Raw genomic sequence first — 99,754 nt, forward strand, 5'->3', positions numbered from 1 at the left:
GTCACCAGGCCACTGCGAGCGAACAGCGCGCACTGCAGGGCGGTGAAGTCGCTGTGCCCGACGAGGGCGAGCGGCGCATTCCCAAGGCGGCGGCGCAGGCCGTCGTAATCGAGCAGCGGCAGCAAGGGGTGCGCGCCGTAGCCGCCACGAATGGCCAGCGCCACGTCGGGCAGCGGCTTCGACGGATCGGCCAGGTCGTTGATGTCGGCGGCGCGCTCGGCGTCGCTGCCGGCGAAGCGGAGCTGGCGTCGCTCCAGCACGTCCTTGCCTTGTACCGTGTGGCCGGCCTGTTCCAGCCGCGCGATACCGCGCGCCATCGCGTGGGCATTGTGCGGGTAACCGGAGGGGGCGATGAGGCGGATATCGTACGATGGGGTCATCAGCCAGCCTGCTCCACCACTTCCAGGCCGAAGCCGGCGATACCGACCAGCTTGCGCGGGGTGCCGATCACACGCAGGCGCTTGATGCCCAGGTCCGCCAGGATCTGCGCGCCGAGGCCGGTCTGCCGCCACTCCTGGTCGTCCTTCTTCGCCGGCACGGGCAAGGCATCACGCCTGAGACGCGCCAGCAGCGCGTCGGGCGTGTCCTCGCCGGAGAGCACCACCAGCACGCCGCGCTGCTCGGCCTCGATCTTGCGCAGCGCCTCGGTGACGGTCAGGCCGAGGTCGTCGCGCTTGAGGTGGAGCACGTCGGACAACGTGTTGCGCACGTGCACACGCGTGAGCACGGGCTCGCCGTCGGCGACGTCACCGCGGACCAGGGCGAAATGCAGGCCGCGACGGATGCCGTCGCGATAGGCGACGAGGCGGAACGGACCGAACTCGGTGTCGACGTCTTCTTCGTGCACCCGCTCGATCGTCTTCTCGGTCTCGAGGCGATAGCGGATGAGGTCGGCGATAGTGCCGATCTTCAACCCGTGCTTCGCGGCGAAGATCTCCAGTTCGGGACGACGTGCCATCGAGCCGTCGTCGTGCAGGATTTCGATCAGCACGGCCGACGGCTGCAAACCGGCCAGCGTGGCCAGGTCGCAGCCGGCTTCGGTGTGCCCGGCACGGCTGAGCACGCCACCTGCCTGCGCCGTCAGCGGAAAGATATGGCCGGGCATGGTGATGTCGGCGGGCTTGGCGTCGGCCGCGGCGGCGACCTGGATGGTCCGTGCCCGATCATGCGCGGAGATACCCGTGGTCACGCCTTCCGCCGCTTCGATCGAAACGGTGAAGTTGGTGTGGTACGGCGAATTGTTGTCGCTGACCATGGGCTTCAGGCCGAGCTGGCGCGTGTGCTTCTCGGTGAGCGTCAGGCAGAGCAGGCCGCGTGCTTCGCGAACCATGAAGTTGACGTCTTCCGGCCGCACCTTCTCGGCGGCCATGACGATGTCGCCTTCGTTTTCGCGGTCTTCGTCATCGAGGATGACGACCATGCGGCCCTGGCGGAAGTCTTCGAGGATCTCGGGAATCGTATGGAATGGCATGGGAGGTCCGGGTCAGACGAAGCCGTGTTGCTTCAGGAAGGCCTCGTCGAGGCGCGGGGTGTCGCCACTGGAAAGCAGGCGCTCGATGTAGCGGGCGACGACGTCCACTTCGATGTTCACGCCGTCGCAGGGGCGACGCGCGGCGAACGTCGTATGTTCCACCGTATGGGGAATAAGGTTCACTCCGAAGCGATGGCCGTTCACCTCGTTGACCGTGAGGCTGGTGCCATCGATGCAGACCGAGCCCTTGTGGGCGATATAACGCGCCAGGTCGCTGGGCACCTCGAAGGTCCAACGCAGGGAGCGGCCATCGGGCACGACGGAGACGACCTTGCCGGCTCCATCGACATGACCCGAGACGAGATGGCCGCCCAGACGGTCGGCCAGGCGCAAGGCCTTCTCGAGGTTCACGGTATCGCCGGCCTTGTGCGCGCCGAGCGTCGTGTGCGCGAGGGTTTCGTTGGAGACGTCGGCGGCGAAGCTCCTGGCGTCGAAGTCGATCACGGTCAGGCAGACGCCGGCGACCGAAATGCTGTCGCCCAGGGCGACGTCGGCCATGTCGAGCGCGGCCGTGTCGACGACGAGGCGGACATCGCCGCCACGCGGTTCCAGCCGCGCGATGCGGCCGACGGCCTGGATGATGCCGGTGAACATGTCAGTGGCCTCCTTGCGAGGAGACGGTGACGACGATCTGGATTTTCATGAAACGTTTCCCGCGGTAATGAGCGAAAAACGCCCCAAGGCGCATGGCGCCGCACGTCCCCTGGGGAACGGGCGATCGCCGTCTTCTTTCATCCGGACTGTAACCGTCGGCTCCGGCATCGAACCGGATCTGCTGACCTTCCGACCGAAACCGGAAGCGCTCGCGGGCTCGTTTCCTTGCGGAAACCTACCGCCGGTGGGGAGTTTCGCCCCGCCCTGAAGACGCTGTGGAGGCCGGCTCCCCAAGGGGAACAGGCCGGCGGAGGATAGCATGGGGTCCGCGACCCGAATTGCAACTGGGGGCCGTGTAGGAGCCCTTGTGGGAGCTGCCTCAGCGGCAACAGTGTCCGCGGCGAACGGGCCGCTGGCGCGGGATCGCCGATGAATCGGCTCCCACAGGGGGCGAACGGGCCCGTTGGCGCGGGATCGCCGATGAATCGGCTCCCACATGGGGTAGTCAACGCCGATGAAGCCGTCAGTTCCGAAGGACCTGGTCCATCACCCAGCTGGTGCGCGCGCCGCTCTGGGCGGTCGATGGACAAACGCCTTTCCCGGTCAGTTCCGCCACGATCGATTCGATCAGCGGCTGCTGGATGTGCTCGGGGTTGGCGATGTGGATGTCCTCCACGTGGCCGCCGGCTTCGCATCGGATCGGCCCCTCACCGAAGGTGGCGAAGACCAGCCGTCCGCGGTCGCCGACGATCTCCACGCGATCCTCGCGGCGGTCCGCGCCGAAGTTCCACAGCCCCGTACCCAGCACGCCGGACCCGAACGCGAACGCCATGGCCACCGTGTCTTCGGCCGGATAGGCGTCCAGCTGGTTCGAGGCCATGCCACGCGCATCGACGATGGGACCGAGGAGAAAGTCGAGGATATCCAGCGTGTGGCAGCCGATGTCGACGAAGATACCGCCGCCGGAAAGTTCGGGCTGCACGGTCCACGGCAGCCTGGCCGGATCGCGATACCTCGCTTCGAACGGATGGTGCAGGAGGACATTGACCAGCCGTGGGGTGCCGATGGCGCCCTCGGCCAGCAGCGCCGCGATGCGCCGGAAGCGGGGCAGCATGCGACGGTAATAGGCGACGAAGACCGGCACGCCGGCCGCCCTGCCCGCCTCGAGAATGGCGACACATTCGGCGTGGTCGATCGCCATGGGCTTTTCCACGTACACGGGCTTGCCGGCGGCGATGGCCATCAGGGCGTATTCGCGGTGACTCGACGGCGGCGTGGCGATGTAAACCGCGTCGACGTCGGGATCGGCGATCAATGCCGCGGCGTTGTCGTACCAGCGGGGGACGCCGTGGCGCTCGGCGTAGTCGCGGGCCTTGTCGCCATCGCGTCGCATGACGGCGACCAGCGACGAATCGGCGACCTTCGCGAAGGCCGGGCCACTCTTGACCTCGGTCACCGCACCGCAGCCCACGATGCCCCAGCGTACGTGGGACAGCACGGTCACGACGTGGGACGCAGCTGCAGGCGCATGTCGTCGCCGACCTGGCGGCGGTCCACGGTCTGCAACTTCCAACGCGAGGCCATATCGTCCAGCGGCGGCAGGTTGAGCATCGGCCGGCCAGTGTGGCCGAGCAGGATGGGGGCGATGTAGACGAGCAGTTCGTCGGCCAGTCCCGCGGCCAGAAGCGCCCCGCAAAGCACGGGACCGGCCTCCACGTGGACTTCGTTGATGTCCTGCTGCGCCAGCCAGTACAACGCCGCACGCAGGTCCAGGCCACCGGCCTCGTCGCGCCGGATGGCCGCGCGAGGCACGTCCTGGAGATGCGCCGGCACGATCGTATCGGCGGCGTGCAGGAGCACGGTCGGCGCCGATCCGTCGAGCACGTTCGCCCCCGGCGGTGTACGCAGCCGCGTGTCGAGGATCGCGCGCAGCGGCGGCACGAAGGCCTCGCCTTCCGGCAGGCGAACGGTCAGGTGCGGATCGTCGGCAAGCACGGTGCCACTGGAGGAAAGAATCGCGGACGAGCGTGCGCGCCAGCGCTGCACGTCGGCACGCGCGGCCTCGCCGGTGATCCACTTCGACGAGCCGTCGGCAAGCGCCGTGCGCCCGTCGAGGCTCATCGCCAGCTTCACGCGCACCCATGGACGCTGGCGCTCGATACGGCTGAAGAAACCGATGTTCAGTTCGCGCGCGGCGTCGCGCATCAGGCCCACCTGGACACCGATACCGGCGTCCCGCAACGCCGCGATGCCGGCGCCGTCCACCTTGTCGAACGGGTCTTCATGGGCAATGACGACCCGACCGACACCTGCCGCGATCAGCGCATCGGCGCAGGGCGGCGTACGTCCATGGTGGGCGCACGGTTCCAGCGTGACGTATGCCGTGGCCCCTCGTGCGGCCTCGCCCGCTTCGCGCAGCGCGAAAATCTCCGCATGCGGCTGACCGGCGCGCGGATGCCAGCCGGTACCGAGCACGGCCTCGCCGCGCGCGATGACACAGCCCACGCGCGGATTGGGTTGGGTGGTATGCAGACCACGTTCGGCCAGGCGCAAGGCGTGCGCCATGTGTACGTGATCCATGGCGGGGAAGAACGGCCGCGACATGATCAGCTCTTGCGCCCGCGCCTGGCCACGTCTAGCAGCGGCAGTTGCAGACCTTCGAGCGACGGCAGGTCGCGTTCGAGCTTCTCGATCTCCTCGCGGAAGGCGTGTACGTCCTCGAACCGGCGGTACACGGAGGCGAAGCGCACGTAGGCGACCTGGTCGAGCGCCTTCAACTCGCGCATCACCAGTTCGCCGACCTGTCGCGACGGTACTTCGCGTTCGCCGCAGCGACGCAGGTCGTTCACCACCGCGCGCACGGCACCGTCCACCGCATCGCTGGCGACCGGACGCTTCTGCAGCGCACGCTCGAAACTCACGCGCAGCTTGTGTTCGTCGAAAGGCTCGCGACGATCGCCGGATTTGACGATCGCCGGAAGCTTCAGTTCCGCCGTTTCGAACGTATTGAAACGCTCGCTGCATTGCGGACACTCACGGCGACGCCGCACCGTGCCACCGTCCTCCGTGAGACGGGAGTCGATGACACGGGTGTCTTCATGCTGGCAGAACGGACAATGCATCGATCAGCCGTAGACCGGGAATCGTGCGCACTGCGCCGTGACCTTCTCGCGCACGGCTGCGATGACCTTGTCGTCGCCCGGGGCGTCGAGCACGTCGCAGATCCACTGGGTGAGTTCCACCGTGGCCGCTTCGTCGTAACCGCGGGTGGTGATCGCCGGCGTACCGACGCGCAGGCCCGAGGTGACGAAGGGCGAGCGGGGGTCGTTCGGCACGGCGTTCTTGTTCACCGTGATGTGCGCCTTGCCAAGCGCCGCTTCCGCGTCCTTGCCGGTGGCGTCGCGACCGATCAGGTCGATCAGCATGAGGTGGTTCTCGGTACCGCCGGAGACGATCTTGTAGCCGCGCTCGATGAAGGTCTTCGCCATGGCCTTGGCGTTCTTCACCACCTGCGCCTGGTAGGTCTTGAACGAGGGCTCGAGCGCCTCCTTGAACGCGACCGCCTTGGCCGCGATCACGTGCATCAGCGGACCACCCTGGATTCCGGGGAAGACGATGGACTGCAGCTTCTTCTCCAGCTCTTCGCCCAGGCCCTTGGCAATGATGATGCCTCCGCGCGGACCGCGCAGGGTCTTGTGCGTCGTGGAGGTGACCACGTGCGCATGCTCGATCGGGTTGGGGTATTCGCCTGCGGCGACCAGGCCGGCAATGTGTGCCATGTCGACGAACAGATAGGCGCCGACCTTGTCCGCGATGGCGCGGAAGCGGCCCCAGTCGAGGATCTGCGAATAGGCCGAGAAGCCGGCGACGATCATCTTCGGCTTATGCTCGACGGCGAGGCGCTCGACTTCGTTGTAGTCGACCAGACCCGACTCCGGATCGATGCCGTACTGCACGGCATGGAAGATCTTGCCCGAGAGGTTGACCTTGGCGCCATGGGTGAGGTGACCGCCATGGGCCAGGCTCATGCCGAGGATGGTGTCGCCTGGCTGCAGCAGGGCGAAGTACACGGCCTGGTTGGCCTGCGAACCGGAATGCGGCTGCACGTTGGCGTAGTCGGCACCGAAGAGCTGCTTCAGGCGGTCGATGGCAAGCCTCTCGGCGACGTCCACGTACTCGCAGCCACCGTAGTAGCGCTTGCCCGGGTATCCCTCGGCGTACTTGTTGGTCAGCACCGAGCCCTGGGCTTCCATCACGCGCGGGCTGGCGTAGTTCTCGGAGGCGATCAACTCGACGTGATCCTCCTGGCGGCGGGCCTCATTGGCGATGGCCTTGGCCAGTTCGTCATCGTAACCGGCGATCGTGCAGTCCTTCGGGAACATCCTGACCTCATCTCATCAAGCGGGTAAGGCCGAAAATTGTAGCGGTTATGGGGGGTTGCAGCCAGTGATCAGCCCGGCCTCCAGGCCGGGGGCCGGCGGGATGGCTCCGGACAGCCCCCGGCCTTCGCTTACGCAGCCCCCGGCCCAGGCCTACAGCATCCGCCCGAGGGTTTACGTAGCTTTCTGGATGGGCGTCACCCGCCCTCCCCTCCCCCGAATGGAAGCACCCATGAAGTTCAACCGAAATATCGCCCGTATCGCCGTCGGCGCGGCCCTGATCACCTGCCAGGCCGCCGCCCTCGCCCAATCGGCTTCCGCCGCCTTGTTCGACGGTCATGTCGCCGCCGGCCTGCCCCAGGCTTTCTCGCTCCCCCGCCCGGAGGACGACGAACGAGGGCCCGGTGTCGACCAGGTCGTCGTCGAAGAAAAGCTCGAAACCGACGTGGTTTATCCCGACGGCAGCCACGCTGTCACCTATACGGGAACCGCGAACGGCCTGGAAGCGACCTTCACCCGGATCGGCGACGCGCTGGCCATCGATGCGTTCGAAGAAAAGCCCGCTGCCGACATGACCGCCCTGGCCGGTCTTACCGCCGCGCCGGAACCGGACGACGTGGTCGCGCCCCCGTGGGCGGATACCTTCGCCGCGCCTCACGTCACCGGCAACACGACCTCGACGCCAAGCGAACTGCAGTTCTGGATTTTCCTGCACAACCAGTCCGGCGAATCCAACTACGCGAAGTTCCACAACTGGTACATCGGCTGGTGGGTGCGCGACATGGAACGCACGGTCAAGCCCGGCATTCCGGTCAAGGTGTTCATCAAGGACCGCATCGCCGGGGTGACCGATTTCGACTACGACCAGGGCACGAATGCCGAGGCACTGATCCGTTTCAGGACGGTCTCCAACGACTACCTCACCAGCGTCGGCGCGGTTCCGTCGAGCCTCACGAAGACCATGCTGTTCGTCGACCGGCGGCCGCAGAACTGGGGCGGCGACGGGGTGTATGGTGTCGCCCTGCCGCGGGATACCGTTGCGATAGCGAGCGGTACGGGCCCCAGGCACATCATCGCCCACGAGTTCGGCCATACGCTGGACGCCCGGCACGAACACGGCGAACTTCGCTTTCCTTGCGTGACGAACATGAGGGGTTACGAAGTGCCCTATTACAGCTGCCGAATCTATTCCGGACACAACGACACCTTGATTCGCAACTATGTTCGGCGGGAACTGGATCAGTAGGTAACCGATCGTCGCGCATAGCGGGTGAGGCGAATCCTTTCCTGCCTTCGGTGTCAGCGAGGAAGCGAGTGGCCTAGGACAACTCCTGTATTGCGTGCGGTTTTGTCGCGACGTCCGTAAGGGCGCGAGAAAAAAGAGATCGGTCACGTTAGCGTTGCCGGTCTCCCTCGCCATCCGACAGGACGAACCGAATGAAGACATGGACTGCCCTCTCCACCCTCATCGCGATGACGCTTTCGGCGACCGCCGCCAACGCATCGACATGGGACGCTTCGACGTCACTGGACCGCTTCGACGAACAGATCGCCCGGGGTTTACCCCAGCCGGCCTTCCAGATCGGCGCGTCGGACGAAGCGGGTGTGGCGACGAACGCGCTCCTTGCCGTCGAATCGATGCTCGATACCCCTGTCGAGCTTCCCGACGGAAGTGTGATGACGACCTACACCGGCTCCTGGAACGGCGTGCCTGCCACCATCTCGCGTGGCGACGGCCAGCTCCTTGTCGATCTCGATGCGGTCACCGATGCCAATGCACCCCAAGCGGTGGCGAGCTTCGACCTCGCCGTTGCGACGGCCTTGCCCGCACACGTCCACCTCGGTGAACCGGCCATCGCGTCCCCTCATGTCGCGGACGACAACGACGACCTCGTCGTGTCCGGCGAGCTGGGTGGCGACATCAGGTTTGCCGACGGCAGCCACGGCCGGATGTACGACGCAACATGGCATGGGGTGCCGGTTGTCGCCACGCGCTCGGGCAATCGTCTCGACATCACGTCGCAGTCGACGACTGGCATCGATATCACCGGCTTTACCGCCGGAAGCATCCGCGTCGAACACGAGAACCTCCCCGGAGGAAACGTTTCGAACGATGCATCGGTGCCCCTAGGTGCATCGACGGTAGCGGCCCCTCGGCCGCGCGTCCGGCGGAGTTCCAAGATCGAACTCGTGCCTAACCGGCTCACGTTCCACCTGATGCTCCACGACGACGTCGGCCACCTGTCCTCGCAACACATCCACGCCGGCTATGTCGCCTGGTGGCTGGCCGACCTCCTGCGGAACGTCGTTCGCGGGGAGAGAGTCGACGTCCTCTACAGCCAGGGGATGCGCGGCGTCACCGACCTGCCGTACCAGTACATCGGATCGCTGTACAACTGGTCCGACGCGGTCCGCAACTTTGCGTACGAAAACCGCATTCCGCGCACGTACAAGCACAAGTACCTGCTCATCGTTAACGGCATGCCCGAGCCCGGGCTGTATGGACGCTCCTGGCAGAAGGGCAGCGAAGGCATAGCGTCGATCGGCGGCAGGTATCCGGAGATAGCCCATCAGCTCGGACACCTGCTCGGCGCGACGCATGCCAACGCCGAGGTGCGTTACAGCGGATGGTGGTGTGAGACCAACATGATTGCGCCCAGCCTGGCCCTTCGCTCCAACTGCTATGGATACTCGGCGGCGAACATGCGCCTGATCAACGACTACGCCAAGACGGGCGTGGGCTTCGTTGCCGACAGGCGGCTGTCGGACGACCGGTGACCGATCACCGCGAACATGGGCAAATGGCGGCAGCGACCTCGCGGATTCCCCGCCCCCGTACCCTGGGCGGGGGCTCCCCGGGACGAATGTCCGAGAGGACGGCGCGCGACGCGGGCGTTCCCGTCCGCACCGACGCCCTGACACCCGAAGCCGCTATAATCGGGGTTTGCCCACCCGGTGTGCATCGGCCCCGGGGGCGCGGCCTTGGCCTACGGAGCATCCATGCAGTACATCTACACCATGAACGGGGTGAGCAAGATCGTCCCCCCGAAGCGCCAGATCATCAAGGACATCTCGCTGTCCTTCTTCCCCGGCGCCAAGATCGGTCTGCTCGGCCTGAACGGCGCGGGCAAGTCCACGGTGCTGAAGATCATGGCCGGCGTCGACACCGACTTCCAGGGTGAAGCCCGCGCCAACCCCGGCACGAAGATCGGCTACCTTGCCCAGGAACCGGATCTGGACCCGACCAAGACCGTGCGTCAAGTGGTCGAGGAAGGCGTGTCCGAGACCCTCGGCGCCCAGAAGCGCCTCGAAGAGGTCTACGCCGAGTACGCCGAAGAAGGCGCGGACTTCGAAAAGCTCGCCAAGGAGCAGGAAGCGCTCGAGGGCATCCTTGCCGCCAACGACGCCCACGCGCTCGAGCGCCAGCTCGAAGTGGCCGCCGACGCGCTGCGCCTGCCGCCTTGGGACGCCCTGGTCGGGCCCTTGTCCGGTGGCGAGAAGCGCCGCGTGGCCCTGTGCCGCCTGCTGCTGTCCAAGCCCGACATGCTTCTGCTCGACGAGCCGACCAACCATCTCGACGCCGAATCGGTCGACTGGCTGGAAACCTTCCTGCACGACTACGCGGGCACCGTCGTCGCGGTCACCCATGACCGCTACTTCCTCGACAACGCCGCCGAGTGGATCCTCGAGCTCGACCGCGGCCGCGGCATTCCCTGGAAGGGCAACTACACCGACTGGCTCGAGCAGAAGGGCGAACGCCTCAAGCAGGAAGCCAACCAGGAAAAGTCGCGCCAGAAGGCGCTGGCCAAGGAACTGGAGTGGATCCGCACGGCCGCCAAGGGACGCCAGTCCAAGGGCAAGGCCCGCATCAACCGTTTCGAGGAGCTGAACTCGGTCGAGTACCAGCGCCGCAACGAAACCAACGAAATCTTCATTCCACCGGGCGAGCGCCTGGGCCAGGAAGTGATCGAGTTCAAGAACGTCACCAAGTCGTTCGGCGACCGCGTGCTCATCGAAGACCTCTCGTTCAAGATCCCGCCGGGTGCGATCGTCGGCATCATCGGTCCGAACGGCGCCGGCAAGTCCACGCTCATGAAGATGATCATGGGCAAGGAAACCCCGGACTCCGGTGAAGTGAAGACCGGCCACACGGTCAAGCTCGCCTATGTCGACCAGTCGCGCGACGCCCTCGACCCGAAGAACAACGTCTGGCAGGAAGTGTCCGGCGGTTCGGACATCCTCACCATCGGCAGCTTCGAGATCCAGTCGCGCTCCTACATCGGTCGCTTCAACTTCAAGGGCACCGACCAGCAGAAGATCGTCGGCCAGCTGTCCGGCGGCGAGCGCGGCCGCCTGCACATGGCCAAGACCCTGCTCCAGGGCGGCAACGTGCTGCTGCTCGATGAGCCGTCGAACGATCTCGACGTCGAGACCCTGCGCGCCCTGGAAGACGCGCTGCTCGAATTCCCCGGCTGCGCCGTGGTCATCTCCCATGACCGCTGGTTCCTCGACCGTATCGCCACGCATATCATCGCGTTCGAAGGCGATTCGCATGTCGAATTCTTCCCGGGCAACTACAACGAGTACGAAGCCGACAAGAAGCGCCGCTTCGGCGACGACGCCGGCCCGAAGCGCGTGAAGTACAAGAAGCTGGTCTGACACGACCCGCGGCACGGGCATCGCCGCCCCTCGGCGGCGAACAAGCCAATGTGGGAGCCAATGTGGGAGCCAATGTGGGAGCCGCTTCAGCGGCGAAAAGCCAACAAAGCGGTGAACCCGCATGGCCTATCGCCGATAAATCGGCTCCCACAAAATGCACTGCCGCAACCCCTGTAGGAGCCGCTTCAGCGGCGAAAAGCCAACGAAGCGGCGAAACCGCATGGCCCATCGCCGATGAATCGGCTCCCACAAAATGCACTGCCGCAACCCCTGTGGGAGCCGCTTCAGCGGCGAAAAGCCAACGAAGCGGTGAACCCGCATGGCCTATCGCCGATGAATCGGCTCCCACAAGATGCACTGCCGCACCCCATGTGGGAGCCGCTTCAGCGGCGAAAAGCCAACGAAGCGGCGAAACCGCATGGCCTATCGCCGATGAATCGGCTCCCACAAAATGCACTGCCGCGCCCCCGCCCAAACCACCAGGAAAAGCGAAGCCGCCCATGAACTTCATGACTGCCCTGAAGGACGCCTGGCGTCGCAACGACTCCCTGGTCTGCGTGGGACTCGACCCCGAGCCCGGTCGGCTGCCGGCAGGCCTGACCGGCGAGGAAGGCATCTTCACCTTCTGCCGTGACATCGTCGATGCCACGGCAGACCTCGTCTGCGCCTATAAGCCGCAGATCGCCCACTTCGCCGCGCAGCGTGCGGAAGGGGTTCTGGAACGACTGATCGCCCACATCCACGACAAGCACCCCGGCATCCCGGTGATCCTCGACGCCAAGCGCGGCGACATCGGCTCCACCGCCCGCCACTACGCCACCGAGGCGTTCGAGCGCTACGACGCCGACGCGGTCACGCTGAACCCCTACCTGGGCCGCGACTCGATCGAGCCTTTCCTGGAACGCGCCGACAAGGGCGTGATCCTGCTCTGCCGCACTTCCAATCCGGGCGGCGCGGACTTCCAGGCCCTGGATTGCGGTGGGCAACCGCTCTACATCCGGGTCGCCGAAACGATCGCCCGGGAATGGAACGAAAACGGCAACTGTGCGCTGGTGACAGGCGCAACCTGGCCGGAAGAACTCGGCCGCGTCCGCGCGGTGGTCGGCGATATGCCCTTGCTGGTGCCAGGCATCGGTGCCCAGGGGGGCGACATCCAGGCCGTCATGGCCCAGGGTCGGACCGCCGACGGCAGCGGCCTGATGATTTCTTCTTCTCGCGCCATCCTTTACGCTAGCGCCGGCTCGGACTTCGCGGACGTAGCACATCGGGCCGCGGATGAAATGAGAAAATCGGTCAACTCGCATCGTCAGTGACCGACGAAACAAAAAACAGTCGCAAATTGCACGACTTGGCAACTGCAAAAGGCTTACGCTGCCTGTCCGGGCTATCCAACAATACCGGGTCTTGAAGCGCCAAAGCGTTCAACCGGAGTTGTCATGCCACCTATCAACCGAGGTTTTTCCCAACGCCTGCATGTCGCGCTGGACATGGCTGGCGTGAAGAAAGGCCGCGGCCGCATCACCCAGCTGGCCGACCTGTTCGACGTCAGCCGGGAAACCGCCCGAAAATGGCTGAGCGATCTCGGCTTGCCCGAACTGGAACGCCAGATCGACATGGCGACGCGGTTCGGCGTGAATTTCGAATGGCTGGCCACGGGCCGCGGCGCACCCAACGGCGCCACGGGCGTTCGCGAAAGCCCTGCCCTTTACCGAGCCGACTCGCGCGAACAGCTGCGCCTGGTCGGGCTGGTTAGCCGCCTGCCCAAGGAACGCCGGAAGGCGCTTCTGGTCATTGTCGAGGCGCTGGCCGAGGCCGAATAACCACGCGAGCTTGCCGGACCTGCGACGGACTTTTGAGAGGTACCTCAATCGTCGCCGATATCCATGCCCGGAAAGAGCACCTCGATGTAGCCGAACTTGCTGAAATCCGTGATTCGCGAGGGGTAAAGCCGTCCGATCAGGTGATCGCACTCATGCTGGACCACACGGGCATGAAAGCCTTCGGCGGTCCGGTCGATCGGCTCCCCTTGCGGGTCGACCCCCTGATAACGGATGAGCGAGTAGCGGTTCACCGCCCCCCGCAGGCCGGGAACCGAGAGGCAGCCCTCCCAACCCTCTTCCATATCCTGGGACAGCGGGGTGATCAGCGGATTGAGCAGGATGGTTTCCGGCACCGGTGGCGCATCCGGATATCGCTCGCTGCTGTCGAACCCGAAGATCACCAGTTGCAGGTCCACGCCGATCTGCGGCGCGGCGAGACCGACGCCGCCGGCGTGATGCATCGTGTCGAACATGTCGGCGATGAGGGCGTCCAGTTCGGCTGTGCCGATCATCGCGTCGGGAACGGGAGGTGCGACGCGCAACAGGCGCTCGTCACCCATTTTCAGGATCTCGCGGATCATCGCTATCGCCAGGGGAGTGGGGATGGGTCGAGCATACGACGCCGGGCGGCCATTCGACCAATGGCTAATACGCCATACCCTCGCCACGCATTGACCCCCGTGAGCAGGGGGACGACCCTTGTGCCATCCGCGAGGGGAGCCAACCACCATGCACAGCGCCATCCCGAAACCCAGTCCCGCAGGAAAGATCCTGTGGGCCGCCATCGCCATTGTCGGCGCCTGGTGCCTCGGTGTCGTCGCCCTGCGACGCGACGAGCCCATCAACGCCATCTGGCTGGTGACCGCGTCGATCGCCGTCTTCCTGATCGGCTATCGCTTCTACAGCCGCCTGATCGCCACCAGCGTGCTCCAACTGGACCCCTCGCGCGCCACGCCGGCGGTCCTGCGCAACGACGGACTGGACTACGTCCCGACCGACCGCTGGGTGGTCTTCGGCCATCACTTCGCCGCGATCGCCGGCGCCGGCCCCTTGGTCGGGCCCGTCCTCGCCGCACAGATGGGCTACCTCCCCGGCACCTTGTGGATCCTTGTCGGCGTCGTCTTCGCCGGCGCGGTCCAGGACTTCATGATCCTCGGCCTGTCGCTTCGCCGCGATGGCCGCTCGCTCGGTCACATGCTGCGCGAGGAACTGGGCGAGGTGCCCGGGGTCATCGCCATGGTGGGCGTGCTCGTCCTGATGATGATCGTGCTGGCCGTGCTCGCGCTCGTGGTGGTGAAGGCGCTGACCCATAGCCCCTGGGGCACCTTCACCGTCGCCGCCACCATTCCCATCGCGCTGCTGATGGGCGTGTACCTGCGCTATATCCGGCCCGGCCGCATCCTCGAGATATCGATCATCGGCCTGGTGCTGCTGCTGGCGTCGATCTGGTACGGCAAGACCGTCAACGACACCCCGGCCATGGCCGCCCTGTTCGACTTCGACGCGAAATCGCTGGCGTGGCTGCTCATCGGCTATGGCTTCTTCGCCTCGGTACTGCCGGTGTGGCTGTTGCTCGCGCCACGCGATTACCTCTCCACCTTCCTCAAGATCGGCACGATCGCCCTGCTCGCCCTGGCCATCTTCCTGGCCGCGCCGACGCTGCAGATGCCGGCCGTCACCAAGTTCATCGACGGCTCCGGCCCGGTGTTCTCCGGGAACCTGTTCCCCTTCCTGTTCATCACCATCGCCTGTGGCGCGGTCTCGGGCTGGCACTCGATCATCGCCTCGGGCACCACGCCCAAGTTGCTCGCCAACGAAGGCGAGGCACGCATGGTCGGCTATGGCGGCATGCTGATGGAGGCGTTCGTCGCCATCATGGCGTTGATCGCCGCGTCGTCCCTGCACCCGGGCGTGTACTTCGCCATGAACTCCCCCGGCGCGCTGGTCGGCACCACGGTCGAACAGGCCGCCCAGACGATCAGCACGTGGGGTTTCCTGGTCACTCCGCAGGAGTTGACCGAGACCGCGAAGAACATCGGCGAAGGCACCATTCTGGGTCGCGCCGGCGGAGCCCCGACCCTGGCGGTCGGCATGGCCCAGCTACTCCACGGCATCCTGCCCGGCGAAGGCATGATGGCCATGTGGTACCACTACGCGATCCTCTTCGAAGCCCTGTTCATCCTGACCACGGTGGACGCCGGTACGCGCGTCGGTCGTTTCATGATCCAGGAACTGGCGGGCATGGCGTATGCACCGCTGAAGAAGACCGAGTCGTGGGTGAGCAACATCATCGCCACGGTGATCTGCGTGGGTTTGTGGGGTTATTTCCTGTACCAGGGCGCCGTCGATCCACTGGGCGGCATCAACACCTTGTGGCCCCTGTTCGGCATCGCCAACCAGATGCTTGCGGCGATCGCGCTGATGCTTGCCACCTTGGTCACCGTGAAACTCAAGCGCGAGCGCTACGTGCTCGTGCCCGGCGTACCCGCCGCCTGGCTGGTCGTCTGTACGCTCACCGCGGCCTGGCAGAAACTGTTCGACGACAAGATCAGCTTCACTGCCGCCGCACAGAAGTACGCAAACGCCATGGCCTCGGGCAAGCTGCTGGCGCCGGCCAAGACCGCCGAGGAAATGCAACGCATCGTCACCAACAACCGCGTCGACATGGCCCTCACCGGCCTGTTCATGCTGCTGGTGCTGACCATGCTGTTCTTCTCGCTCCGCGCCATCGCCCGCGCCTGGCGCGCCAATCACCCGACCGCGCACGAAGAGCCGTACGTCGCGCTGTCCAGCGTCGCCTCGTGAGGAGGTCGCCATGAGTACGCCGAATGCCCCGACCGGCCCGCGCTCGTTGTGGAAGTGGGCGGTGCAGACCGCCCGCCTCTGCTGTGGCGTGCCGGATTACGAGGTCTACGTGAAGCATCTGCGGGAGCATCATCCCGAGCGAAAGATTCCCACTTACGGGGAGTTCTTCCGCGAGCGCCAGGAAGCCAGGTATCGCGGAACGGGCGGGCGCTGCTGCTGAGGCGTGCCTGTCTCCCGCCCGCCTGGCATACCTGCGCCCCCCTGTGGGAGCCGCTTCAGCGGCGATAACCAAGTCGCCTGGACGCCCATCGCCATCGCCGGCGTAGCCGGCTCCCACACAGGGCAAGCGCCGCGCCCCCCCTGTGGGAGCCGCTTCAGCGGCGATAACCAGGTCGCCTGGACGCCCATCGCCGGCCTAGCCGGCTCCCACACAGGGCAAGCGCCGCGGCTCAACCGCGGCGTTTGCCCTTGCGCATGTTCGCCCGCGAGTCCGCGATCATGGTGCGCATGGCCACCGCCGCTTCGTTAGGCCGGCGGCGACGGATCGCCTCGTATACCGCGCGATGGTGCGGCAGCGAGTACTTGAAGTTCTTCGCCGTACGCGCCGACATCACGAAGAACGTGGCGAGCGCGGTTTCGATCACCGAGAACAACGAGCTGAGCAGTTCGTTGTTGGTCGCGACCAGGACGGCATCGTGGAATCGCAGGTCTGCCTGTGCCCAGGCATCGAGGTCGGGGGCATCCTCCATGGCGTCCAGCGCCGCGCCGATCACCTCCAGCTGCGCCGGCGAACGACGACGTGCTGCCGCCATGACCGCGGCGGGCTCGATGATCTCGCGCATCTCGACCAGTTTTTCGACGAAGTCCTCCGTCGGCATCGCCGCGCAGCGCCAGGACAGGACGTCGGCATCGAGATGGTTCCAGAAGGCGGGATCGCGCACACGCATGCCGGTCTTCTGGCGCGTCTCGATGAGGCCCTTGGCGGCCAGCACCTTCAACGCCTCGCGCAGCACGGTCCGGCTGACCGACATCTGTTCGGCCAGCTGGGACTCGCCCGGTAGCGGCTCACCCGGGCGAAGCACGCCGCTGACGATGGACTCGCCGATCTCTTCGATGACGCGCGCGTGCAGGTTACGCGTTCCCCCTGCTTTCAAAGCCATGGACCTTCCAACACCTGACGAAACGGGAAGTCCATCCTAGCCGACTTGCCGGTCGGTGCGATGACGCACCGCAACTTGTCATTTGTCTGACAAATATGATCTTGTCGGGAGATTGCCGGCAACCGGAGTGAATGATGAGAAAGTTCGGAACGGGTGTGGTCACAGCGATCCTGCTGGCCAGTGCGACGGCCGCCTCGGCCGGTGAAGCGTCGAAGGCGTCGTTCGGCAGCACACCGGATGGCAAGGACGTGACCCTGGTCACGCTGACCAACGGCCACGGCGTCACGGCAAAGGTTCTCTCGCTCGGCGCGGCGCTCTATGCGCTCGACGTACCCGACAGAAACGGCAAGCCCGGCGACGTCGTGCTCGGCTACCCGGACCTTAAGGGCACGTTTGCGATGCCCCAGTACTTCGGCAATACCGTGGGCCGCTACGCCAACCGCATCGCCAAGGGCAAGTTCACCCTCGACGGCAAGCCGTACAACGTGCCGGTCAACAACGGGCCCAACTCGCTGCATGGCGGCAAGATCGGCTTCGACAAGGTGGTCTGGAGCGTCGACAAGGTCGAGTCGGGCGCGACACCGAGTGTCACCCTCACCTACGTCAGTCCCGATGGCGACCAGGGCTATCCCGGCAAGCTCACGGCGACCGCCAGGTACTCGCTCGACGACAAGAACGAACTGACCATCGAATACACGGCCACCACCGATGCGCCGACGATCGTCAACATCACCAACCACACGTACTGGAACCTTGCCGGCGAAGGCTCCGGCAGCGTGATGGACCAGCGCCTGATGATCGCCGGCGATGCTTACCTGCCCACCGATGCCACCGCGATTCCCACCGGCGAGGTGCGCCGCGTCGCAGGCACGGACTTCGACTTCCGCAAGGCCAAACCGATCGGCAAGGATGTCCGCGATGCGAAGGAAGAGCAGATCGTGTTCGGCCGCGGCTACGACCACAACTGGGTGATTTCGCGCAAGGAAGCCGCGCAACCGCGGGAAGTCGCCAGGGTCAGCGATCCGAAGTCGGGGCGCGTCCTGTCGCTCTGGTCCGCGCAGCCAGGCCTGCAGTTCTATTCGGGCAACTTCCTCGATGGCACCACGTCGGGCAAGTCCGGCGGGGTCTATCGCCAGGGCGATGCCTTCGCACTGGAACCGCAGCTCTTCCCGGACACGCCGAACCACCCGGACTTCGGCTCCGCCCGCCTGGAACCGGGCAAGACCTACCGCAACGTCATGACCTACAAGTTCTCGGTGGACAAGGGCGCGAAGTAACCCGCCCCGTCACACGTCGTGATGCAGCGCTTCCGCCGGTTTCTTCCGGCGGAAGCGCGGCGCGAGTTCCACCATGTACATCGCCGCCAGCACCAGTGCGCCGCCGCCGACCATGCGGGTGGTCAGGACATCCACGCCCAGCAGCACGGCGAATCCCGCCGCGAAGACCGGTTCGGTGGTCATGACGATGGCCGCGCGCGTGGCGGCCATGTGCGCCTGTGCCCAGGTCTGCACCAGCATGGCGAAGGCCCCGGCGATCAGCGCCATGTAGAGCACCGCGATCCAGGCCTTCGGATCGGGCGGCAGCGCCGGACCGTGATGCGGCAACGTCGCCGCGAGGCAGACAGCGGCGATACCGACCATCTGCACGGCGGACATGCCGAAGGCTTCCCCGGATCTCGACCAATGGCCGAGGCCGACGATGTGCAGCGCGTAGAGCGCGGCCGAGGCGAGCGTAAGCAGCACGCCGAGATCGACCTCGAAACCGTTCAGCGCCAGCACGCCGAGGCCGACCATGGCCAGGCCGACGGCGACCCATGTGCTGACCGGCATGCGCTGTCGAAAGATCAGCAGGGCGAGGATCGGTGTGATCACCACGTACATGCCGGTGACGAAGCCACTGACGCTCGGCGAGGTCAGTGCGAGGCCCTCGGTCTGCAACCACTGCGCGAAGCCGTAGAGCACGCCCAGGGCCAGACCGCGCACGACCTGCATGCGATCCATGCGCCAGACCGGCCGGGCGAACAGGATCAGCATCGTCACGGCGGCGATCAGAAAGCGGATGGCGAGGAAATCGGTGACGGACATGCGCCCGACCACATCCTTGATCAGGACGAAGGTCGAGCCCCAGATGGCGGTGACAGCGAGCAGGCCGAGCGTGGCGGGGCCGCTGCCGCGCGACGACGTACCCCTCACCGACGAGATCGCGCGAGCTGGCCGGGGATCTTCAGGATGAAGTGCGTCCATATCCCCATCCACACGACCGCACGCACGAGCGCGTTACGCGCCGCCGGGTCGTGGCGGCGGAACCAGAGGTACATGCTGCGATGCTTGTGCCTGCTGACGAAGACGGGCCGATGCCGGCTCGAGCCGCCCTTCCCGTGCAGGACGCGGACGTCGCCGGCCAGCAGGACGCGATAGCCGGCATCGCGGGCCCGGCGGCAGAGATCCATGTCTTCGCAATGCAGGAAGAAGGTTTCGTCGAAGCCGCCGAGACGTTCGAACACGGCGCGTGACATGAGCAGGATCGCGCCGGAAACGATCTCGACCTCTTCGACACCGTTCGGGATGGGCCCGGTGATATCGATGCCGTCGTCGCCCTTCTTGCCAAGCAAGGTGTGCAGCGAGCGACGCAACAGGGGGTCGCGCCGCCGCGAGGCGGCGTCGGGATGTCCGGCGCTGTCGCAGACCACGGCACCGACGATGCCGGTATGGACATCCATGTGCGCAGCCATGCGCGAGATCGTGTCCGGCTCGACCAGGCAATCGGGGTTGAGCACGAGCAATCGGTCGCCGCGGGCCTGGGCGGCCCCGCGATTCACGGCCGGCCCGAATCCGAGGTTCGCCCGGTTGTAGACCACGCGAACGCGCTCGTCGTCGGCATAGGCCCGGTCGAGCGCTTCGGGAATGCCGTCGGTGGAGCCATTGTCGACGATGACGATCTCGACGGGGACGTCACTGGCGAGCGCGTGATCCACGCATTCGCGGGTGAACGGCCCGCTGTCGGCGAGCACGATGACGATGCTGGTGAGTTCGCCGCTCATCCCACCCAGACACGTGCATTGCGGAACATCCGCATCCACGGCGAATCCTCGCCCCAGTTCTCCGGATGCCAGCTCAGCTGCGCCGTGCGGAACACCCGTTCCGGGTGCGGCATCATGATCGTGACACGACCGTCGGCCGCGGTGAACGCGGCCAGGCCGCCGGGCGAGCCGTTCGGATTGAGCGGGTAGCTTTCGGTCGGCTTGCCGCGGTTGTCGACGAAACGTGCCGCGCCATGGCTCTTCGACGGACTGCACACGTTCGGGAAATACACCCGGCCCTCGCCATGCGCCACGGCGACGGGGATGCGCGAACCGGTCATCCCGCGGAAGAAGACGCTGGAGGAATCCAGGATCTCGAGGGTCGCCAGACGTGCTTCGTACTGCTCGGACTGGTTGCGCAGGAACTGTGGCCAGTGTTTCGCGTCCGGAATGATGTCCTTCAGCTGCGACATCATCTGGCAACCGTTGCACACGCCCAGGGCGAACTTGGTGCCGTCTTCGAAGAAGCGGGCGAACTGCTCGCGCAACGCATCGTTGTAGAGGATGGACGTGGCCCAGCCACGACCGGCGCCGAGCACGTCGCCATAGGAGAAGCCACCGCAGGCGGCGAAGCCGCGGAAGTCCTTCAGGTGATGACGGCCATTGGCGAGGTCGGACATGTGGACGTCCACCGCGTCGAAGCCGGCGCGGCTGAACGCCGCGGCCATCTCGACCTGGCCGTTGACGCCCTGCTCGCGCAGGATCGCCACGCGCGGACGCACGCCGGTATGGATGTACGGCGCCGCGATGTCTTCGGCGGGGTCGAAGGTGAGCTTCGGCGACATGCCCGGATCGGCATCGTCGAGGCGCCAGTGGTTTTCCTGGTCCGCGCTGTGCGGGTTATCGCGCAGGCCCTGCATGGCATAGCTGGTTTCGTTCCAGGCCCGGAACAGCTCGGTGAAGTTCCACTTGAAGGCGGTTTCGCCGTTGAGGTGGAGCTTGATGCCGAGCTTCTCTTTCGGACGCCCCACGTGGTGGGTCATGCCGGCCAGGTTGTGCTTCACCAGCAGCAGCTCGAACGCCTCGCGGTTGGCCGCGGCAATCTGCACGACGGCGCCGAGCTCCTCGTTGAACAGGGCACGCAAGGTGGCGTCGGCCCAGCCGTCCAGACGCAGCTCGAGGCCGCAGCGGCCAGCGAAGGCCATTTCGAGCAGGGTGACGATCGCGCCACCGTCGGAGCGATCGTGATAGGCGAGCAGCAGGCCCGCCTGGTTCGCTTCCTGGATCAGTTCGAACATCGCGCGCAGGCGCTTGGGATCGTCCAGGTCCGGCGGCACGCCACCGGCACGGTTGAACACCTGGGTGAGCGCCGAACCGCCAAGGCGATCGCGACCCGCGCCGAGGTCGATCAGCCACAGTTCGCTGTCGCCGCGGTCGAGCTTGAGCTGCGGCGTGAGCGTGCGGCGCACGTCGTCCACGCGAGCGAAGCCGGTGATCACCAGGGACACCGGCGAGACGGTCTTCTGGGCCTTGCCGGTCTCGTCCGTCCACACCGTGGTCATGGACAGCGAGTCCTTGCCCACCGGGATCGAGATATCGAGCGAGGGACACAGTTCCATGCCGACGGCTTTCACCGCATCGAACAGCGCGGCGTCTTCGCCAGGATGGTTCACGGCGGCCATCCAGTTTGCCGACAGGCGCACCTCGTCGAGCTTCAGCGAGGCAGCCGCCATGTTGGTGATGGCTTCGCCCACGGCCATGCGCGCGGCGTCGGCGCTGTTGAGCAGGGCGATCGGGGCGCGTTCGGCCATGGCCATGGCTTCGCCGGTGTAGCCGTCGAAGTCGGTCATCGTCACGGCGACATCGGCCACCGGCACCTGCCACGGGCCGACCATCGGATCGCGGGCGTTGAGGCCGCCGACCGTGCGATCGCCAATGGTGATGAGGAAGTTCTTGCTGCCGACGGCCGGAAGGCGGAGAACGCGCATCAGCGCTTCATCCATGCCGATGCCGGTGAGATCGGCCACGAGATCCACGCGCGGCTTCACGCGCACGGCGTCGCGGTGCATGCGCGGCGGCTTGCCGAACAGCACGTCCATGCCGAGGTCGATCACGGTGAGATCGCGGCGCGGATCCTTGACGATGAGTCGCGGCTCCGCCGTGGCGTCGCCGACGACGGCGTACGGGCAGCGTTCGCGGGCGCAGAAGGCCTCGAACAGCGGGAGATCCTCCGCGCCGATCGCCAGCACGTAACGCTCCTGCGATTCGTTGCTCCAGACCTGCATGGGCGACAGCGTCGGGTCGTCGCACGGCAGTGCCGACAGATCGATGATGCCGCCCACACCGGCGTCGTTGAGGATTTCGGGGATGGCGTTGGAAACGCCGCCCGCACCGACGTCGTGGATGCTGACGATGGGGTTCTCGTCGCCGCGTGCCCAGCAGCTGTCGATCACCTGCTGGCAGCGGCGTTCCATCTCGGCGTTGTCGCGCTGTACCGAGGCGAAATCCAGTTCCGCGCTGGAGGTGCCGGAGGCGACCGACGATGCGGCACCGCCGCCCAGGCCGATCAGCATGGCCGGACCACCGAGCACGATGACCTTGTCGCCCGGACGCACCTTGCGTTTCTGCACATGGTCCGGACGGATCGCCGCGAGACCGCCGGCGATCATGATCGGCTTGTCGTAGCCGCGACGAATGCCCTTGTCGCCGGTTTCCTGTTCGAACGTGCGGAAATAACCGCCGAGCGCGGGACGACCGAATTCGTTGTTGAACGCGGCGGCGCCCAGCGGGCCGTCACGCATGATTTCGAAGGCCGACGCCATGCGCGGCGGCAGCGGGCGATCTTTTTCCCAGGGACGCGGTAGACCGGGAATGCGCAGGTGCGATACCGAGAAGCCGGTCAGGCCGGCCTTCGGCTTGCCGCCGCGACCGGTGGCACCCTCGTCGCGGATCTCGCCGCCGGCGCCCGTCGCGGCGCCCGGCCACGGTGCGATCGCCGTCGGATGGTTGTGGGTTTCGACCTTGATCGCATACGGCGCGGATTCCGCCACCGTGCGGAACACGCCGTCCTTCGGATCGACGAAGAGCCGGTTGCCCTCGTGGCCCTCGATCACCGCGGCGTTGTCGTGATACGCCGACAAGGTATGCGCCGGCGACTTCTGGTGGGTGTTCTTGATCATGCCGAACAGCGAGTTGTCCTGCGTCTGGCCGTCGAGCGTCCAGGTCGCGTTGAACACCTTGTGCCGGCAGTGCTCCGAGTTCGCCTGCGCGAACATCATCAGTTCGGCGTCGGTCGGCGCACGGCCCATCTCGGCGTAGCGCTCGGCGAGGTAGTCGATTTCGTCGTCGGCCAGGGCGAGACCGAGCTGCTGGTTGGCTGCGGACAACGCGGCACGCGGGTCCTGGCCAAGCTCGACATGGCCCAACGGGCCGGGTTCACCGGCAAGGAACAAGCCCGCGGCGTCGGCCAGGGAGGCCAGCGGCGACTGCACCATCGGATCGCAGAACGCGCCCATGACCGCGGCGTAGCTGGGGTCGGTGGCGGCCGGCATGCCGGTGACACGCCAGGCGGTGCCGCGCTCGACCCGGCGCACGTCGAAACCGGCGCCGTGGAGGATATCGGTGGCCTTGCTGGACCATGGCGAGATGGTGCCCAGGCGCGGCACGACCCAGAAGGTGGCCTCGTCGGGAGCGCCCGGCTTCGCTTCGAGCACCGACAGCAGGCGCGCGCGCGCTTCGCCTTCCGGTGCGACGGCGACGTCGACGAAATAAGTGAACCAGGCGGCCTGGACGCGCGTGCCGTGATGCAGGGCATCGAGGTGCGCGTTCAGTCGTTCGAGGCGAAACGGTGAGAGGGCGCTCTGCCCGTCGAGTGCGATCATGCGGGGGAAAAGGCGCTGCAGGAAAACGCCCATTCTACATGATGTTGCGCGGCAGCATGGGGCGTGGGGAATCGCCGCTGAAGCGGCTCCCACAAGGAGCCTGAACGACCTCGCCCCTGTAGGAGCCGCTTCAGCGGCGATGCTCCCACTCGCCCCCTGGATGCTCCCACTCGCCCCCCCTGTGGGAGCCGCTTCAGCGGCGATGCTCCTACTCCCCCCCTGGATGCTTCGGACCCCCTGTAGGAGCCGCTTCAGCGGCGATGCTCCTACTCAGCCGCTGCGAGCGCTACCCGCCGGGGCGCTCAGCGCCTTCAGCATCTGCTCGGGTGTCAGGTACCCACCGATCACGTCGCCATTTTCGTTGACGATGGTGGGCGTACCGTTTACGCCCAGGCGCTCGCCCAGCTCGAATTCGTCCTTGACCGGGTTGGCGCAGCTGGCCGCCTTCACCGCCGCACCCGTCATGGCCGAGTCGAAGGCGCTCTTGCGGTCGGCGGCGCACCAGACCGATACGGCCTTGGTGTACGACGGCGTATCGTTGCCGGCCGTGGTCTTCACGCCTTCCCGCGGCCAGAACACGTACTCGACGGCGATGCCCTGCTTGTTGAACTCCTTGATCTGCGAGTGCAGCTGGCGGCAGAACCCGCAGTCCACGTCGGTGAAGACGGTGATCTTGTGCTTCGGGTTGGCCGGCGAGTAGATCAGCCGCTGCGACTCGGGCACCTTGGCCAGCTCGGTCTTGCGCATGCCCGCCCACGCGGCGGCGCTGAGATCGGTTTTCTTCTGCAGGTCGACCAGGTTGCCGGTCAACATGTAACGGCCGTCGGCGCTGACGTAGACCATGCGACCCGAGGCAACCACCTGGTAATAGCCAGGCATGGGCGCGGGCGCGATGCTCTGCACCTCGATGCCGGGACCGATCCCTTGGACGGCGGCGCGCACGGCGGCCTGGTCGTCGGCGGCGCATGCCGTCATGGCGAACGCGCCAGCCAGGATCGCCGGGAGGATTTTCTTCAACATAGCGGACTCCAATCTGCTACCGGGGGAGAAGCGGGGCACTGTTGGAACACATGCCGCGCTTTCGGTTCCCCCGATTGTGCCACGGACGCTCAGCCACGCGGGTGATGCTGGGCATGCAGCCGCTTCAGGCCTTCCTTGGCCACCAAGGTGTAGATCTGCGTGGTGCTGAGCGAGCTGTGCCCGAGCAGCATCTGCAACGCGCGCAGGTCCGCGCCGTGATTGAGCAGGTGGGTGGCGAACGAATGCCGGAGCACGTGCGGCGAGACGCGTTTGCCCGGAATGCCCACCTGCATGGCATAGCGCTTGACCAGGGTCCAGAACATCTGCCGCGTCATGCCGTCGCCCCGGCGTGACAGGAACAGCGCGGCGGGCTGGCCGTGGCCCTTGGCCAGCTGCGGGCGCGCTTCGCGCAAATAGGTCTCGACATGGTTCAGGGCCTCCTCGCCGACCGGCACGAGGCGATCCTTGCCGCCCTTGCCGGTGACGCGGAGCACGCCCTGCCGCGTATTCAGACCGGTCAGCGGGAGTTCCACGAGTTCCGACACCCGAAGGCCGGACGAGTACATCAATTCGAGCATCGCCCGGTCGCGCTGGCCGAGTGGACTGGTCAGGTCGGGGGCGAGGATCAGCGCCTCGATCTCTCGCTCGGCCAGGGCCTTGGGCAGGCTGCGCGGCATGCGCGGCCGCTGCATGAGCAGGGTCGGATCCACGCGCGACGCGTCGTCGCGGGCCAATTGGGTGAAAAAGCGGCGAAACGCCGACTGGCGCCGCGCCATGCTGCGCACGGCCACGGGCTGGCTGCCGTGGTACGCGGAAATATCCTCGCGCCCCGCCGACGCCAGCGAGCGACCGCGCGTGCCGAGCCAGCGCGCCAGACCTTGCAGATCGCGCCGGTAGGCCTCGAGCGTGCGATCGGCAAGCCCATCCTCGGCCCACACGCGCTCGATGAAACGCTCGATGAGACGTGCGTCATCGGCGGCGAGTTCGGCGGATTGAAGTGGCTGTGATTCGACGTGCATGCGTCGATGGTCGCATGCATGGTCATGGCCTCAAAGTCGCTGGATACTCGACTGATACCCCGCAACGACGTAGCCGATCTGGTGCTCGATCGCCTCCTTGAGTTCTTCGCGCCTATCGGGGAGAAGCTTCGCCCTGCGCGCCTCGATCGCGACACGCTGCATGCCCTCCACCATGGCATCCGCCTCAGCCAGCAACTGGACGATCGCCTTGCCCAGCGGCGTCAGCGAATCCGCGTTCGCCGTCACACCGGTCACCGCGTTGACGTGTTCGTCGGCCTGGTCGCGAATGGCCTGCAATTCCACGGGAGAGGTCGAGTCATCGCTGTCGATCCGCCGCAGGTAAGCATCGAGCGCCTTGTTCGACGAGGTGAGGATGAGGCTCATGGCTGCGCTCCTTGCGATGGTGGGAATGACCCTAACGTAGCCACCACGCACAGGACTGGTCAATGGATACTTCCTAGCATAAAGACTAGTACAAACAATGCTTTAGCGCAACACTTGCCCAAACGGCCTGATGAAAATCCACGCCGGTCGCCGCCCCCGCGACGCCCGCTACAATGCGTCGATGACAGCACCCCGGAATCGCATGACCCCGACCCCGATCGCCCCCGCCTGGCGCCGCTTTGCCGCGATCGTCTACGACGTGCTCGCCGTGATCGCCATCGTCATGGTCGTCGGCCTGCTGGCGCAGATGGCTACCGGGGGGCGCCTGTTCGACGAACACGGGCGGATGCTCACCTGGTGGTACCAGCCGCTGCAGGGTGTGGTGGTCGGCGCCTATTTCCTGCTGTCCTGGATGCGCGGCGGGCAGACGCTCGGCATGCGGCCCTGGCGCATCCGCGTCACCGATGCGGAAGGTGCGCCGGTCGACTGGAAACGCGGCCTGGTCCGCCTCGTCGTCGCCGCGCTGCCGCTCGCACTCGTGCTCGTCTATCCGCTGACCTCGTTGAAGGCCGCGCTGTGGGCACCGGTGATCGGCTGGCTCGTGCTGCTGCTTCCCGCGTGGATCGACCGCCGTCGCCGTGCGATCCACGACATCGTCGCCGGCACCGAAATCCGCCGCCTGCCTACTTGAACTGATCGCTCGCAGGGACCCACGAGCCACTCGCCGCATTCGGCACCGGCACGTTAATCTTGATCGATGCCTCGCAGCCGGGCGGTAGCGGACCACCGGCAATCCGCGCCGCGGTGCAGTAGGCGGTGTTGTCCAGCGCCACCGGCGCGGCGGCGACGGTCGCCGCATTCGCCGGCGGCAGGTTTTCGGCCAGTGGCTTGGCGGGTGCCATCGTCTGATTCTTCGCCGTGGCATCCACGCTTGCCGGCTTCGGCGGGCCATCGCCACCGCTGCAGCCGAGGCTGAAGATCGAGATCGCGTTCATCGCGGCGCTCGCGTTCTTCGCGCCTGCCGTGCCAGGCCCCGCGGTGCAGTTGAGGCGAATCCCGCGCGGAAGCGGGACGGCGAACTGCGTGGTAGTCGCCTCCACACCGTGGCGCAGCGCGGTGTCCACGCTCGACTCGCCCTTGGGCGTCCATGCGCCCTCGAAGCGCGTCGGCTTGTAGTCCACATGGAAATGAGGGCCGTTCTGCACGGTGACGTTGCCGCGCGGCTTCAGCTCCGTATATGCGCCGACCTGCCCGGTCTTGTCGCCCTGCCCACCGGCGACACCGTCGCTGCGGTTGGAGGTGCCGTTCGCGCCGGTCAGGCGCTCGCCTTCGTCGGTACCCTTCGCGGCGCCCGGCCTGCCCGACGCCTGGGCGGCACCTGGCGTGTTCGAGCCTGCGACATCGGCGTCGCCCGGAGTCGCTTTACCGGCGGACTGACCCTTGACCGCTTCGGCGGCCTTGTTCTCGCCCTGCTTGCCCTGGGTCGCGGAAGCCTGTGCCGTGGACTCGCCCGCTGCGATGTCTCCCGGGGCCTGTCCCGGTGCCGACGGCGCGGTATCGGCGCCCGCAACCGGCCGCTGCATCTCGCCCGGCGACACGGCCGGCGCCTGCACCGCTGGTCGGTCGGCCATGCTGACCGGGGCCGAGACGGACGGCTTTGCCACCGCATCAGGCAGGGGAATGGCTTCCGCTTCCGCCTCGGCCGCGACCGGCGGCGCGGATACGGGCTGCACCGAGATCCTGGGTGGAACGGGCCGCGTGTCGACCGTGAGGTCGGGCGTCGGCGTGGCTGGCTCCGTGGCCACCTGGGGCAAAGGCGTCTCCTGCGGCGTCGGCGGCGCCGAACTTTCCTCGACCTCCGGGCGCGGCACCGTTGCCAGCGTCATCGGCTGGGTGGGTACCGGCGTCGTGCGCTCGGCGGTGATCGTGGGTGGCGTGGGCGTGACCGTCATCTGCGATGCCGGGGTCGGCGGGATCGACAGCGACGCGGGCGGCGGCATGGGTTGCGACCCTTCTTCCTGCGGCCGGCGCACGGGATCGGGCTGGAAGCTCGGCGGCACGACCTGCGGCTTCGGCGTGTCGACGGCGAGGTCGGGCGGTGCCGGCGTCGGCACCGGCACCTTCTCCAGATCGCGCTGCGCTGGCGGCGCCTTCGGCTGGACCAGGGGACGCTCGGCCACGGCGGCGACGCTCGGCGGTGGGGCGGCAGGCTTCGGTGCCGCCTTCACTTTGGGCGGCTGGGCGGCGGGCACGGCGACGGCGGGTCGCGACGGCGCTTTTGCCGAGGCCACGGCGGCCGCGTGGGCGCCCCGCGCGGCGCGGCTGGCCTTGGTGTCCCACATCGTCGTGTGCTTCACCGTGGCGACGGGCGCCGTCGACGGCGTACCCCGCACGGGCGGCAGCGGCGGAGGTGGCTTGTCGAGCAGGCGCACCTGCAACGCGTTGGGCGTGTCCGGCTCGGGCGGCGGCGGCAGCACGTCGTAGGCCGGGCCGAGAATCATCCCGAACAGGAAGACCAGATGGATGAGAAGGGTGCCGACCCAGCCGGCGATGCGCCGCATGCTCTCGCGGGGCTTCTCACGCAGGAGCCGTCGGTACACGAGCGCGCGCATCGCCGCCTCGCGGGGCGAGACGGGCAGCGAATTCGCGGCGATCTGTCGATCGCTGTCCGGCGGGCCAGGAGTCTGCATGGACGGCTAGTGTCCATGCTGCGGGCGCCGCAGACAATCGCCGCGTACGCCGGTCGCCTCACTTGCCGGTACGACGGTCGCGTTCGGCGTTCTCCTGATCCATCGCCTTCAGCGGAATGTCCGAAGCACAGCCCTGCGGCAATGGCTTGTCGGCACGGAAGGCCGCGATGCACTGCGCCTCGGTAGGCGGCGTCGGCTGGTCGGGAAGGTCTTTCACCAGCGGATTCGCCGGCGCCATGCTGAGTCGGACGTCGCCGTCCTTCTTCGAAGCCTTCGAGGGATCTTCGCCACTGCATCCTGCCGGAAGCACGAACAGAACCGTCGCGCAGTTCACGCGGGTGCCGTGTCTAAGATCGATGGTCTGCTTCACCGTGGTCTTCTCGATAACCTGGCGAACACCCTTGCTCAGGGCGTTTTCGTCACGTGGGGCCCAGTCCTTTTCGAAGCGGGTCTGCGTGTAGGTCACCGTGGTCTTGTGCGACATGATGCCGGTGTTGTCGGTGGGCTTCTGCGGCACGAAGTCCGGCTTCGACCCGGGACCCGTGCTCGGCATGGCGACCGAGCCGTCGCTGCCGAACAGGGTGGGCCTGGCCGCCGCGACGGCCGGGACCGACGCCGGCGCCGGCGTTTCTGCCGGGGGCTCGTCGTCCGGCTTCTTCTTCGGACGCGGTGGCTCGGGCCGCGTCGCTTCGGGCGAGCGCACCTTGGGAGGCGGCTCGGCAACGGGCGGCGGCGGGGGCACATCGGCGACGGGAGGGGGCGGACGCGTCGGTTCGATGAAGCGAACTTCGAGCACGTCGGGGTGATCGTCGGGCGTGGCAAAGGCCACCTGCACCCGCGGCTGCATCTCGTACCGGACAAGGAAGATCAGCACGATATGCAGGATCAGGGCGGCGGCGAGCGCCAGCGTGAAGCGCACCCGGTCGCGCGGCGGTGGGCGACGGCCGATGGCGTGCAGCGCGACCAGCGTCGCCGGATCGATAGGGGCCAGCCCGCGCGCGCGCGACGACCCCTCCGGTTCGAGCCGGTGGGGTTCGACGAAGGACGGTGGCGCCTTACCGGGATAGTGCACGCGAGCGGGAGTCCCCATGGGGCCTTCGGAAGTGGGACAGGATAGTGGCGCGCCGCTGAGTGCAGCGTAAGCCCCCGCCTAGAGACCGCGCGGGCGGACGAAGATTCCCCTTGCGTCGGGCACGGGTTCGGAGAACCCTTGGACGTGGCGTTGGCGCGCCTGAATCACCACCGCCATGAGCGTCCGGATTGCCCGGACGACCTTGAGAAGGAGGGTCGCATCGTGTCGCCATCCACGGAACGCATCCGCAGCCTCGCCCTTGCCGGACACGCCGGCGCCGGCAAGACCACCCTGTTCGAAGCCATGCTACATGCCGGAGGCGCCGTGACCACACCGGGCAGCGTCGAGCGTGGCAGTACCGTCTCCGATACCGATCCCATGGAAAAGGCACGAGGTCATTCGATCGACGCCTCCATTGCCTCGATCGAGCGCAACGGCTATCGGATCCATCTCATCGACACGCCCGGCTACGCCGACTTTCGCGGCCCCGCGCTTGCCGCGCTCGCCGCGGCCGACACCGTGGCGATCGTCATCAACGGCGCCAACGGCATCGAACACGGCACGCGTACGATGATGGCCCATGCAAAAGAACGCGGCATGGCGCGCATCCTCATCGTCAACCGGATCGATACCGAAGGCCTCGACCTTGCAACACTGGTCGACACGTTACGCGAGGAATTCGGCAACGAGTGCCTGCCGCTGAACCTGCCTGCTTCGAAAGGGCACTCCGTGCGCGACGCGTTTTTCCAGACCGCAGGCGATACCGATTTTTCCTCGCCCGGCGAAGCGCACCGACGCGTCATCGACCAGGTCGTCGAGATCGACGACGAGGTCATGGAGCATTACCTCGAAGCCGGCGAGTCCGCCTTGTCGGCGGCGGAGATCCACGGCGCGCTCGAACATTGCCTGCGCGATGGGCATCTCGTGCCGATCGTCTTCACCGGAGCGCGCGACGGGATCGGCGTGAGCGAGTTGCTCGAGCTGGTCGAGCGCATCCTGCCCTGCCCTACCGAGACCAATCCGCCGCCCTTCCGCGACCAGGCCGGATCGCCCTTCGACGTTTCCGCCGATGCATCGCGTCACGTCGTCGCCGACGTGTTCAAGATCGTCAACGATCCCTTCGTCGGCAAGCTGGGTGTGTTTCGCGTGTGGCAAGGCACGGTGCGCAAGGATGCCCAGCTCCTGGTCGATGACGGACGCAAGCCCTTCAAGGTCGCGCACTTGTTCCGCCTGCAGGGCCGGGAACACATCGAGGTCGACGAAGCCCTGCCCGGCGATATCGCCGCGGTCGCCAAGATCGAAGACATCCATTTCGATGCCGTGCTGCATGATGCCGCCGACGAATCGCGTATCCACCTGGAGCCTTCCGCCTTCCCGGCCCCGATGTTCGGCCTGGCCGTCGAACCGGCGCACAAGGGACAGGAGCAGAAGCTGTCACAGGCGCTGGCGAAGCTCGCCGAGGAAGACCCCTGCTTTCGCGTCGAGCACCACAAGGAACTCAACGAGACAGTGATCCGCGGTCTTTCCGACTTGCACCTGAAACTCATGCTGGAGCGGATGAAGGCACGTTACGACGTCGACGTCGTCACGCATCCGCCGCGCATCGCCTATCGGGAAACCATAGGCGCGGGAGCGGAGGGCCACCATCGGCACAAGAAGCAGACCGGTGGCGCCGGCCAGTTCGGCGAGGTATTCCTCCGCGTGGAGCCGCTGGAACGCGGCAGGGGTTTCGTCTTCGACGATGAAACCAAGGGCGGTGTCATCCCGGGGCAGTTCATGCCGGCAATCGAGAAAGGCGTGCGTCAGGCCCTCGACGGCGGAGCCATCGCGGGCTATCCGATCCAGGACGTTCGCGTCGTGGTGTACGACGGCAAACACCATCCGGTGGATTCGAAGGAAGTGGCCTTCATCAGCGCCGGTCGCAAGGCTTTCCTGGACGCCGTGTCGCGCGCCCAGCCACAGGTACTGGAGCCCGTGGTCGACCTGGAAGTATCCATTCCGGAACGCTACGTGGGCGATGTCACCGGAGGCCTGGCCTCGAAGCGGGCCCACATCATGGGGACGGATTCGCTACGCGGCGGCGAGACGCTGATCAAGGCGCGCGTCCCGCTGGCGGAACTCACCGACTACCCGACGCAGCTGAAAGCGATGACGGGTGGGCAGGGTCGCTACGCCATGGAGTTCAGTCATTACGACGCGGTACCGGCCGGGGTTCAGCGCAAGCTGGTGGAGCAGTGGAAGCCGCACGTGGAGGATGACTGACAAGCCACGCCTATGGGAGCCACTGCAGCCCTGTGGGAGCCGCTGCAGCCCCCTGTGGGAGCCGCTTCAGCGGCGATAGCCAGGTCGCCGCACAGCCATCGCCGCTGAAGCGGCTCCCACAGGGGGCTCTCACAAGGTCTCTCACAAGGGCTCTCACAACAGCTCCCACAGGGGGCCCAAGCGACTGCGACGGGGGCTCAGGCGGCCTTGCGCTTCGGCTTGAGCATGGTGCCGATGCAGTTGGGCGAGCCGCAAAGGCAGGCCCAGACCTTCTTGAGACGCGCCGTATGCGGCATGTCCAGCGTGATGCCGTAGTCGTAGGTCAGCTCTTCGCCGGGCGCGATATCGCGGATGGCTTCGATCAGCACGCGGTCGTTCTTCGACGGCTTGCCATCCACGGCTTCCTCGATCACGGCCTGGCAGTTCGGATCGCAGCTGTGGTTGATCCAGCGGGCGGTGTTGCCGTTGCTGTTGCCGTCGACGATGAAGCGCTCGTTGAGGGTGAACAGGAAGGTGTGGCCCGTCTCGCCACCGTCGCCGTATTTCTTGTCGGCCTGGGCGTGGGTGATGCGATCGCCCTTGTATTCGACGATCTCATCACCGGCCTTGATCGGGGCGGTGGCGAAAACGCCATTTCCGTGGATGGGAGAACGTCGGGCGGCGATGCGTCGGGTCATGGGAAGGCACGTAGAAAGGACAGTACGGATGATGCCTGCTCGACCGGCGCTTGGGAACCGCGTTTCAAACGCACGTCTCGCGCACAGGGTCCGCCCGGCGTTACCATCGAACGATTGTTCGACACCGCCGCCTACCCAGGGAATGACCTCGATGTCTCGCACCATGCTTCTCCGCGCGGCGCTGCTGGCCTTGACGGCGCTCCTGGCCGCCTGCGGGCCCGAGAAGAAAAGCGTGTATCCGCCGGCCGTGACCCTTCAGCAGGTTGCCGCCAAGCCGGGCGGGACGTGGCACGTCACGCTGCGCCTGCGCAATAACAGTTACGGCGGCATGTCCTTCGATCGCTTCCAGGGCACGCTGCGCGTCGGCGATCTCGGCGGCGTCCTGCTCGACGCGAAGATCGACCAGGACATCCCCTCCTTTGCCGCGGACGTGACTGTGATCGACATCCTGCCCACGGCCGAGATGTCGAAGGCGCTGGCCGACCTCGCCGCCAAGGGCAGCGGCGGTTCGCTGCCTTACGCCATCGACGGAAGCATTTCGGCCACGCCGGAAAAAGAGGACAAGTCGCGCTCGTTCGACGTGCACGGCAGGAACTGGCTTTCGCCCGTCCCCGGCATTCCCGACACCTACCGCTCTCCCTGATTACTCCATAGCCGCGCTCGCCGCGCCTGCCAGGATTCACCATGACGATCTACAAAGCTCCCCTGAGCGACATGCGTTTCGCCCTCTATGACGTGCTCGGCGCCGATGCCGTGCTCGGCCGCCTCGAGGGCGGCGAGGCGCACACGCGGGACCTCCTCGACGCCGTGCTGGACGAGGCCGCACGCTTCAACGAGCAGGTGCTGGCGCCGCTGAACGCTTCGGGTGACCAGGAGGGCTGCCACTACGACAAGGCGACGGCGACGGTGACCACGCCGAAGGGCTTCAAGGAAGCCTATCGGCAGTACGCCGAGGGAGGCTGGGCGGGGCTGACCGCCCACGAGAAGTTCGGCGGCCAGGGACTGCCCGCCGCACTAGGCGCGATGACCAAGGAAATGATCGACTCGGCCAACCTGGCCTGGGGCATTTACCCGCTGCTCTCGCATGGCGCGACCGACGCCCTCGAACACCATGGCGACGCATGGCAGCAGGAAACCTTCCTCAAGCCACTGGTGGAGGGCCGCTGGACGGGCACCATGTGCCTGACCGAGCCGCAGGCCGGCTCCGATCTCGGCCTACTAAAGACCCGTGCCGAACCGCAGGCCGACGGCAGCTATCGCGTCACCGGCACCAAGATCTTCATCAGTGCGGGCGAGCACGACTTCGCCGAGAACATCGTCCACCTGGTGCTGGCCCGCCTGCCGGATGCACCGGCGGGCAGCCGCGGTATCTCGATGATCGTCGTACCCAAGTTCCGGGTGAACAAGGACGGCTCGCTCGGCGAGCGCAATGCCGTCGCCGCGGGTGCCATCGAACACAAGATGGGGATCAAGGGCTCGGCCACCTGCGTCATGAACTTCGACGGCGCCGAAGGCTGGCTGATCGGACCGGCGCACAAGGGACTCATGGCGATGTTCACCATGATGAATGCCGCACGCCTCGCCGTCGGTATCCAGGGCCTGGCCGTCTCCGAACGCGCACTGCAAAACAGCCTCAACTACGCGCGCGAACGCCTGCAGATGCGCGCCCTTTCCGGCCCGGCATTCCCGGAGAAAGCCGCCGACCCGCTCACCGTGCATCCGGATGTCCGCCGCATGCTGCTGACCCAGCGCGCTTTCGTCGAGGGCGGACGCGTGCTGGCTGCGTACGCCGCGCTGCAGAGCGACATCGAGTCGCGCGACGCCGACCCGCAGGCGCGCAAGAACGCCGGCGAACTGCTCTCGTTCCTTATTCCGATCGCCAAGGGCCTGCTGACCGAAGCGGCGCAGGAATGCACCAAGGAAGCACTGCAGATCTTCGGCGGCCACGGTTACATCGCCGAGCACGGCATGGAACAGTTCGTCCGCGACGCCCGCATCATCACGCTCTATGAAGGCACCACGGGCATCCAGGCTCTCGACCTGCTCGGCCGCAAGATCATGCAGTTGCAGGGCGCCGGACTGAAGCACTTCCTCGGCGAAATCTCCGCCTTCTGCCAGGCAAACGCCGAGAACGACGCCGTGAAGGCTTTCATCGGCCCGCTCGCCGTGGCGACGAAGACCTGGGGCGACGTGACCCAGGCCATCGCCCAGCGTGCGCAGGCCAATCCGGAGGAACTCGGCGCAGCCGCGGTGGATTACCTCTATTTCTCCGGCTACGTGACCCTGGCCTACTTCTGGGCGCGCAGCGTGCTTGCCACGGGCGGCTCCGCCCTCTCGGCGAACGACAAGCAGGCCAAGCGCGACACGGCCACCTTCTACTTCACCCGTATCCTGCCGCGCATCCACGTGCACAAGGCGGCGATCGAAGCGGGCGTGGCCACGTTGCCCGAACTGCTGTAACGCTGCCCTGCTCCGTGTAGGAGCCGATTCATCGGCGAAAGGGTGCTCGCGACACGGCCCTGCCCGCTTGCCCGCCGCCGCGGGATCGCCGATGAATCGCCTCCTACGCAGAGCACACAGGAGCGCCGGTTTTCACGAAGCCCCCGCCAGGGCTTCCGTCGGCCAGCGTGAAGGTGTAGAAAACAGACTCTTTCCGGAATCCTTCAGCCGCGACGGTGCCCGATACGATGAGCGACTCCCCGTTCCTGATCCGTCTCGCCGAGAGCGACGACGACGAGTTCATCCTGGATCTGGTTCCACGTTTCATCAGCTTCCCGCTGCCCAACGGCCGTACGCGCACCGACTGCCTCAAGGGCATCGAGGCGGACCTCGTCCATCACCTCGACGACCAGCCCTCCAACAGCTACATCTTCGTCGCCGAGAACGAAGAAGGCGACGCGGTGGGCTTCCTGCAATTGCAGAAGACCAAGGATTTCTTCACCCATCGCGACAACTGTCACATCGCCAACATCGCGGTGGCCGAGAAATACGAAGGCGTCGGCGCAGGCAAGTTCCTGCTCGATCATGCCTACGCCTGGGCGAAGGAACACCACTGCCAGTTCGTCACCCTGGCGGTGTTTCCCGGCAACGAGAAAGCCAGGGACCTCTACGCCGCGCACGGCTTCGACACCGATCTGATGCGCCTGGCCAAACCGGTGCGCTGAGCAACGAAAAAGGCCACCCGAGGGTGGCCTTTCATGTCGTTCCGTCCCGGGTCGATCAGACCTTGGCCGGTTCGTCCCTGGCTTCGCGCGTATCGAGGCGCATGGCCATGCGATCGATGTTGGCCAGCGAGACGAGGTGCGAGTAGATCCAGCCGAACGCGCCTTCGCGCAGGAATTCGTGGGCGACCTTCTCGTCGAGCGAGCGCAGCTTCTCTTCGTTGATCACGAACAGGCCGTTGAGGTTGATACCCTTGCCTTCCTTCTGCAGGGTGATGGTGCGCTCCTCGAGCAGGTTGTGCTCGCGCAGCTTGCCCATGAACCACTGCGTGCGGGCGACGTGGTCCTGGAACTCGCCGAGGAACTTCACCGCGTTGGTGAGCGCCGGCGCATCGGTGCCGTCTTCGTTGAAGAGACGCTCGCCTTCGGTCTCGTTGAAGCCCTCGTAGGCCTCGTCGAGGAACACGGTGAAGTCGTCACCCTCGGCACCGGCCGGCTTTTCCGCCAGCACGAACGGATAGCGGCGAATGAAAGCGGGGATATAAAGACCCGTTTCCCAGAAGCCGTTCTCGCCGACCAGCAGGTTCTCGCCCTGGCGCAGGCCAAGAAGAGCCATCGGGCCCGCTTCTTCGATCGTGTTGCCGGCGAAGAGGATCGGGTAATCGCGCGCGGCGGGCGCGAATTCGACACCGGTCAGCGGCACGGAGTGCGCGCCGGCGGCGAAACGGATGTTGTTGACCGCCTTGATGCGGAGGTCGCGGTGGGCGGTGCGGTTCAGCGGAACCGGACGCTCGTAGAAAAGCACTTCTGCCACAGTGGAACCCTCTATACCCGCCGGACCTGGGAAGCCACCCCGGCCCCCCTTCCAAACCCGTCGGGACTCTATCGAACGCCCACTATATCAGCGCTGCGCGCCCCGGACAGCCCCGCAAGAAGTGGGCCGCCGGCGGTGCTTTTCTGTAGCAATAATGGGCTATGCTCGGGTCAACGCCCCTTGTGGGGTCGGATCGGAGCATCGATCCGCACGGAGTTCGACTGGCTGGAACGCTCTTTCGCTTATGTGAAGGACGAGACACGATGACGATGGAAGTGCTTCAGGATGACCTGCCCAGGGTGACCGCGCTCAACACGACGCGCGTGCTCTCCCTCGACGCGGCAGGCCGCATCCTGGACTGGATCAGCTGGCAAGATGCCGTCTGCCTGTACGTTCGTGGCGTGGTCGCCTGGACGCTCGGCGACCCCTGCCTGACCGTCCACGGCGGCCTCAGCCGTGCCAGTGGACTCCAGAGCCGTCTCCAGCTCCATCCCATCGTCGCCAGCACGGGTCATTGCCGCGAACACGCCATCGACCCGGCGCCGGCACTCACCAACACCGCCCTCTTCGCACGCGACCGGCACATCTGCCTGTACTGCGGCCATCACTACACGCGCCATGAGCTGACACGCGACCACGTCCTGCCCCTGTCCAAGAAGGGCGCGGACGAGTGGGAAAACGTCGTCAGTGCCTGCCTGGCCTGCAATCTGCGCAAAAGCAACCGGACGCCGCAGCAGGCCAACATGCCGCTGCTGGCCGTGCCCTATCGCCCCAGCTGGGTCGAGCACCTGATCCTTTCCAACCGCAATATCCTGGCCGATCAGATGGAATTCCTGGTCGGCCATCTGCCCCGGGACCGCCGTCCGGCCTGAATCCGCCCCGATCCGTCCGCAAACATTCACGCCTCGTCCCTTGCCCCGGCCCGTCCGTAGGCGAACAATAGGCGGATGAACGACCTCTCCCGCTACCCCTATCTGGCGCAGATCGAATCGCCGGAGGACCTCCGTCGCTTTCCGGACGATGAACTGCCGGCCATCGCCGACGAATTGCGCCGCTACCTGATCGAGGCCGTCGCCTCGTCGGGCGGGCATTTCGGCGCGGGCCTGGGTGTGGTCGAACTCACGGTCGCCCTGCACCATGTCTTCGACACCCCTCGCGATCGCCTCGTCTGGGATGTCGGCCACCAGTGCTATCCGCACAAGATCCTGACCGGTCGCCGTGACCGCATCACGACGATCAAGAAGAAAGATGGCCTCGCTCCTTTTCCGCGCCGCGAAGAGAGCGAGTACGACACCTTCGGCGTCGGTCATTCCTCGACCTCCATCTCGGCCGCGCTCGGCATGGCCATCGCCCTGCAGCGCCGGGGCGACAACCGCAAGGTCGTCGCCGTGATCGGCGACGGCGCGATGACCGCCGGCATGGCCTTCGAGGCCCTGAATCACGGCGGCGATGTCGAGCCGAACATGCTGGTGATCCTCAACGACAACGGCATGTCGATCAGCGAAAACGTCGGCGCGATGACCAAGATGATGGCGCGCGCCATGTCCAGCCGCACACTGAACGCCTGGCGCGAGCGTGCGAAGAAGGCCATGCCGCGTGAGTCCTTCTTCGGCCGCTTCTTCAAGCGCTGGGAAGAGCACGCCAAGGGCATGTTCGTGCCGTCCACGCTCTTCGAGGAACTCGGCTTCCATTACACCGGCCCGATCGACGGCCACAACATGGCCCAGCTGGTCACGGCACTGGAGACGGTCAAGGGCCTCCCCGGCCCGCAACTCATCCACGTCATGACGACCAAGGGCAAGGGCTACGAACCGGCCGAAAAGGGCCCGATCGAATACCACGCCGTCGGCCCGTTCGACCCCGTCGCCGGTGTCGTCAAGAAGGGAGCGCCGGCCAAGCCGACCTACACCGATATCTTCAGCGACTGGCTGTGCGACATGGCGGCGGCCGACGAGCGCCTGCTCGGCATCACGCCGGCCATGCGCGAAGGCTCCGGCCTGGTCCGCTTCTCCAAGGAGTACCCCCAGCGCTACTTCGACGTCGCGATCGCCGAGCAGCATGCGGTCACGCTGGCCGCCGGCATGGCGGTCGAAGGCGCCAAGCCCGTGGTGGCGATCTATTCCACCTTCCTGCAGCGCGCCTACGACCAGGCGATCCACGATGTGGCCCTGCAGAACCTGGACGTGACCTTCGCCATCGACCGCGCGGGTGTCGTCGGTCCTGACGGTGCCACCCATTCGGGCAGCTTCGACCTCTCCTTCATGCGCTGCCTGCCGAACATGGTGATCATGGCGCCGGCCGACGAGCACGAATGCCGGACCATGCTCAGCACGGGCTTCCACTACAAGGGGCCCGCCGCCGTGCGCTACCCGCGCGGTACCGGCCCCGGTGCGAAGATGGCCGAAGCGCTGGAAACCTTCCCGATCGGCAAGGCCGAAGTCCGCCGTCGCGGTCATCACGGGCTGGCCATCCTTTCCTTCGGCACCATGCTCGCCCCCGCCGCGGTGATCGCGGCCGAGGTGGACGCCACCCTGGTCAACATGCGCTTCGTCAAACCGCTGGACGAAGAACTGATCCTCGAGATGGCACGCACGCACAAGGCCTTCGTCACGATCGAGGACAACGCCATCGCCGGCGGTGCCGGCGCGGGGGTGGCCGAGTTGCTCGCCGCCAACGGCGTGACCATCCCGATCTTCCACCTCGGCCTGCCGGATGCTTACCTCGAGCACGGCAGCCGCGAGGAAGTGCTGACCATGGCTGGCCTGGACCTGCCGCAGATTCGCCGTGCCATCGTCACGCGGTTCCCGCAGTTCATTGCCAGCGTCGTGGCAAGCGCGGGGTAACCCCGCGCTGCCCGCGCAGGCGCGACGATCCGCTCAGGCCGGCTTGCAGCCGCCGCTCACGCGGTCGCGCCGTTCCAGGTCCTGCGCGGTAAAGGTGTTCAGGAAGCCGGCGCGTTCAAGCACCTCACGTACCGCCGCGCCCTGGTTCCAGCCGTGCTCCAGCAGCAGCCAGCCCCCCGGCGCGAGCCGGGCCGGGGAAGCCGTTGCGATGCGACGGATATCGTCCAGGCCGTCCGTCCCCGAGGCTAACGCCGTGAGCGGTTCGAACCGCAGATCGCCTTCGCGCAGATGGTGGTCGGCGGACTCGATATAGGGCGGATTGCCGACGATCAGATCGAACGCCTCACCGCCGAGCGGCACGAGCCAGTCGCCATGTGCGAAGACCACCCTTTCGAGACCAAGGCGCCGAGCGTTACGGCGGGCCACCGCCAACGCATCGGCGCTGGCATCCACCGCGAACACCAGCGCATCCGGTCGCTCCTTGGCCATGGCCAGCGCGATCGCCCCACTACCTGTGCCCAGATCCGCCACACGGCCACCTTCGGGCAGGCGCTCGAGTGCGAGTTCCACCAGCAACTCCGTCTCGGCTCGTGGAATGAGCGTGGCCGGTGTGACTTCCAGCGTGAGCGACCAGAAGTCACGGGTGCCGGTGATGTAGGCGATCGGCTCGCCGGCGACGCGGCGGCGGACGAGCGATTCGAAGCGCTCCGTTGCCGCGGCCTCCGCGGGATCGTCCGCATGGGCGAAGAACCATGCGCGACTCACGCCCAACGCGTGCGCCAGCAGGAACTCGGCTTCGAGGCGGTCACCGAGGGCGTCCGTCGCCTGGCGCAGGATCGTGCGAATGTCGGTCATGCAGGCATTCTAACGTCGATGGCATCGGCTCCTCGCCTAGACTAGGCGAATGATCGGTCGCATCGCACTGCTTTCCCTCCTGCTGCTGCTCGGTGGATGCCGCGCCGCCTTCTTCGGCACGATGAACCTGCGCCAGCCTTCCGCGCATGTGCTGGCGCATCGGAACCTCGACTACGACGTGCCGCACGCGTTGGCGCTCGACGTCTACTCGCCGTTGCACGCAGACCACGCGCCGGTGGTTGTCTATTTCTACGGCGGCAGCTGGATGACCGGCAAGCGGCAGTGGTTCCGCTGGATGGGCGAGGCACTCGCGACGCAAGGTGTGGTCGCCATCGTGGCCGACGTTCGCCTGTGGCCGCGCACCCGTCTGGACGGCTTTCTGCACGACGGCGCCGAAGCTGTGCGCTGGGCACACGACCACGCGAGCGAATTCGGCGGCGACCCGACCCACCTGTTCGTGATGGGGCATTCGTCGGGCGGTCAGATCGCCGCCATGCTGGCGATGGACAAGGAGTGGCTGGCGGCCGTCGGCATGACGCCACGGGAGCTGGCCGGCTTCATCGGCGTCGCCGGCACGTACGACTTCATTCCCTTCGACGAGCCCGAATTCTACGACATGTTCGGCCGCACGCCGGACGTACAGGCACGGTCCCAGCCGATCAACTTCGTCGATGGCGACGAGCCGCCCGCCCTGCTCCTCCAGGGCGAGAAAGACACCGTCGTCTATCCGTCCGAAGCGCTGTCCCTGGAGGGTCGCTACGCGGCGTATGGCGAGCCTGTGGAGCTGAAGCTGTATCCGCAGCTTGGCCACGAGAAGCTGCTCCTGGCGTTCGGCCCGCTGAAGAACCGGGCACCGGTCCTGGCCGACACCATGGCCTTCATCCATCGCTATTCGGCTGCGCCTTCACCCTGACGCACGCCCACTTGCATCCGTCTTCACGCCGGCTCCGTAAGTTACCGGCATGACCCGACTCTTTCTCGCCGCCCTCGGCAGCCTCCTCCTCAGCGGCTGCCAGTCCGCTCTCTTCAGCGTCGTCAACGCCCGCCAGCCATCGGCGGGCGTCGTGGCCCACCAGGACATCGTGTTCGATGCCTCTCATGGCCTGTCGCTGGACGTGTACACCCCGCCGAACACGCATAAGGCGCCCGTCGTGGTGTTTCTCTACGGCGGAAGCTGGAAGAGCGGCAAGCGCCAGTGGTATCGCTGGGTCGGCGAGGCGCTGGCCGCCAAGGGCATCGTGACGGTCGTTGCGGATTACCGGCAATGGCCGACGGTGCGGCTGGATGGCTTCATGCACGACAGCGCCGAAGCGGTTCGCTGGGCGCACGACAACGCGGGCGAGTTCGGCGGCGACAGCGCGCATCTGTTCGTGATGGGTCATTCGGCGGGTGGCCATATCGCGGCGCTGCTGGCTACCGATGCACGCTGGCTGGGCGCGGTAGGCATGAAGCCTCGCGATCTCTCCGGCTTCATCGGACTGGCAGGGCCCTACGACTTCCTGCCTTTGACCAACGACGATTTCGTCGACATGTTCGGCCACACCGCGGAGCAGCAGGCCCGTTCGCAACCGGTCAACTTCGTCGACGGCGACGAGCCGCCAGCCCTCCTGTTGCAAGGCGAGACGGACGGGACGGTGAAGCCGTCGAATGCGCTCTCGCTGCAGCGGCGCTATGCGATGCACGGTGAGCAGGTCGAGTTGAAGCTCTATCCGCATACCGGCCACATGGGCGTGCTGTTCGGCCTTGCGGCGGGGAAGCACAAGGCCCCCGTGCTCGACGACGTGGTGGCCTTCATCCGCAAGCAAGCCAACGTGCCGTGATGCGCGCTCCGGTTGGAGCCGCGCTCGCTATCGGGCCTTCATCGCGTCACGCCCTTCGGCATTGCCGCCGCGTGCCGCATCCAGCACTTCCGGATACGGGTAGTTCAGCCCCAGCAACTGACGAATATCCGGACTGGCATGCTTGACGAATTCCGCCGGCAACGCCGCGGGCAAGTCTTCCATCGGCTTGACGAACTTCGGCAGGTACTGCGTGATGATCGCGGAGCGATCGATGTTGCTGCGATTTGGCATGGCGCAATGCCAGACGGCGCCGAAGAAGATCACCGTGTCTCCCGGCTCGCCGAGCATGCGTTCGCAACGTTCGAAGAACCGGTCGCTCTCGTCGGGATAGTGCAGCTCACGTTGCGTGCCGGGCACGAAAGCCGTCGCACCGGTTTCCGCGGTGAACGGGTCGAGCATGATCGTCGCCTGCGCGTTCAGCGGAAACGTCGCATTGATGCGCGCGGGATGTGTCTGCGGCGAATGGAAGTCCCAATAGGGATAGTCGATGTGGGGCTCCTGGCCCGGCCCGCCTGGCAGAATGCGGTTGGCCGCGATCGAGCCCATGATGAACTCGCTGCCGATGAAGGCGCGCATCACCTTCATGATCGCCGGATGCGCCGCCATCCGGGAAAAGATCTCGCCCTTCGCAAGCAGGTTCCAGACACGACGTTGCAGGTTGATACGCCCGGCTTTTTCCGCATCGCCCTGGAAGTGGGTCACCTTGCGGCCACGCTCGTCGGCGTCGGACTCATGCATGACGATCGCCCGCGCCTCGGCGATCTCCGCCGGTGTGAACAGGCCCCGTAGCGTGACTGCCCCGATACCGTCGAGCAGCTCGCCCACGATGGCGTCGGTATCCAGCGCGTCTTCGGTAAAGACACGGATACGGGAGGACGACGGAGTTACTGGGCGTGCGGAGGCATGCATGACTGGCTCCTGCCGCGGATGCGGCGTGGTAGGGCGGGTAAAGCGCCGATTCGCGGACTACGGTATGCCGGTTTGCAAGCGCTTGCAAACCGCACTGCAACATCCCTAGAGTCGACCGTATCCCCCGCCAGGAAGTGCCATGACGATGAGCGAACTGAGGATCGGCCTGATCGGTGCCGGCTACATGGGCAAGGCGCATACCGTGGGCTACCAGGGTGTCGGCACCCTGTTCGACACCCCGCTACGACCGGTATGCGAAATGATCGCCACCTCGACCACCGAAGGCGCGGCGGAGCATGCCCGGCGCTGGGGCTGGCAGCGGTCTACCGGCGACTGGCGCGAGCTGGTGGCCGATCCGCGTGTCGACGCGGTGGTCATCGCCACCCCGCCGCGCACTCACCTGGACATGGTGCTGGCCTGCATTGCGGCCGGCAAGCCGGTGTTCTGCGAGAAACCGCTCGGCGCCAGCGCCGACGAATCGCTGCGCATGACCGAAGCGGTCGAACGCGCCGGCCTGGCCAACATGATCGGCTTCAATTACATCCGCACGCCGGCCAGCCAGCTGGCCCGGCAGATCATCGCGTCCGGTGAGATCGGCGACGTCATCCAGGTCACCGCCGAACACGTGGAGGATTACCTGCACGACCCGGCCCTCCCCGCTTCCTGGCGCACACGCATCGCCACCGGCACGGAAGCCGGCGCCCTGGGCGACGTCGCCCCACACATCGTCAACGCCTGCCTGCGGCTGGTCGGGCCGATCGACAGCCTCGTCGCCGATACCCGCATCGTCCATACCCGACGCGACGGCCCGAATGGCTGGGAAGCGGTCGAAAACGACGATCAGGGCCAGATGCTCCTGCGTTTCGCCAACGGCGCAACGGGAAGCATCAGCTTCAGCCGCATGGCCGCCGGACGGAAGATGGGCTACACCTACCGCATCACCGGCACCCGTGGCGCCATCGCCTTCGATCAGGAAGACCAGAACGCACTGTGGCTGTACGACGCCACGCGCGATCCGGCACGCAGGGGTTTCCAGAAGCTGCTGATGGGCCCGGCGCATCCGGACTATCTCGCGTTCAACCAGGGCGTCGGCCATGGCACCGGCTACAACGACCAGATCGCGATCGAGGCGCGGGATTTCCTGCAGGCCGTGGCGACCGGCGAAACGGTGTGGCCCACCTTCCGCGACGGCTACGAGGTCGACCGGATCATCGAAGCAGCCCTACTGTCGCACCGCGAGCGCCGCTGGGTAACCATCGACTAAGCCTGCCGGAGACTTCCACGCACCACCAGGTCACAAGGAAACAACTTGCTGCGCGGCACCGCATCGGGCTGATCCATCCAGGCGACGATGCGCTCGATCGCATGCAGCACCATGTCGCGAATGGGCTGCCTCACCGTCGTCAAGGCGTAGGACGCCCAAGCCGCCAAGGGCATGTCGTCGAAACCGACGATGCTGATCCGCCCGGGCACATCGACGCCCTTTTCGCGACACGCATCGATCGCGCCGAGCGCCAGCACGTCATCGGCACAGAACACACCGTCCAGCAACGCATCGCGGTCGAGCAACGCGTGCATCGCCAGGCGGCCATGCTCGTGCGTGTAGTTACCCGCATGAAGGGTCTGTCGCACCGACGCCCCTGCCACGTCGGCAAAGCCTCTATGGCGATCGATCGTCGAAGCGTCGTGCGCCGAACCGCCGAGAAACGCGAGGCGGCGAAGGCCGCGCGACCGCATGGCCCGGGCGACCAGACGGCCACCCTCGATATTGTCGACCGTCGCCACGGGCACGGGCGACGACCGACCCGCCCGACCGAATACATGCAGCACCGGCAGCCCGGCCGCACGGCATGACGCGGCGAATCCATCGGGCGGTGCCGAGGTGGCGATGAGGACAGCGTCGACGTTGTACTGCTGCATCATGTCGAGCGCCGCCTTGCCGTCTTCATCCTCACCCAGGTTCGCGAGCAGCGGCCGCAAACCGCGTGCCTGCAGCTCACGGGTAAACAGGTCGAAGACCTCCATGAAGGTCGGGTTGGCAAAGTGATTGGAGACCAGGCCGATCAGCTCGGTGCGCCCCGTCATCAGGCTGCGCGCAAGCCGGTTGGGCCTGTAGCCGAGCCGCCCGGCCGTCTCGGTAACCAGCTGGCGCGTCTTCGCCGACACACTGGCGCCCGGTGTAAATGTCCGCGACACCGCCGAGATGGAAACGCCCGCCGCCTCCGCCACGTCGCGTGCGGTGGCGGGAGAGGTTCGGGTCGGCAGAGGGTTACGAGGCGGCATGCAGCAAGGTTAGCGCATCAGGCGACGACCGAAATGGGAAGCCCTTGGGCTTCCATGAGCTTCATGCGATCCGTCAGGCCGGTGTAGAACGCCACCAGCGGTTTGGATCCGCCACCCCGCGCGGCGTCCGGTTGGCCGCTCGCATGCATTAGGTCCAGGGCCTGCAGGCGAGTCGGCGCGACATCGGAGAAATCGATGGGTTTCGCGGTCGATCTGTCCGGCGTTCGCGCCGACGGGCGAGCATCGACTGGCGTTCGCATGGTCGTCTTTTCCACCGCGTACGCGCCCGGGCCCAGGACCGGACGGCTGATCTGCACAAGGCCGGCCATCACGCCATCACCGAAAGGGACTTGGCTTGAGCCTCGACCATCTTCATCCAGTCGTTGAGGCCTTCGTACAGACTCACGAGTTTCGCGGAACCCTGACCACGGGCGAAGCCCGTCATGCTGTCGATCGTCGCGGTCAGATCCATGGGGACGTCAGCTCGTTCGGTGTACCACTCGCCGGGTATCGAGCCGAAAAGTGTCGTGCAGTAGAGGCCGTCGGGACCGTCGACCCTTCCACTCATGAGCCGATCATCGAGGTATGCCCGCAGCTGTCGTGGCGTGACATTCGAGAAATCGATCACGTCGGGAGCGCTCTTGCGAGCCGTCTTGATGTCTCCAGGCGCTTCGACGGCCTTTTCCGTCATCGCCCTGGGCGCCGTATGCGCAACCACACTCGGCACTGAACTCGTAATTTGCATGACGCCACCTCCTGGTCGGTATCGACCAAGAGACCAGAGAACCGTTGTCGACGATAGTCATCTCACTTATGCCGCGGCGATAGATGTCACAACGTGATTGAACATGCCTACACCTACGACCATCAGGAAACTGATCACACGCCAGCAAGATGTGATCCGCCACAAGACTCATCCTTGCGCCATCGATTCGCGCGAACAGCCAATCGATGATGACCTCGGCCGATTTGGCCTGATGAGAGCAAGAACATGAAACGATTCTTCGCCACTGCGGGCGCCTTCAGCCTGATGCTTGGCATCGGCTCTGCCTACGCCAGCAACAATCTTTCGCGGGTCTACGTGCATCACGTCGTTTCGTCGAAGGGAGGCACCGAACTGATACCCCAGGGCGGATCGTGGACCGCTCGAGATCACGGCGGCGCGACCTTCCAGATCGTCACCGATGAAATCGGCTACGGGCACGGCGCGCAGGCTCGGTTGCTCGGAACACCTCTGCGCGAGATCAAATACGAGTCCCTCTGCAACGTCGGTGGCCGCCTCGGATCTTGCCGTAACGGCGCCACGATCGTCGGTCATCGCAGCACGTGGGACGCCAGTGGCCGCGAAGGTGGCAACTTCGAAGTCGTCGTACTGCCAAGTGGCTCCGGCGGCCCGAAGCGGGCCACGCTGCAAATTCGCTGAATGATGACGCGAAGGCCGGGACCCCGATGGCTCGGCTTTCGCGTAACAGTCGGCCAGATGATCCTGCCAAGCCGCACCATAGACCAAGGAATCGATGGGCGAATGCGGCATCGAAAACCTAGGCCGCTGATTCTTTGGAACAATCGTCAAATCGAGCCCACCCTTTCGAGGGGCTCGGGCACTCCTTGCCGAGCTACTGTTCGTTTGTCTATGTCAGACACAAAAGGAGCATGAAATGAGCATTAAACGGAATGGGTGCCACCTCATGGCTGCAGCGGCGATCCTGCTCTTCGCCGGCCAAGCCGCCGCGGCGAACGTGGCGTGCCCTGCGGCGGGCGATATCAAGCTTGCAGGAAGCTCGGCGGACGAAACGAGTTACAAGGCGGTCGTGGGTGAAACCACCTGGAAAGGCGAGGTTTCCAAATACGACGACGACGTCGATCTCAAGACGCTGCACTTCGTGGGCGCATCCATCGCCAATGCCAAGAATTTCGTAGCGTGCGATTACTATGGCGAGGGCCGATCCAATCTGCGCATGACGATCGACACCAAGAAGGCGAGCTCTCCGGCGAACCCGTCTGCCTGGACAGGCAAGGACGGTGAGCCGCTCTCTTGCAAGAATTCCGACGTGGCCAAGTGTGAGTTCCACTGATCCTGGCTCCCGCTAACGAAAAGGCCGGGCGATTTCTCGCCCGGCCTTTTCGTTACATCGACGGATCGATCAGCGTGTGATCGCCTTCGGATCCTGCTTGGCCTTCAGCGCCGCACACAGCAGCGTCGACTCGCTGGTCTGCGCCAGGTCGCGCTCGGCACCGCTCACCTGGGCGAGCTTCGGCTTGAAGTACTCGTTCATGCGATCGGCTTCGGCCTTGGAACAGCTGCCGGCGGCAGCCATGGTGACGACCTTGCCGCCAGCGAAGCTACCGGTGCGCGCAATGATCTTGTCGTAGTTGGTGGTGTACCACTTCCACAGTTCATTGCGCGAGGCCTCGGAATCGCGGCTGCCACGCAGAATCGCAGCCATCTCACCCACCTTGACGTCTTTGCTCAGCGAGAAGTCACGCGCTTTGTTCGACTGCGCAACGTCCTTGGTGCTGGCCAGAGCGGAGAGCATGGCGTTGCGCTTGGCCGGGTCGGAGGTCTTCGGGATCTCCGCGATCAGCGCGTCGACGGCCGGTGCGCCGCGCTCCTGCACGGCGACGCCGAGTGCATCGGCGAGCAGGTCGGGGTCAGCGGCGTCGAGGTCGAGATGACCGTCCTTCGTCTTCAGTGCAGCGTCACCCTGGCGCAGCAGTTCGGCACGGACCTCCGGCGCGGCGATGTCGTCGTCACCGAGGAAGCCGGCAAGCGTCGTGCGGGTGATCGTGTCGTTGTCCGCTTCACCGGCCTTCTTGCGATAACCCAGTTCCTTGAGCTTCGGCAGGTAGGCGTCCACGGCCCACTTGCGCAGGCGATCGCGCTGGGCGTCGGTGACAGCTTCATTGTGGAGGATCCAGTTGAAGGTAGTCATCGGTGCGGTGAAGACCTCGCGGGTCTTCGAGGCCGTGATCGGCTTGAGTGCAGCAAGCACGTCGCCGGCATCGAGATCGCCGTGCAGGAAGGCCGCGCGCACGGCGTCCGCATAGGCCAGCTGCTCGGCATCGCTCAGCGTGGAGACCACCTTGCTGAGCGCAGCGAGATCGGTCTTGCTCTGCGCGAAGCGGTAGTAACCACGGCCGTTCGCGTTAGGCAGCACCCAGGTGCCCTTGCCGGCGTCGTCCAGCACCATCGTACCGGTGGCCTGGTCGAGCAGCTCGCACTTGACCTTGTTCGCACCGCCGGCGGTACCGTAACGCACGCACATCGGCACACCCCACACACGGCTGGCGTCGCCGGTGCTGCCCAGCGGCAGGTAGCGACTCTGGGTCAGGTGCAGGACGGTCTTGCCGCCTTCGGTCTTCACCTCGGTGGTGACGTAAGGTACGCCCGACTGGTTGAGGAAGCTGCGGAAGGCATTCTTGAACGCGTCGCCCTGGCCTGCGGCTTCGGCAATCGAGTCGATCAGATCGTCGGCCGTCGCGTTGGCGAACTTGTGCTTCTGGATATAGGCACGCATGCCCTTCTGGAAGACCGGATCGGTGACATAGCCTTCGAACATGCCGAGGACGGCAGCGCCCTTCTGATAGGTGATGCCGTCGAACGCGGTTTCGATATCGCCGTTGCCGGTGATCGGCTGGCGAATCTTGCGGGCGCTGACCAGGCTATCGTTGTTCATCGCGCCCTGCGCACCGCGAACGCGGTCGAGGTCGGCCCGGTATTCCGGGTGCACCTTGGTGGTGACCTTCTGCTGCATCCAGGTGGCAAACGCCTCATTGAGCCAGAGGTCGTCCCACCAGGCCATCGTCACGGTGTCGCCGGTCCACTGGTGGGCCAGTTCATGCGCGTTGACGTTGAACGAACCACGGACGTACTGCGCCGCCGAATCCGGATCGATCAGGAGGAGCCAGTCACGGAACGTGACCAGGCCGGCGTTTTCCATGGCGCCGGCACTGAAGTCGGGCGCGGCGAGCAGGTCGAGCTTGTCGTACGGGTAACCGAAGCCGTAATAGTCCTCGAGCGTGTGGATGATCGAGTTGGTCTCGCCCAACACGTGCTGCATGCGATGGCCTTCACCCTTGGCGGCGATGCCGCGCAAAGGGGTGGCCGTGGAACGGAACTCGGTCGGCGAAATATCCGGGCCCTTCACCACGTCCCACGGGCCGACGGCGAACGCGACCAGATAGGTCGGCAGCGGCTTGGTGGTGGAGAACGTCAGGGTCTTCCAGCCCGCCCCCGCCTTCTCTTCCTTCACCTGCGCGGTGTTGGCCACGCCCTGGTCGTCGGCCGGAATGGTCAGGCTGAGATCGAACGGCACCTTGAACGAAGGCTCGTCGAAGCCCGGGAACGCGTAGCGCGCGGAGACCGGCTCCATCTGCGTCATCGCGTACGGCACGCCTTCGTGCGATACCTTGTAGAGGCCCTGCAGCTGCTTGTTCAGCGGCGCAGTGAACTCGATCGCAAGGGTGATCTCCTGCGGCTCGAGCTTGGCGCCGAGATCGACGCGTGCGACGCCTTCCTTCTCGGCGGCGACGGTGTACTTGCCGACGTGCTTCTTGCCCGCGGCGTCGGTGATGGTGACCTTGGAGACCTTGAGGTCCTTGCCGTGCAACCAGATGAAGTCCGACGCCTGGGTCAGCTTGACCTTGATCGTGGCGGAGCCGGCATAGTCTTCCTGCTTGGGATCGACCTTGAAAGCCAGCTTGTAGCTTTCGGGCTGGGCCCAGGTGGGCAGGTGGCCGAGGGGCGCGGCGGCGTCCGTGCCGGCGGCGAACGCGGCGCCACAGCAGGCGGCGAGCGCGGTGAGAACGAGAGGACGGACGAAATGACGCATGGCGGGTGGGACTCCCCTGTGGGTAATCCCCCATCCTGCGAACAGGGATGACCTTCGACACAGTGCCAGAAGGCACCCCCGCCGCGCTGCGGTGCGTCAGAGTTCGACGATCGGCTTGAACCCGCCGAAGAACATCCGCTTGCCGTCGAAGGGGAGTTTCTTGGGGTCCATGAAGGCGGCAAGTCGCGGATCTTCCATGATTTTCTTCATGATGCGGTCGCGTGCGCGCTTGTTCTCGTAAACGATCCAGGAGAACACGACGGTCTCGCCGGGTTTCAGTTTCACCGATTGCGGGAACGAGGTGGATTTGCCGGGTTTTACATCGTCGGCGATGCATTCGTTGTAGGCGAGGGCGCCGTGCTCCAACCAGACCTTGCCCGCGAGTCGGGCCATCTTCTTGTAGTCGGCCATGCGGTCCAGGGGTACGGGTAATACGAAACCGTCGACGTAGCTCATGGTGCGACCCTCCCGAGATGAATGTCGGGGGAGCGTCTCCTATCACGAGGAAAGGCCGCGTTAAACGCGGCCTTTCGGCAACACCCTTTTGGGGCGCGGCTTGTCGTGGGAGGTGGCTATGCCGGCGATGGTATTGTCCACGGGGTGGCTGCTTCACTGCTCCGTTGGTTTTTCGCCGCTGAAGCGGCTCCCACATTGGCTTGATTTGTCTTATATCAACCTGCGGCGTCTTCCTATATCAACCTGCGGCGTCGGCCTGTTCGAGAACCACGGCGACACCGTGGATCACCGAAGCGATGCGGACGGCGCTCTGGATCGCCTGCACGGAGATGCCACCGTCGCGGAGCACCTTGTCGTGCGAGTCGATGCACATGCCGCAGCCGTTGACGGCCGAGACCGCCAGCGAGACTAGCTCGAAGTCGTTCTTGGCGTCGCCCTTGTAGGCACCGATCACGTTCATGCGCAGCTTCGCCGGGATGGTCGCGTACTCCGGATGGCTGACCAGGTGCTGGAAGCGGTAGTAAATATTGTTCATGCCCATGATCGCGGCCGAGCCCTTGGCCGCGGTCAGCTGTTCGGCCGTGGCGTGCTCGGCGGCGAACGCGGCAATGGCCTCGGTCAGCGGCTTGTAGCGCGCCGAGAAGGCGGCGCCGAGGGCGACCATCGAGATCTGGGCGAGGTTGAGGCCCGGGGCGCCCGCTTCGCTCAACACGGAGTCGAGGTTCAGCTTGAGGTCCTTGGCGTATTCGGGAAGCTTGCTGCGAAGATCGGCGACGCTCATGGGATGCACCTTGTCTTGGATAGGGAATGGGGCGCGGAATGGCTCGGCGCGCAAGGCGCCGGTTCACGCGGGACACGGGGGACGTGCCGGTGATGCGGTAACGAGCTTGGAAAAGAGGCGGTGAAGCGAACTTCACCGCCTCTCGGGTTGCCCGCGCCACGCGGGGGGAGGGAGCGTTGTGGCGCGGGACTTACGACCGGCGGAGCCTTAGGCGACCTTCAGGGTCTCGTCGCCGGACTTCCAGTTGCAGGCGCACAACTCGTCGGTCTGCAGCGCGTCGAGGACGCGGAGCACTTCGTCCGGGTTGCGGCCGACCGAACCGGCGGTCACGTAAGCGAACTGGATCTCGCCGTTCGGATCGACCAGGAAGGTCGCGCGCTGGGCAACGCCTTCGTCGGTCAGGATGCCCAGGGCCGTGGTGAGGTCCTTCTTGATGTCGGCAACCATCGGGAACAGGAGGTCCTTCAGGTCGGCGTGGTCCATGCGCCAGGCGCGGTGGACGAACTCGGAGTCGGTCGAGACAGCCAGGACCTGGCAGTCACGGTCGGCGAACTTCTCGTTCAGATCGCTGAAGCCCTTGATCTCGGTCGGGCAGACGAAGGTGAAGTCCTTCGGGTAGAAGAACACGAGCTTCCACTTGCCCTCGTACGACTTATCGGAGACGTCGATGAACGCGTCTTCGATCTTGTTCGCGAGCGGGCCGCCGTTGACGGCCTTGAGGTTGAACTGGGGGAACTTATCGCCAATGCTCAGCACGTTTGACTCTCCGTTGAGGGTGGAATGAACTCTGCGCGCGCTCATGGTGCCGCGACTGAAACGTAAGGTTAGCGGGCCGGAACATATATCTCAAATCGATTGTAGACATCAATGTGATAGGCTGGCCCTATCGATTCGAGCTGAGCCCGTCGCCATGAACCTGCGTGACTTGTCCTACCTCGTTGCCCTGGCCGAGCACCGGCACTTCGGCCGCGCCGCCGAAGCCAGCTTCGTCAGCCAGCCCACCCTGTCCACCCAGATCCGTAAGCTCGAAGACGAACTGGGCGTGGCCCTGGTCGAGCGCACGCCACGGAAGGTCCTGCTCACCGAGACCGGTCGCGAGATCGCCCGACGAGCGCGGGGTGTGCTTTCCCAGGTGGACGAGATCAAGTCGATCGCCCAGCGCACCCGGGACCCGGAGTCGGGGACGATCCGCCTGGGCATCTTCCCCACGCTCGGGCCTTACCTGTTGCCCCATGTGATCCCGCATCTGCGCGAGCGTTTTCCGCGGCTGGAGCTGCTGCTGCGCGAGGAGAAGACCGAGCAGATCCTCGGCATGCTGCGCGAGGGCACGCTGGATGCGGGCATCCTGGCGTTGCCGATGCACGACGAATCGCTGCATATCGAGTTCCTGTTCGAGGAACCCTTCGTCCTCGCCGTCCCGGACAACCACCCGCTTGCCGGGCGGCAATGCCTGAGCATGGACGACCTGGCCGACCAGAACCTGCTCCTGCTCGAGGACGGCCATTGCCTGCGCGACCAGGCCCTCGAGGTCTGCCACCTGGCCGGCGCGGGCGAGAAGACCGGGTTCCGTGCCACCAGCCTGGAAACGCTGCGCCAGATGGTCTCGGCGAATGTCGGGATCACCTTGATGCCGATCCTCGCCGTCAAGCCGCCGGTGGCCCAGTCGGGCAATGTCCGCCTCATCGAGTTCGAAAGTCCCGCGCCGAGCCGTCGCATCGCGATGGTCTGGCGGAAGAGTTCGGCCATGACGCCGTTCTTCAGCGCCCTCGCCGAGGTGATCCGCGACGTGCCTGCCGAGCTCTTCAATGCCCGGGAATGCGCCACGCGTCAACCGTAAAGCGCGCCAGACGTTGCCTCTCCATCTTCCTGAGAGTTTGGCGAAAGATGCGCTTCTGGTTGGTCGTCCTGCTCCTGCTATGCGGCATGGGGGCGTACACGTGGTGGCACCAGCGGCCGATGCACGCCGCGCCCGGCGTGTTGGCGAGCGACATCCCCAGCCAGCAGGATCTCGGCGCCGGGCCGTCGTTGACGCGTGGCCATTTTTCGCTGGAGCCCCGCGCGAAATTCGCCATGACCGGCCGCGTGCTGTCGCGCGAGGACTACCAGCTGGACGACCTCGCGCCGATCGCGCCGACCGACCTGGCGCTGGGCTGGGGCCGGATGTCGGATACCGCGGTGCTCGACAAGATCCGCATCTCGCAATCCAACCGGTTCTACTTCTGGTACACGGAAAACTTTCCGATTCCGCGCCATGAGATCGAGGATTCCAGCGCCAACATGCACATGATTCCGGCCAACGACACCGTGGCCCGCGAACTGAGCAACGTTCGGCCGGGCGAAGTGATCCACTTCGACGGCTTTCTCGTCGACGTCAAACGCGACGATGGCTGGCACTGGAACACCTCGCTCACCCGCGAGGACACCGGTGCGGGCGGTTGCGAGATCGTCCTCGTCGAGGACCTCCGCGAGGCCGGACCGTAAGCCTCGCCCCAGGGCTCCTCAGCCGCCGATCAACGCGTGCAGCGGTGCCGGACCGGACCACTTCGCCCGGCCGTGAAGCCCCGAGAGTTCGATAACGACACTGGCGCCGACGACTTCGGCGCCGAGCCGCTCGACCAGCCGGCGGCCCGCCTCCAGGGTGCCACCCGTGGCAAGGACGTCGTCGACTACGATCACGCGCTCGCCCGGCGATAGCGCCTCGGTGCCGATCTCCAGCCGGTCGTGGCCGTATTCCAGACCGTAGTCGACGCCGACGATCGGCGGTGGCAGCTTGCCGGCCTTGCGCAGGGGGACGAAGCCGGCGTTGAGCGCGCGGGCCATGGCGGCGCCGAAGATGAAGCCGCGCGATTCGATACCGCACACGGCACCGATGCCAAGCCCGTGCCACGGCGCGCACAGGGCGTCGATGCAGGCGCTGAACGCGGCGGCATCGGCGAGCATCGGCGTGATGTCCTTGAACATGATGCCGGGACGCGGAAAATCCGGAACGTCGCGGACGAGGTCGGCGATATTCGTCAAACGTGGGGCCTGCATGGGTGGATTGTTCCTGGATGGGGGCGCGCCGGTCAGGCCGGCAGGCTGGCGGCGCCAAAATCGTCGTCGGCAGCCGCGGCGGCGCGTGCCTGGGCAAGTTGACCGTCGATGACGCGGACGATCGCCTCGGCCGCTTCCGCAGCCGCCTCGGGAACCATCACGGCGAGAAAGTCCCGAGCGGGTAGCTGGCCGACCGCCCCGGTGAGAAACTCACCGGCGATGAAGGCGGGAATTTCGGCCTGCTCGAGCGCATTCTTCACCAGATGGGCGTCGATCAGGGATTCGGCGTGGTAGACGGTGTGCATGGTGGGAAGCTACCCGCGCGGCCGCCCGGCGGCAAGCGCCACGCGGCTCAGGTAAACTCGGATGTTTGCCCCGCCCCACCCTCCGAGTCCCTCGCGATGTCGACCGAAACGCCCGTCCCGCAGCAGAATTTCATCCGCCAGATCGTCCGCGAGGACCTGGCCTCCGGCAAGCATGCGGTGGTCCACACCCGCTTTCCACCGGAGCCCAACGGCTACCTGCACCTGGGTCACGCCAAGTCGATCTGCCTGAACTACGGCCTCGCCGCCGACTTCGCCGGTACCTGCAACCTGCGCTTCGACGACACCAACCCGTCGAAGGAAGATGTCGAGTACGTCGACGCCATCCAGCGCGACGTGAAGTGGCTCGGCTTCGAGTGGGCGGAGCTGCGTCATGCGTCGGACTACTTCGAGGTGTTTTATCGCGCAGCGCTCAAGCTCATCCGCCTGGGCGTAGCCTACGTGGACGACCTGTCGGCCGAGGAGGTGCGCGAGTACCGCGGCACGCTGACCGAACCGGGCCGCAACTCACCGTACCGCGAGCGTTCCGTCGACGAGAACCTCGACCTGTTCCAGCGCATGCGCGCCGGCGAATTCGCCGACGGCAGCAAGACCCTGCGCGCGAAGATCGACATGACCGCCGGCAACATCAACCTGCGCGACCCGGCGCTTTACCGCGTGCGCAAGGTGCATCACCAGAACACCGGCGACGCATGGCCGATCTACCCGATGTATGACTTCGCGCATTCGCTTTCTGACGCGCTCGAAGGCATCACCCATTCGCTATGCACGCTGGAATTCGAAGATCACCGCCCGTTGTACGATTGGTGCGTGGACAAGGTCGACCTGGCGAACGATCGGGACCTCTGGCAGCCATTGGTCGACGCAGGCCTGCCGACCACGCCGAGCAAGCCCCGCCAGATCGAGTTTTCGCGTGGCAACCTCAACTACACCGTGATGAGCAAGCGCAAGCTGATCACCCTCGTCTCCGAGAACCTGGTCGACGGCTGGGACGATCCGCGTATGCCGACGATCGCCGGCGTGCGCCGTCGCGGTTTCACCGCCGCCGGCATCCGTCTGTTCTGGGAGCGCGTCGGCGTCAGCAAGCAGAACAGTACGATCGACATGAGCGTGCTCGAAGGCGCGGTGCGCGAGGACCTCGACGGTGTCGCCCCGCGTCGCCTCGCCGTGATCGATCCGGTCAAGCTCGTCATCACCAACCTCGATGCGAGCCACCGCGAGTCCCTCACCTTCCCCAACCATCCCAAGGACGAAGCCTTCGGCACGCGCAGCGTTCCGTTCTCGCCCGAGTTGTGGATCGAACGCGAGGACTTCGCCGAGGTGCCGCCGAAGGGCTTCCATCGACTCAAGCCCGACGGTGAAGTGCGCCTGCGCGGCGTCGGCATCGTCAAGTGCGACGAAGTGATCAAGGACGCGAACGGCGAGGTCGCCGAACTGCGCTGCACGCTGGACCTCGAAAGCCGGACGGGCATGCCGGGGGCCGACCGCAAGGTGAAGGGAACCATTCACTGGGTGAGCGCACACGATGCCGTGCCCGCTATCGTCCGACTCTACGACCGGCTCTTCGACGCCGCCGATCCGGACGACGACAGCGATGGCAAGACATACAAGGATCACATCAATCCGCAGTCGCGTCGTGTCGTTCACGGGTATGTGGAGCCGGCCGCCGCCCACGCCGCACGCGAGGATCGCATGCAGTTCGAGCGCCTGGGCTACTTCGTCGCCGACATGCACGACCACACGCCGGGTACGCCGGTGTTCAATCGCGTGGTGACGTTGCGCGACTCCTGGGCGAAACAGTCCTGATGCTGTACGCACAGGTCCACCTCACCCTGCCCGCCTGGGTCCATGAAACCGTGGACACCTCGCTCACCTATGCGGGCGACGAGACCAAGGTCGGGTTGGCCATCGATCTGTCCGCACGCAATATCGATCTCGCCACCGGCGGCCCGTTCGGTGCGGTGGTGTTCGACGGCAACGACCGTATCGTCGCTGTCGGCGTCAACCGGGTCGTTCCGCATGCCTGCTCGGTGGCGCACGCGGAAATGATGGCGTACATGACCGCACAGCAGCGCCTGCAGCGCTTCCGCCTCAATGAAGACGGCGGCCGCTTCGTCCTCGCCACCAGTTCCCAGCCTTGTTGCCAGTGCTATGGCGCGACGGTGTGGGCCGGGGTCGACGAACTGCTCATCGGCGCGCGCTCGGAAGACGTCGAGGAGCTCACGCCCTTCGACGAAGGCCCGCTTCCCGCCGACTGGATCGGCGAGCTCGAGCGTCGTGGCATCGCCGTCCGCCGCGATATCCGCCGTGACGAGGCCCGCGAGGTGCTTCGTCGCTATGGCGAGTCGGGCGCCAGCTATTGATCCCGGTCCTGCGCAGATGAGTCGCTGGCGCGCCGTGCTGCCGTTGTCGCTGCTGCTGATCGCAGGCGCGGTGATGCTCGGCAGCGGGGCGCTCGATCGCTTCCACCCGACACGGCTGCTCGCCGAAGAGGGCGCGCTGCGCGGTGCGATCGCCGAACACCCCGTGATGTCGCGGCTCGCTTTTACGGGCGTGCTTACGTTGGCGATCGCGACAGGCGTGCCCGGGACGATCGTCATCATCCTGGCCGGCGGCCTGCTGTTCGGTATCGCGCAGGGCACCGCCCTGTCGTCGGTCGCGCTCGTGCTCGGCTCGCTGCTGCTGTTCCTCGCCAGTCGATACGCGTTCGGACCGGGTGGCCGCCAACCGCCGGAACTGGCGACACGCATGCGTAGCGGCTTCGCCGCCCATCCGGTCAGCTACACGCTCGCCCTGCGTTTCATCCCTATCGTGCCGCTGGGCGCCATGACCGTCGCCCTGGCATGGCTGCGTTGCCCGTTGTGGCTGTTCCTCGGCGCCACGTGGCTGGGTGGAACCGTGTCCCTCGTGGCGGAAACCGCGGTCGGCGCCGGTCTGGGCGATACCTTCGCGGGCGATACGCCGTTCACCCTGGCCCGGCTCCTCGACGACAGGATTCTGTTGCCCCTGGTGGCCTTTGCTGCGCTGAGCGTGCTTCCTCTGGTCATCAAGAAGGCCCGTGACCGCCGACGTCGGCGCGGCTGACGCCGGGCCGGTGGAACTGCGCTAGGCTGTAGCCTCGCGTCGCCCGGGAGGGGCGCGCAAGGGGAGACGGATGCGCGACGTATCGGTTACGTGGCTTGAACGGGTCTGGCGTCGCACGTCGCTGGTGCAGCGCCTGACCTGTGTCGCTCTCGTACCCACGGCGATCAGCGCCATTCTCCTGGTCACCCTGCTCACCCGCCACCAGATGGACACCCTCCACGAGATGGGGCGATCCACGGCGGACGCGATCGCCCAGCAGGCCGCGAGCGTCTCCGGCGAAGCACTGCGCAACGGCGAACGGCGCGAGATTTCGCACATTTCCCAGTCGATCGTGCAGTTGCCGCAGGTGGCGCGGGTGCGCATCAGCGACCGCGACGGCGAGATCATCGCCGACCGGGTCAACGGCTCGATCGACGACGAGGATAGCCTCACCGTATCGCGCGAGGTCCTCGACCCGGTCAGTCATCGCGTGGTCGGCTCGGTCACGGTCGATGTCAGCGTCGAGGACGCCATCGCCGCGCAACGGGCCAGCGTGCACAACGCCCTGTTGTGGCTGGGCCTGAGCCTGTTCATCGCGGTGATGATCGGCTGGTCCACGGCCCGCTGGCTCAGCGCCCCCCTGCGCAATCTCGCCATCGCCGTTCGCCAGCTCGGCCTTGGCGATCGCACGGTGGTCGTCCCGGTGACGGACGATACCGAGATCGGCGACCTCCAGCGCGGCTTCAACGGCGCCGCCTCGCAACTCCTGCATGCGCAGATCGGCATGGAGCGCGAGATCGCCCTGGCCACCGAGGAACTCGCCCGGAAGAATGCCGCGCTGGAAGCCGCGAGCGTGGCCAAGGCACGTTTTCTCGCCGCCGCCTCGCATGACCTGCGCCAGCCGCTGTATGCCCTGACCCTGTTCTCGTCGGGCCTTGCGGTCGACGAGTACGACCCGGTGCGCCTGAACCGCATCGCCCACATCCAGGAGTGTGTCGAGGCGCTGGACCATCTGTTCAGCGAGTTGCTCGACCTGTCCCGTCTGGAGACGGGTGCCATGCCGGCGGTGTTGCGCGACTTGCCGCTGGACGAGGTATTCGAGGAGGTCAGCGTGAACTTCCGCATGGTGGCCGAGCAGCACGACCTGCGCCTGGTCGTGCGGACCACCGGCCTGTGGGTGCGCTGCGATCGCACCATGGTCGCGCGCATCCTCAACAACCTGGTGAGCAACGCCCTGCGCTACACACGTTGCGGTGGCGTGCTGGTGGGCGCCCGCCGGCGTCTCGACGGCACGGTTCGCGTGGATGTGTGGGATACCGGGCTGGGCATTGGACCCGAGCACCTGCAACACATCTTCGACGAGTTCTACCGGGTCGAGAGCGGCCCCGAGGTCGGCCGCCCCGAGAGCACCCGGCGCGGACTGGGCCTGGGCCTGTCCACCGTGCAGCGCCTGGCGGGACTGCTTGGCACACGAGCCATGGTGCACTCCAGGCCCGGCAGGGGCAGCCTGTTCTCGATCACGCTACCCGAGGTCCAGCCCGGAAAGGTCGAGGCGCCCGTGCCGGCGGCGGCGGCAGGTGGCGCACCGCGGGATGTGGTCGGCATGCGTGTCCTGGTGATCGACGACGAACCCAGCATCCTCGCCGGGATCAGTTTTCTGCTGGGCAGCTGGGGCTGTGAGGTCATGACTGCCGAAGATGCCCAGCAAGCCATCGAGGCGGTGCACCAGTGGATGCAGCCGCCGGATATCGTGATTTCGGACCTGCGCCTGCGCGAAGGCACCGGCCTGGACGTGATCGACCTGCTCGATCGCTACTACCGTCGACGTCCCGGCGACCCGCCGCCGTTCGCGCGGGTACTGATTACCGGCGAGACCCGCGGCGATTTCTTGCGCAACGTGGACCAGACCACGACGCAAGTTCTCTACAAGCCGGTCTCGCCCGAACGCCTGCACGATGTCATGGTTTCTGCGTGGGCAGTCCATCATGCACCCGTCTGAGCCGGATGGCTGGCTTGCCGCGAGGCGCCCGGAGGGCTATGTTCCCAAGAACGGGGATGCTCGCGGCAGTGCGGGCGGAGGAGTGGCATGCGTGTTCTGATCGCGGACGATCACCGGCTCATCATCGAGGGCGTCAAGCTCAAGCTGAGGGAGTTGGGTGATTTGCTTGAGCCGGGGACCAAGGTAGAGATCGAGTTCGTCGAGGCGGAGACGGTGGCCCAGCTTCGCTCGCAACTCGACCGCTTGCCGCTTCCCGATCTCGCCCTGATCGACATGGCCATGCCGGGCGCGAACGGTGTCGACCACATTCGCGAGGCGGTGGAGAAGCTGGCCGATGCCAACGACGAAGTCACCTTGCAGGACGGCGAGAGCCACGAGTTGACCGCCGAGGAACGCCGCCACGCGAACGATCTGATCGGAACCCGTACCGCGCGCAAGCGGGCCGTTATCGTGCTTTCGGGTACCGAAGACTCCGCCGCCATCCGCCACGTGCTCGATCTTGGCGTCCAAGGTTACATCCTCAAGTCATCGTCTCCCGCCGTCATCCTCAGCGCGGTGCAGCTGGTCATCGGCGGTGGCATCTATGTGCCGCCCGAAGCGATGAAGGCGGCAGCATCGAGCGCTCCCCAGCCGTTCTTCTCCACGACCGACGGCGCCGATGGACTGACCACCAAGGAGCGGCTGGCCACCGTACTCACCGATCGCCAGATCGACGTGCTCAGGCTGCTGGCCAAGGGCCGGCCGAACAAGCTGATCGCCCGCGAGCTGGGCATCAGCGAAGGCACGGTCAAGATTCACCTGGCCGCGATCTTCCGTGCGTTACATGTGCGCAACCGATTGGAGGCACTGGTCGCCGCGCGGCACCTGGGCGACTAGCCGAAACGAAATCCACGCGAGGCAGGCGCGATGTGGGCAGGCGTTGAGAGCGCGGCGAAGAGTCGGGTGCGCGCGTGGTTCGGCGCATGCCTCATTGCGGCCGCTCTTGCCGGCCCGGCGCTGGCGGCCGCCCCGGGCCTGGGCGATGTGGATCCGAATGCCCCGCTCACCTTCGGCATCCTTCCCATTGGCGGTCCCGCCGAATCGCTCGAGGCATGGCGACCGATGCTCGACGATCTGAGCAAGGCCCTCGCCCGTCCCGTCCGCGCGGTCTCGGTTGCCACCTACGAAGGCATCGCGCAGGCGATCAGCGAGCAGCGGGTGGACATCGCGTTCCTTTCCGGCCGGCTTGCCCTGGATGCGGTCACCCAGAACAACATGCAGGTGATCGGCCAGCTCACCCGCGGCGACGGTTCGAAGGGCTATTACGCGGTGGTGCTGGTGGCCGCGGATTCCCGGCTGACGAGCGTGGACCAGTTGTTCGCACGACCGGGGAAATGGCGGTTCGCTCGCGGCGAGGCGCTTTCCGTGTCCGGCTACCTCGTCCCCGAGACGCAGCTGTTCGCGGCACGCAACGTCGACTCGGACACGTTCTTCGCCAGCGTCCATGTCGACAACCACCAGAACAACGCGCTGGCCGTCGCCAACGGCGAAGCGGACGTCGCCACGAACAACACGGCGGATCTGGAACGCTTCAAGCAGCACTTCCCCGACCAGTACGCACGACTGCGCGTGCTATGGAAGTCGTCGCTGATTCCCCACGCGGTCATTGTGATCCGCAACGACCTGCCACTCGCCCTGCGCGAGCGTGTCGCCACCTTCATCACCAGCTACGGGAAGGGCAAGGAAGGGTCGCGCGAAGAAGCCAACCTGAAGCTCATCCACGACATCAGCGGTTTCGCCCGGGCCGACAACGCTGTCCTCGTACCGTTCGTCGATATCGAGTATTCGCTGGAGAAGCGCCGGGCCACCAGCGCCCAATGGGTCAGTGAAGCCGCGCGTGAAGCACGCTTCCGGAAGATTCAGGTCGACCACGACACCGTCGTGAAACGGCTGGCCGGCAAATAGCGCCAGCCAGAAGGCATAGGCCCCAAGGCATAGACGTGCAGCCTAGGTCCCCTTGTCTATCGCGCGACGAACGCGCGTTTCATAGATTCGTCATGAGATTGTGTGCAACAGGCCCCCTCATGAACGCGCCGCCGTATTCGCATGCAAGGCCCGCAACGCTGCATCGACAGCTGATCCTCCGGGGATTGCTGCCGATGACGCTGGTCGCGCTCGCCCTGTGCGGTGCGCTCGGCGTCTTGCACATGCGGTCGTTGTCCGCGGAAGCGCGAACCGTCGCCCGCATCCAGGCCATCCGCCTGGGCGCGTCGCTGGAGGCGGCATCGAACGAGGATGCGGTTCGCTACGCGCTGACGCGTGCATTGTCCCGCAGCGCGCCGACGGAGAGCCTGACGCTGCGCCGAGACGATGCGCCAGACCTTGTCATCGACAGTGGGCGTCGCGTGCCGGACGGCCGCGCACTGCGTGTTCGCCTGAATACCTCCCTGGGCGAACTCGAGACAGTGTCCGACGCCACCTCGCTACACGAGCGGCGCGCCGCCGCAGCCATCATGACCTTGCTGCTGTGTTGCGGCGTCCTGGCGGTTTTCCTGCTCACGAAACGGGCGATGGAACGTGACGTGATCGCACCGATCGAAGGCATGCGCGATCGCATCGACGCCTTTCTCCATCCCCGTCAATCCGGCCCTGTCTTGCGCGGCGGGAATGCCAGCGAACTCTCCGCCATCGACGCTTTGCTCGACGAGCTGGTCGACCTGCGTCGACGCCACGATACGGCGATGGCCGACGCACTGCGTCAGCGCCTGCAGGACATTGCACGGCACACGCGTTTCATCGAGCAGATCGGCGATCACTTTCGCCAGCCGTTGCAGGCGCTCGCCCTGTTCGTTGCCGGTATGCAGCCGGGCGACGACCTGCGCCAGCGCGCCGTCCTCGGGCAGATGCGCGCGAACCTCACCCGCCTCAACGAACTGCTCGACGGGTTGCTGGCGATGGCACGGTTCGATGCGGGCGCCGTGGAACCCCGCGCCGTCGGCCTCATCGCGTCGGACCTCTTCGTGCGTGAGCGCGCCGCGATCGAGGAAGAAGCCAGCCGGCTTGGCGTCGACGTGCACTGGCGAGGCGGCCACCTGCCGCTTCACGGCGATCCCGCCTTGCTGGGCGAACTCCTTCACCGCCTCGTCGCCAACGCCGTGGTCAGCACGCCGAATGGGCGTGTCCTGGTCGCGGTGCGTCGGCGCGGCGATGCCGTGCGGCTGGAGGTTCGGGATAACGGCATGGGCCTGGAACCGAGCCAGCAGGAACGCGTTTTCGAGGAGTTCACGCGACTGCCCGGACATGCCGGTTATGGCATCGCCCTGGCGGTGGCCCGGCGCATCGTCGACACCCTTGGCGGCAGTATCGGCGTCCGCTCGAGACCCGGGCGCGGCACGCTGTTCTGGGTCCAACTGGAAGGCGCCGCCATCGGACCGCCGGTTCGCGCCACGGCGAACCTGAGCCGCCATCCGGCGCTCTGACCGACGACCACCTGTCGGCGACGCCCCGACCGGCGTATCGTTACGGAAGTACACGGACCTTTCCGAGGATCACTGTCGTGGCGAGCGTCAATTGGTCTGATACGGCGCCGGTCGTCGCGTTCGTCGGCGTGTTCGCGGGCGCCATCGGCCTTCCCGTGCCGGCGATGCCAACGCTGATCGTGGTCGGTAGCACCCTGGTCGCCGCGCGCGACCCCGCTCTCATCATGGCGACCTTCCTGGGTGCTCTGGCGGGCGCTTTCGCCGGCGATGCCGCATGGTTTCTCACCGGCCGGCGCTTCGGGTATCGCGTCCTCGACAGCCTCTGCCGTATCTCGCTTTCGCCCGACACTTGCGTGCGCCGTGCCAGCGGATTCTTCGAGAAGCGCGGGGTCAAGCTGCTGCTGGTGGCGCGTTTCATTCCCGGGCTCTCGCTGGTCGCCATCCCGATCGCCGGCGCCGGGGACACCCGCTTCTCGCGCTTCACGCTGTACGACCTGCTCGGTGCAGCCTTGTGGATATCCGTCGGCCTGTCGATCGGCATGCTGTTCTATCGACAGATCGACGCCGTGCTGGCCGCGCTGAAACAATTCGGGCTCGGGATGGTCGCGATCGCCCTGATCGGACTGCTACTGTGGATCGGCTTCCGCTACACCCGTCGCGCGCTGCTCATCACCCAGCTACGCAAAAGCCGGATTTCCGTCGACGAGCTTTCGGTGCTGCTCGCCAACGAGCCCGGCGCACTGATCGTGGATGTCCGCTCGGCGCTCAGTCGCCGCGACGATCCTTTCGTGATCCCCGGCTCCCGCCTGTTCGACCTGGCCACCGCCGACACTGCCCTTGCCACCCTGCCCAGGCACACGTCGGTGGTGATCTATTGTTCCTGCCCGAACGAGGTTTCCGCCGCGAAGGTCGCCGAACGCCTGAGCAAGCTGGGCTTCGCGAACGTCCGTCCGCTGACCGGGGGCATCGGGGCATGGCGCCAGGCCGGCCGCGACGTCGAGGCGATCGTCGCCACGACCTGAACCGCCCGGCGGATCGGGTTGTGCCACCCCCCTTGCGACCACTAAACTAGCCGGCTTCCCGCGTATGGGTCGTTAGCTCAGTTGGTAGAGCAGCGGACTTTTAATCCGTAGGTCGCCGGTTCGAATCCGGCACGACCCACCATTCGCCCCATCGTCCGACGCGCAACGCGTTCTTCTCTGACGAAAAACGGTCCAGATTCTCATGCTCTCGGCGCTGACGAGCCGATATCGTGCGGTTATCTCACTCAAGGGAGCCGACATGCGTCAGTACACCACCAAGCACGACGCCCAGTACATCGGCCCGATCTTGCACACATCGGCAAGCTGATGTCGGCACGCTGGAATGGCCGCAGCCGCGGAAAGGTATGGCTGCTAGCCAGCGAAGACCATTCCACCGGCACGTTCGGCGCCCACTGATCGCTCAGGCGTAGTGCGTGGGATCGGGCACGCCAGCCTTGGCGAAACCTTCCGCCCGAAGGCGGCAGGCATCGCAGTGGCCGCAGGCGCGGCCCTGGGCATCGGCCTGGTAGCAGCTGACCGTGGCGGCAAAGTCCACGCCCAGGCGCATGCCTTCGCGGACGATGTCGCCCTTGCCCATGTCCATCAGCGGCGCGTGGATGCGGATACCGGCACCTTCGACGCCGGCCTTCGTCGCCACGTTGGCCAGCGCCTGGAAAGCCTCGATGAAAGCCGGACGGCAGTCCGGGTAACCCGAGTAATCGACCGCGTTGACACCGCAGAAGATGTCGCTCGAACCCAGTACCTCGGCCCAGCCCAGGGCGATGGAAAGCATGATCGTGTTGCGCGCCGGCACGTAGGTCACGGGAATGCCGGTGCCGCCGTCTTCGGGGACGTCGATGTCAGCCGTGAGGGCCGATCCGCCGATGCTGCGCAGGTCCACGTGCACGGTCTTGTGCGTCACCGCGCCGAGCATGCTGGCGACGCGCTCCGATGCCTCGAGTTCCGAACTGTGGCGCTGGCCGTAAGCCACGCTCAGCGCATACACCTCGAAACCCTGCTCGCGCGCCATGGCAATCGTCACCGCGGAGTCCATGCCGCCGGAAACGAGGATGACGGCCTTGGGAGAGGAATTCGACGTGTTCATGGCATTACCTTGGTTGTGTCAGTGACCCGCCGCGTCGTTCCAGAGCAGCTTGTGCAGTTGCAACTGGAATCGTACCGGCAGGCGTTCGGCGAGGATCCACTCGGCCAGTTCACGCGGCTGGACCTTCGACCAGACCGGTGAGAAAAGCGGCATCACGCGTTGATCCAGCGCATGCTCGCGGACCACGTCCCGCGACCACTCGAAATCGGCGCGACTGGCGATGACGAACTTGACCTGATCGTGCGGCTGGAGATGATCCAGGTTGGACCACAGGTTGCGGGCGCTCTCGCCGGAATCCGGCGCCTTGAGGTCCATGACCTTGCGCACGCGAGGATCGACGCCGGACACGTCGAGCGCGCCGGATGTCTCCAACGAGACCTCGTGGCCGGCATCGCACAGCTTGCGCAACAGGACCAGGCAACGCTTCTGCGCGAGCGGCTCACCGCCGGTCACGCAGACGTGCTTCGCGCCGAAGCTGGCGACATGCGCGACGATGGCGTCGATGTCATGCCACTGACCACCGTGGAACGAGTATTCCGTATCGCACCACACGCAGCGAAGTGGGCAGCCGGTCAGGCGGACAAAGACCGTGGGCCAGCCGATCGCGTCGGCCTCGCCCTGCACGGAATGGAAGATCTCGGTGATCCGCAGTCGTTCCGCGACGGGAGCGACCGGCGGAACGTCCGCCGGAGTTGCGGTGTTACCGTTCATGGGATCAGTTGGCCGTCTGGCGCTGCAGACGACGCAGGCGTTCCTGTGCGAGGCCGGCGGCCTTGGTCCCCGGATACTTGGCCGATACCTGCTTCAGCGTCGCGATGGCCGCGTCCTGCTGCTTCAGTTCGATCTGGCAGTAGCCGACCTTGAGCAGGCCGTCGGAGACCTTGTCGCTCTGCGGGTACTGCTTGACCAGGCGCTGGAACGCCTCGATCGCGACCGGGTAGTTCATGGTCACGTAGTACGACTCGCCCAGCCAGTAATAGGCGTTGGGGGCGAGTGCGCTGTCCGGGTACTTGGTAAGGAAGTCGCGAAAGCCCCGCGACGCCGTGACGTAATCGCCGGCGCGCAGTGACTTGAACGCGGCGTCGTACGCCGCTTGCTCGGTGGCGCTGGCTGCCGCCGGCGCGGCGGCGGGCGCCGCCTGCTGAGCCTGGGCGGCAGGAGCCACGGCGGCGGCCGCAGGGGCCGGGGCTTGCGATGCGGCGGCGGGCGCGGCAGGCGGCTGGGCCTGCGCTGCTCCGCCCTTTTCGAGACGACTCAGGCGCGAATCGATATCCGCGTACTGCGCCTTCTGGGAATCCTGGAGTTGCTGGTTCTGGTGCTGCAGCTCTTCGATCTGGCCCTGCAACTGCGAGAGCTGTTGCTGGAGATCGTTGACCTGGTTGACCAGCGGGGTCGTGCCGGCGTCCTTCTGTGACTGCTGCTCGAGGCGCGACACACGGTCGGCGAGGCTCAAGCGAGAGTCTTGCGCATGGACGGGCAGACCAAAAAGCGTGGCGGACGCGATTGCGCCCGCCACGCCAAGCCTGGCCGTAAAACAGGTAGCCAGAGTCTTCTTCATTACTTACTTCGCGGTGTAGACGATCTCAACGCGACGGTTCTTCGACCAGCAATCATCGTTGTGCTCACGGCAGGTCGGCTTTTCCTTACCGTAGCTCGTGACGTTGATCTGGCCAGCCGAACCACCAGCAGCCTGGAGGGCGCTGGAGACGGCGTTGCCGCGGCGCTCGCCGAGACCGAGGTTGTACTCACGCGTACCGCGCTCGTCGGTGTTGCCCTCGAGGGTCATGGCCGACTGCGGACGGTCCTGCAGGTACTTGGCGTGGCAAGCGATGATCTGCTGGAACTCCGGCTTCACATCGTTCTTGTCGAAATCGAAGTACACAACGCGCTGACGGAGGCAGGCGTCGGTATCGAGATCCGACGGCTGGTACTTGCCGTCGTTGGTGGGGGCCTGGGTCTGGGCAACCGGCTCCGGCGTAGAAGCCGGCGGGGTCTTGACCTGCTTCTTGTTGCAGGCGACCGCGCCCACGCAAAGCAGGGCGGCCAGGGTGACGCTAACGGTCTTATTCATGGGACGTTCCTTCAACAGTTGAGTTCCGACAGTCGATATACGGTTTCGGGACAGGCACCGCCGGTTGTCCGGCTGTTTTTCTACTTACATCTACGCCGACGGGGCGCTGTCCCGCACCCTACGTCTTCGCTCCGGCGACTGCCATTAAAGCAACTGCCGGTTAACCTTGCGTCCGCAGAAAAGGCGCGGAACACCCGCGCCCTTTCCCTGGACTTTGCCAATGTCGCGGCCCGAAACGGGCGCGCCATCAACGCTGTCTATAAGGTCCCCAGGACGGCTCGCGCACGTCACCGTCCGAGAGGACGAGACGCTGGCGTACCAGGCCGTCTGCCGAAACCGCATACAGGACACCTCGCGTACCCTGCGATGCCGCATAAAGCAGCATGCTGGCATTTGGCGCGAAGCTGGGCGAATCGTCCACGTTACCCGGGGAAACGAAGCGTACCTGCCCGCCCAGACTGCGGTCCATGATAGCGATACGATACACGTTCCCGTTGCCCTGCACCATCGCAATCTGCTTGCCGTCGAAGCTTACCGAGGCGCTGGCGTTGAAGCCGCCCTGGAAGGTGACGCGCGTAGCGGCGCCACCCGATGCCGACATCTGGTAGATCTGCGGCTTGCCCGAGCGATCCGAGGTGAACAGGATGCTCTGGCCGTCCGGGGTGAAGGTCGGTTCGGTGTCGATCGAGAAATTGTTGGTGAGGCGGGTCTCGGCGTGGCTGGCCACGTCGATCACGAAGATCTCCGGGTTACCGACGTACGAAAGGCTGACGGCGAGCTTGCTGCCGTCCGGCGACCAGGCCGGCGCGCTGTTGATGCCGCGCGGGTGGGCGGCGATCAGGCTGCGCGACCCGGTCGAAATGTTCTGCACATAGACGGCCGAATTGCCGCTTTCGAAGGACACGTAGGCGATCTTGCTGCCGTCGGGCGACCAGGAAGGCGACAGGAGCGACTCGCGGGAGCGGGCCACGACCTGCGGGTTGAAGCCGTCCGAATCGGCGACGATCAGCGAGTAGGTGGCGTTGTTACCCGTACCCACGGCCGTGATGTAGGCGATGCGGGTCCAGAAGGCACCACGGACGCCGGTGATCTTTTCGTAGATCTGGTCGGCGATCTGATGGGCGACGCCACGCAGGTCACCCGCCGGGGCGGTGAACGACTGGGCCAGCAGGCTCTGCTGCTTGTTCACGTCCCACAGCTCGTATTCGACCTTCAGCATGCCGCCGCCGGCATCGCTGATGCGACCGATGGTCAGGAAGTCCTGCTTGAGCAGGCGCCAGGTCGGGAACTTGATCTCCGAACCCTGCGACGGTGTCTCGACGATGTCGGCCTTGTCGAGCGAGCGGAACTTGCCCGAGCGGTTGAAATCGGCACGGATGACATCGGCGACATCGGTGGGCAACGGCGCACCGCCGGCCTGGGCGAACGGCACCACGGCGATCGGCGTCGCGGTCTTGAGGCCGCCGACGATGTCGACATTGAGCGACTGGGCGGCGACGGGACCGGCCACGAAGGCGGTCAGCGCAACCAGGAGGAGAGCGAGGCGGGAAAGCGTTCTGCGCATGGGCGGATTCATTGCGACCTGGAAGTGTGAGACGGCGACGGCATGGTAGCGCGATGGGCCGGACCAGCATGACCCGAATCTGAACCGCCCCGACCGTGGAACGACCGGTTCGGGGCGGCCGCCATCATTGCGGTCGGAACGTGAAGGTGAGGTTTCTCTGGAACACGTCCTCGAAGCCCGCATAGGGCAACGGCTGGGCGCGCAACACGGCGTTCTCGATCGAGGCCTTGCCGGCGGCATCGTACGGACAGCTGGAGTCGGCCTTGGCGCTGAGCACCTGACCACCCGGGATCTGCGTGATGTGCACCTGGCAGGGCGCGTTCGGCATGTTGTCCGGATGCAGCCAGTTCGGCGTCACCGCGTTCTGGATGGCCGCGATGTACAAGGCCTGCTTGCTGTTGTCCTTGCCGTTCTGGCCCGATTGGACCTTCTCGGCATACGGGAGGTCTTCGCGACCGTCATCCTTGGCTGTGTCGAGGTCCTTCAACTGCTGCTCGGCCTGCTTTTTCTTGCTGTCGGCCTGCTTGGTCTGCGACTTGGCCGCGTCGAGCTGCTTGAAGATCTCGTCGATCTCCTTCTGCTTCTGCTTCTTCTTTTCGTCCTGCTGGGCGTCCAGCTCGGCCTGCCGCTGGCGCTGCTGTTCTTCCTGCAGTTGCTTGGCGTTCTCGGCCTTCTGCACGGCGTCGTCGACGACCTTCTCCTGGTCTTTCAGGGCTGGCGTCTTGGGCGGGGGCGGCAGGGTCTCGACCTTCGGCTTCTCGGGCTCCGGCGGCGTCGGAGTCGGCTGCGCGGGAGGCGGTGGCACCGTATTCGGCACTGGCTTGGCGGCGTGCTTGGGCGGCGGCGCGCCGGTAGGACCGACCAGGGTGGCCTCGATGATCTGTCCCGGTAACTGGATCGGCGCCGGACACTTCAGCGGGTTCCATTCCGCGGGCACGCCCAAAGCCTCGGCCCACTTTTCGTAGTCCGTGCAGGGAATGATCGCGAAGCCGAGGAAGGCCACGATGCCCAGATGGAGAAGCGCGGCGAGGACGACCGCGCGGGGCGTGCCGTTACGGTTTTCCATTCTGCGCCGACTGCGGCTGGCTCATCAGGCCGATCTTGGAAATACCGGCCTCCTGAAGGATCGGGAGGATCGAATAGACCTTGCCATAGCCGACGCGCTCGTCGCCGGCGATCAGGACCTGGAGTTCGGGGTTGGCATCGTGGAACGCGGTGATCTTGGCCTTGAACTCGTCCACGCTCACCGGCTCGCGCTTGGCGCCGTTGGCGGTGAGGTATATCTGCCCTGCCTCGTCGACGGAGACGACGACGGGGTCCTTCTTGTCCTGCAAGGACTTCGCATTGGTCTGCGGCAGCTGGATGTCGACACCGAGGTTCATCATGGGCGTGGTGACCATGAAGATGATCAGCAGCACGAGCATCACGTCGATATACGGCACGACGTTGATCTCGGACTTCAGCTTCCGCTTCTGGCGGCGGTAGACGTTACGGGCCATGGTCCGGGCTCAGGCCACGTCGTCGGCGTGAATCTGGCGCTGCAGCACCGAGGAGAATTCTTCCTGGAACACCTCGTAGCGCGAGGCGATGCGCTCGACCTTGGTGGCGAAGCGGTTGTACGCCCAGACGGCCGGGATGGCGGCGAACAGGCCCATGGCCGTCGCGATCAGTGCCTCGGAAATGTGCGGGGCGACCACGGAAATGGTCACGTCCTTCATTTCGCCCAGGCCCTGGAAGGCGCCCATGATGCCCCACACGGTGCCGAACAAGCCGATGTACGGGCTGATCGAACCGACGTTGGCGAGGAATTCCAGGTTTTGTTCGAGCTTGCCGATCTCGCGGGTGCCGGCCACGCGCATGGCGCGCTCGGAGCCTTCCATGACGCGGTTGGCGTCGGTCACCCGGCGCTGGCGCTGGCGGGCGAATTCACGGAAGCCGGCCTCGAAGACGTTCTCGATACCGTGCTGGCCCTCGCGGTTACCCACCTCGCGAAACAGGGCGGCCAGGTCGGCGCCCGACCAGAAACGATCCTCGAAGGTCTCGGCGTTGTCGTGGGCGGTCTTCAGCTGGCCGTACTTGCGGATGATGATCACCCACGACAGGAACGAGAACACCAGCAGCAGAAGCATGACCAGTTGTACGGGCAGGCTCGCTTCCGCGACCAGCTTGAAAATGTTCAGTCCACCGTTCATCGCTTGAAGGCTCTCCGCCGGTATCTATGGCTTTAGGAAATAGGGAATGCGTTGGGGAACAGGTCCGCCGGAATCTGGGCGGGGCGCATCGTGTCGAGGTTCACGCAAGCCGCGCGCACCGTGGCGCGCACCAGCACCGTGCCCCCGCGCACGATCTCCTGATCGAACAGCATACTGGCTGAACGACGTTCTTTGACGACCACGCTGACCAGGAGTTCATCATCCAGACGGGCCGGCCGCAGGAAATCGAGGTGCATGTCCCGGACCACGAAGCCCAGGCTGGTGGCATCGCGCAGGGCCACCTGGTCGATGCCCTGGGCGCGCAGCCACTCCGTACGGGCCCGCTCCATGAAGCGCAGGTAGTTGGAGTGGTAGACGACGCCACCGGCGTCGGTGTCTTCCCAGTAGATTCTTACAGGCCAGCTGAAAACGCTCATACGTCGTCCGAGAACAGGTCCGGGGCCACGGTCTGGCGCGGTGGCGGGGTCAGGCCCAGGTGGCGCCAGGCCTTGGCGGAGGCCATACGGCCCCGGGCGCTGCGGATCAGGTAACCCTGCTGGATCAGATAGGGCTCGACCACGTCCTCCAGGGTGCCGCGGTCCTCGCTGAGGGCGGCCGCCAGCGACTCCACACCTACCGGACCACCATCGAAGTTCTCGATGATCGTCTTCAGCAGGCGCCGGTCGAGGTCGTCGAAGCCCAGGGCGTCGACCCTGAGCATGTCGGTCGCTGCACGCGCCAGGTCGTGGGTTATCTTGCCATCGCCACGCACCTCGGCGTAGTCGCGCACGCGGCGCAGCAGCCGGTTGGCGATCCGGGGCGTGCCCCGCGAGCGCCGGGCGATCTCGATGGCGCCGTCGATGTCGCACTCGATGTTGAAGATGCGCGCCGCGCGCCGGACGATCGCGGTCAACTCGTCCACGCTGTAGAACTCCAGCCGCTGGATGATGCCGAAGCGGTCGCGCAGCGGGCCGGTGAGCAGACCGGCACGAGTGGTCGCGCCAATCAGGGTGAAGGGTGGCAGGTCGAGCTTGATCGACCGGGCCGCGGGGCCCTCGCCGATCATGATGTCGATCTGGAAGTCCTCCATGGCCGGGTAGAGCACTTCTTCGACCACCGGCGACAGGCGATGGATCTCGTCGACGAAGAGCACGTCGTTCGCCTCGAGGTTGGTCAGCAGCGCGGCAAGATCCCCTGCCCGCTCCAGCACCGGACCCGAGGTGGAGCGGACATTCACGCCCAGCTCGTTGGCGATCACGTGGGACAGCGTGGTCTTGCCCAGGCCCGGCGGCCCGAAGATCAGCACGTGGTCCAGCGCACCCTGCCGGCGCCGCGCCGCCTCGATATAGATGGCCATCTGCTCGCGCACCGTCTGCTGGCCGAGATATTCGGCAAGGCGCTTGGGACGAATGCTGGCTTCCAGCGCATCGTCGTCCATGGCGGCGGTGGCTGAAATGATGCGGTGCTCGGACATGGCCGCATTATGGCAGGTCTGCGAGCACCCTATTCCTCAAATCTCGACCTGCGCACCCAGCTCGATCAGGCGGTTGCCCGGGATCTGGAAGAACGCCGTGGCCGGCATCGCGTTACGCGCCAGGAAGGCGAACAACTTGTCGCGCCACAAGGCCATGCCCGGACGGCGGGCGTCGGCGACGATGTTTTCGCGGGACAGGAAGAACGTGGTGTCCATCATGTCGAAGTCGAGGCCCTTGGCACCCGCGCGAGCGAGCGAGGCCGGAATGTTCGGATCCTCGGCAAAGCCGTAGCGCAGCTGCAGGCCGTAGAACCCGCCGCCGTACTCGATGACTTCCATGCGCTCGTCGTAGTCGGCGACCGGCGTCTCCAGCATTTCCACGGTAAGCAGCACGTTGCGCTCGTGCAGCACCTTGTTGTGCTTGAGGTTGTGCAGCATCGCGTGCGGCACCGAGTTCTGGTTGGCCGTCAGGAACACGGCCGTACCCGGCACGCGCAGCGGCGGATGGTCCGAAATATTGGCGACGAAGGGCTCCAGCGCGAGGCCCGATTGCTTGATCTCGCGGACGACGAGGTCCCTGCCCCGGCGCCAGGTGGTCATCACAGTAAAGATGACCACGCCCAGAACCAGCGGGAACCAGCCGCCATGGGCGATCTTGAGTGCGTTGGCGCCGAAGAACGCGACGTCCACGATGAGGAAGACCACGCCGACGGTGATGACCGCGGACCAGTGCCAATGCCAGCGGTAGCGCGCGACGACCAGGGCCAGCAGCGTCGTCATCGTCATCGTGCCGGTCACCGCGATACCGTACGCGGCGCCGAGGTTGTTCGACGAACGGAAGCCGATCACCGCCAGCACCACGAGGACCAGCAGCAGGCGATTCACCCAGGGCACGAAGATCTGCCCGGACATCTCGTGCGAGGTATGCACCACCGCCATGCGCGGCGAGTAGCCCAGCGACATCGCTTCGCGGGTCATCGAGAAGGCACCCGAGATCACCGCCTGCGACGCGATCACGGCGGAAGCCGTGGCCAGCGCGATCATCGGGTACAGCAGGCTTTCCGGCACCATCTTGTAGAACGGGTTCTCGATCGCGCTCGGATCGTGCAGGAGCAGCGCACCCTGGCCGAAATAGTTGATCAACAGGGCCGGAAGGACGAAGAAGAACCAGGCCAGGCGGATCGGTTTCTTACCGAAGTGACCCATGTCCGCATACAGCGCTTCGCCGCCGGTCAGGGCCAGCACGACGCCGCCCAGCGCGATGAAGGCCTGCTTGCCGTGCTCGAGGAAGAAGCGCACGGCGTACATCGGATTGAGTGCGTACAGCACCTGCGGATGGTCGACGAGCTGGCGCAGGCCAAGCCAGGCAAGCACGAGGAACCAGACGATCATGACCGGCGCGAACGCCTTGCCGACGATCTCGGTACCGTGGCGCTGGATCGCGAACAGCGCTACCAGGATGACCAGGCAGATCGGCAGCACATAGGATTCGAGCGAGGGCGCGGCCACTTCAAGGCCCTCGACGGCCGAAAGCACCGACATGGCAGGCGTGATCACGCCATCGCCATAGAACAGGGAGGCACCGAAGATACCGATCGCGGCGAGCACCCAACGGGCCCGCGGCGAACCGCTCACGCTGCGCTGCGCCAGGGCCATCAGCGCCATGATGCCGCCCTCGCCCTTGTTGTCCGCGCGCATGACGAAGGTGACGTACTTGAGCGAAATCACCATCAACAATGACCAGAAGATCAGCGACAGCACGCCGAGCACGGCCATCGGCTGGGGCGTCATGCCGTGCGTGCCTAGCGTTTCCTTCATCGTGTACAGCGGACTGGTACCGATGTCGCCGAAGACAATGCCGATGGCGCCGAGCGCGAGCGCGGCCAGTTTCTTGCCGTGCGCGTTGCGCAGTTCTTCAGCGTGGTTAGGCTGACCCATGGTTCAACTTCCCAGCGCGGCGCGTAGCGCCTTGCGAATGATGGCTTCGGCGGTATCGCCTTCCGCGGCGACTTTCTGCACGAGGCGCGAGGCCTCCACGGGCTTGTAGCCGAGTTGCTGGAGCGCGACCGTGGCCTCGGCCACCGGGTCGGTGGGTGCGACTTCGCCCGCGATCGTCGACGGCAGGCGCACGCCCACCGCGTCGACGCGGTCGCGCAACTCGACCACCATGCGCTCGGCCGTCTTCTTGCCGATGCCCGGGATCTTGGTGAGGGCGACCACGTCACCCGCGTGGACCAGCCGGGAGAGATCGTCGGTCGACACACCCGAAAGCACGGCCAGCGCGATCTTCGCCCCGATACCGCTCACCTTGAGCAGGTGGCGGAACATGGCGCGATCCGGTTCGCGAAGGAAGCCGTAAAGCGAGACGCCGTCCTCTCTCACCGCATAGTGGATAAGGAGGGTGACTTCCTTGCCGGTCGCCGGAAGGTCGTAGATGGTGGACATCGGGGCGTCGACGTCGTAACCGACACCGCCGACTTCGATGAGCAGCGAGGGTGGCTGCTTGCTTATGAGGGTTCCGCGCAGTCGGCCGATCATCGGCGTCTCCATGCCGTGCGCGGGATACCCACGCGTTCAAGACTGGTCCGGGTGTGCGCATGGGCGATCGCGATCGCCAGCGCGTCGGCGGCATCCGCCTGGAGCGGGCCCTTGATGCCGAGGATCATCCCGATCATGTGCTGGACCTGGGTCTTGTCGGCGCGGCCGGTACCGACCACCGCCTGCTTGACCTCGGTCGCCGCGTATTCGTGCACGACGATTCCCTGGCTGACCATGGCGACGATGGCCGCGCCGCGTGCCTGACCCAGCTTGAGGGCCGAGTCGGGATTGCGCGCCATGAAGACCCGCTCGATCGCAGCCTCCGCCGGACCGTGCGTGCCGATGATGGCGCAGAGTTCGTCAAAGATACGTTTGAGGCGCAGCGGAAAGGTAGCCTCCCCACCGATCACCAGCGCACCGTGCCAGACGTGAGTCAACGTGCCGTTGTCGGCCACGTCGATCACGCCCACACCCGTGCGCTGGCTGCCCGGATCGATACCCAGAATGCGGGTCATGACAGCGAGGGATTCACGAGCTCACGCGTCTTCCGCATCCTGGCTGGGCAGGATGGCGTTGTGATAGACCTCGTCCACATCGTCGAGGTCGTTCAGGCGGGTAAGCAGCTTCTCGAAATGCTCCAGGGCCTCGCCGGTCGGCGTGACCAGCGGGCCGTTCGGCCGCATGACCACGTCGGAGCCGTCGATGTCGAAGCCGGCCGCGGCGAGCGCCTTGCGCATGGCTTCGACCGCGATCGGGTCGGCGGCGAGCAACACCGTGCCGACGCCGTCCTGGATCACGATGTCTTCGGCGTTATTCTCGATCGCGCCTTCTTCCAGCTTCGCCTCGATCTCGGCGTCGCCACCGGTGTGAACGACCACCTGACCGACCTTGGTGAACTGGAAGGCCACCGAGTTGGTCGTACCCAGGCTGCCGCCAAGCTTGGTCAGCGCGGCGCGGACGTCGGCGACGGTGCGGGTCTGGTTGTCGGTGACGCATTCGATGATCAGCGCGGTACCCGCCGGACCGTAGCCCTCATAGCGGATCTCGTGCATGTCGGCACCACCCTCGGCGCCCGAGCCGCGCTTGATCGCACGGTCGATGGTGTCCTTGGTCATATTGGCGGCCAGGGCCTTGTCCACGGCCGCGCGCAGGCGCGGGTTACCGTTGGGATCGGGCACGCCGCCACGGGTGGCGATGGTGATTTCGCGGATCAGCTTGGTGAAGACCTTGGCGCGCTTGGCGTCTTCGGCATTCTTGCGACCTTCGATGGACGGGCCTCTACCCATGTGCGTTTCCTGGCTTTACCGGACGGACGAGGGCGCGATTCTAGCCGCAATCACGTTAAGGGGCTAAGGGGGTGTCGAACCGCCCGTCACGGAGGAAAACGGCGACCTGCCTTGCGACGTCCGCGGAAACCAGCATTCCGGTGTGACTGGTTTCCAGTACGCAATGGCCGGTCAGGCCCGGCAGACGGGTCTCCTCCACGCCGACGGAGCCGTCGTGCTCATCGCCCAACGCGCCGACGAAGGCGCCCAGGCCGACCGGCATGCGGCCGGCGATCATGCCGACTTCGCGCGCGCCGTCCCAACGGTCCAGGCCATGCTCGAGCAGTTCGCGCGAGCGGCCCAGCAGCATGTCGCCGCCCCAGCGATGCGTGAGCCCACGGGCGGCGCCGCTGCCGTTGAGCGGCGAGCCGAGGCAGACGATCCGCCCCGGCGGCAGATCGTCGTCCCGGCAGGCAAGCAAGGCGAGGACGCCGCCGAGGCTGTGGCCGACCACATGGACCGGACCCGGACCGAGGCTGCGAATCCGCTTGCGCAGACGCGCGATGGCCTGCTCCGGCGGCGCGGCCACACTCATGTACTCGAACTGATGAACGCTGAAACCTTCCTCGCGCAGGCGCCGGTGCAGCATCGCCATGGCGAAGCCCCGCATCCACAGACCGTGGAGCAGCAGGACCTCGGGCAGGTTGTCGGTCATCGGTGTGCGGCGCCGGTCAGGCCTTCGGCTCCACGGCGACGCGGACGTGGAGTTCCTTCAGCTGCGGCTCGGAGACCGGGGACGGCGCATCGGTCATGAGGTCCTGGGCGCTGGTGGTCTTCGGGAAGGCGATGACGTCGCGAATGGACTCGGTACCGGCCATCAGCGCGGCAATGCGGTCGATACCGAACGCCAGGCCGCCATGGGGCGGCGCGCCCATGCGCAGCGCCTTGAGCAGGAAACCGAACTTGGCTTCGGCCTCGGCCGCGCCAATGCCGAGCAGCTCGAACACGGCGCTCTGCATGTCGGGGCGATGGATGCGGATGGATCCGCCGCCGATTTCGTTGCCGTTGAGGACCATGTCGTAGCCGCGGCTCACCGAGATCGCGGCGTTTGCGCGAAGGTCGGCGATGTCGTCGACCTTGGGCGCGGTGAACGGGTGATGCAGGGCGACGTACCGCTGCTCCTGCGCGTCGTATTCGAACATCGGGAAATCCGTGACCCACAGCGGCTTCCAGGCGTTCTCGACCATGCCGCGGTCGCGACCCAGCTTGATGCGCAGCGCTCCCATGAAGTCGGTGACCGTCTTCCAGGCGCCCGCGCCGAAGAACACGATGTCGCCGGAGGCGGCGCCGGTAAGCGCCAGCACCTGCGCGAGCGCGGTGTCGTCGAGGAACTTGGCCACCGGTGAGTTGATGCCTTCGCGACCCTTGGCGAGGTCGTCGACCTTCAACCAGGCAAGGCCCTTGGCGCCGTACTTGCCGGCGTACTCGGTGAGACCGTCGATGTCCTTGCGGGAGAGGTCGGCAGCTCCCGGCACGCGCAGGGCGGCGACGCGACCGGCCGGGTCGTTGGCCGGGCCGGAGAAGACCTTGAACTCGACGTGCTTCACCGCCTCGGCGATGTCGGTCAGTTCCAGGGGAATACGCAGGTCGGGCTTGTCCGAACCGAACCGACGCATCGCCTCTTCATAGGTCATGCGGGGGAAGCTGGCGTCGAGCTCGACGTGGCGGACCTCGCGGAACACATGACGGATCAGGTCTTCGACGAAGTCCTGCACGTCACGCTCTTCGACAAAGGCGAACTCGAGGTCGAGCTGGGTGAATTCCGGCTGGCGGTCGGCGCGAAGGTCTTCGTCGCGGAAGCAACGGGCGATCTGGTAGTAGCGGTCGAAGCCGGCCATCATCAGGATCTGCTTGAACAGCTGCGGCGACTGCGGCAAGGCGTAGAACTGGCCGGGGTGGACCCGGCTGGGCACGAGGTAATCGCGCGCGCCTTCCGGCGTGGCCTTGGTCAGGATCGGGGTTTCGATATCCTGGAAGCCCGCGGTGTCCAGATACCGGCGCAGCTCGCGAACCAGCTTGGTCCGGGTGCGCATCATCTGCTGCATTTCCGGACGGCGAAGGTCGAGGTAGCGGTAGGTCATCCGCATGTCTTCGTTCGGCGTCTCGTGCAGCGCGAACGGGAGATCACGGGCGGCGTTGAGGATCTCGACCTTGTCGGCGATGAGCTCGACCGTGCCGGTCTTCAGTTTGTCGTTGGCGGCGAGGCGCTTGCGCACCTGACCGGTGACCTTGATGCAATATTCGTATCCCAGTTCGCCGGCGACGGCGAAGGCGTCGGCGTTCTCGCGCTCGATCACCACCTGGGCAATGCCCTCGTGATCGCGCAGGTCGACAAAGGCCACGTGACTCTGCAGTCGCAGGGTGTTCACCCAACCGCAAAGGGTGACGTTCTGGTCGATCAGCGACTCGTCGATGAGTCCGCAAAAATGGCTGCGCATGCGCTTGAAGCTTCATGGGAAAAGACCCCGGATCGTACCACGACCCGGGGTCCGGCCTAGCTTTCGACCGCTCAGCGACCGCCTACGGAGAAGATGCCGCGGCAGCCCTTGTCGACCCAGATACCGTCGCGATCGACGCCCCAGCTATAGCCTTCCTGGCAACGCGCATCCGAGTCCTGGCGAAGCAGGCGCGGGCGCGCGAAGCGAACGTCGACATCGCAATGGCCGTAACCGTTGTCGCGGCTGCCGCAGTCGATCGTGCGCTGGGGACCGCCACCCCAACCCGGGCCCGGGCGGTCGTCGTCCCAACCGGGACGATCGCCTCCCCACCCCGGACGGCCGTCGCCGCCCGGACGACCGCCGCCACCCCAGCCGCCAGCCTCGGCAAAGATGCCCCGGCAGCCACGGTCCACCCAGATGGCGTTGGCCTGGCGATCGAAGCCCCAGGTCCGCTCGCGCACGCAGGCCGCCTTGGAATCCTGCCTGACCAGCTGTGCGTCTCGCCACGGCACCGGGCAACGCCCCGGCTTGTTGTCACCGCTTCCGCAGTCGATCGTGCCGCGCTGTGCTTGCGCCATCGGCGAGACCACGCTCATCGTCACTGCCATCGCCACCAGGGCAAGGCCACCCAGCACACCACGCATACACACTCCTTTGTCACTCGATCGGGAGTCGTACGCTAGCGCAGGAAATTGCAACGCGATTTGAATGAAATAACGAAGGCCACGCTGCGCGGCGCGGATCTTGCCCAATCAGGACGAGGCGGCCCCGCCATCGCCCTTGCCCGCCGGCGCGGCTGCGGGCGCCGGGGCCGGGGCCGGGGCCGGAGCGGGCGCTGCTGCCCCGGCAGGCGCAGGCGCCGGGGCGCCGGAAGAGCCCTCCGCAAGATTCTTCTTCTTGTCGCCGTCCTTCTTGAAGTCGGTCTCGTACCAGCCGGCACCGGCCAGACGGAACTGGGGCGCGCTCAGCATGCGGCCGACCTGCGGTTGGCCGCAGTCCGGGCAGACCGTGGGATCGGCGTCGGACATCTTCTGCAGGCGCTCGAAACGGTGCCCGCAGGCTTTGCATTGAAACTCATAGATGGGCATGGGCGGTTCTCTGAACGTCAGCCGGAGATTATCTGCCCGGACGCTTCGCGCCGGAATACTTTTGCATTGCACCAACAAGGAGAAAGAAGCCAGTTCCGTGCCAATCCCTTGAAAACAGGCCTGTACATGCTTCCGTTTCACCATTATGGCGCAGATGTGACGAATCGGTTGACGCGTCGCAGCGAGAATGCCTAGCGTCGATCCCAACGCGGCTTTTCGACCGCGTCCGCGGGGCACTCCCGCCCTGCGTGCGTAGCTCGCCTAGGGGATCCATCGATGACGACAGGCAAGACCTCTCGACGCAAGCCGGTGGCCAGCTTCTGGCTTCCCGCGCTCGGACTCATGATCGTGACGCCCGGTTACGCCCAGGACGCCACGCCACCCCCGGATGCCAAGCAGGCACGTCAGCTGGACCAGGTCGTGGTGACCGGCACGCGCAGCACCAACCGCACCGAAGCGGAGTCATTATCGCCGATCGACGTGCTCTCGCCCAAGGACCTCACGTCCTCCGGTGCGACCGACCTGGCCACGGCGCTCGGACGACTCCTGCCCTCGCTGGATTTCCCGCGACCGGCGATCAACGACGGCAACGATGCCATCCGACCGGCAAGCCTGCGCGGCCTGTCGCCCGACGCTACGCTGGTACTCGTCGACGGCAAGCGTTACCACACGTCCGCCCTGGTCAATTACAACAACTCCGTCGGCCGTGGCGCCGCACCCGCCGACCTCAACTCCATTCCGATCTCCGCGATCGACCACATCGAAGTACTTCGCGACGGTGCCGCCGCGCAATACGGCTCGGACGCGATCGCCGGCGTGATCAACATCGTACTCAAGCACGGCGCGGGAGAAGGCAAGAACAGCATCAATGTCAACGGCGGCACCATGAGCAAACGCGACGGCGACACCAATGGTGTGGACGGCTCCGTCGGCATCGATCTCGGCGGCAAGGGCGCGGATGCGAAGGGCTGGCTGCGCGTGGCCTGGAACTACCAGGACTCGATGAACACCAACCGGCGCTCGCCGCTCTCGCTGTACACCCCGGAGGAAGCCGCCGACGGCAACGTCGCCCACCAGCGCTATGGCGACCCGGCGGTGAAGACGTACCAGGCACTGACCAACTTCCAGTACGAAGTGGCGCACAACATCGACGTCTACGGGTTCCTCAGCCTCAGTCGGCGTGACGTCACCTCGAACGGCTACTACCGGGCGGCCGCCAACGCGCGCAACGTGCCCGAGATCTATCCCAACGGCTTCCTCCCGCAGATCGTCAACCACACCAACGACACCACCGCGGTACTCGGTGTGAAAGGCGTGACCGACGGTGGATGGCGCTGGGATGCCTCCGGCAACTACGGTATCAACAACCTCGGCTTCGATATCCAGAACAGCGTCAACACCAACCTGTACTACACGACCGGTTCGTCGCCGACGTACTTCAACGCCGGTACGTTCAAGAACTCGCAGGCCCTGGCCAACCTCGATATCGGCAAGGAGTTCAACGTCGGCTGGCTGAAGAACCCGCTGACGCTCGCCTTCGGTGCGGAGTACCGAAAGGAGAAGTACCAGATCGATGCCGGCGACCCGACCTCGTACTTCTTCGATCAGAACACCCTCATCCCCGGCACGACGACGCCGTATGCCGGCGGCTCGCAGGTCTTTCCCGGCTTGTCCCCCGAGGCGGCAGGCAGCTTCACCCGGCACAGCGAAGCGCTCTACGCCGATCTCGAGAACGACCTCACCGACAAGTTCTCCGCAGGCATCGCGGGCCGCTACGAGCACTACAGCGACGCGGGCTCCACCCGCTCGGGCAAGGTCTCCGGGCGTTACCAGTTCACCCCGACCTTCGCCCTGCGCGGCACGATATCGAATGGCTTTCGCGCGCCGTCGCTCGCCCAGCAGAATTACCAGTCGGTGGTGACGATCATCGATCCGACCACCGGCCAGCTGGCGCAGACCGGCACCTACCGCACCTCGGACCCCGCAGCCATCGCGCTGGGCGCCAAGCCGCTGAAACCCGAGAAATCGGTGAACTACGGTCTTGGTGCGGTGTGGGAACCGATCGCGGATTTCAGCGCGACGCTCGATGTTTACCAGATCCGGATCTGGCATCAGGTGCTGTACTCCGACACGATCAGCCTGACCGATCCGCTGCTAGCCGCGTACTTCAACAGTATCGTGCCGGGTCAGCAGGTCACCGCGATCCAGTACTTCGCCAATGCGGCGGCAACGCGCACCCGCGGCGCGGACCTCGTGTTGAACTACCGTATCCCGACGACGTCGTGGGGCCAGGTCAACCTTCTCGCCAGTGGCAACTACAACCAGGTGAAAGTGCTCTCGGTGAGTGCCACGCCTGCCGTACTGCAGGCCAACTCGACCGACCCCATCGAACTGTTCGGTCGCTCGAGCCAGGGCATCCTGACCAAGGCGACGCCACGCACGAAGTTCCTGTTCGGCGCTGACTGGGCCATCGCAGGCTTCAACGTGCACGGCGACCTGACCCGTTACGGCTCGGTCACGCGCGTGAATACGGACCCGACCACGGACCAGGTGTTCTCGGCGCGTTGGCTGTTGAACACCTCGCTGGGTTACGCCATCGACGCGTGGAACTTCACGCTCGGCGTGGATAACGTGACCAACCAGTACCCGACGCGCGTGAAACCGAACAACAGCGGCGAGGACTTCGCCAGTGGCCTGCAGTACTCGGCGCTGTCGCCGTTCGGTTTCAACGGGCGCTATTACTACGCAAAGGTGGGCTTCCGGTTCTGATCCAGCGGCTCCTACACCGCCTCGAAGACGAGGTGGTTGCCATCGGAATCCACGCGTACCGTCTGCCCGGGCGTGAACAGGCCCTGGAGAATCCGCTGCGCCAGCGGGTTTTCCAGCTGTTGCTGGATCGCCCGCTTCAAAGGACGTGCACCGTACACCGGATCGAAGCCGGCCGAGCCGAGCAGATCCAATGCCCGGTCGGTCACATCGAGGCCGAGCTGACGTTCGGCCAGCCGCTTGCCCAGGTAGGCCAGCTGGATCCGCGCGATCGAACGGATCTGCTTCTTGTCGAGCGGGCGGAACACCACGAGATCGTCGAGACGATTGATGAACTCCGGGCGGAAGTGCGCCTGCACCACGCCCAGCACCGACGCCTTCATCTGCATGTAGTCGGCTTCGCTGTCGCCGGCCTGCTCCTGGATCAGGTTCGAGCCCAGGTTCGAGGTCATCACGATGACCGTGTTGCGGAAATCCACCGTGCGACCCTGGCCATCCGTGAGGCGGCCATCGTCGAGTACCTGCAGAAGAATGTTGAAGACATCCGGATGTGCCTTCTCCACTTCGTCGAGCAGGATCACGCTGTAGGGGCGACGACGCACGGCCTCGGTGAGGTAACCGCCTTCTTCATAGCCGACATAGCCCGGAGGCGCACCGACGAGCCGGCTCACCGAGTGCTTCTCCATGAACTCGCTCATGTCGATGCGGATCATGGCGTCCTGGGTATCGAAGAGGAAATCGGCCAGCGCCTTGCACAGCTCCGTCTTGCCCACGCCGGTCGGGCCGAGGAAGAGGAACGACCCGTATGGGCGGTTCGGATCGGAAAGGCCTGCGCGGGCACGGCGGATCGCATCCGAGACGGCCTTAACCGCCTCGTCCTGGCCGACCACGCGCGAATGGAGCGCACTTTCCATCTGCAACAGTTTTTCGCGCTCGCCTTCGAGCATCTTCGCCACCGGAATGCCGGTCCAGCGAGCGACGACTTCGGCGATCTCCTCGGCCGTGACGCGATCCTGCAACAAGGTGAAGTCCTGCTTCTCGGCCTGCTGCGCGGCGGCCAGCTGAGCTTCCAGTGCCGGCAGGCGCCCGTACTGGATCTCGCTCATGGCCGCGTAATCCTGCCGACGCTGGGCGCCTTCGAGTTCCAGGCGCGCGGCCTCGATCTGCTCCTTCACCTTGGTCGTGCCCTGGAGCATCGCCTTTTCGGACTTCCACACCTCGTTGAGGTCGGAGAACTCGCGGTCGAGCTTGTCGATGTCGGACTCGAGGGTGGCGAGGCGCTGCTTCGACTCGTCGTCGTGCTCTTTCTTCAGCATCTCGCGCTGGATCTTGAGCTGGATGAGGCGACGCTCGAGGCGATCGAGTTCCTCCGGCTTGGAGTCGATCTCCATGCGGATGCGCGAGGCCGCCTCGTCCATCAGGTCGATGGCCTTGTCCGGCAGCTGGCGGTCGGGAATGTAGCGCGCGGAGAGCGTGGCCGCGGCGACGATCGCCGGGTCGGTGATCTCCACCCCGTGGTGCACCGCGTAGCGCTCCTTCAGGCCACGCAGGATCGCGATGGTGTCCTCGACGCTAGGCTCGCCAACGTACACCTTCTGGAAGCGACGCTCGAGGGCGGCATCCTTTTCGACGTACTTGCGGTACTCGTCGAGCGTGGTCGCGCCGATGCAATGCAGCTCGCCGCGCGCCAGTGCCGGCTTGAGCATGTTGCCGGCATCCATGGCGCCATCGGCCTTGCCCGCGCCGACCATCGTATGCAACTCGTCGATGAAGAGGATGACGCGACCTTCCTGCTTGGAGAGATCGCTGAGCACGTTCTTCAGGCGCTCCTCGAACTCGCCACGGAATTTCGCCCCGGCGATGAGCGCGCCCATATCGAGCGACAGCACGCGCTTGTCGCGCAGGCCTTCGGGTACTTCACCGTTGACGATGCGCTGCGCGAGCCCCTCGACGATCGCCGTCTTGCCGACGCCGGGCTCGCCGATCAGCACGGGATTGTTCTTGGTACGCCGTTGCAAGACCTGGATGGTGCGGCGAATTTCCTCGTCGCGGCCGATGACCGGATCGAGCTTGCCGGCCTCCGCACGTTCGGTCAGGTCGATGGTGTATTTCTCGAGTGCCTGGCGCTGCTCTTCGGCGTTTTCCGACTGCACTTTCTCACCGCCACGCAACTTGTCGATCGCCGCCTCGAGCCGCTCCTTCGTCGCCCCGGCCGCCTTGAGGGCACCACCGACGTCGCCACGATCGTCGAGCAGGGCCAGCAGGAACAGCTCGCTGGCGATGAACTGGTCGCCACGTTGCTGGGCCAGCTTGTCCGTGAGGTTGAGCAAGCGGTTGAGATCGTTGCCGAGATTGATGTTGCCTTCCTGCCCGACCACGCGCGGCAAGCGGTCGAGTATCTCGCCCACGCGCTGGCGTAAGGCGGGAACATTGACCTGGGCCTGCGTGAGCAGTGGCCCGGTCGAGCCCCCCTGCTGGTCGAGCAGCGCGGCCAGCACATGTGCCGGCTCGAGGATGTTGTTGTCGCGGCCGACGGCCAACGACTGGGCGTCGGCCAGCGCTTGCTGGAATCGCGACGTGAGTTTGTCCATACGCATCGATGGTGTCTCCCAAAGGTGTTGGCGCGCCCCGGGCCCTCCCCGCGACCGCCTCTGGCCTCACAGATGCGGGTGGAAGCATGCGCCTTCAACGGTGAAGGAGCAGCGCGGCAGCCCTCCTCCGCTTTTTTCACACTACACCCTGCATCCTCGGCGAATCGCCACCCCGTGGAGCCTCCGTGACAGCCAGCCGCGACACCTTGCCCCGCCCGGCTATCGACCTTGTCGATGCCGACACCGCCCTGTTCCTGGACGCGGACGGCACGCTGCTTGCCTTTGCCGACGATCCGGACGCCGTCGGCCTGGCCGATGGGCTGCTGGACACCCTCGACAGCCTCCACGCGGCGCTCGGCGGCGCGATGGCCCTGGTCAGCGGCCGGGCGATCAGCGCGCTCGATCGCATCTTCGACCGCCCGCACTGGGCCGCCGCCGGCCAGCACGGCATGGAGCGGCGCGACACGACGGGTAACCTGGTCACGCTGCCGGTGGATACGGCGGAACTGGCCCGGCTACGCGAGGCCGTTCATGCGGTGGCCGCCGAACTGCCCGGCGTGCGCGTGGAAGACAAGAGCTGGTCGGTCGCCTGGCATTGTCGCGAGCGTCCCGAGTACCAGGCCGAGCTGGCGCGGCGGGCGCCGGAGATCGCCGCGGGCTTTCCAGGATTCGAGCTCCAGCCGGGCAGTTACGTATTCGAGTTCAAACCGCGCGGCATGGACAAAGGCGTCGCGGTGGCCGCCTTCCTCGACGAGGCACCCTTCCGCGGACGCCGCCCGGTCTATCTTGGCGACGACCTCACCGACGAGCACGGTTTTGCCGTGGTCAACGCCCGCGGCGGCGCGTCGGTTCGTATCGGCGCAAGAACACCGTCACAAGCGACGTTCACATTGTCTAGCCCGGCCGACGTCCATGCTTGGCTGGATTCCGTGAAAGCCAGGCTGACGCAAGGAGCCGCAAGCGCAACATGAGCCGACTAGTCGTCATCTCCAATCGCGTCGCGCTACCGAAGCAGACGCAGACCGGCGGATTGGCGTCCGCGATGAACGCGGCGCTGCAGGAAATGGGCGGCCTGTGGTTCGGCTGGAGCGGCAACATCGCCGCCGAGACCGGCAAGGAACTGCACGAAGTCACCGACGGCAACATCAGCTACGCCACCATCGACATGTCCAAGGCGGACCATGACGACTACTACAGTGGCTTTGCCAATCGCGCGTTATGGCCCTTGTTCCACTACCGCGCCGACCTCGTCGACTACCGCCGCGATCATCTCGAAGGCTATCTCCGGGTCAATCGGATCTTCGCCAAGCGGGTGGCGAAGCTGCTCAAGAAAGACGACATCATCTGGGTCCACGATTACCACCTGATCCCGCTGGCGGCGATGCTGCGCGAGCTCGGCGTCGAGAATCGGATCGGCTTCTTCCTGCATACGCCGCTACCGGCGGCGGGGCTGCTGATCACCCTGCCGCGACACCGGGAGCTGCTCGAGCCCTTGGCCTCGTACGATCTCGTCGGCCTGCACACCCAGCGCGACCTGCGCGCGCTCGAAGACTACTTCCTGCACGAACTGGGCGCGGCCATGCGCACGGGCGGTCGCATCCGCGCGGCCAATGGGCGCATCTTCCGCGCCGGTGTCTTCCCGATCAGCATCGATACCGCCGAGGCGGTCGAGCTCGCCCATAGGGCCGAAGACAGCGGTGCCGTGGCCAAATTGAGGGCGAGCGTGGACGACCGTTCGCTGATCATCGGCGTGGATCGCCTGGATTACTCGAAAGGCCTGCCCGAGCGTTTCGAAGGCTTCGCGCGCCTGCTGCGCGACCACAAGGAAATGCGCGGCCGCGTGTCGCTCCTGCAGATCGCCCCGCCCTCGCGCTCGGACGTGCCCGAATACCGCTCGCTACGTCGCGAGCTCGAGCGCAGCGCCGGCCATATCAACGGCCAGTACGCCGAGCCGGACTGGGTGCCGATCCGTTACGTGAACAAGTCGTTCGCGCATAAAGTGCTCGCGGGCTATTTTCGCGTGGCCAAGGTCGGTCTCGTCACGCCCCTGCGCGACGGTATGAACCTGGTCGCCAAGGAGTACGTCGCCTGCCAGGATCCCCAGGATCCGGGCGTGCTCGTGTTGTCCCGCTTCGCCGGTGCCGCGCAGGAGCTGGACGCGGCCCTGCTGGTCAACCCCTCGGATCTGGACGAAGTTTCCGAAGCCCTGAAACGGGCCCTGGAAATGCCGTTGAAGGAGCGCCGCATGCGCTGGCAGTCGATGATGGACGTGCTCGAGCGCAACGACATCACCACCTGGCGCAATGCCTTCCTGCACGCCCTGACCGAGCCGCCGAAGGTGAAGCCGGAGATCTACGTGCAGACGCCGATGACAGCGCCTTAGCCGCCGGTCCAGACCAGCGAAGCGAAGCGGCCGCTGTTGGCGCCGTCGCGACGGTAGGAGTACAGCCGCGCGTCGGTCAGGGTGTCGAAACCGCCGCCCGATACCTGCGCCACCCCCGCGGCCGCCAGCCTGCGCCGCGCGAGCGCGTAGAGATCGCAATGCCAGTGCCCGGGACGGGTGACGGCGAACGCGCCGGCCGCGCCGGCATCGCCGTCGACGAAGGCCGCGCGCACCTCCTCCCCGACCTCGTACGAGCGGGCCCCGATCGCTGGCCCGAGCCAGGCCTGGATGCGCTCGGCGCCCATCGTCGTTACGGTGTTTTCGAGTACGCCGGCCGCCAGCCCGCGCCAGCCGGCGTGGGCGGCGCCGATCGTCCGGCCGTCGGCCGAGACGAACAGCACGGGCAGGCAGTCCGCCGTGAGGATGGCCAGCACCTGGCCCGGGCCACGTGCCACGGCGGCGTCCGCGACCGGCTCGTCGTCGCCGGCCGCCGGCGCTTCGACCACCGCGATGCCATGGACCTGGCGCAGCCACAGGGGCGGCGCCGGCAACGCCAGCGCTTCCGCCAGCGCCCGTCGGTTGACCTCGACCGCGGCGGCATCGTCGCCGGACCGCAGCCCCAGGTTGAGTCGGTCGTACGGAGCCTCCGACACGCCCGGTCCCCGCCGCGTGGAAACGGCGGCGCCGACGCCGGCCGGCGCCGTCCAGTCAGGCACGATCCAGTCGGCGTCCATCCTCAGTCCTCGATCGGATGAAGGACGGTGTCGGCCCTCAGCGCCTCGATCAGGGCGTTCTGGTCGTCCGGCCTCGCCGAATCGAATTCCAGGTACTCGCCGGTGATCGGGTGGTCGAAGCCCAGCTTTTCCGCGTGGAGGGCCTGGCGCCGGAAGCCGCGCAGGGCGTCGATCAACGCCTGGCTGGCACCGCGCGGGAGGCGCAGGCCATTGCCGTAGAGCTGGTCGCCGACCAACGGATGGCCGATATGGGCCATGTGCACGCGAATCTGGTGGGTGCGGCCGGTCTCCAGGTTGCACTGGATGACGCTGTGGGCACGGAAGCGCTCGCGGACGCGGTAATGGGTCACCGCTTCCTTGCCGCCGTCGATGACGTCGCGAATGCCCTGCTTGAGGCGGTCGTGCTGGTGACGGCCGATCGGCTGGTCCACCGTGCCGCCGGCCACCATCGTACCGAGCACCACGGCCTCGTACTGGCGACGCACTTCGTGGCGGGAAAGCATTTCCACCAGGCGCGTCAGCGCCGGGAGGGTCTTGGCGACCACCATCAGGCCCGCCGTGTCCTTGTCCAGGCGATGGACGATGCCGCCGCGGGGCAACTCGGCCAGGGCCGGATTGTGGTGCAGGAGGGCATTGAGCATCGTTCCGGTGGGGTTGCCGGCACCCGGGTGGACGACCAGCCCCATGGGCTTGTCGACCACCATCAGGTCGTCGTCCTCGAAGCGGATATCCAGGGCAATGTCCTCGGCCTGGGCGTGGACCTCATTCTCCAGCTCCGCCTCCAGCTCGACCTTCTCACCGCCCCGGACGAGCTGGCGTGGCGCCGCGCGGGTCCCGTCCAGCAACACTTTGCCGTCCTTGATCCACCCTGTGAGGCGGGATCGTGAATAATCGGGGAACATCTCGGCCACGGTCTGGTCGAAACGCCGTCCAGCCGCCGTTACCGGCACAATGGCTTCATGTCGTAACGTCGTCATACCGCCCCGCCCGGCCCATGGCCGGTTTCGGCTATCATGCCTTTTCGCTCAAGCATCCGAACTCTCTCAATGCGTGTAACCAAGATCACCATTCTGCTCGTCCTCGCCCTGTCGATGAGCGCCTGCTCGATGTTCCGCAGCAAGAAGGAGACGATCGATACGATGCCGGAAGACCGGCTGTATGCTTCGGCTCACAATTCGCTGGAATATTCGGACTATTCGGCCGCCGAGAAGGCCTACCAGCGCCTGATTGCGCGCTTCCCGTCCGGTGACGTCAATGAGCAGGCCCAGATCGAACTGGCCTACGCGCAGTACAAAGACAACAAGCCGGACGACGCTTACTCCACGATCAATCGCTTCATCAAGACGTTTCCGACCCACAAGCATGCAGATTATGCCTATTACCTGCGCGGCATGATCAATTTCGACCGCACCGGTGGTGTGATCGAGCGCTATCTGCAGCGCGGAAGCTCGGCGTCGACCCGTCGTGACCAGGGTTTCAACCTGACCTCGTTCGACGATTTCAGCCAGCTCACCCGTCGGTATCCGAACAGCGCCTACGCCACGGACGCCCGCCAACGCATGATTTTCCTGCGTAACCAGCTGGCAACCTTCGAAATCAACGTGGCCGAGTTCTACCTGCGCACGAAGGCGTACATCGCTTCGGCCGACCGCGCCCAGTATGTGATCGAGCATTACCAGCAGTCGCCGCAGACGGCCGACGCCCTGGCCATCCTCACACGTAGCTACGTGGCCCTGGACCGCAAGCCGCTGGCCGAGCAGAGCCGCAAGGTGCTGGCCCTGAACTACCCGAACCACCCCTACCTGACCGACGACACCTGGCCGCACAGCCCGTCGATCTGGCGCAAGGCGATTCCGTTCTCGGGTCACCATTGATCCTTGGGGTATGAGAAGAAAGCCGGCGAAAGCCGGCTTTTTTTGTTCGCGGCGATGGTGGGCTGGCTCGCCTTTGGCCTCGCCTTCGTTCGGCTCGCGTTGCGTCGCAAGAGCCGGCGGGTCTCACCCTCGGGGCACCGTCTGCGGCGACCCGCGTCGGAAGGGCCGCGTGCCGCGGCCGTTTACTTATTGCCCTGCGGGCCGGGTCGGGCTTCGACCGGGGGTTTTCGACGCGACTCCTGTCGCGCGAAAACGGCCGGCCATCCATGGCCGGCCCCCTACGGGCCTCGTCCGGTCGGAGCCCTCGCCTACGCTAATCGCCCCGAGGGTGAGACCCGCCGGCTCTTCCGGGCACTGAGGTTTCGTGGGGTCGAGCGTAATGCTCGCTGGCTGGTGGGTCTTCGTTCGACGCGATCGGGGCTGCACCTCGACGTTACGAGGACGATGTTGTGGGAGCCGATTCAGCGGCGATCTTGTGGGAGCCGATTCATCGGCGATGTTGTGGGAGCCGATTCATCGGCGATCCCGCGGCAGCGGGCCAGGGTGCGGCAAGCACCCATCGCCGCTGAAGCGGCTCCCACAGTAAAGGCGCCCCAGGTCGGAGCCCGACCGGGCCCGCAGGGCAATAAGTAAACGGCCGCGGCACGCGGCCCTTCCCTCGCGGGTCGCCGAAGCGGGCCCCCGAGGGTGGCACCCGCCGGCTCTTGCGACGCAACGCGACCCAACGCAACGCGAAGCCAAAGGCGAGCCAGCCCCTTCCCCCAAAGAGCCCATCCACCCCAAGCCGGATCTATCGCCAGCCGGAGGTGATCGGGTAGCGGCGTTCGCGGCCGAAGGCCTTGGTGGTGACGCGGGGGCCGGGGGCGGCCTGGCGGCGTTTGAACTCGTTGATGAAGACCATGCGGATCACCCGGCGTACGGTGGCGTCGTCGTGGCCGGCCGCGATGATGTCCTCGGCCGAGGCCTCGCCCTCGATGAAATGCTCAAGGATCGCATCGAGTTCGTCGTAAGGAGGGAGCGAGTCCTGGTCGGTCTGCTCGTGGCGCAGCTCGGCCGACGGCGGGCGATCGATCACCGCCATCGGGATCGCGCCGTCGATCGCTGCGCGCCAGCGCGACAGGGCGAAGACCGTCGTCTTGTAAACGTCCTTCAGCGGAGCGTACGCACCGCACATGTCGCCGTAGAGGGTGGCGTAGCCGACCGCCATCTCGCTCTTGTTGCCCGTCGAGAGCAGCAACTTGCCGGTCTTGTTCGACATCGCCATGAGCAGCACGCCACGGGCGCGCGACTGCAGGTTCTCTTCGGTGATGTCCGGCTCGCGGCCGACGAACACAGGCGCCAGGGCACCGGTAAAAGCCTCGTAAATGCCCTCGATCGGTAGCACGTGGTACTCGACACCGAGGTGCTCGGCCTGGGCCTTGGCCTCGCGCAGGGAGAGATCGGAGGTGTAGACCGTGGGCATCATCACCGCGGTGACCTTGTCCTTCCCCAACGCATCCACGGCCAGCGCCAGGGTCAATGCCGAGTCGATCCCGCCCGACAGGCCGAGCAGCACGCCGGAGAAATGGTTCTTGCCGATGTAATCGCGGATACCACGGACGATGCCTGCGTACATGAGTGCTTCGGGCGAACGCGTGTCCGCAGCCGGCCAGTCGATGGCCGCGAGTCGCCTGGTCACGGTGTCGAATTCGACCGTGAGCAGCATCTCCTCGAACGATGGCGCACGGGCGAGGACCTCGCCATCGGCCTGGACCAGGAGCGAATGGCCATCGAACAGCAGGTCGTCCTGGCCGCCGACCAGGTTCACATAGGCGATCGGCAGGCCGGTTTCGCGGGCACGCTGCTTGAGCAGGGCCTCGCGCGTTGCCGCCTGGCGGCGATCCCATGGCGAGGCATTGATGACCAGGATCAGCTCGGCACCGGCCTGCGCGACATGGGCGGCCGGCTCGGCCTCCCAGATGTCCTCGCAGATCAGCATGCCGACGTTGACGCCTTCGATGTTGAACACGCGCGTGGCTTCACCGTGCTGGAAGTAGCGCTTTTCGTCGAAGACCGTGTAATTGGGCAGTTCCTGCTTGTGGTACGTCCATTCGATCCGGCCCTCGCGGATCAGGGAGGCGGCGTTGAACACCTCGCCCTGCGAGTCCGGGTAACCGACGATGGCGGAAATGCCCTGGATGGTCGGCGCCAGCGTCCTGAGCTCGCGGTGGCAGGCATCGAGGAAGCTGGGCCGCTGGAGCAGATCCTCCGGCGGGTAGCCTGACAGCGTCAGCTCGGGGAAAGCGACCAGCGAAGCACCCAGGCGATCGCGCGCCTCGTCGGCCAGCGCCTTGACCCGTCGTGCGTTGTCGGCGGTGGCACCCACCGGGAAATCGAACTGGGCCAGGGCGAAGCGAAAGGTGGACATGGGGGATCCGTGCGGTCGCGGGGACTGGCTATGATAAGACACAAGGGCTGAGGCGAGTCGGCGAAGCGCCGTGCTCACTCCACGGGAACGTCGTAGATCGTGTCCGCTGCCGCCGCGGAGGGCAGCGAGTAGTGCCACCACTCCGGCGCATAATTGACGAAGCCTTCGGCCGCCATCGCATGCAGCAGACGCTGTCGATTGACGCGCTGCGCCGCCGATATGCCCGGATCGTCGGTATGCGCGCGCGGGTCGAAGAAGTCGAAGTCCGTGCCCATGTCCAGCGGCGCGCAACGCGCGTCGTCGCAGCGCATCAGCGTGAGGTCGACGGTGGCGCCCCGGCTATGACCCGAGATCGGCGCGATGTACTCGCCAAGCAGCTTGTCCTTGCCCAGATTGGGATAGTGCGCCGCCTTGGTCCGCGTATCGGAAAGGTCGCCGGCCCAGCGCACGAACGCCGTCACCGCGCGCGCAGGGCGGTAGCAATCCCACACCCGCAGGCGATAGCCATCCTTGCGCAGGGTCGCTTCCACCCGCGCAAGGGCCTCGGCGGCGGCCGTACGCAGGAAGCATTTCGGCGCGCGATAACCATCGACCGGCGCACCGGTGAAGTTGTCGCTCGTCGCGTAGTGGATATCCTCGGCGATGTCGGGCACCAGCGAACGGACGTCGGTCAGGCCGGCCGCGAGCGGGGTTCGGGCCGGCGACAGCCGGGGCGATGTCTCGCCGGCCTTCGCGCCAAGCGCAATCGCGCCGGCGAGGAAGAGCCAGGTCTTCATGGTCGTTGCTGACATCGACATCGGAATCGACCCTGGCTGCTGCCGCCGTTCGGTATGGCCGATGCTACCGTGGAACGACGTCAAGGCAGGGCTGCGTGACATGGTCGTAAAGCGTGGTCGATAATTCATGCCATGTCATCATCCGTTTGGAATGCCTATTCCTGACGCCCGTCGTGACAGCACCCGGGGAGGGGACGCGTGATCCAGTCGGTTTGGCCTTATCTGGCCGTGATGCTGCTGGCTGCCGGCTTCTGGCCCGCGATCGAACGTCGTTACGGCTGGAAGGTATTCGGGATTCTTCCGCCCATCGTCCTCACCTACCTCACCGTCACCGCGCTTTCCGTCGCTGGCCTGTGGACCTCCTCGGAGGAAATCCATGCGGCGCAGAACATGCTGGTCGCGCGGCTCGTGCCTGCCCTGCTCTTCCTTTTGATGATCAACTGCGACCTGCGCGCGATCCTTGCGCTGGGTCCGCGCGTGCTCGGCGTCTTCGTCTGTACCTCGATCAGCCTGTTCATCGCCTTCGTGCTCGCCTTCCTTATCTACCGTCACTGGATGCCGGCCAACGGCTGGATGCCGCTGGCCTCGCTGTCGGGGAGCTGGGTCGGCGGCACGGCGAACATGATCGCGGTGAAGCAGGCGATCGAGATGTCCGACACGGCACTGGCCACGACACTGCTTACCGACGCGCTCTGCTACTCGATGTGGGTGGTCGTGCTGTTCGCGGCGGCACCGCTCGCGCCTGCGTTCAACCGCTGGACGCGCGCGGTATCGAGTGCGGACCTCACGGTCGCCGAGACCGCGCCACGTGCTCCCGCCACGCCGGACAGCGTGTTGCTATGGCTGGGTCTCGCGCTGCTGGTGGCCGCATTGTCCACCGTGGTCGGCGCGCAGCTACCCGTCGGCAGCATGCTCTCCGCGACCACCTGGACCATCCTGCTGGCGACGGCCGCCGGCCTGGTCGTCGCCCATACGCCGCTGGCACGACTGCCCGGTGCGCAGGCGGTCTCCAGCGCCATGCTGATCGCCGTGGTGGCGGTGCTTGCCTCGCAGAGCAGTTTTGCCGGCATCGCCGCCGCGCCGGTGTACCTTCTCGCGGGCGTCACCGTGATCGCCCTGCACGCCGTGCTGCTCTGCCTCGCTGCGCGCATCTTCCACTTCGATCTGTACCTGTGCGGCATTTCATCGCTCGCCCATATCGGCGGCGTGGCCGCCACGCCGGTGCTCGCCGCGACGTATTCGCGCTCACTGGTGCCGGTAGGCATCCTGCTTGCGCTGCTCGGATATATCCTCGGGACTGGATTCGGTCTCGTGGTCGCCACGGTGCTTTCGGCGCTGGCTTCCTGACCAAGGACCCCTTCATGACGACGCTCCGCCACAGCCTGCTCGCCGCCCTGCTCGCACTGACCCTCGGCGGTACGGTCGCCGCTGCCGATATGCCCGTGCCGCCATTGGGCATCCCCGGCATGTCCGACGCGCAGCTCTCGCCGGCGTTCTGGGTCGCGCGCCTGACCGGCGCCGACAAGGTCGTGCTCGATACCGCCGCCATTGCCGCACTCAACGCACGCGTGGCCAGGCTGGACTCGTCGATGCATGACATCCGCCACCTGCCCGCCACGTTGCCACGCGACCAGGTGAAGGCCTGGATCGAGAAGCTGACTCGCCGTCCCTCGGGGCCGCTCTTCGACACCGAAGGCAGGCCGGTAACCGCCACCGTCATCGACGCGGTGATGAGCAACGCGGCGATCGCCGCCGTTCCCGCGCAGGTAACGCCGCGCTACGGCATGGCGGTGCGTCGCGGCGCGTTGCGTGGATACCCCACCGATCTCCGGGTGTTCAACCACGCCGGCGACACCGATATCGATCGCTTCCAGGAAAGCACACTGTTCCCGGGCGATCCGCTCGTCGTGGTGCATACCAGCGAGGACGGCAAGTGGGTGTTCGTCGTCAGTCCCCGGTATGCGGCCTGGATGCACGCGGACGATGTCGCCTACGGTGACGCTGCCGCGGTCTTCGCCCATGCCGACGCCACGCCGTATCGCATCGTCACCGGTGCCAAGCCGCTGACCGTGTACACGCCGGAGGCACCGGCCGTGTCCGAGCTGCAACTGGACATGGGCACGCGCATACCCCTCGATACCTCGCTGCCGCCGGACCAGCCGGTGAACGGGCAGAACCCGTACACCTCCTGGGTACTGAGCCTTCCCGTGCGCGATGCGCAGGGCGCGCTGTCGTTCCACCCCGCCCTGCTCCAGCGCAACCAGGACTCCTCGGCCGACTACCTGCCGATGACGCGGGCGAACATCGTGCGCCAGGCCTTCAAGTTCCTTGGCGAACGCTACGGCTGGGGTCATGCGTACAATGGCCGCGACTGCAGCGGCTTCGTCTCCGATGTGTATCGCAGCATGGGTGTACAGATGCCGCGCAACACGGGTGACCAGAGCATCAGCCCCGGCCTCGCCCACACCGTCTATACCGACAAGGACAGCCACGATGCGCGCGTGAAGGCCGCGATGGCGCTCGAGGTCGGCGACCTCGTCTACATCCCCGGACACGTGATGATGGTGATCGGCAAGATCGACGGCGAACCCTACGTGATCCACGACGTGGGCGGCATCGGTTACCGGCAGGCCGACGGCAGCCTGCGCCGCATCAAGCTCAACGAGGTGTCGGTGACACCGCTCCTGCCCATGATGTTCGGCGACGACGAGACCTTCGTCGATCGCATGACCAGCATTGTGCGCATCCGCTGATCCGGTCGGGAGAGCCGCCATGAAAATCACCGATATCCGCTTCGGCATGCTGCGCGTACCGCTGAAGACCCCATTCAAGACGGCATTGCGCACGGTCGAGAAGGTCGAAGACATCGTCGTGATGGTGCATACCGACGAGGGTCGCGTCGGCTACGGGGAGGCACCGGCCACCGCGGTCATCACCGGCGACACCCACGGCTCGATCGTCGACGCCATCCGCCATTACATCGCGCCACGCCTGATCGGCGAAGACATCGCCGACCTCAATCGGATCACCAGGCTGATCCAGGGCACGATGGAGAAGAACACCAGTGCCAAGGCCGCGGTGGAGATCGCCGTATACGACCTCTGGGGCCAGCTCTACGGTGCGCCCCTGTACAAGCTCCTCGGTGGCGGCAACCCGGTGATCACCACCGATATCACCATCAGTGTCGACGACATCGACAAGATGGTCGCGGACGCCATCGCCGCGGTGGATCGCGGATTCGCATCACTGAAGGTCAAGGTCGGCAAGGATATCGGCGTCGACATCGAGCGCGTCCGCGCGATCCATCGAGCCGTCGAAGGCCGCGCCCTGCTTCGCCTCGACGCGAACCAGGGCTGGACCGCGAAGGAAGCCGTTCGTGCACTGCATGCGCTGGAAGATGCGGGCGTACGCCTCGAACTGGTCGAACAACCGGTGAAGGCGCGCGATCTGGAAGGTATGCGCTATGTCACCGAACGCGTGCAGACACCGATCATGGCCGACGAAAGCGTGTTCGGCCCGGTGGACGTGATGGACCTTATCCGCCTGCGCGCCGCCGACATCGTCAATATCAAGCTGATGAAGACGGGCGGCATCTCCAATGCCATCCGTATCGCGGACATCGCCGGCATGTATGGCATGGAATGCATGATCGGATGCATGCTGGAGAGCAGCATCAGCGTCGCCGCCGCCGTACACGTCGCCGTCGCCAGGTCCGATGTCATCACCAAGGTCGATCTCGACGGGCCTTCGCTTTGCGCGTACAACCCCGTCGACGGCGGCGTGAACTTCAACGAGTCGGAGATCTCGGTGAGCGACGCCCCCGGCCTGGGCATCCGCGCGATACGCGGCCTCGAGCCGCTATGAGAGATGCCGGCCATCCACCGTGCAGCCATGGCTGGACACCGACTTCATGCTTGAACCCTGACCGGACCCTCACCATGCCGTCTCCCCGTACACTCGGCCGCCTGCTCGCCCTGGCGGGCATTTTGCTCACCGCGTCGAGCGGCGCTTTCGAAACGCCGGCCGCCTGGTCGGTATCCCGGCAGATGGTCGTGGTGACCACCGATGGCTGGGACGCCGACCATGGCATCCTGCGTACCTATGTGCGAGAAGGCACGCAGTGGAAACCGCAGGGCCCGGCCACCGACGTGACCATCGGCACGCACGGCAGCGCCTGGGGCGTGGGCCTGAATCCGCCCGAGCACGATGGCCCGGTGAAAAAGGAAGGCGACGGGCGTAGCCCGGCCGGGGTGTTCCGCATCGGCGATGCCTTCGGTTACGCGCAGACCCATGCCACGGCCTTGCCCTATCGTGCACTGACCGTCTCCGACTATTGTGTGGACGTGGACGGCTCGCCCTATTACAACCAGCTCGTCGACGCCACGAAGGTCGGTGAGAAGGCCGTCGCCGGCGCCACCGAACCGATGCGCCGAGACCTCCATTTCGACGGCGACCATGCCTATCGCATCGGCTTCGTCATCGAGCACAATCCCGATGGTCGCAAGGGCGCGGGCAGCTGCATCTTCGCCCACGTGTGGAAGTCGCCCACCTCACCGACCGCCGGCTGCACGGCCATGACCGACGCCGCGATGGAGCGGCTGCTCGGCTGGCTCGACCCGAAGAAGAAGCCGGTGTTCGTGCTGCTGCCGGCTTCCGAATACGCCCGTCTGCGCGAGGCCTGGAACCTGCCGGCCCCATGACCGACGGCTAGCCGGGAATCGTCACCTCGACCAGGCGTTCCAGCAGGGTCAGGGACTCCTGCCAGCCCAGGTAGCATTGCTCGACGGGGATCACATCGGGGATGCCTTCCTGGACGATCTGCAGCTCGGTGCCGCAGGAGACCGCACACAGGCCGATCGTGGTGACCATGGTGCCCGGCAGGTTGGGATCGTCGAAGCGGTCGTCATGGACGATACGTTCGTTCGGGACCAGTTCCAGATAGGTGCCGCCGAAGCTGTGCCCGTTGCCGCTCGAGAAGTTGGTGAAGCTCATCCGATAACGGCCGCCAACCCGTGCGTCCAGCTCGTGCACGGTGCAGGTGAAGCCGTCCGGCGGGAGCCATTTGGCAAGAGCGGGGGCGTCGAGGAAGGCGCGGTAAACGCGTTCCGGGGGCGTGGTGAAAACACGAAGGAGGCGGACGGTGCCAGACATCGGAGTATCCCTTGGCGAGGAGGAGCCCTCATTCTGTACGACGAATGGCGGGGACACGAATCGACATGCTCGCCAAATAAAAAAGGTTCATCGCGGAAGTCCGGGGACGCCGAAGGCATCGGTTCACTCAGCGGCTGATGCCGCGGCGGCGGGCTCGGACGTGGCGGCGCAGAGCCTTCGGTGCCCACCCTCGCTGCTCAGACAGGTCCTCCGCGTTTCGTACCGGAAAGGCCGCTGCGCGGCCCATGTATCTATATGGCCTGCGGCCGCTCCACTTGTGCGGAACTCGCCTCGAGGGTGGACGCCAAGGTCTCTCACGACGACACGGTCAGCTGGCAGGAGAGCCGTTGTGTCGTGCCGTCGTCGGCGCCGGCCGCGCCCGGAACACCCGGGCGAAGCGGACGCGGTTGCTGGTATCCGGTTGCCCAACACCTTCGTCGCGCTTGTCTCGGCGTGCTTGCCGGCGATGCCGCCGCGCGCTTTGGCTCGACCCACGCGAGCCTCACGGTTCGGGAGAGTCTTCGGTGCCCACCCTCGAGGCGAGTTCCGCACAAGTGAGCGGCCGCAGGCCACATAAGACACGCCGCGAAGCGGCCTTCCGCACCGAACGCGGAGGACCTGTCTGAGCAGCG

The 99,754-nt window shown here is 65.9% G+C and carries 92 protein-coding genes, 1 tRNA gene and 1 riboswitch (1 of these 94 running past the window's edge); of the genes, 39 read left to right on the top strand and 54 right to left on the bottom strand.

The annotated features are described in order from the left end of the window. The 7 genes from ldcA to glyA all read right to left on the bottom strand — a co-directional run. Positions 1-380: the 5' portion of a muramoyltetrapeptide carboxypeptidase gene (gene ldcA, locus VM621_RS08140; protein WP_325468466.1), read on the bottom strand. The gene continues 553 nt to the left of window position 1, outside the view; only the first 380 of its 933 coding nucleotides appear in the window; it begins with the start codon at positions 378-380; its stop codon lies off the left edge, out of view. Further along, positions 380-1,471 carry a 3,4-dihydroxy-2-butanone-4-phosphate synthase gene (ribB, locus tag VM621_RS08145; protein WP_325468467.1) on the bottom strand — a complete coding sequence of 364 codons (1,092 nt, stop codon included), beginning with the start codon at positions 1,469-1,471 and terminating at the stop codon, positions 380-382. The genes ldcA and ribB overlap by 1 nt, the downstream gene beginning before the upstream one ends. Positions 1,472-1,483: 12 nt before the next feature. After that, positions 1,484-2,125: a riboflavin synthase gene (locus tag VM621_RS08150; RefSeq protein WP_325468468.1), complete on the bottom strand. Its 642-nt coding sequence runs from the start codon at positions 2,123-2,125 to the stop codon at positions 1,484-1,486. A gap of 125 nt (positions 2,126-2,250) precedes the next feature. Beyond that, positions 2,251-2,401: riboswitch (FMN riboswitch) on the bottom strand. Between the two features lie 247 nt (positions 2,402-2,648). Then, positions 2,649-3,629 carry a Gfo/Idh/MocA family oxidoreductase gene (locus tag VM621_RS08155; RefSeq protein ID WP_325468469.1) on the bottom strand — a complete coding sequence of 327 codons (981 nt, stop codon included), beginning with the start codon at positions 3,627-3,629 and terminating at the stop codon, positions 2,649-2,651. Further along, positions 3,626-4,690, bottom strand: coding sequence for a bifunctional diaminohydroxyphosphoribosylaminopyrimidine deaminase/5-amino-6-(5-phosphoribosylamino)uracil reductase RibD (gene ribD / locus VM621_RS08160; RefSeq protein WP_325468553.1), 1,065 nt, complete (start codon positions 4,688-4,690; stop codon positions 3,626-3,628). The genes VM621_RS08155 and ribD overlap by 4 nt, the downstream gene beginning before the upstream one ends. A gap of 41 nt (positions 4,691-4,731) precedes the next feature. Beyond that, the gene (gene nrdR / locus VM621_RS08165; protein ID WP_325468470.1) at positions 4,732-5,247 is read right to left on the bottom strand and encodes a transcriptional regulator NrdR; all 516 of its coding nucleotides are present in this window, start codon (positions 5,245-5,247) and stop codon (positions 4,732-4,734) included. Between the two features lie 3 nt (positions 5,248-5,250). Further along, entirely contained in the window at positions 5,251-6,507 is a 1,257-nt protein-coding gene (gene glyA / locus VM621_RS08170; protein WP_325468471.1) for a serine hydroxymethyltransferase, read from the bottom strand. A gap of 229 nt (positions 6,508-6,736) precedes the next feature. Between glyA and VM621_RS08175 the strand changes: the two genes are divergently transcribed. The 5 genes from VM621_RS08175 (at position 6,737) to VM621_RS08195 (ending at position 12,983) form a co-directional block, all read left to right on the top strand. Next, entirely contained in the window at positions 6,737-7,750 is a 1,014-nt protein-coding gene (locus tag VM621_RS08175; protein WP_325468472.1) for a hypothetical protein, read from the top strand. 191 nt (positions 7,751-7,941) lie between these two features. Then, the gene (locus tag VM621_RS08180; RefSeq protein WP_325468473.1) at positions 7,942-9,282 is read left to right on the top strand and encodes a hypothetical protein; all 1,341 of its coding nucleotides are present in this window, start codon (positions 7,942-7,944) and stop codon (positions 9,280-9,282) included. 222 nt (positions 9,283-9,504) lie between these two features. Then, complete coding sequence (gene ettA / locus VM621_RS08185) at positions 9,505-11,163, top strand: energy-dependent translational throttle protein EttA (RefSeq protein ID WP_325468474.1); 1,659 nt, start codon at positions 9,505-9,507, stop codon at positions 11,161-11,163. A gap of 500 nt (positions 11,164-11,663) precedes the next feature. Next, positions 11,664-12,476: an orotidine-5'-phosphate decarboxylase gene (gene pyrF / locus VM621_RS08190; protein WP_325468475.1), complete on the top strand. Its 813-nt coding sequence runs from the start codon at positions 11,664-11,666 to the stop codon at positions 12,474-12,476. A 123-nt stretch (positions 12,477-12,599) separates the two neighbouring features. After that, the gene (locus tag VM621_RS08195) at positions 12,600-12,983 is read left to right on the top strand and encodes a hypothetical protein (protein ID WP_046969476.1); all 384 of its coding nucleotides are present in this window, start codon (positions 12,600-12,602) and stop codon (positions 12,981-12,983) included. A gap of 44 nt (positions 12,984-13,027) precedes the next feature. Here VM621_RS08195 and def read toward each other — a convergent pair whose 3' ends face one another. Beyond that, positions 13,028-13,564 carry a peptide deformylase gene (def, locus tag VM621_RS08200; protein ID WP_325468476.1) on the bottom strand — a complete coding sequence of 179 codons (537 nt, stop codon included), beginning with the start codon at positions 13,562-13,564 and terminating at the stop codon, positions 13,028-13,030. Positions 13,565-13,712: 148 nt separating this feature from the next. Here def and VM621_RS08205 point away from each other — a divergent pair, with 148 nt between their 5' ends. Further along, positions 13,713-15,788: a carbon starvation CstA family protein gene (locus VM621_RS08205; RefSeq protein WP_325468477.1), complete on the top strand. Its 2,076-nt coding sequence runs from the start codon at positions 13,713-13,715 to the stop codon at positions 15,786-15,788. 10 nt (positions 15,789-15,798) lie between these two features. After that, complete coding sequence (locus tag VM621_RS08210) at positions 15,799-16,008, top strand: YbdD/YjiX family protein (RefSeq protein WP_325468478.1); 210 nt, start codon at positions 15,799-15,801, stop codon at positions 16,006-16,008. Positions 16,009-16,237: 229 nt separating this feature from the next. Here VM621_RS08210 and VM621_RS08215 read toward each other — a convergent pair whose 3' ends face one another. Next, positions 16,238-16,948 (bottom strand): FadR/GntR family transcriptional regulator, encoded by a 711-nt coding sequence (locus VM621_RS08215; protein WP_325468479.1) that lies wholly within the window; start codon positions 16,946-16,948, stop codon positions 16,238-16,240. 134 nt (positions 16,949-17,082) lie between these two features. Here VM621_RS08215 and VM621_RS08220 point away from each other — a divergent pair, with 134 nt between their 5' ends. Continuing rightward, positions 17,083-18,225: an aldose epimerase family protein gene (locus VM621_RS08220; protein ID WP_325468480.1), complete on the top strand. Its 1,143-nt coding sequence runs from the start codon at positions 17,083-17,085 to the stop codon at positions 18,223-18,225. 9 nt (positions 18,226-18,234) lie between these two features. Here the strand turns inward: VM621_RS08220 and VM621_RS08225 are convergent, their stop codons facing one another. The 6 genes from VM621_RS08225 to VM621_RS08250 form a co-directional block, all read right to left on the bottom strand. Then, positions 18,235-19,191: a DMT family transporter gene (locus tag VM621_RS08225; RefSeq protein ID WP_325468481.1), complete on the bottom strand. Its 957-nt coding sequence runs from the start codon at positions 19,189-19,191 to the stop codon at positions 18,235-18,237. Then, a complete protein-coding gene (locus tag VM621_RS08230) occupies positions 19,137-19,988 on the bottom strand; it encodes a glycosyltransferase family 2 protein (protein WP_325468482.1) in 852 nt (283 codons plus the stop codon). The genes VM621_RS08225 and VM621_RS08230 overlap by 55 nt, the downstream gene beginning before the upstream one ends. Beyond that, positions 19,985-23,848: a phosphoribosylformylglycinamidine synthase gene (purL, locus tag VM621_RS08235; protein ID WP_325468483.1), complete on the bottom strand. Its 3,864-nt coding sequence runs from the start codon at positions 23,846-23,848 to the stop codon at positions 19,985-19,987. The genes VM621_RS08230 and purL overlap by 4 nt, the downstream gene beginning before the upstream one ends. Positions 23,849-24,118: 270 nt before the next feature. Beyond that, entirely contained in the window at positions 24,119-24,868 is a 750-nt protein-coding gene (locus VM621_RS08240; protein ID WP_325468484.1) for a DsbC family protein, read from the bottom strand. A gap of 89 nt (positions 24,869-24,957) precedes the next feature. Then, on the bottom strand, positions 24,958-25,887 hold the full coding sequence (gene xerD, locus VM621_RS08245) for a site-specific tyrosine recombinase XerD (RefSeq protein WP_325468485.1): 930 nt from the start codon (positions 25,885-25,887) through the stop codon (positions 24,958-24,960). A gap of 30 nt (positions 25,888-25,917) precedes the next feature. After that, on the bottom strand, positions 25,918-26,271 hold the full coding sequence (locus VM621_RS08250) for a hypothetical protein (RefSeq protein WP_325468486.1): 354 nt from the start codon (positions 26,269-26,271) through the stop codon (positions 25,918-25,920). Between the two features lie 202 nt (positions 26,272-26,473). Here VM621_RS08250 and VM621_RS08255 point away from each other — a divergent pair, with 202 nt between their 5' ends. Continuing rightward, positions 26,474-26,962: an RDD family protein gene (locus VM621_RS08255; protein ID WP_325468487.1), complete on the top strand. Its 489-nt coding sequence runs from the start codon at positions 26,474-26,476 to the stop codon at positions 26,960-26,962. Here VM621_RS08255 and VM621_RS08260 read toward each other — a convergent pair. Beyond that, on the bottom strand, positions 26,955-28,961 hold the full coding sequence (locus VM621_RS08260; RefSeq protein WP_325468488.1) for a hypothetical protein: 2,007 nt from the start codon (positions 28,959-28,961) through the stop codon (positions 26,955-26,957). The genes VM621_RS08255 and VM621_RS08260 overlap by 8 nt on opposite strands. 58 nt (positions 28,962-29,019) lie before the next feature. After that, positions 29,020-30,051 (bottom strand): hypothetical protein, encoded by a 1,032-nt coding sequence (locus VM621_RS08265; RefSeq protein ID WP_325468489.1) that lies wholly within the window; start codon positions 30,049-30,051, stop codon positions 29,020-29,022. Positions 30,052-30,255: 204 nt separating this feature from the next. Between VM621_RS08265 and fusA the strand changes: the two genes are divergently transcribed. Next, positions 30,256-32,295 (top strand): elongation factor G, encoded by a 2,040-nt coding sequence (gene fusA, locus VM621_RS08270; protein WP_325468490.1) that lies wholly within the window; start codon positions 30,256-30,258, stop codon positions 32,293-32,295. Positions 32,296-32,492: 197 nt separating this feature from the next. Here fusA and VM621_RS08275 read toward each other — a convergent pair whose 3' ends face one another. Further along, complete coding sequence (locus tag VM621_RS08275; RefSeq protein ID WP_325468491.1) at positions 32,493-32,972, bottom strand: SET domain-containing protein; 480 nt, start codon at positions 32,970-32,972, stop codon at positions 32,493-32,495. Positions 32,973-33,123: 151 nt separating this feature from the next. Here VM621_RS08275 and VM621_RS08280 point away from each other — a divergent pair, with 151 nt between their 5' ends. From VM621_RS08280 to VM621_RS08290, 3 genes are all read left to right on the top strand, one after another. Then, entirely contained in the window at positions 33,124-33,615 is a 492-nt protein-coding gene (locus VM621_RS08280; protein ID WP_325468492.1) for a hypothetical protein, read from the top strand. A gap of 41 nt (positions 33,616-33,656) precedes the next feature. Beyond that, positions 33,657-35,432 (top strand): acyl-CoA dehydrogenase C-terminal domain-containing protein, encoded by a 1,776-nt coding sequence (locus VM621_RS08285; protein WP_325468493.1) that lies wholly within the window; start codon positions 33,657-33,659, stop codon positions 35,430-35,432. Positions 35,433-35,659: 227 nt separating this feature from the next. After that, on the top strand, positions 35,660-36,136 hold the full coding sequence (locus VM621_RS08290; RefSeq protein ID WP_325468494.1) for a GNAT family N-acetyltransferase: 477 nt from the start codon (positions 35,660-35,662) through the stop codon (positions 36,134-36,136). A 55-nt stretch (positions 36,137-36,191) separates the two neighbouring features. Here the strand turns inward: VM621_RS08290 and VM621_RS08295 are convergent, their stop codons facing one another. Beyond that, positions 36,192-36,947, bottom strand: a complete 756-nt coding sequence (locus VM621_RS08295; RefSeq protein WP_325468495.1) for a SapC family protein — start codon at positions 36,945-36,947, stop codon at positions 36,192-36,194. Between the two features lie 269 nt (positions 36,948-37,216). Between VM621_RS08295 and VM621_RS08300 the strand changes: the two genes are divergently transcribed. Further along, on the top strand, positions 37,217-37,819 hold the full coding sequence (locus VM621_RS08300; protein ID WP_325468496.1) for an HNH endonuclease: 603 nt from the start codon (positions 37,217-37,219) through the stop codon (positions 37,817-37,819). 75 nt (positions 37,820-37,894) lie between these two features. Then, the gene (gene dxs / locus VM621_RS08305; protein ID WP_325468497.1) at positions 37,895-39,790 is read left to right on the top strand and encodes a 1-deoxy-D-xylulose-5-phosphate synthase; all 1,896 of its coding nucleotides are present in this window, start codon (positions 37,895-37,897) and stop codon (positions 39,788-39,790) included. Between the two features lie 33 nt (positions 39,791-39,823). Here the strand turns inward: dxs and prmC are convergent, their stop codons facing one another. Then, positions 39,824-40,645, bottom strand: a complete 822-nt coding sequence (gene prmC, locus VM621_RS08310) for a peptide chain release factor N(5)-glutamine methyltransferase (RefSeq protein ID WP_325468498.1) — start codon at positions 40,643-40,645, stop codon at positions 39,824-39,826. A gap of 49 nt (positions 40,646-40,694) precedes the next feature. Between prmC and VM621_RS08315 the strand changes: the two genes are divergently transcribed. Together VM621_RS08315 and VM621_RS08320 are read left to right on the top strand one after the other, a co-directional pair. After that, the gene (locus VM621_RS08315; protein ID WP_325468499.1) at positions 40,695-41,558 is read left to right on the top strand and encodes an alpha/beta hydrolase; all 864 of its coding nucleotides are present in this window, start codon (positions 40,695-40,697) and stop codon (positions 41,556-41,558) included. 49 nt (positions 41,559-41,607) lie between these two features. Further along, positions 41,608-42,465, top strand: coding sequence for an alpha/beta hydrolase (locus VM621_RS08320; RefSeq protein ID WP_325468500.1), 858 nt, complete (start codon positions 41,608-41,610; stop codon positions 42,463-42,465). Between the two features lie 27 nt (positions 42,466-42,492). Here the strand turns inward: VM621_RS08320 and VM621_RS08325 are convergent, their stop codons facing one another. Beyond that, entirely contained in the window at positions 42,493-43,395 is a 903-nt protein-coding gene (locus VM621_RS08325; protein ID WP_325468501.1) for a phytanoyl-CoA dioxygenase family protein, read from the bottom strand. A gap of 145 nt (positions 43,396-43,540) precedes the next feature. On the opposite strand from VM621_RS08325, the gene VM621_RS08330 reads away from it, so the two are divergent. Continuing rightward, on the top strand, positions 43,541-44,659 hold the full coding sequence (locus tag VM621_RS08330) for a Gfo/Idh/MocA family oxidoreductase (RefSeq protein WP_325468502.1): 1,119 nt from the start codon (positions 43,541-43,543) through the stop codon (positions 44,657-44,659). On the opposite strand, the gene VM621_RS08335 is transcribed toward VM621_RS08330, so the two are convergent. From VM621_RS08335 to VM621_RS08345, 3 genes are all read right to left on the bottom strand, one after another. Next, positions 44,656-45,678 (bottom strand): LacI family DNA-binding transcriptional regulator, encoded by a 1,023-nt coding sequence (locus VM621_RS08335; protein WP_325468503.1) that lies wholly within the window; start codon positions 45,676-45,678, stop codon positions 44,656-44,658. The two genes, VM621_RS08330 and VM621_RS08335, sit on opposite strands and share 4 nt — an antisense overlap. Before the next feature lie 17 nt (positions 45,679-45,695). Further along, positions 45,696-45,938 (bottom strand): hypothetical protein, encoded by a 243-nt coding sequence (locus VM621_RS08340; protein ID WP_325468504.1) that lies wholly within the window; start codon positions 45,936-45,938, stop codon positions 45,696-45,698. Positions 45,939-46,006: 68 nt separating this feature from the next. Further along, entirely contained in the window at positions 46,007-46,423 is a 417-nt protein-coding gene (locus VM621_RS08345; protein ID WP_325468505.1) for a hypothetical protein, read from the bottom strand. 246 nt (positions 46,424-46,669) lie between these two features. Between VM621_RS08345 and VM621_RS08350 the strand changes: the two genes are divergently transcribed. Then, positions 46,670-47,101 carry a DUF4879 domain-containing protein gene (locus tag VM621_RS08350; RefSeq protein WP_325468506.1) on the top strand — a complete coding sequence of 144 codons (432 nt, stop codon included), beginning with the start codon at positions 46,670-46,672 and terminating at the stop codon, positions 47,099-47,101. 235 nt (positions 47,102-47,336) lie between these two features. Then, positions 47,337-47,753, top strand: coding sequence for a hypothetical protein (locus VM621_RS08355; protein ID WP_325468507.1), 417 nt, complete (start codon positions 47,337-47,339; stop codon positions 47,751-47,753). A gap of 69 nt (positions 47,754-47,822) precedes the next feature. On the opposite strand, the gene VM621_RS08360 is transcribed toward VM621_RS08355, so the two are convergent. The 4 genes from VM621_RS08360 to VM621_RS08375 form a co-directional block, all read right to left on the bottom strand. Next, entirely contained in the window at positions 47,823-50,510 is a 2,688-nt protein-coding gene (locus VM621_RS08360; protein ID WP_325468508.1) for a M1 family metallopeptidase, read from the bottom strand. Between the two features lie 96 nt (positions 50,511-50,606). Further along, a complete protein-coding gene (locus VM621_RS08365) occupies positions 50,607-50,966 on the bottom strand; it encodes a DUF1428 domain-containing protein (protein ID WP_325468509.1) in 360 nt (119 codons plus the stop codon). A 238-nt stretch (positions 50,967-51,204) separates the two neighbouring features. After that, positions 51,205-51,747, bottom strand: a complete 543-nt coding sequence (locus VM621_RS08370) for a carboxymuconolactone decarboxylase family protein (RefSeq protein ID WP_063573276.1) — start codon at positions 51,745-51,747, stop codon at positions 51,205-51,207. Between the two features lie 207 nt (positions 51,748-51,954). Further along, positions 51,955-52,503: a peroxiredoxin gene (locus VM621_RS08375; RefSeq protein WP_325468510.1), complete on the bottom strand. Its 549-nt coding sequence runs from the start codon at positions 52,501-52,503 to the stop codon at positions 51,955-51,957. Between the two features lie 154 nt (positions 52,504-52,657). On the opposite strand from VM621_RS08375, the gene oxyR reads away from it, so the two are divergent. Together oxyR and VM621_RS08385 are read left to right on the top strand one after the other, a co-directional pair. Further along, positions 52,658-53,584 carry a DNA-binding transcriptional regulator OxyR gene (gene oxyR, locus VM621_RS08380; RefSeq protein WP_325468511.1) on the top strand — a complete coding sequence of 309 codons (927 nt, stop codon included), beginning with the start codon at positions 52,658-52,660 and terminating at the stop codon, positions 53,582-53,584. Between the two features lie 47 nt (positions 53,585-53,631). Continuing rightward, the gene (locus VM621_RS08385) at positions 53,632-54,228 is read left to right on the top strand and encodes a hypothetical protein (RefSeq protein ID WP_325468512.1); all 597 of its coding nucleotides are present in this window, start codon (positions 53,632-53,634) and stop codon (positions 54,226-54,228) included. 18 nt (positions 54,229-54,246) lie between these two features. Here the strand turns inward: VM621_RS08385 and VM621_RS08390 are convergent, their stop codons facing one another. Further along, the gene (locus VM621_RS08390; RefSeq protein ID WP_325468513.1) at positions 54,247-54,780 is read right to left on the bottom strand and encodes an adenine phosphoribosyltransferase; all 534 of its coding nucleotides are present in this window, start codon (positions 54,778-54,780) and stop codon (positions 54,247-54,249) included. A 32-nt stretch (positions 54,781-54,812) separates the two neighbouring features. Further along, on the bottom strand, positions 54,813-55,085 hold the full coding sequence (locus VM621_RS08395; protein ID WP_325468514.1) for a DUF2007 domain-containing protein: 273 nt from the start codon (positions 55,083-55,085) through the stop codon (positions 54,813-54,815). A 96-nt stretch (positions 55,086-55,181) separates the two neighbouring features. Here VM621_RS08395 and VM621_RS08400 point away from each other — a divergent pair, with 96 nt between their 5' ends. The 9 genes from VM621_RS08400 to VM621_RS08440 all read left to right on the top strand — a co-directional run bounded on the left by VM621_RS08400 (position 55,182) and on the right by VM621_RS08440 (position 64,787). Further along, positions 55,182-56,909: a glutamine--tRNA ligase/YqeY domain fusion protein gene (locus VM621_RS08400; RefSeq protein WP_325468515.1), complete on the top strand. Its 1,728-nt coding sequence runs from the start codon at positions 55,182-55,184 to the stop codon at positions 56,907-56,909. Beyond that, positions 56,909-57,466 (top strand): nucleoside deaminase, encoded by a 558-nt coding sequence (locus VM621_RS08405; protein ID WP_325468516.1) that lies wholly within the window; start codon positions 56,909-56,911, stop codon positions 57,464-57,466. The genes VM621_RS08400 and VM621_RS08405 overlap by 1 nt, the downstream gene beginning before the upstream one ends. 16 nt (positions 57,467-57,482) lie before the next feature. After that, entirely contained in the window at positions 57,483-58,187 is a 705-nt protein-coding gene (locus VM621_RS08410) for a TVP38/TMEM64 family protein (protein WP_325468517.1), read from the top strand. A 70-nt stretch (positions 58,188-58,257) separates the two neighbouring features. Continuing rightward, on the top strand, positions 58,258-60,165 hold the full coding sequence (locus tag VM621_RS08415; RefSeq protein ID WP_325468518.1) for a hybrid sensor histidine kinase/response regulator: 1,908 nt from the start codon (positions 58,258-58,260) through the stop codon (positions 60,163-60,165). Between the two features lie 87 nt (positions 60,166-60,252). Next, on the top strand, positions 60,253-61,041 hold the full coding sequence (locus VM621_RS08420; RefSeq protein WP_325468519.1) for a response regulator transcription factor: 789 nt from the start codon (positions 60,253-60,255) through the stop codon (positions 61,039-61,041). Between the two features lie 30 nt (positions 61,042-61,071). Beyond that, positions 61,072-62,109, top strand: coding sequence for a phosphate/phosphite/phosphonate ABC transporter substrate-binding protein (gene phnD, locus VM621_RS08425; protein ID WP_325468520.1), 1,038 nt, complete (start codon positions 61,072-61,074; stop codon positions 62,107-62,109). 194 nt (positions 62,110-62,303) lie between these two features. Next, positions 62,304-63,623 carry a HAMP domain-containing sensor histidine kinase gene (locus tag VM621_RS08430; protein WP_325468521.1) on the top strand — a complete coding sequence of 440 codons (1,320 nt, stop codon included), beginning with the start codon at positions 62,304-62,306 and terminating at the stop codon, positions 63,621-63,623. A gap of 77 nt (positions 63,624-63,700) precedes the next feature. Beyond that, positions 63,701-64,645, top strand: a complete 945-nt coding sequence (locus VM621_RS08435) for a DedA family protein/thiosulfate sulfurtransferase GlpE (RefSeq protein WP_325468522.1) — start codon at positions 63,701-63,703, stop codon at positions 64,643-64,645. A gap of 66 nt (positions 64,646-64,711) precedes the next feature. Further along, positions 64,712-64,787, top strand: a tRNA-Lys gene (locus VM621_RS08440). A 279-nt stretch (positions 64,788-65,066) separates the two neighbouring features. Here the strand turns inward: VM621_RS08440 and queC are convergent. The 18 genes from queC to VM621_RS08530 form a co-directional block, all read right to left on the bottom strand. Beyond that, the gene (gene queC, locus VM621_RS08445; protein ID WP_325468523.1) at positions 65,067-65,750 is read right to left on the bottom strand and encodes a 7-cyano-7-deazaguanine synthase QueC; all 684 of its coding nucleotides are present in this window, start codon (positions 65,748-65,750) and stop codon (positions 65,067-65,069) included. Between the two features lie 18 nt (positions 65,751-65,768). After that, positions 65,769-66,461, bottom strand: coding sequence for a 7-carboxy-7-deazaguanine synthase QueE (gene queE / locus VM621_RS08450; RefSeq protein WP_325468524.1), 693 nt, complete (start codon positions 66,459-66,461; stop codon positions 65,769-65,771). Positions 66,462-66,465: 4 nt separating this feature from the next. Continuing rightward, positions 66,466-67,203 carry a tol-pal system protein YbgF gene (ybgF, locus tag VM621_RS08455; protein ID WP_325468525.1) on the bottom strand — a complete coding sequence of 246 codons (738 nt, stop codon included), beginning with the start codon at positions 67,201-67,203 and terminating at the stop codon, positions 66,466-66,468. A gap of 108 nt (positions 67,204-67,311) precedes the next feature. Continuing rightward, positions 67,312-67,821: a peptidoglycan-associated lipoprotein Pal gene (gene pal / locus VM621_RS08460; protein WP_325468526.1), complete on the bottom strand. Its 510-nt coding sequence runs from the start codon at positions 67,819-67,821 to the stop codon at positions 67,312-67,314. Between the two features lie 247 nt (positions 67,822-68,068). Then, positions 68,069-69,397, bottom strand: a complete 1,329-nt coding sequence (tolB, locus tag VM621_RS08465) for a Tol-Pal system beta propeller repeat protein TolB (RefSeq protein ID WP_325468527.1) — start codon at positions 69,395-69,397, stop codon at positions 68,069-68,071. A gap of 112 nt (positions 69,398-69,509) precedes the next feature. Further along, positions 69,510-70,451: a cell envelope integrity protein TolA gene (locus tag VM621_RS08470; protein WP_325468528.1), complete on the bottom strand. Its 942-nt coding sequence runs from the start codon at positions 70,449-70,451 to the stop codon at positions 69,510-69,512. Next, entirely contained in the window at positions 70,438-70,884 is a 447-nt protein-coding gene (gene tolR, locus VM621_RS08475) for a protein TolR (RefSeq protein WP_325468529.1), read from the bottom strand. Before tolR ends, VM621_RS08470 begins: the two co-directional genes overlap by 14 nt. 9 nt (positions 70,885-70,893) lie before the next feature. Further along, a complete protein-coding gene (gene tolQ / locus VM621_RS08480) occupies positions 70,894-71,577 on the bottom strand; it encodes a protein TolQ (protein ID WP_046969619.1) in 684 nt (227 codons plus the stop codon). A gap of 32 nt (positions 71,578-71,609) precedes the next feature. Continuing rightward, the gene (ybgC, locus tag VM621_RS08485) at positions 71,610-72,014 is read right to left on the bottom strand and encodes a tol-pal system-associated acyl-CoA thioesterase (RefSeq protein WP_325468530.1); all 405 of its coding nucleotides are present in this window, start codon (positions 72,012-72,014) and stop codon (positions 71,610-71,612) included. Then, positions 72,011-73,051, bottom strand: coding sequence for a Holliday junction branch migration DNA helicase RuvB (gene ruvB / locus VM621_RS08490; protein ID WP_325468531.1), 1,041 nt, complete (start codon positions 73,049-73,051; stop codon positions 72,011-72,013). Before ruvB ends, ybgC begins: the two co-directional genes overlap by 4 nt. 36 nt (positions 73,052-73,087) lie before the next feature. After that, positions 73,088-74,989 (bottom strand): potassium transporter Kup, encoded by a 1,902-nt coding sequence (locus VM621_RS08495; RefSeq protein ID WP_325468532.1) that lies wholly within the window; start codon positions 74,987-74,989, stop codon positions 73,088-73,090. A gap of 3 nt (positions 74,990-74,992) precedes the next feature. Beyond that, positions 74,993-75,589 carry a Holliday junction branch migration protein RuvA gene (gene ruvA / locus VM621_RS08500; protein WP_325468533.1) on the bottom strand — a complete coding sequence of 199 codons (597 nt, stop codon included), beginning with the start codon at positions 75,587-75,589 and terminating at the stop codon, positions 74,993-74,995. After that, complete coding sequence (ruvC, locus tag VM621_RS08505; RefSeq protein WP_325468534.1) at positions 75,586-76,104, bottom strand: crossover junction endodeoxyribonuclease RuvC; 519 nt, start codon at positions 76,102-76,104, stop codon at positions 75,586-75,588. The genes ruvA and ruvC overlap by 4 nt, the downstream gene beginning before the upstream one ends. Positions 76,105-76,125: 21 nt before the next feature. Then, a complete protein-coding gene (locus VM621_RS08510) occupies positions 76,126-76,875 on the bottom strand; it encodes a YebC/PmpR family DNA-binding transcriptional regulator (protein ID WP_325468535.1) in 750 nt (249 codons plus the stop codon). 55 nt (positions 76,876-76,930) lie between these two features. Further along, complete coding sequence (locus VM621_RS08515; protein WP_325468536.1) at positions 76,931-77,569, bottom strand: esterase/lipase family protein; 639 nt, start codon at positions 77,567-77,569, stop codon at positions 76,931-76,933. Positions 77,570-77,585: 16 nt separating this feature from the next. Continuing rightward, complete coding sequence (aspS, locus tag VM621_RS08520; protein ID WP_325468537.1) at positions 77,586-79,352, bottom strand: aspartate--tRNA ligase; 1,767 nt, start codon at positions 79,350-79,352, stop codon at positions 77,586-77,588. 71 nt (positions 79,353-79,423) lie between these two features. Next, positions 79,424-79,996 (bottom strand): DUF3011 domain-containing protein, encoded by a 573-nt coding sequence (locus tag VM621_RS08525; RefSeq protein ID WP_325468538.1) that lies wholly within the window; start codon positions 79,994-79,996, stop codon positions 79,424-79,426. 108 nt (positions 79,997-80,104) lie between these two features. Then, entirely contained in the window at positions 80,105-80,440 is a 336-nt protein-coding gene (locus tag VM621_RS08530) for a zinc ribbon domain-containing protein (protein WP_325468539.1), read from the bottom strand. A 276-nt stretch (positions 80,441-80,716) separates the two neighbouring features. Here VM621_RS08530 and VM621_RS08535 point away from each other — a divergent pair, with 276 nt between their 5' ends. Continuing rightward, entirely contained in the window at positions 80,717-83,209 is a 2,493-nt protein-coding gene (locus VM621_RS08535) for a TonB-dependent receptor plug domain-containing protein (RefSeq protein ID WP_414674510.1), read from the top strand. A gap of 11 nt (positions 83,210-83,220) precedes the next feature. Here the strand turns inward: VM621_RS08535 and clpB are convergent, their stop codons facing one another. Beyond that, positions 83,221-85,803, bottom strand: a complete 2,583-nt coding sequence (clpB, locus tag VM621_RS08540) for an ATP-dependent chaperone ClpB (RefSeq protein WP_325468540.1) — start codon at positions 85,801-85,803, stop codon at positions 83,221-83,223. 179 nt (positions 85,804-85,982) lie between these two features. Here clpB and otsB point away from each other — a divergent pair, with 179 nt between their 5' ends. Further along, a complete protein-coding gene (gene otsB, locus VM621_RS08545; RefSeq protein ID WP_325468541.1) occupies positions 85,983-86,768 on the top strand; it encodes a trehalose-phosphatase in 786 nt (261 codons plus the stop codon). Continuing rightward, positions 86,765-88,180 (top strand): alpha,alpha-trehalose-phosphate synthase (UDP-forming), encoded by a 1,416-nt coding sequence (gene otsA / locus VM621_RS08550; protein WP_325468542.1) that lies wholly within the window; start codon positions 86,765-86,767, stop codon positions 88,178-88,180. The genes otsB and otsA overlap by 4 nt, the downstream gene beginning before the upstream one ends. On the opposite strand, the gene pgeF is transcribed toward otsA, so the two are convergent. Further along, on the bottom strand, positions 88,177-88,914 hold the full coding sequence (gene pgeF / locus VM621_RS08555) for a peptidoglycan editing factor PgeF (RefSeq protein WP_325468543.1): 738 nt from the start codon (positions 88,912-88,914) through the stop codon (positions 88,177-88,179). The two genes, otsA and pgeF, sit on opposite strands and share 4 nt — an antisense overlap. A gap of 2 nt (positions 88,915-88,916) precedes the next feature. After that, the gene (gene rluD, locus VM621_RS08560; RefSeq protein ID WP_325468544.1) at positions 88,917-89,891 is read right to left on the bottom strand and encodes a 23S rRNA pseudouridine(1911/1915/1917) synthase RluD; all 975 of its coding nucleotides are present in this window, start codon (positions 89,889-89,891) and stop codon (positions 88,917-88,919) included. A gap of 69 nt (positions 89,892-89,960) precedes the next feature. On the opposite strand from rluD, the gene VM621_RS08565 reads away from it, so the two are divergent. Then, a complete protein-coding gene (locus VM621_RS08565) occupies positions 89,961-90,788 on the top strand; it encodes an outer membrane protein assembly factor BamD (protein ID WP_325468545.1) in 828 nt (275 codons plus the stop codon). Positions 90,789-91,578: 790 nt separating this feature from the next. Here VM621_RS08565 and VM621_RS08570 read toward each other — a convergent pair. Then, positions 91,579-93,195 carry an NAD+ synthase gene (locus tag VM621_RS08570; protein WP_325468546.1) on the bottom strand — a complete coding sequence of 539 codons (1,617 nt, stop codon included), beginning with the start codon at positions 93,193-93,195 and terminating at the stop codon, positions 91,579-91,581. A 74-nt stretch (positions 93,196-93,269) separates the two neighbouring features. Then, a complete protein-coding gene (locus VM621_RS08575) occupies positions 93,270-93,971 on the bottom strand; it encodes a M15 family metallopeptidase (RefSeq protein ID WP_325468547.1) in 702 nt (233 codons plus the stop codon). 198 nt (positions 93,972-94,169) lie between these two features. On the opposite strand from VM621_RS08575, the gene VM621_RS08580 reads away from it, so the two are divergent. From VM621_RS08580 to VM621_RS08595, 4 genes are all read left to right on the top strand, one after another. Next, positions 94,170-95,318, top strand: coding sequence for a DUF819 domain-containing protein (locus tag VM621_RS08580; RefSeq protein WP_325468548.1), 1,149 nt, complete (start codon positions 94,170-94,172; stop codon positions 95,316-95,318). A gap of 14 nt (positions 95,319-95,332) precedes the next feature. Further along, complete coding sequence (locus tag VM621_RS08585; RefSeq protein WP_325468549.1) at positions 95,333-96,724, top strand: SH3 domain-containing protein; 1,392 nt, start codon at positions 95,333-95,335, stop codon at positions 96,722-96,724. Between the two features lie 19 nt (positions 96,725-96,743). Continuing rightward, the gene (locus VM621_RS08590) at positions 96,744-97,835 is read left to right on the top strand and encodes a dipeptide epimerase (protein ID WP_325468550.1); all 1,092 of its coding nucleotides are present in this window, start codon (positions 96,744-96,746) and stop codon (positions 97,833-97,835) included. 74 nt (positions 97,836-97,909) lie between these two features. Next, the gene (locus VM621_RS08595) at positions 97,910-98,671 is read left to right on the top strand and encodes a L,D-transpeptidase family protein (RefSeq protein ID WP_325468551.1); all 762 of its coding nucleotides are present in this window, start codon (positions 97,910-97,912) and stop codon (positions 98,669-98,671) included. 7 nt (positions 98,672-98,678) lie between these two features. Here the strand turns inward: VM621_RS08595 and VM621_RS08600 are convergent, their stop codons facing one another. Beyond that, entirely contained in the window at positions 98,679-99,122 is a 444-nt protein-coding gene (locus VM621_RS08600) for an SRPBCC family protein (protein ID WP_325468552.1), read from the bottom strand. Between the last annotated feature and the right edge of the window lie 632 nt (positions 99,123-99,754).

The organism is Luteibacter sp., assembly GCF_035539195.1.
GTDB lineage: Bacteria > Pseudomonadota > Gammaproteobacteria > Xanthomonadales > Rhodanobacteraceae > Luteibacter.

Excerpts from the sequence above, each read along its gene's own strand:
- ribB (WP_325468467.1), bottom strand. The coding sequence starts at position 1,471 with ATGCCATTCCATACGATTCCCGAGATCCTCGAAGACTTCCGCCAGGGC.
- VM621_RS08150 (WP_325468468.1), bottom strand. The coding sequence starts at position 2,125 with ATGTTCACCGGCATCATCCAGGCCGTCGGCCGCATCGCGCGGCTGGAA.
- ribD (WP_325468553.1), bottom strand. The coding sequence starts at position 4,690 with ATGGCGCACGCCTTGCGCCTGGCCGAACGTGGTCTGCATACCACCCAA.
- nrdR (WP_325468470.1), bottom strand. The coding sequence starts at position 5,247 with ATGCATTGTCCGTTCTGCCAGCATGAAGACACCCGTGTCATCGACTCC.
- glyA (WP_325468471.1), bottom strand. The coding sequence starts at position 6,507 with ATGTTCCCGAAGGACTGCACGATCGCCGGTTACGATGACGAACTGGCC.
- VM621_RS08175 (WP_325468472.1), top strand. The coding sequence starts at position 6,737 with ATGAAGTTCAACCGAAATATCGCCCGTATCGCCGTCGGCGCGGCCCTG.
- VM621_RS08180 (WP_325468473.1), top strand. The coding sequence starts at position 7,942 with ATGAAGACATGGACTGCCCTCTCCACCCTCATCGCGATGACGCTTTCG.
- ettA (WP_325468474.1), top strand. The coding sequence starts at position 9,505 with ATGCAGTACATCTACACCATGAACGGGGTGAGCAAGATCGTCCCCCCG.
- pyrF (WP_325468475.1), top strand. The coding sequence starts at position 11,664 with ATGAACTTCATGACTGCCCTGAAGGACGCCTGGCGTCGCAACGACTCC.
- VM621_RS08195 (WP_046969476.1), top strand. The coding sequence starts at position 12,600 with ATGCCACCTATCAACCGAGGTTTTTCCCAACGCCTGCATGTCGCGCTG.
- def (WP_325468476.1), bottom strand. The coding sequence starts at position 13,564 with ATGATCCGCGAGATCCTGAAAATGGGTGACGAGCGCCTGTTGCGCGTC.
- VM621_RS08205 (WP_325468477.1), top strand. The coding sequence starts at position 13,713 with ATGCACAGCGCCATCCCGAAACCCAGTCCCGCAGGAAAGATCCTGTGG.
- VM621_RS08210 (WP_325468478.1), top strand. The coding sequence starts at position 15,799 with ATGAGTACGCCGAATGCCCCGACCGGCCCGCGCTCGTTGTGGAAGTGG.
- VM621_RS08215 (WP_325468479.1), bottom strand. The coding sequence starts at position 16,948 with ATGGCTTTGAAAGCAGGGGGAACGCGTAACCTGCACGCGCGCGTCATC.
- VM621_RS08220 (WP_325468480.1), top strand. The coding sequence starts at position 17,083 with ATGAGAAAGTTCGGAACGGGTGTGGTCACAGCGATCCTGCTGGCCAGT.
- VM621_RS08225 (WP_325468481.1), bottom strand. The coding sequence starts at position 19,191 with ATGGACGCACTTCATCCTGAAGATCCCCGGCCAGCTCGCGCGATCTCG.
- VM621_RS08230 (WP_325468482.1), bottom strand. The coding sequence starts at position 19,988 with ATGAGCGGCGAACTCACCAGCATCGTCATCGTGCTCGCCGACAGCGGG.
- purL (WP_325468483.1), bottom strand. The coding sequence starts at position 23,848 with ATGATCGCACTCGACGGGCAGAGCGCCCTCTCACCGTTTCGCCTCGAA.
- VM621_RS08240 (WP_325468484.1), bottom strand. The coding sequence starts at position 24,868 with ATGTTGAAGAAAATCCTCCCGGCGATCCTGGCTGGCGCGTTCGCCATG.
- xerD (WP_325468485.1), bottom strand. The coding sequence starts at position 25,887 with ATGCACGTCGAATCACAGCCACTTCAATCCGCCGAACTCGCCGCCGAT.
- VM621_RS08250 (WP_325468486.1), bottom strand. The coding sequence starts at position 26,271 with ATGAGCCTCATCCTCACCTCGTCGAACAAGGCGCTCGATGCTTACCTG.
- VM621_RS08255 (WP_325468487.1), top strand. The coding sequence starts at position 26,474 with ATGACCCCGACCCCGATCGCCCCCGCCTGGCGCCGCTTTGCCGCGATC.
- VM621_RS08260 (WP_325468488.1), bottom strand. The coding sequence starts at position 28,961 with ATGCAGACTCCTGGCCCGCCGGACAGCGATCGACAGATCGCCGCGAAT.
- VM621_RS08265 (WP_325468489.1), bottom strand. The coding sequence starts at position 30,051 with ATGGGGACTCCCGCTCGCGTGCACTATCCCGGTAAGGCGCCACCGTCC.
- VM621_RS08275 (WP_325468491.1), bottom strand. The coding sequence starts at position 32,972 with ATGACCCGACGCATCGCCGCCCGACGTTCTCCCATCCACGGAAATGGC.
- VM621_RS08280 (WP_325468492.1), top strand. The coding sequence starts at position 33,124 with ATGTCTCGCACCATGCTTCTCCGCGCGGCGCTGCTGGCCTTGACGGCG.
- VM621_RS08285 (WP_325468493.1), top strand. The coding sequence starts at position 33,657 with ATGACGATCTACAAAGCTCCCCTGAGCGACATGCGTTTCGCCCTCTAT.
- VM621_RS08290 (WP_325468494.1), top strand. The coding sequence starts at position 35,660 with ATGAGCGACTCCCCGTTCCTGATCCGTCTCGCCGAGAGCGACGACGAC.
- VM621_RS08300 (WP_325468496.1), top strand. The coding sequence starts at position 37,217 with ATGGAAGTGCTTCAGGATGACCTGCCCAGGGTGACCGCGCTCAACACG.
- dxs (WP_325468497.1), top strand. The coding sequence starts at position 37,895 with ATGAACGACCTCTCCCGCTACCCCTATCTGGCGCAGATCGAATCGCCG.
- prmC (WP_325468498.1), bottom strand. The coding sequence starts at position 40,645 with ATGACCGACATTCGCACGATCCTGCGCCAGGCGACGGACGCCCTCGGT.
- VM621_RS08315 (WP_325468499.1), top strand. The coding sequence starts at position 40,695 with ATGATCGGTCGCATCGCACTGCTTTCCCTCCTGCTGCTGCTCGGTGGA.
- VM621_RS08320 (WP_325468500.1), top strand. The coding sequence starts at position 41,608 with ATGACCCGACTCTTTCTCGCCGCCCTCGGCAGCCTCCTCCTCAGCGGC.
- VM621_RS08325 (WP_325468501.1), bottom strand. The coding sequence starts at position 43,395 with ATGCATGCCTCCGCACGCCCAGTAACTCCGTCGTCCTCCCGTATCCGT.
- VM621_RS08330 (WP_325468502.1), top strand. The coding sequence starts at position 43,541 with ATGAGCGAACTGAGGATCGGCCTGATCGGTGCCGGCTACATGGGCAAG.
- VM621_RS08335 (WP_325468503.1), bottom strand. The coding sequence starts at position 45,678 with ATGCCGCCTCGTAACCCTCTGCCGACCCGAACCTCTCCCGCCACCGCA.
- VM621_RS08340 (WP_325468504.1), bottom strand. The coding sequence starts at position 45,938 with ATGCGAACGCCAGTCGATGCTCGCCCGTCGGCGCGAACGCCGGACAGA.
- VM621_RS08345 (WP_325468505.1), bottom strand. The coding sequence starts at position 46,423 with ATGCAAATTACGAGTTCAGTGCCGAGTGTGGTTGCGCATACGGCGCCC.
- VM621_RS08350 (WP_325468506.1), top strand. The coding sequence starts at position 46,670 with ATGAAACGATTCTTCGCCACTGCGGGCGCCTTCAGCCTGATGCTTGGC.
- VM621_RS08355 (WP_325468507.1), top strand. The coding sequence starts at position 47,337 with ATGAGCATTAAACGGAATGGGTGCCACCTCATGGCTGCAGCGGCGATC.
- VM621_RS08360 (WP_325468508.1), bottom strand. The coding sequence starts at position 50,510 with ATGCGTCATTTCGTCCGTCCTCTCGTTCTCACCGCGCTCGCCGCCTGC.
- VM621_RS08365 (WP_325468509.1), bottom strand. The coding sequence starts at position 50,966 with ATGAGCTACGTCGACGGTTTCGTATTACCCGTACCCCTGGACCGCATG.
- VM621_RS08370 (WP_063573276.1), bottom strand. The coding sequence starts at position 51,747 with ATGAGCGTCGCCGATCTTCGCAGCAAGCTTCCCGAATACGCCAAGGAC.
- oxyR (WP_325468511.1), top strand. The coding sequence starts at position 52,658 with ATGAACCTGCGTGACTTGTCCTACCTCGTTGCCCTGGCCGAGCACCGG.
- VM621_RS08385 (WP_325468512.1), top strand. The coding sequence starts at position 53,632 with ATGCGCTTCTGGTTGGTCGTCCTGCTCCTGCTATGCGGCATGGGGGCG.
- VM621_RS08390 (WP_325468513.1), bottom strand. The coding sequence starts at position 54,780 with ATGCAGGCCCCACGTTTGACGAATATCGCCGACCTCGTCCGCGACGTT.
- VM621_RS08395 (WP_325468514.1), bottom strand. The coding sequence starts at position 55,085 with ATGCACACCGTCTACCACGCCGAATCCCTGATCGACGCCCATCTGGTG.
- VM621_RS08400 (WP_325468515.1), top strand. The coding sequence starts at position 55,182 with ATGTCGACCGAAACGCCCGTCCCGCAGCAGAATTTCATCCGCCAGATC.
- VM621_RS08405 (WP_325468516.1), top strand. The coding sequence starts at position 56,909 with ATGCTGTACGCACAGGTCCACCTCACCCTGCCCGCCTGGGTCCATGAA.
- VM621_RS08410 (WP_325468517.1), top strand. The coding sequence starts at position 57,483 with ATGAGTCGCTGGCGCGCCGTGCTGCCGTTGTCGCTGCTGCTGATCGCA.
- VM621_RS08415 (WP_325468518.1), top strand. The coding sequence starts at position 58,258 with ATGCGCGACGTATCGGTTACGTGGCTTGAACGGGTCTGGCGTCGCACG.
- VM621_RS08420 (WP_325468519.1), top strand. The coding sequence starts at position 60,253 with ATGCGTGTTCTGATCGCGGACGATCACCGGCTCATCATCGAGGGCGTC.
- phnD (WP_325468520.1), top strand. The coding sequence starts at position 61,072 with ATGTGGGCAGGCGTTGAGAGCGCGGCGAAGAGTCGGGTGCGCGCGTGG.
- VM621_RS08430 (WP_325468521.1), top strand. The coding sequence starts at position 62,304 with ATGACGCTGGTCGCGCTCGCCCTGTGCGGTGCGCTCGGCGTCTTGCAC.
- queC (WP_325468523.1), bottom strand. The coding sequence starts at position 65,750 with ATGAACACGTCGAATTCCTCTCCCAAGGCCGTCATCCTCGTTTCCGGC.
- queE (WP_325468524.1), bottom strand. The coding sequence starts at position 66,461 with ATGAACGGTAACACCGCAACTCCGGCGGACGTTCCGCCGGTCGCTCCC.
- pal (WP_325468526.1), bottom strand. The coding sequence starts at position 67,821 with ATGAATAAGACCGTTAGCGTCACCCTGGCCGCCCTGCTTTGCGTGGGC.
- tolB (WP_325468527.1), bottom strand. The coding sequence starts at position 69,397 with ATGAATCCGCCCATGCGCAGAACGCTTTCCCGCCTCGCTCTCCTCCTG.
- VM621_RS08470 (WP_325468528.1), bottom strand. The coding sequence starts at position 70,451 with ATGGAAAACCGTAACGGCACGCCCCGCGCGGTCGTCCTCGCCGCGCTT.
- tolR (WP_325468529.1), bottom strand. The coding sequence starts at position 70,884 with ATGGCCCGTAACGTCTACCGCCGCCAGAAGCGGAAGCTGAAGTCCGAG.
- tolQ (WP_046969619.1), bottom strand. The coding sequence starts at position 71,577 with ATGAACGGTGGACTGAACATTTTCAAGCTGGTCGCGGAAGCGAGCCTG.
- ybgC (WP_325468530.1), bottom strand. The coding sequence starts at position 72,014 with ATGAGCGTTTTCAGCTGGCCTGTAAGAATCTACTGGGAAGACACCGAC.
- ruvB (WP_325468531.1), bottom strand. The coding sequence starts at position 73,051 with ATGTCCGAGCACCGCATCATTTCAGCCACCGCCGCCATGGACGACGAT.
- VM621_RS08495 (WP_325468532.1), bottom strand. The coding sequence starts at position 74,989 with ATGGGTCAGCCTAACCACGCTGAAGAACTGCGCAACGCGCACGGCAAG.
- ruvA (WP_325468533.1), bottom strand. The coding sequence starts at position 75,589 with ATGATCGGCCGACTGCGCGGAACCCTCATAAGCAAGCAGCCACCCTCG.
- ruvC (WP_325468534.1), bottom strand. The coding sequence starts at position 76,104 with ATGACCCGCATTCTGGGTATCGATCCGGGCAGCCAGCGCACGGGTGTG.
- VM621_RS08510 (WP_325468535.1), bottom strand. The coding sequence starts at position 76,875 with ATGGGTAGAGGCCCGTCCATCGAAGGTCGCAAGAATGCCGAAGACGCC.
- VM621_RS08515 (WP_325468536.1), bottom strand. The coding sequence starts at position 77,569 with ATGACCGACAACCTGCCCGAGGTCCTGCTGCTCCACGGTCTGTGGATG.
- aspS (WP_325468537.1), bottom strand. The coding sequence starts at position 79,352 with ATGCGCAGCCATTTTTGCGGACTCATCGACGAGTCGCTGATCGACCAG.
- VM621_RS08525 (WP_325468538.1), bottom strand. The coding sequence starts at position 79,996 with ATGCGTGGTGTGCTGGGTGGCCTTGCCCTGGTGGCGATGGCAGTGACG.
- VM621_RS08530 (WP_325468539.1), bottom strand. The coding sequence starts at position 80,440 with ATGCCCATCTATGAGTTTCAATGCAAAGCCTGCGGGCACCGTTTCGAG.
- VM621_RS08535 (WP_414674510.1), top strand. The coding sequence starts at position 80,717 with ATGACGACAGGCAAGACCTCTCGACGCAAGCCGGTGGCCAGCTTCTGG.
- clpB (WP_325468540.1), bottom strand. The coding sequence starts at position 85,803 with ATGCGTATGGACAAACTCACGTCGCGATTCCAGCAAGCGCTGGCCGAC.
- otsA (WP_325468542.1), top strand. The coding sequence starts at position 86,765 with ATGAGCCGACTAGTCGTCATCTCCAATCGCGTCGCGCTACCGAAGCAG.
- pgeF (WP_325468543.1), bottom strand. The coding sequence starts at position 88,914 with ATGGACGCCGACTGGATCGTGCCTGACTGGACGGCGCCGGCCGGCGTC.
- rluD (WP_325468544.1), bottom strand. The coding sequence starts at position 89,891 with ATGACGACGTTACGACATGAAGCCATTGTGCCGGTAACGGCGGCTGGA.
- VM621_RS08565 (WP_325468545.1), top strand. The coding sequence starts at position 89,961 with ATGCGTGTAACCAAGATCACCATTCTGCTCGTCCTCGCCCTGTCGATG.
- VM621_RS08570 (WP_325468546.1), bottom strand. The coding sequence starts at position 93,195 with ATGTCCACCTTTCGCTTCGCCCTGGCCCAGTTCGATTTCCCGGTGGGT.
- VM621_RS08575 (WP_325468547.1), bottom strand. The coding sequence starts at position 93,971 with ATGAAGACCTGGCTCTTCCTCGCCGGCGCGATTGCGCTTGGCGCGAAG.
- VM621_RS08585 (WP_325468549.1), top strand. The coding sequence starts at position 95,333 with ATGACGACGCTCCGCCACAGCCTGCTCGCCGCCCTGCTCGCACTGACC.
- VM621_RS08590 (WP_325468550.1), top strand. The coding sequence starts at position 96,744 with ATGAAAATCACCGATATCCGCTTCGGCATGCTGCGCGTACCGCTGAAG.
- VM621_RS08595 (WP_325468551.1), top strand. The coding sequence starts at position 97,910 with ATGCCGTCTCCCCGTACACTCGGCCGCCTGCTCGCCCTGGCGGGCATT.
- VM621_RS08600 (WP_325468552.1), bottom strand. The coding sequence starts at position 99,122 with ATGTCTGGCACCGTCCGCCTCCTTCGTGTTTTCACCACGCCCCCGGAA.